This is a genomic window from Proteus sp. PR00208, assembly GCF_016238545.1.
GTDB lineage: Bacteria > Pseudomonadota > Gammaproteobacteria > Enterobacterales > Enterobacteriaceae > Proteus.
On record NZ_JAEHQE010000023.1, the window covers coordinates 1 to 81,886 of the forward strand.

The window sequence follows — 81,886 nt, forward strand, 5'->3', positions numbered from 1 at the left end:
TCTTATTTACCATCGGTCGCTTTATTGGTGGCTTTATTAACCTTGCATTAGGTGATCGCAAAACGCTTATTCTGTTCTCTCTGATAGCCATTATTGTCAGCCGTATTTTTGTGCAAGATGTTGTTTATCTATTTATGGTGTTTGGTTTTGCATTATCTGTTCTATTTCCAACAGCCGCAGCGGTTGCTACAAAATTAACCAGCAAAAGTGGCTCTGTGATGGGATTGATTTATGTTGCTTCAGGATTGGGCGGAGCCTTAGCTGGTTCATTAATCGGTCAGGTTTCAGAAAGCTATAATGTTTCTGTTGGCTTTAACCTAATTATCGTATTCGTCGCCCTCTTCTTTATTATTTCTCTGTTTATTAGAGAACAAAAACAATAACAACGACGTATTATGCCTCTAAAATTTACCCCTCTGCATGAGGGGTTTTTTATTTCTCTTGCAATATCCTAAGACGCATTTCCCCTTTCTCTCTGTTGATTTTTTCACCAAAGCCCCAATAATAATGTTTATATTCACTGTTAAAGTAGGAGAATATGATGGCAAGTGGATGGGCTAATGATAGTGCTGTTCAAGAGCAAATCGATGCCACCATTGATGATGCAATTGCAAGAGCTCGCAATCAAATGACACACGGCGAAAGCGCTGCGTTTTGTGATGAGTGCGGTGAGCCAATCTCTGTGGCTCGGCAAAAAGCCGTTCCTGGCGTACGTTATTGTTTAAATTGCCAAGAGGTAATTGATAAAAAGAATAATGCCTTTAGTGGATATAATCGCCGTGGTAGTAAAGATAGCCAACTCAGATAATCTGCAACTATTATCATATAAAACAAAAACTGTACCTTAATATGAGTTTCCTCTACTAAAGTACAGTTTGTTTTATTTAATCAGACAAGGATTTAATTAGATTTTTGCAGCCTTTTTCCAGCTCATATTTTGACTCATTTCAGTTAAAATCTTCATGAAATTATCAATATGTGCGCGTTCAGTATTTGGGTTCATAAATACCGCTTTTTCACCTGGAAGATAAATATAACGGTTATTTTTTGCATATTTAGAACAAGCAATAGAATCAACCCAGTTAGTAAATAAGCCTTCTCTACCGCGCTGTAAGAAAAGTTTTCTATGCCACTGAGTATTGTGAACCATAAAATCATACGCTTCTTTGTCTGTAGCGCACGTTAACTCTAGATCAAAAGCAACATTAGGATCTTTCACTAAGTTTGGATCATACAATTTAAAGCCAACACTTGGCCCTTGGTTTTGTGGCACGATCACTTTTGCATTGCCCATCTCTAATAACTGATGGCGCATATAGTTCGCGTTTTGCAAACAGTGGGCAATAATAGTTTGGTAACCTTCAATGCCCATATAGTGCATCGCAGAATAAGCACCAAAAATACCCACACCACTACGTGTACATTCAATAGTTGATTGTAAGTGGGTTTGACCTTCTAATTCGTGCTCAAAATAGGTGAAGTTTTCAGGATCGTTTTCCAGTGCAACGAAGTCATTACCATTTTTCACTAGTACTAAGCTTGAGGTGTAAGGTACATATCCCCATTTGTGGAAGTCGATAGTGATAGAGTCGGCATATTTCAGATGTTTGAATTTCTCAACGTTCTGGCGTAAGCCTTCTAAAGTGACATCATTAATTGCTAGAGGGTTACCGCTAAAGTCATATTCTAAGAAGAAAATAATCGGCCAACCAACGGCAGCATCAACGTGGACATGTGGCTTAACAGGGATCTCAAATTCTTCACATAAGCGGTCACGTAATTCACAAACACCTTTCACATCATCGACACCAAAGGTATCTGTTGTGCCTGTGGTTAACATGATAGTTGGCACTTTACACTTAACAGTAAAGCAGGCTCTTAATTCACGCTCTAAGTGTTCTAGATTAATCGTATTATCTTCAGATACTTTAATACGGATCGTTTTGTTATCGACATCAACACCTAATAGTGCAAGGTTGGTCATGTTTGAATAGTGACCACCTTGAGAGTTAATAATGCGATAGTCTTGATCTGCTGCCATACCTAAATGTTTAGAATTTGGCATAGATTTGCGTAAGCCAAAAAGATAACCATATAAGTTACACATGGTGCCACCTTGAGTGAATACACCAGAGGCAACTTCAGGATCGTATCCCACTAATTTTGCGACTTTTTTGATCGTCACTTTTTCTAACGCATCAGCAACACCTGAATATTCGCAATACACCATATTAGGATTGCCCATTAATCCTAAGATTGATCCATAAACACCTGGATCACTTGGCATCGCAATAACGTTTTCAACAGCTAGTGGGTTTTCCCAGTTTTTACACAGTGTCGAAACTAACATCAGTAATTCATTAGGATCGTTTTCTGGGTAATTAATGTTTTGTTGGATTTGTGTATCTGCCATTAAACGTTCAAGTAATTGTGGCCCATTAGAATAACGCTGTAATTGGTCATTATCATTAGTCGTTGTTTTTCTAAACTGTGTAATCGATTGGATGGTTTTATCCTGAAATATCGGCCAATACTTCGGATCTCGGCTGAAAAAGTGAGCAATAACGTCGTGGTATTTCTTCTCAAATTCCGCATTTAGAATGTTAGCAGAAGATAGACCTAATAAATCTTGATTTTTCACTATATTCTCCAAATAGAAACCGACAAAATTTTAAATTGATTGCATAGCAATACTATACATTTTCTAATTAAATTAGTTAGTGCTTCATGCGATCGCATAGGTTCTGCTGGCAACCACATAAAACAAAATATTTTATTTAATATCAATACAATAGAAATTTTCGGAAAGTTAAATTTACAGATGTGATTATTTCATTTATATGCTTATGTGACTGACATCACAATGAAAATAAAGATAAAAACAAAAATAATCACCTGCAATACTATTAACTATTTGAAATATAATCAAAATATAACAATAGAATGCTAACCAACTGATATTACTGAATTCTTAATTTAATTAATTGAATTAATCTGTTATTTCTACAATTGGCACAGTGAAAATTACATTTAATTTAATTAAAAAGAACAAAATCAAAAGAAATCACTATGATATTTTTCATAATTAGCAAATTAATTCTAATTTTAACTATTATTAGATATAAAATATTGGATAAGGCTGGTTTGGCAGATAACATTCAATGAAAAAATAAACAAAGAAATTATCACAGTTGATTATTCTGGAAATAAAACAAATATTGGTTAAAATGAAAATTAGTAACTTGGCTAAATAATCAGAATATTCACTCTACATATTTTGTTTTCTTTGCCGATACTTAAAGTAATAGAGTAGGTAATTAACGGAGAACACAATATGAAAGCACATATGGCTATTGTTGCTGTATTCGTATTATTATCCGCAAGTGTCCATGCTGAAGAATTTACCTGCCAACTTGAAAATGGTAAGTATGTCAGTGTATCCGCTGAACAGGGAAAACCCCCTGTGTATCGTTATGGCACACTTGCTAAAACAGAGATAACACTACCAGTACCTCAACAACCCAATAATAATGTCTTTTACGGGCATCAGATGTTTGTTGCAGGGGCATCGACTTATGTTCGATTTAAGAATGGGAACTACAGCTACGTTGTTTACGACGGTGAAGGTAGAGGATGGCAATTTAATGGTGTTATTGTTTATAAAGACAATAATATTATCAGTAAAAAAGAGTGCAAAGGGCCATTAACACCAAGCCTGGATAATTTAAAAAATTACTCAATTAAAATGGATCCTTATTTAGAAACCTATATTTATGCACCTTAATTTGCCATATTATTGATTAGACATAAAAAAACCCAATTCAAAGAATTGGGTTTTTACTATTATTAAGCAACGAGATGTATTGATTAGTCTTCTAATAACAGAACAGATTCTAATGCAATTTCAATCATTTCGTTAAAAGTCGTTTGACGCTCTTCTGCTGTAGTTTGTGTCCCTTTTTTGATGTGATCAGAGACAGTACAGATAGTCAGTGCTCTTGCACCATATTCAGCAGCAACACCATAGATACCAGCAGCTTCCATTTCAACACCAAGGATGCCGTATTTTTCCATAACATCAAACATTTCTGGATCTGGAGAGTAGAACAGATCAGCAGAGAAGATATTACCAACACGAACTTTAATATCTTTTGCTTTAGCTGCAGATACTGCATTTTGAACTAATTCAAAATCTGCAATAGCAGCAAAGTCTTGGTCTTTGAAACGTAGACGGTTAACTTTAGAGTCTGTACATGCACCCATACCGATAACAACGTCACGTAGTTCAACGTCTGGTAATACCGCACCACATGAGCCCACACGGATGATCACTTTTACGCCGAAATCAGTAATTAATTCTTTTGCGTAAATTGAGCAAGAAGGAATACCCATACCGTGACCCATAACAGAAATCTTACGGCCTTTATACGTACCTGTAAAACCTAACATACCACGAACGTTATTTACTTGACGGACATCTTGTAAAAAAGTTTCAGCGATGTATTTAGCACGAAGCGGGTCGCCCGGCATTAAAACGACATCAGCAAAATCGCCCATTTCTGCGTTAATATGAGGGGTAGCCATAACTCTTCCTTTTAATTGATCTTTTTACTATTTAAATATTATTCGGTAGGTATATTGCTATACCTACCGAAATAAAATTAGAACATCGCTTTACCGTAATCGACTGGTGATAAACCGAAGTATTTCACAACAGTTTGACCGATATCCGCGAAGGTTTCACGATGACCTAATGAACCTGGTTTAACTTTAGGACCATAAACCAGAACAGGAATGTGCTCACGAGTATGATCAGAACCTGGCCAAGTTGGGTCGCAACCGTGGTCTGCTGTTAAAATAAGAATGTCATCTTCTTTTACCAGTTCCATCAGTTCTGGTAAGCGACGATCGAATAACTCAAGTGCTTCACCATAACCTACAGCATCACGACGGTGACCGTAAGAGGAGTCAAAATCAACAAAGTTGGTAAAGACGATAGTGTTATCACCCGCAAGTTTCATTTCTTCAAGTGTCGCATCAAACAGAGCATCAATACCCGTTGCTTTCACTTTCTTAGTGATACCTACGTTTGCGTAGATGTCAGCAATTTTACCGATAGAAACAACGTGGCCTTGTTTTTCATCAACCAGTTTTTTCAACATAGTTGGTGCTGGTGGCTCAACCGCTAAATCATGACGGTTACCTGTACGAGCGAAGTTACCTGGTTTGTCACCGATAAATGGACGCGCAATAACACGACCAATGTTGTAATCGCCTTTGTTTAGTTCATCACGAGCAATTTCACACAGCTCATATAATTCATCTAAACCGTAAGTTTCTTCATGACATGCAATTTGGAATACAGAGTCAGCAGAGGTATAGAAAATCGGCTTACCAGTTTTCATATGCTCTTCACCCAGTTCATCCAGAATCACTGTACCAGATGCGTGGCAGTTACCTAAGTATCCAGGTAATTTGGCACGTTTAACGATGTTTTCTAACAGCTCTTGTGGGAATGAATTTTTCAGTTCTTTGAAGTATCCCCAATCAAATAGAACAGGAACACCTGCGATTTCCCAGTGGCCTGACGGAGTATCTTTACCAGAAGAGATTTCACTCGCGTAGCCATAAGCACCGATAATATCTGCGTTTTTGTCTAAACCGATAGGGAATTTACCTGTTGATTCTTCCGCAGCTTTACCTAAACCTAAACGGCAAAGATTAGGTAAATGAAGAGGACCTTTACGGCCGTCTCTATCTGCTTTACCGTCAGCAAACGCTTGTGCGATATGCCCTAAAGTGTCTGAACCTTGGTCACCGAATTTCTCCGCATCACCGGCAGCACCGATACCGAAGGAATCTAATACCATGATATGTACACGTTTCATAATTCTCTCTCCTGTGTCATTCTCCGTAGGCTACGGATATGTCACTTATAAATCGTAATTGAGTTCTTATTCGCTGATTTGGCGGTACACCATTGGTGAAGCTTCGCGTTTGCTGTCACCAATTACCATCGCTTTACGGACTTCAGCCGCAGCTTCTTGCCATGATTTTTCACTGTTAGCATGGATCATTGCTAAAGGTGTATCTGTATTGATCTCAGCACCAAGTGCTGCGATGTCGCTTAAGCCAACACTGTAATCAATAGCATCAGTCGCTTTACGGCGACCGCCACCTAATGTCACAACAGACATACCTAATGCACGTGTATCCATTTCTGTGATGAATCCTGTTTTCTCAGCGAATACAGGTTTACTTAATACCGCAGTTGGCAGGTATTTATTGTAGTTTTCAACAAAATCAGTTGGGCCTTTCTGTGCTGTAACCATACGACCAAAGACTTCTGCTGCTTTACCGTTATCCAACACATCTTGCAGTTTTTGGCGAGCTTGTTGACGATCATCCGCTAAACGACCTGATACTAACATTTCAACACACAGCGCCATAGTGACTTCAAATAGACGTGGATTACGATATTCGCCTGTTAAGAATTGAACCGCTTCACGAACTTCAACCGCATTACCTGCGCTAGAAGCTAATACTTCGTTCATATCAGTTAACAGTGCAGTGGTTTGACAGCCAGCGCCATTTGCTACTTGGACAATTGACTCAGCCAGCTCTTCCGATTTTTGATAAGTCGGCATAAAAGCACCCGAGCCAACTTTAACGTCCATCACTAATGCATCTAAGCCTTCAGCTAATTTTTTACCTAAAATAGATGCAGTGATAAGCGGGATTGAATCAACTGTAGCAGTAATATCACGGGTAGCATAAAAGCGTTTGTCAGCAGGTGCTAATGAATTAGTTTGTCCAATGATGGCAACGCCGACATTGCGAATAATGTCGCGGAATTTCTCATCATCAGGGAAAATATCAAAGCCCGGTATTGCTTCAAGCTTATCTAATGTTCCGCCTGTGTGGCCTAATCCACGACCAGAAATCATAGGAACATAACCACCACAAGCAGCAACCATTGGCCCTAACATCAGTGAAGTAACATCACCCACACCACCGGTTGAATGTTTATCAACAATTGGGCCATTTAAGTTTAAGCTTTTCCAGTTCAGTACTGAACCGGAATCACGCATAGCTAATGTCAAAGCAACACGCTCTGGCATTGTCATGTCGTGGAAATAAATAGTCATTGCTAAGGCAGCAATTTGACCTTCAGAAACAGTATTATCTCTGACGCCATTAATGAAAAAACGAATTTCTTCCTCAGTTAAAGGATGACCATCACGCTTTTTACGAATAATCTCTTGGGCAAGAAACACTGCAACCTCCTGGTTTTATAGCATTGGTAACGCCCACAATAACGAAAAGTGGGCGTATTTCACGAATGGATTAGTAACCACTAGACGATTTTTGTTCGCCATGACCTAAAGTGGCTAATAAATTACCTAACAGGCTTGACGCACCAAAGCGGAAGTGACGGGCATCAACCCAGTTGTCACCCATAATGCGGTTAGCTAATGCAAGGTATTGAGCAGCTTCTTCAGCGGTACGTACACCACCCGCTGGTTTGAAACCAACTTCTTTGCCAACACCCATATCGTGGATCACTTGGATCATTAACTCAGCGCTTTCCAGTGTTGCATTTACAGGTACTTTACCTGTGGAAGTTTTAATAAAGTCAGCACCTGCTTTGATTGAAATTTCAGATGCTTTACGGATAAGCGCTGGATCTTTCAGCTCACCCGTTTCAATAATTACTTTCAGTAAAGCACCCGCGTCTGCACAAGCTTCTTTACATGCTTTAACGATATCAAAACCGATTTGCTCGTTACCTGCCATAAATGCACGGTAAGGGAAAACTACGTCAACCTCATCTGCGCCATAAGCTAATGCCGCGTTGGTTTCTGCTAATGCGATATCTAAATCATCATTACCATGAGGGAAGTTAGTTACGGTTGCGATACGGACTTCTGGAGTACCCTGTTCGCGTAACACTTTACGTGCTAACGGAATAAAACGTGGATAGATACAAATAGCGGCAGTATTCCCTTCAGGGCTTTTAGCCTGATGACACAATGCAGTCACTTTTGCATCAGTGTCGTCATCATTTAATGTAGTTAAATCCATCAAAGACAGCGCAAGGCGCGCTGCAGCGGTTAAATCTGTCATAAAACTCTCCAACGATGTTTCTCAAGCCCTTTTGGGCGTACGCTTAAGGTTAGCGATTAAATTTGTTGGCGAGCGGACTTGGTTCCTTGAAGATGTTGTTGTAACTTGTGCTACAACGACAGCTGAGCTCCCTCTCACCGCGCTATGCTCACTTCGGCGACCCGTCATTGAGCCTTCGCCATTCCATGAAGTTTCAGCACATCTTATTTGAACACGCTAAGGAACAATTAGATGTGCTTTACGTCACACTAATCAAATGCAACTTGCAAACAATGACATATAAGTGTGACCAACATCACAATTAGGTCATTTTCTGGTTTAATGTTACTCGAATAACGCCTCTAAGTCGTCTTTATAACGCAAAAAAAGCGAGATCAATATGAAATGATATCGCTATTGACCCTATTCAATACAAATTGCGAAATATCTCTCACAATAAAAGTAGTTAACATTACAGCAGAAAACAAACATAAAAGAGCAGACAGGCAAAACCCATCTGCTCTTTATAATCAAAATCAATTAAGCAGCAACAACAGCCATTGCGGTTAATGCAAAGAAGAAACCTGCAATCGTCGCACTCATTAAGTTAGAGAGTGTACCAGCAAGTACGGCTTTCATCCCTAAACGAGCCACGTCTTTACGGCGATTTGGAGCCATTCCGCCTAAACCACCTAGCAGTACAGCAACGGAAGAGAGGTTAGCAAAACCGCACAGTGCAAAGGAGATAATTATCTTTGTTTGCTCTGATAAGATGATTAAGCCTGATGCAGCAACTTGAGCTTCATCTTGTAGATATTTGCTAAATTCAGAGTAAGCATAGAATTCATTAATAACTAGTTTTTGACCAATAAATGAGCCAGCAACGGTCGCTTCACTCCAAGGTACACCGATTAAGAAAGCAATAGGTGCAAAAACCCAACCTAATACTAATTCTAATGAGAAATTCTCATAACCAAACCAGCCACCAATGCCACCTAAGATACCATTGACTAATGCAATTAACGCAACGAAAGCAAGTAACATAGCACCGACGTTAAGTGCCAGTTGTAGGCCTGAAGATGCGCCAGCTGCGGCCGCATCAATAATATTTGCTGGTTTTTCTTCATCGGTCATTTTATCCAGCGCATCTTTTTGATCGTCTGGCGTTTCTGTTTCAGGGATCAACAGCTTAGCAAAGAGTAAACCACCTGGTGCTGCCATAAATGATGCCGTAATCAAATACTCTAATGGCACACCCATGCTTGCATATCCAGCAAGAACAGAACCCGCAACAGAAGCAAGACCACCACACATAACAGCGAATAACTCAGAGGTTGTCATTCTTGCAATATAAGGACGAACAACAAGCGGAGCTTCGGTCTGACCCACAAAGATATTGGCTGTTGCAGACATCGATTCTGTACGTGATGTACCAAGGACTTTTTGTAAACCACCACCAAGAATCTTAATCACAATTTGCATAATGCCGAGGTAATACAGCACAGCAATTAAAGAGGAGAAAAACACGATAACAGGCAGTACGCGTAGGGCGAATACGAAACCGCCACCACCAAACAACTCGAACATTTTATCTGATACTAGGCCTGCAAATAGGAAGCTCATCCCATTATTGCCGTAATCAATAACATTCTTAACACCATCAGAAACCGCAAGAAGCACTTCGCGACCACCGTCGGAATAAAGAACAAATGCACCTAAGCCAATCTGAATAAGGAATGCGCCACCAACTGTACGTAGTCTAATTGCACGTCGATTGCTGGAAAATAGAATGGCTATCAATATTAATGTTGCCATTCCGACCAAGCTCATAATGAGTTGCATTGAAGGATCCCTGTTCACATAAAAATTTAATGGATTATCAATAATGCTCTAGCCTGAGATTATTGACTCTTTTTGCCAGATAATTATACCTAGTCCAGAAAAAGAACCCTCTATATCCATCACAAATAGCGCTTGAAAAAAGCAACACAAAACCCACAAATGAGAAGTAGATCACATAAATAAACCTAAAAAACGCACTTATTGAATAGGCTAATTTAAAAAAAATATCATTCGATTAACAAATGATGGCTTTAATCTTAAATAGCAGAAATAAATGAACGTTTTATTTGTATAAGTACAATTAAAATAAGGCGTATTTTTAATCTTTTTGATTAAATAAGTTTAGGATAAAGACGAGGTGTTATCTTTTAATCGGAATAATTGTAGGCTATTGAGATAGAGTTGCTCTGCGATCACCTCTGGTGATCCTTGACGCAGCTCACAGAGTTGGGAAAAAACGTTCTGAATACGCTCAGGGCGATTAGGTTCACCTTGAAAACCACTCACAGGCATATCAGGAGCATCTGTCTCTAATAACAGATATTCTAGTGGTAACGAGGCAATTGCGCGGCGAGTTTTTTGTGCTCGCTCATAAGTAATAGTTCCACCAACGCCAATAAAATAGCCTTGCTGAATAAACTTTTCTGCCTGTTGCAGACTTCCTGCAAAACCATGAATAACCCCTTTGCGAGGCACATCATAACGGCGTAAAAGTGCGCTTAACTTATCGTGGGTTTTACGTGAATGTAGGATCACAGGCAAATCAAATTCAATCGCTAGTTTAAGCTGTGCAATTAAAAACGCCTCTTGCTTCTCAGGCTGAGGATTATCCATATAGTCATCAAGTCCTATCTCTCCGATGGCAACACAACGAGAAGCTGTTTTTAATTTCTGTTTTAATTCTAAGAGATGCTGTTCAGTGTGCTCTTCAATATATAAAGGGTGTAACCCCAATGCACAATATAATTGATGATGATTATTCGCTAACTCTGCAACAACATCAAAATTCCAACGTGCAACGGCGGGAATAATTATTTTTTCAATATGAGCTTGATGTGCTAGTGACAAGCTGTTGGCAATATCATCATAAAAAACCGGAAAATCAAAATGGCAGTGAGTATCAATAAATTTATTCATTCTGAATTTGCCTCACGTCAGGATGTACGCTCCGAGTTCCTTGTTGAATAATAGAAGCATTCTCCGCTTTATCAGCCTTCGCTTCTTGTTCAAACAAACTAAAGACTTTTCTATCGTACTGTTTGAATTTTTTCTTAGAAAAATGCTGGCCAATTGTCGCCAGAAAATAACGCCCGCAACGTCTACCCACATGATAATCATGATTTAATGCATTTAAACGACTTCCTAATGCACTAGATTGCAATGTAGTTGGTGGATATATTTCAATAACAACAATATCTTCTGGGGGAGATTGGATAAATTTAATTGTGTCGGTATAGGTTTCGATATGGACTTGAGCCATCGCCATAAAGCGCTGTAAACGGCTATTTTCAAACCATTTTCCCATACGCTCAACCCATTCTGTTGTATATTGATATTCAGAAGGAACGGTACGAACAACGACAATAGTACGACAACCACGTCGATAAGCTTCTCTCACAGGAATAGCATCGCTGATACCGCCGTCATGATAAACAACATCATGAAATAAGACACCATTACGATAAAAAGCAGGAATGGCACTGGATGCTTTGATTATCTCAAGCCAAGTCGGTTCATCGGGCTGAAAATAATTTGCCTGAAAATTATCAGAACGACTTGCCACCATATAAAATTCGCGACCCGCATCAAAACGGCGTAATGCTGTTGGCATATCAAGAGGCATTTCTTTAGCCGTTGTTTCTATATACCAATCAAGATCGAGTAAATTACCGCCACGAACAAAGCGAATAGGATTGAAGAATTGATTATTGGTTGTATAGCGATTAATAATTTTACGTGCATACCCACGCTGACCACAGGCAAAAGCAGATAAATTTTGCGCTCCCGCAGATACCCCAAGTAAAATATCAAAGGGATCAAATTGTGAACGCATAAATTCATCAAGAACACCCGCAGTAAAGATCCCGCGTTGCCCCCCGCCTTCACAAACTAAAGCAACTTTACCTTGTGGCAGTGATGATTGAAATTCGAGTGCCGTAATATTATTTAATGTGACAGGTATATACTTCCCCATAATGTCTCCTTTATACAACTTAACAAAGGATACCCTCACATTTTTTTGGCGTCATTCTTTTTACGTATTCATATAAATAATTTAGACAATATCTTCTTAGAAGATGACGAATATAAAAGAAAATCATGTTTATGATTTGATATTTACATCTGAGTCTACGCTTTTAACACCTGCAATTTTTTCAATAACTTGCAATATTTTTTCTTCTTGCGCTTTACTATCAACAAAACCTGAAAGAAAGACATGCCCAAATTCAGTACGAATAGAAATATTGTCACTATCGATATCTTGCATTGCCAATAGCGTATCTTTAATTTTATTAGAAATAGAAGTATCGCTTAGATTCTGCCCTGTGTTATTCGTTACAGTATTAATTTCGCTATACCACGATGTTTCGGCTGACGCGCCCATACTGAAAAAAGTTAAGCCCATTGACATTACTAACGCTAATTTTAGCGTTTTATATTGTTTCATTGCTCTCCCCCTAATCACAATAACTGCGATAGGAAATATGTGTATTTTTAATATGTGTATTTTTATTAAGTACTAAAAAATTTTAACAAACTAAGCTATTACACTAATAATCTATTGGCATTTAATAAAGCAAAAAATAACAAATAAAGACTAATCCTAATGATTTTATTCTATTAACAACCCATAAAATTATAAAAAATTTTACATTTATTTATAAATAAGTATAAAAACGAGTATAATTTTAGCAGAAAAAAAAAAGAGTAATTCCGAATGAAGAAGGGCTTTGGGCAGGATATTCAGGGTATACAAAACGAATTTGATAGAGAAATCGAGTATCTCACAGAGTGTTATTGTTAAATAATGTGCAATGAGGTAAAAAAACAAAAAAGGCTATATTAAAAATATAGCCTTTTCATTGAGTTAAATATTCAAATAACAGCCCCCTTACTCTAAATAATTCAAGGTGCAACTAGGCGACAAGCGAATGAGTCGCTAGGAGCATACATCAGTATGTGACTAGTGCGAGTGAACGCCACAGTCAACAACGTTGCAGCTTGAAGTATGACAAGTAAGAACGAGTATTTAGTGTTCACGGGTCTGATGGAACTCAACCTCAGGATAACGCTCACGCGTTAAATTCAAGTTGACCATCGTTGGTGCGATATAAGTTAAATTATCGCCGCCATCAAGTGCCAAGTTTTGTTCATTTTTACGTTTAAACTCTTCGAGTTTTTTCTCGTTATTACATTCAACCCAGCGTGCTGTTGAAACGTTAACGGATTCATAAATTGCTTCAACGTTATATTCACTCTTCAGTCTTGCAACAACCACATCAAACTGAAGCACACCCACGGCACCTACGATTAAATCGTTATTTGCCAATGGTCTAAAGACCTGTACAGCACCCTCTTCTGATAACTGTACCAATCCTTTAAGTAACTGTTTCTGTTTTAACGGATCACGTAAACGAATACGGCGGAACAATTCTGGGGCAAAGTTTGGAATACCTGTAAACTTCAGGATCTCACCTTGAGTAAAGGTGTCACCAATTTGAATGGTTCCGTGGTTGTGAAGACCAATAATATCCCCAGGATAAGCATGCTCAACATGAGAACGGTCACCCGCCATAAAGGTTAATGCATCTGAAATTACCACATCTTTTTTGAGACGAACTTGATGCAGTTTCATGCCTTTATCATACATACCAGATACAACACGTAAGAATGCAACACGGTCGCGGTGTTTAGGATCCATATTTGCTTGGATCTTAAAGACGAAACCTGTGAACGTTTCTTCAGAAGCGGTAACTTTACGCACATCGGTTTCGCGTGGCATTGGTGCTGGCGCCCATTTTACAAGGCCATCAAGCATATGGTTAACACCAAAGTTACCTAATGCTGTACCAAAGAACACTGGAGTTAATTCGCCAGCTAAAAATGCCTCATGATCAAATTCATGAGAAGCACCTAATACTAATTCTAATTCATCACGTAATTGACTTGCTAAATCATCACCAATAGCTTCATCAAGCTCAGGGTTATCTAACCCTTTGATGACACGAGAATCCTGAATAGTGTGACCTTGACCTGTTTGATAAAGATAAGTTTCATCTTTCAGAATGTGGTAAACCCCTTTGAAGAGCTTTCCGCAACCAATAGGCCAAGTAACTGGGCTACACGCAATTTTTAATTCTGTTTCAACTTCGTCCATGACTTCCATTGGATCACGAATATCACGGTCGAGTTTATTCATAAAGGTCAGAATTGGGGTATCACGTAAACGTGTTACTTCCATTAACTTACGAGTACGATCTTCGACACCTTTAGAGGAGTCAATGACCATTAAACAGCAGTCAACTGCGGTTAAAGTACGATAAGTATCTTCAGAGAAGTCTTCATGCCCCGGGGTATCTAATAAGTTAACTAAGCAATCTGCATAAGGGAACTGCATGACTGAGGTTGTAATAGAAATACCACGTTGTTTTTCCATTTCCATCCAGTCAGACTTTGCATGCTGATTTGAACCGCGGCCTTTTACGGTTCCTGCACGTTGAATTGCTTGTCCGAATAACAACACTTTTTCAGTGATGGTTGTCTTACCCGCATCGGGGTGGGAAATAATGGCAAAAGTTCTACGACGAGCAACTTCTTGCTGAAAAATAGGATTAGACATCAATGGTGATCTTCTAGTTGATAGACGAGAGAATGTAAAACACTGATATATTGCTATAAGTAACAATTAAAGTGACTATAAAGACATTCAACCCGTAAGTTAATCTTAATTGGCGCTTATTTTCGCCTATCTTGTCAGTATAAACAATCAATGGTTGCGTAATTGGTTACCATTTCTACAATTTAAACTGCAATACTCGATCTTGTAACAGTTAATATTGTAACAGGAGCACGGCATGGAAGTGTTCAACACGACATAAATGTCTATTTTTTAGAAATCATATACCGAGAACATCTTTCAGCTTTTCTAGGGCTTGTGCATGTTTTTCATTCGGCATTCTTGCCAAATTGATTTGTTTCCATTTGATGGCAGGAAGCTCACTGGCTCCATCCAAGCTGAGTAAAGACCAATTGGGCTTTCGATTTTTAAAGGATAGCAAAAAAGCCTTTTCAATATTGGTCAGTCCTTGGTGAATGAGGTCTACTAGGCGCACCCTTACGGCTTCTAGTTCCACTAAACTGATCCTTTACTTGCCAATGCCATATGCTGAGGTACTGTTATTAGATACTCTGTATCCAACTTTCCACCTTTAGCAACAACACGTTTACCTGAGCCTAAATCGTAATTTTCTACATTTAACTTATCAAACCAAGGATAAGCTTGGCGTTTTGCAAGCCAAAAGAACAAGCGTTTGGCCTTTACGCTTTTACATGCTTTTAAGAGCGTATCAAGCTTTCTTGGAGATAAGTTCACCAACCCCTGCATTAACTCATCGGCATGTTCAAATGACTCACTTTCAGGCAAACCCACCAACACCTCCAATATGGCTTTTTCCGGGCATGAAAAATACACAGGTGGCAATTGCTCTTCCCATTTATACTCTTTAACAAATGCTCTATCTTTGAATAAGCTATCAGGCCAAAGTTTACTTGTACTATGCCCTTCGAACTTAATTGGTAATGACAGTCTCGCAAGCCAGGAGGGAAGCTTTCTCGCTGCATATAAATGAATATGAGGTGTACTCCCTAATGACAAATATTGTGACAAACCAGATATGGAAAGCGCTGACAATCCACCTACCACAACAGGCGGAAGTTGTTCATCTACACTTTTACCCATCATACGCTGCATAGAAGCTACTACGCCTTCCCAAGTGACAGATCGGGAATACTGGCTGTAAACACCTGTAGCTAGTAGCAATAACGTATCGGTTTTGACAGCGTTATCTAATGAATGCGCACTCAAGCCCTGCTCTGCAAGCCATTTCTTTGTAGCTAACATGCCATAAGGTAAAAGAGTTTTAAGAGACTGTTTATAAGACTCTTTCACCGTTTCTCGCAGGGAATGACTAATCATTTCTAAACACCAAATCCTTTCTCTAGTTTATCTTTTTATCATTTTACGGCGAAAATCGCCGTATAATAGCCAATTTTTAAACCCACACTACTAAAACCTAGAAGGCTTACTTAGTTCAGTCTGCGAGTAACATCTGCAATGCTTTGGTTTGTTTGCTTTGTAAGAACCAATCTAACTATCGCCTCATAGAGTAACCTTGTTTTCATTGAAACTCTCAGCATACCGATGTTTACTAAAAATTTTACAAGTTACCTTTTTGAGCTACTAATAAAGCAAAGAATTAGCCTATTTATTTTCGGTTAAAATTGGGATTGAATATAAAAACCAAAATAAATACACCTTTATTTAGATTTAATTTTTCTATATTTAGAGATCAATCACTTTATTTAAAACAAAAATAAATACTCAATTTACTTATTTTAAATACTATTCACCTTTTTAACACCGTGATAATCACCTAGTGTTTTAAAATTAAACGATGACAAAAGTGAAATTAACTTTATAAATTTACATTAAGTAAAAATAAAGATAAATTTTAAATACAATTAATAAAAAATAAAATTCTAATACTTTAAATAAAATAAAAAACGCCTAATAGAAGGCGTTTAAAATTTAACTTAAATAAAAATTTAATTAGAAAGAAATAGGATAAGCCATGATAATCGCATCTTCATTCCCCGTCTTTGTTGGGTAATAGTTTTTGCGTTTCGAAACGAAATTAAATCCTATAGATTCATAGAGATTGAACGCTTTTTCATTAGATTCTCGCACCTCTAACCACAAGGTGGTGATATTTTTTTTCTCAAGTTTTTCAATTAGTTCTAGTAAAAGCGCTTTGCCATAACCTTTTCCCTGATAATCAGGATGGATTGCAATATTAAAAAGTGTTGCCTCATCTAATATTAATTGCGTAATTGCGAAACCTACAATAATATTATCAATGCAAATTTTCAGATTAAAATAATGACTTCCTTGGTTACTATAAAATGTTTCTTCACTCCAAGGGAATGAGTGACTTAATTTTTCAATTTGCCATGCTAAAGGTAAATCAGCAGGGTTTAAGAGTGAAATGGTCTTCATATTGATAGATTTGTTTCCAAAGATCGCGTTTTGCATCAGCATCAAAATATAACTGATGTAATGAAGGGCTTCTCAGAGAAGTATATTCAGAGGGAAGTATGAGATCAGTGCCTAATAACCAGCAGGGAAGATCAAATGATTCTGTGAGCATGCTCACATCATCTGTTGTAATACAATAGATTTCGTCTTTATCTATCCCCATGGCGCTAAAAATATCAGAGAAAAGCCCGTTATTTAGATCAACGGTATCATCAGTAATGATAAGTAAACGTGTTGTATCCGGAAATTGAACAGAATGCTCGCCTTTTAACACAGCAGGCTTACGAAGTACCCACTGACGAATTCCAAGTTGGGATAACATTCTGTCTTTACGGCTCATTATGCTTACCTATCAAGTGTAGAACAACGGTACATAGTATCAGAGGGCATAAACTACGCCAATAAATAGCGTCGGTTTCTTTATATCTGATATCATGCGTCTCATGTTTTTTAAGGAGTAATAATCATAATGTCCTCACTGTCCCCTGCTAGCGAAGTTATTCTTCGTCACCTAGATCATTTCGCAGACAGGCATGTACTTATTGCAGGTGATCTTCAAGATACTTTCGCGGCGCAAATTCAGGCGAAAAGTGTCAGAGCATATACCAACCAATATCACCAATGGCTACCATTACTAAAATCAATGGGTGATAACGTACTCTTTGGTTTAGTTGCTGATCAATCCTTTGTGAAATATTGCAATACCTTGATCTATTTTTGGCCTAAAAATAAAAACGAAGCCACTTTCCAACTGCGTAGCCTTTGCTCTAACTTACAAGTGGGTACTGAAATCTTTATCGTCGGTGAAAACCGTAGCGGTGTTAAAAGTGCCACAGAATTAATGAACGGTATCGCTAAACTTAAAAAAATAGATTCAGCACGCCGTTGTAGCTTATTTTTTGGTACTCAAACATATCAAACACTGTTTGACCGTAATAACTGGTGGCAAACTTATCGCCATGACGATCTTACTGTAATGGCATTACCGGGTGTATTTAGCCAAAATGCATTAGATGAGGGTAGCCGTTTATTACTATCAACTTTTGATGATGCAATGGTTGGAGATTTACTGGATATGGCATGTGGTTGTGGTGTTCTTGCTACTGTACTTGGCAAGAAAAACCCAATGTTGAAACTAACACTGTGTGATGTGAATGCTGCGGCAATTTCTTCTAGTATCGCTACCTTAAACGTGAATGAATTAGAAGGTCGAGTGATTGCAAGTAATGTCTATTCAGCAGTTGAAGAGACTTATGATTGGATAATCTCAAACCCACCTTTCCATGATGGTTTAGGTACAAGCTATGAAGCAGCTGAAGATATTATTCGCCTTGCACCAAATTATCTAAAAAGAGGCGGTAAATTACGCATTGTGGCGAATTCATTTATCCCTTATCCAGATATACTGGATCATGTATTTGGCTCTCATGAAGTGCTTGCATCAACAGGTAAATTCAAAGTTTACCAAGCAACTAAAAAAGAGTAATCACAAGCCCTGTTATAAATAACAGGGCTTTATTTTTGGACTGATTTTAAGTAATGCTCCAAGGTGTTTTATTTTTCATCACCAAGATAATTTATTGATAAAAAATAATTGACGCCAAAAATAAAAAGCATAAAATTCGCCACCTATCTGCACAGATGATGTTGATATTGCGAGAGTGGCGGAATTGGTAGACGCGCTAGCTTCAGGTGTTAGTGTCCTTACGGACGTGGGGGTTCAAGTCCCCCCTTTCGCACCAAACAATTTGTAGAGCAAAAATGATTGAGTAAAACTGCGAGGATGGCGGAATTGGTAGACGCGCTAGCTTCAGGTGTTAGTGTTCTTACGGACGTGGGGGTTCAAGTCCCCCTCTTCGCACCACTCAATGAGCCTTTATTTTTTCCTTGTAATAACACCCATTCGATTACACACCGAGTATTCTTTTCTCTATCCATGATACGCGACTAAAAGTGTCATCAAACTGTAGGTTAATACAACGCCTGCGGGGATCATTACCCACATTTGTAATTTTTTATGGAACAGCATCAAGGTTGATAACAGCATTGAAACCACTAAAACCAGCGTAAAAGCGGATGTTCCTGCAATAGAATGCGTGATCACTGTTAGTAAAGAAGAAACCGCCAACATTTCCCATAAACTAATGCGAGATGTCCAAGACGTAACTGGAGATAAGCGCGTTGATTTAGCCATAATAACTCACCATTAATGATAATGATTTTCATTATTATATATAACACCTATGCTAAATCAACTTATATAAAGAAAAAAACCTACCTTATATCCTTATTTTTTAAATGGTTATGTGTATTCTTTAGTCTCAGGCATAAAAAATGCCTTATCATTTTCACGATAAAGCATTTCATTTTATTATGTTGTTATCATAGTCAATAAACAAAATTAAGCGTTATTTGGCTCGATAAAATGAAAGACTAAATGAATATCTTCAGGCTCTCTTTCATAAAGCTCAGGATCAGGAATATCAATTAAACGACACCCTAAATGCTGATAAAAATTCACGCTATTTTCAGAAGGTGTTGATGAGATATATAATCCACCAGCCCCTTTTTTCTTCGCATATTCCACACAATAATCAAATAATATTCGTGCCAAACCTTGCCCACGTTGCTGGTGGCTAACATGTAAAAAAGAGAGTTGAAGTAAAGTGCCATTTTGACCCCGTTTTTGTGGATCAACACTTGCCGCCGCGACCAACTGATCTTGTTTAAAAACACCCCAAAAAGGCGCTCCTCGATCAAAACTTTCAAGTAAAACAGGTGTGTAATGTTCTGATTCACCTTCTGGCCAACCTTTCATATCAAAGCGTTGCTCTGATAAAAGCAATATTCCTTCTTTTAAGACATATAGCTTTTCAATAAGCTCGGTTCTATCAATTGCCCATACTTGTGGAATTTCATTTCGTGTTAATTGACGAATAATGTATTTCATTATTAAACCTGTTCTGATGATGATTCACTTCGTTCTAGTACGTGATAAGCCACAGCACAGAACAAGGAATTCAACCGTTTCATATCACCGAGCAAACTGGTATGCAGTGAACTGGTTTCAATGCTTTGCATATTATGCAAATGAAGACGTTCTACATGGGCAAACGAGTAACGCTGGTTGAGTAAACGGAAACGATGTTTTGCTCGACGTAATTTACGAGCATGTTCCATGTTGCCGGAAACAAATACCGACATCGCCAGATTCAGATTACTTTGCAGACGCTCAAGGAGTGTCTGTAATTCACGACGTCCTTCCTCCGATAAAAACAAGTGGTGATTTAAACCTTTGCTAACCACTTCAGCCGACATACGCGCAATAATAGCGGATGATTGTTGTAAATTCATCGCGGTATCAATAATTTCAGCCCAACGCCGAGAATCTTCAGTTCCTAGATCATGCTGTTGAATTTGTGCCATATACAATTTAATGCTGCTGTGGAGTAATTCTACCTCTTCTTCTAACTGGCTAATTTCCCTTTTTTGCTGACGATCGCCTTCCATTAACGCAGTAAAACGTTGCAGCATTTGTTCTATAACATCACCTAATCGTAGTGATTCTCTAACCGCATTAGCAATTGCCAATGAAGGCGTATCAATAGCGGATTGATCTAAATAACGCGGTGCCATTTCAGAGCCCGTGGTCGGTAATTCAGGAATGAGTCGCTGACATAATTTCGCCATTATGCCGACAAAAGGGATCATCAAAATACAGCGAGCAAGATTATAAATAACATGAAAATAGATAACGACTTCAGCCGGTGAAAAGCCATATTTTTGTATTTCAGAAGCAAGATACGTTATCTATGGTAAAACAATCAATGCGCCAATCAGTTTAAAAAATAAGCTTCCCAACACAACTTGTCGAGAGGCAACGCTTTGTCCCCGACTACTTATTAATGCAAGCAACCCACTACCAATATTTGAGCCAATTACAATGGAAAGGCTGATATATAATGGCATTAACCCTGTTGCACTTAATGTTGCCGTTAACAACACTGCCGCAAGGCTCGAGTAACTCACCATTGCAAAGAGTGCCCCCACCAATAGCGCTAAAATAGTATCGCCACTGAGAGAGGTAAAAATAGCTTGGACTGCACTTGCGTGCATAATAGGTTCTGCCGATGCCACAATGAGTTGTAAAGCCAACAAAATCAAACCAAGACCAATGCCCACACGTCCTAGTTGTCCTACTCGCTCTTTTTTACGACTTAAAAAAGTAATAACACCGATAAGGATAAGGAGTGGCGATAACCAAGAGAGATCAAATGTCAGCACACGCGCCATTAACGCAGTACCCACATCCGCGCCTAGCATAATAACAAGTGCTGGTGTAATCGAAATCAGTCCTTGCGTCACAAAAGAGATAACCAAAAGTGCCGTCGCATTACTGCTTTGCACTAATGCCGTTACGCCCACACCCGCAAGAAAGGCGTTGGATTTTTTATTAATACTTTTACCTAAAATTCGGCGTAAATCAGAGCCAAAAACACGCATAATGCCTGTACGAACAATATGTGTTCCCCAAACAAGAAGCGCGACAGATGAGAGTAAATGAAGCAGTGTCAGCATAGAAAAAATAACCTTATTCTTATCGTTGTTTGTTTGACTGTGTTCTCCTTCAATCTCATAAAAAAGAGAAAGACCATGAGCAGATAACGCTCTGAGAAAAGATATTTGCTGGTAATGCCTTAATAACACATTGGGTTATTAGACAAAAAGATATTGCAACTTAAGTGCAATAATCAATGGAGAAGTTGAGAATATTATATGGATTAATGTGTGAATTCTGCTAATTATAGCAGAGAAAGTGTCACTTTCAAAATCAGACTATAAATAACCTATTGATTTATTATCATTTTATTTTTAGCAGACTCAATTCTTAATAAAAAAACGCGACTAGAGGGTATCTCTCTAAGTCGCGCGAAAATACAACAATTTAGTAAGGCAATTCGACTACAAGTTCAGACAGACTATAAATTCAACTTGAACTTACTTCAGACCCATCGCATCACGCATTGTGAAAAACAAATCTGTTTGGTCAGTTAACCCAACCACATTAGCCGCATGTGGACCATAAGCGGCAACCCGTAATTGTGCTCCTGTATGCTCTTGAGACTCTTCTTCTGAGTTACCGTAATTCACCACCATAACCGCACCATCTTTAGTGATAAGTGCCTGTGTTAACCCGCTGGATTTCACATCAGCTTCAATAATTTGGCTTGAATGCGCATGATCAGCAGTCACGATAATCAGAGTGTCGCCGTTTTGTTTAGCAAAATCTAAACCGATTTGTACGGCTTCATCTAGCGCAACAGTTTCACCAATTTGTCCACAAGGATTCGCATTATGATCTTGCTTATCGATAGAGGCACTTTCGACTTGTAAGAAGAAGCCATTTTCATTGGTTTTCAGCAAATCGATCGCTTTTTTGGTCATTTGTGCCAGTGTTGGCGCATTCGGATCAAGTTTAGCGTTAGGTTTGCACTCTAAAGGTGGGTTGTTTAAATTACCGTGGTAAGTCGCTTTAGGGCCTTCCCATGCCACTGCCATATTGCCTTCATGGAATAAACCTAGTACAGGCTTATCTTGGTTCGCAAGCGTAATCGCATCGAGTGATTTGGCATCTTTCACGATTTGATAACCACGCTCAATGGCTTGTTGCTCTAACGTTTTGCCTTTGTATTCACCCGCTACAGCCGTTTGAGCAAAACTTTTTGCTCCACCACCTAATGTGACATCAGCGCGAGTCACTAATAATTGCTCAGAGATAGAACCTCTACCGCCATTTTCCAATGCGTTTGTTGAACATTTCTCTAAGGTTTCAACAGGGCCATAGCATTTACGTCCTGTTACATGCGAGAACAGAGCCGCAGGTGTTGCATCTTGAATTTCAGAGGTTGTCACGTTCCCTGTCGCCTTTCCATTGGCTTTTGCTAATTCCAAAATAGTTTGATGATCCTTACCAAACACATCAATCCCTAATGCACCATTATAGGTTTTCACACCCGAAGCCCATGCTGTCGCAGAAGCGGCAGAGTCTGTTACATAATTAGGTTTTTGGGTTTTTCTGTCTAAAGCGTAGTGTGTGTATTGACCCGTAATAGGTAAGGCATCGATACCTTTAAAGAAACCACCCGCACCTTCGGCATAGTTACGTGCAACGGTGATTTCAGAATCCCCCATACCATCACCAATAAAGAGGATTACATTTTTCGCTTGGTTATTATTTAAAGCGGCTTTTAATGCCTCAGTTTGATCTTGAGTCATACGGCGAGCACCGCCAAATTCCGTGATATTACCTTTTGCTGCACGATCTTGAGCTAAAATGGCATCAGCAGCAACGGGAGCAGCAAAAGAAGAGAAACTCGCGCCAGCTAATAGCGTTGTTACAATAACGGATAAAATAGAACGTTGGTAACGATGAGACATAGCTTTTTCCTTGCACTCTAAAGTAAAAAACAGGGTTAATGTTTTAAGTCAGGAAAAGCTTACGGCAGTTAAATGACAGAGAAATGAAGAGTAAATGCGATTTTGATGACAGCTTTATGACAGGTTGGTGACAAATCAGAAGCTTATGCCGTTTATCATCACTCATAAGCTTCTGTCATTATCAATATTAATGTTCTTTAGTTAATGCTTTCGCACCGAGATATAGCGTTTCACACCAAGAGATATAATCATGCCCACTTGCCATTTCTAGCGATTGAACTGGGTAACCTTTTTGTTCTAAAACCCGTTTAAGATGGCGATTATTATTTAAAATCCCCCCTTTATCACCACGGTTTTCAAATAACCCCGCCTCTAAGAAAAACTGTAATGGCTTTTTATCTGCTTGCTCAAATTGTCGAATAAACCATTCAGGCTCTTCATTTTCAGGCGCCCACCAATAAGAGCCTGACATACTCAGCACTTTACCAAAGCGATCAGGGCGATTAAATGCCACCCATGAAGACGCTAATCCTCCATAACTCGAACCTGCCACAATGGTTTCTTCTCCTGATACGTGAATACCTTTCTCTTTTTCCAACCAAACAAATAATTCGTCGGCTAAAAAGCGATAAAAATCAGGATTAGGCGGTAATTCAATACTACGACGATCACTATCAATGCTATCAACAAAGAGGATCATCATCGGCGCCAATTTCTCTTCTTCGATCTGCTTATCAAAAAATTGATCAATACCATATTGACGACGATAAGTTTGACCATCAAATAACACTAAAAGTCGAGGTACTTCCATTTTTTGAGCGGGCTGGTAAAGCGCTATTTCACGATCGTTATTTAAGATCTGACTGTGAAAACGCACAATTTCTGTGTTGCCTTTCATTTTTCTATCAAGAATATCAGGCAATTGGCATTCACGTTGACTATCTAACGATAATAAAGAAAAGTGATTATAAATATCCTCAGATTTGCTTGGTGAATCTTGAGAATTCAGCGGATCTGCCTGTGCTGTGGTTAAAATAGCGCGACGTTGTTCGAATGGCTCTGCATTTTCAATGATAGGCACATCAGGCGCTAATTTATATTGCATTAATGTATCGTTAGGTACGATATAGCTACGATACCAAATATCACTATTGGCTAAATGGGTTAATGGATCATGATTACCCTCTGGTGATCCCAATAAATAGACATTCTTCTTTGCACCTTGCCATAAGAAAGTGACTAACTTTTTATCCTTATCATAAGGCTCAATAAGGGGTGTACCTTCATGGCGTACTTGTTGCCAAAATGCCTGAATACTTTGTTGATTGAGTTGTTGAGCAAGTGTTTGTAAACGAGGACTCATAGGTGCAATTTTCGCATCTTTATCTAAAGGTTGATAAGGCTGTGTTGTCAGTATGAGTTGCCATGATTTTCCCTTTTCACCCTGTGCAACTAATTGATAACTTGCGGTTTCAGGCAATAAAAAACGCACTTTTTGTTGCCCATCCGCAGGAATATCTTTTAATAAGCTACGGATATGTGTGCCATTTGGGGTTTCTAATCGCAGGTTTTGTATCCCTTTCACATTCAGTTCGGCATAACGTTGACTCTCTAGTTGCGTGGTAAAACACAACGTGTTGTTGTTATCAAACTGACCTGTTATTTCTTTGCCTTCGGTTACGGTTAAGCAATTGGAAAAACTAGGGAAAGATGCCATTAATGCACATATCATCAGAGGAATTCTCACTTTATTATTCTCGTTATAAACTATTGTGAGAAACAATAGTAATGATAATTGTTATCAATTCAATAAAAATTAAGCATGTACAAATTTATAATAAATTTGACACCCCAGCGAAAAATAATAAAATAATCATTATCACTCCCTATGTGATAGCAAGATAAAGTCAATAATTATAGGAGTTCGCTATTTATGTCTATCTTGCATATGAATAGCAATTAAATGAAGGTAATTATTATGTCTATAACGATGTCGCAAAAACTAGCTCGAGAAGGACTTGGTAATCCAGAATTATTTCAAGGTGGTGTTTATATTACAAAAAATGGTCAAGCGGAGCTTTTTGTACAAACAGCCGAAGAAAGACAACTGGAGTTACAAGAAAGAGAAAAAGAGCGTCAATCAAATGCTCTATTGAAATTGGTAATGATAGCGAAAGAAGATATAGCAAATGAGCAAGTTATGTCTCCTGAAGATGTCAAAAGAAAACTACGTGGATCTCGAACTTAATATTAGAGGTGCTTTTGAAAAAAACTGTAAACATTAGAGTATCAGAGACGGCTCTATGGTCATTAAAAGATGCGGAATCATTTAAACTCAGTTGCACCAATAACAGTGAAAACGCTGCTGTATTTATAGATCAACTTTTTGACTCAGCTATTGATGCTATTTCTCAAGATCCTACCCGTTATCGTTATAATGCAATGTTGGCAGATAAAGGGATCGCTATTCGTGAACGTATTGATGTAAACAGTCAGTTTCGTTGTTTATATGAATTCAATGAAGAAAATAATACGGTCGATATATTACTTTTTATAAGTACAAAACAAGATATTGAAGGAATGCTTTATCGTTGTTTAATATTGAAAAAATGATGAAAACCTCCTCAATCATTTTTGTTATTGAGGAGACTTTCTTTCTAAGTTAATTAACGTTAAAACGCTCCCATCAACGCTCTTCTAATGGATAGCTGCGGAAACTCCATAAGCCCAACGCTTTTAAGCCGTCGTTTAAAATTATCTTGTTGCAATCCCATACAATGCATTTGCATTACACAATGCATTTGCATTACAATACTCTGACTTGCAAATCCCCGATAGTTTAAAAAACTCATCTGATCATGGGATAAAGTTAAGGAGAAACAAGATGATCCTAAATATTGAGGATGTGTCTCTACGTGCTGAATCTCGACTCACTGAGCGTAGTCAAACCACAATTCCTGTGGCCATTCGGGATGCTTTACACCTAAAACCTGGAGAATTAATCGAATATTCTCTATTACCTGGGGGTAGAGTCATTATATCTCGACAAGAAAAAGAACAAGATGATCCAGTTATATCTGAATTTCTCTCTTTCCTTGAAAAAGATATGAAGAAAAATCCACAGCATATCAAATCAGTACCTGCAACATTATGGACTGAGGTGAAAGAGCTTACTGATGGCGTTGAAATTGACTTAGACGCACCACTTACTGACTAGCAGAGGTGGAATGGATACTTTAGAAATTAACGGCTGGAAAATCTTTTTTCACCAATGCTTTTTAGACCAGATTATTGAATTGGTCGAAAATGTCAAAAAATTGAAAGCATCAGATCCAAGTGGGTATAAGAAAAAAAACGCAACTAAACTACTTACAGCAATCAAAAAAGTAATAGAAGAGCGTATAGCCAGAAATCCGCTCGATCCTATATTTCACCAAGGAAATACATTAGGGCCTAATAATAAACATTGGTTTAGAGCTAAGTTCTTGCAACAGTTTCGTTTATTTTTTCGATGCAGTGAAGAACATAAGATCATCGTTATTGGTTGGGTCAATGATTTTAATACACTGCGTGCTTACGATTCTAAAAGTGATGCATATAAAGTATTTTCATCAAAACTAAAAGCAGGAAAACCACCAAATGATTGGCAAACCTTGCTAAAAGAAGCTTCTGCCACAGCAGGATCAGAAACGCTCTCAACTCAAGATTTTTTCAATCACTAGCGAGTGTTATTAAAGTTACTTTTATTCGCCAAAAAAGAGCCCAACGTTATAGAGTTACTTCATCTTTGGGCTCTTTCACTATTCAATATTTATCTAAATCAACGCTCTTCTAATGGATAGCTGCGGAAACTCCATAATCCTAGCGCTTTTAAGCCATCACGATAAATGCCCTGTATATCTGATTTACTGGCTTTTTGTAATTCAGCTAATGGTTTATCAGGAGCGACAACCGTTAAGTAAGTAATATCACTTGGACCACTTTGCCAACTTGCGATAGTGAAAATTGCGTCAGCACGACGAACATGGCTACCAGAGCTAATAATCACTGCTGTTTTAATACGATGTTTGGTTAAAGCATAGCGGCTAAATAACGCATTTTCGACAGTTGTACGCGCATAGTTCTCTTGGAAAATACGTTCTGGTGCAATCCCATTTTTCACCAGCCAATCTGCCATTAACTTACCTTCAGTTTGGTGCGCTTTAGGTACGCCCCCAGTCACAACAATCATTGCTTCAGGCAATTGTTTAGCGACTTCTAAAGTTTTATTTAAGCGCTCAATTAAAATCTTATTCATAGTGCCATCAGGATTTAACGCATAACCTAATGTCACAATCGCATTATTATCTTTGGTTTTCTTCAATTTCGCTAAATCAGCAGGCGTTAATTTATCGCTTAACGGCATTTTGCTAACGCGATCAATTTGTGCAAAGAAACGACTAATTTCTTCTGCTTTTGCTGGATTTAATGATTTCAATTTATTGAAATACGCTTCGCTCTCTTTATCTTTACCTTCAAAACGAGTCCATGAAGTGACATAAATTAGCGCATCAATATCATCAGGAGCCGCTTCTAAAATCTGTTTATAAATCGTAATTGCGCGAGAAACATCATTGTTATAGATATAAGCACTCGCGGTACTAAATAATAAATCGAGGCGATAAGGTTCTAACTTATAAGCTTGCTGTAGTTTTTGCGCCACAATTTCCATATTGGATGGCAGTTTTCCCGTAAAGCCAGCATCAGAGACACGCGCTGGTGACTTAAAAGCATCTAATGCATCTTGGATCAAACTATCAACCGTTTGGCGCTGAGAGACATACTGTTGATAGCTATTATCTGGTTGATGAACTTTTTGGTAAGCCAATGCATTTGATGAGACGGTAAAACCTAAAGCAGCGATCGCTAACGAAATGACTGTTTTCTTGATATGAAGTGAAACACGGGAAGGTTGCGCCATTATCTTGTCCTTTTACGAAAAATAGTCTGCTTCTTCACCTGAGCGAATGAAGATAGAGAGTGTGACTCCCCACACCTAATGGCAAAAGAAATACACACCGATAAATCTATACCTGCTATCTATAATAGAGATCCCTGCATTAATTTTCAGTAATCTTTTTCACCTTATTGAAAAAAATAGCATTATTACGTAGATAGCTTATTTGACAGATTTTTTTATATATTTTTATCTTTTGGTAAGTGATTTTGTTCTGATAGATCATCAGTGATAAAGAATACAAACGATCTATTCTTTAGAGGGAAGAGAGACGTTTAAAATTGAGTAATTATTTTTATTATTCAATGTAAAAAACGCCACTAATGGCGTTTTTAATCTTTATATTATTCAATATGCTTTGATTGCATCATCAATAATTCTCTCACTAATTCAACGCAACTTAAGAAACGTTCGTCATAATCAGGGGAATTAACTTTAATATATTCAATATTATTTTTATCGAGCATTTCCATCAGTAAGGTTTGGAAATAACGTCTCTCTTTATCACTGCCTAAACTACGCAAGCCATCTGCTACCCACGGCGTATTGTTTTCTAGTAAGATAACTAAATCAAAACGGTATTCATCAATCAGCGCTTGAACAAAGGGATGCTCTTTACCTTCATAACGTAAACAAAATGCTTGTGTAGTGACAAAATCCGTATCAACAAATGCCACTTTATTTGCATATTTAACAGCAAAATCAATATATTGAGCATGTCCCAATGCAATTTTATCGTAGTCGGAATATTGTAAGGCCATTTCATCCCCACCAAGGTGAGAAAACACATAATCACGACCATATTCCCATGCGCTGGTGGTATTGAAAATATTGGCGAGCTTATTGACTAACGTGGATTTACCACTGGATTCACCGCCTAAAATCGCCACTGTGCGCACAAAGAAGGGTTTTACTTCCGTTGGAATATATTCCCAATATTTAAATGGTGCTTGGCGAATTTGACTGCCACTGATATTCATAAATGAACGCTCAGGATCAATCAAAACCGTTTCAATCCCCAAGAAAGCATTATATTGATCCGCATCTTCTCGTTCGCTGGTATAGATAAAATCAGGGGTTATCTGCTTTTCTCGCAAAAACATTTTGATCCCTTCACTCCACATTTCCCAGCCATGGGGTTGTGGCTCTATACCGTGCTCGTCAAACTCATGAATACGAATATTTTTTTGATATTTAAAGGTTTGTAATAACCAACGCAATCTATCACTCACCGTTGGCTGTTGTGACATTGCACTGTTGATAAATAGATTTTTATCACGAGGCTCGTCATGACATAAAATGACATGTAATTCATCTACTTGGCTGCAAGCACGTTGAATTAAATAAATATGCCCCGTATGAAGCGGATAAAACTTACCAAAAATAACACCAATCGTTTTCTTTTTTACGGGATATTCTAACCCTAAAAATTGGTGTAAAGCCGACATCTTTTGAGCGCTGGGACTTTTGATTTTATTATTAATTAATTGGCTAAGATAGCCTTTTGTCATATCACTTTCATCAGCAACCTGTTGTAAAGTATAACCATTTTTTCTGATAGCCTGTTTGATATAATCAAAAGGTCCCATATTTCACTCCTTTAGAAATCTTCTAAATCATCGAGGACAGATAACGCATCTGACAGCTTTTTCACACCATACACTTTCATATCAGGGGGATTTTTTTTCGGCATATTTGCACTAGGTACAATCGCTCGTTTAAATCCATGTTTTGCTGCTTCTGCAATACGCTCTTGTCCGCTAGGGACTGGTCGAATTTCACCTGCAAGTCCGACTTCGCCAAATATCACTAAATCACGAGGTAAAGGACGATTACGAAAACTGGATACTAATGACAATAACAAGGCTAAATCTGCACTGGTTTCTGTGACTTTTACCCCACCAACCACATTCACAAAAACGTCTTGATCAGACATTTGTAACCCGCCATGACGATGTAATACAGCAAGCAGAATAGCTAATCTATTTTGCTCTAATCCCACTGCAACACGGCGAGGATTGGACAACATTGAGTGGTCAACTAAGGCTTGTATCTCCACCAGCAAAGGTCTTGTACCTTCCCACACAACCATAACAGAGCTACCTGATGTGATTTCATCACCTCGACTTAAAAAGATAGCAGATGGATTGCTCACTTCTCGTAATCCTTGCTCTGTCATCGCAAAAACGCCTAACTCATTAACGGCGCCGAAACGGTTTTTATGACTGCGTAAGGTACGAAAACGAGAATCCGTTTCACCATCTAGCATGACAGAACAGTCAATACAGTGTTCCAATACTTTAGGCCCTGCCAATGTGCCATCTTTTGTCACATGACCAACCATGATAATGGCAACATCATTGGTTTTAGCAAAACGAGTTAGATAAGCAGCGGTTTCTCGCACTTGAGCAACACTACCCGGTGAAGATTGAATATCTGCCATATGCATCACTTGAATAGAGTCAATCACCATTAATTTAGGTTGTTCTTGTGAGGCAATTAAACAAATTTGCTCAATGCTAGTTTCTGACAACATATTTAGCTCTGCTGTCGGTAAACCTAATCGATGTGCACGCATAGCTACCTGTTGGAGTGACTCTTCACCTGTAACATATAGCGTTTTCATTTCCGTTGCTAAACGACACATGGTTTGTAGCAATAAGGTACTCTTACCCGCGCCCGGGCTTCCCCCGATTAAAATGGCACTTCCAGGGACTACACCACCACCTAATACGCGATCAAACTCTTTAAAGCCCGTTGAGAAACGCGGTAAGGCTTCAAGGCTAATTTCAGAGAGCTTTTGAACTCGGCTAACGCCTTTTGCATCACCCGCAAATCCACTAAAGCGCTCATTACGGGAAGAAGGGGCAGCAGCAAGGCGCACTTCTGTAATTGTATTCCACGCATGACAAGCAGAGCATTGCCCTTGCCAACGAGGATAATCTGCACCACATTCATTACATACAAAGGCTCTTTTTGCTGCTTTTGCCACACTTCTCTCCCAACAATAACAATTTTAGAAAAACGCGCTTAACGCTCTTCGTGTTTTAGACCACCACTTAAAACGCACAATACACCCATTAGGTCGGCGTGACGAATAGCGACTTTTGCTTGAGCATACACTTTAGGTTTTGCATGATAAGCAATACCAAGCCCTGCTTTTCTCAACATTTTAAGATCGTTTGCCCCATCACCAATGGCAATGGTTTGCTCCATTGGGATCTCTAAATCTTTCGCTAAACGCGCTAACACTTGTGCTTTGTACTTCGCATCAACAATCGTACCTTTGACTTTACCTGTCAACTTGCCATCTTTAATTTCAAGATGATTAGCAACAGCAGACACTAAGCGTAATTTTTGTTTTAAATTATCCGCAAAATAAGTAAAGCCACCTGACGCAATAGCAATATGCCAATCCATCGCCTGAAGTTTACGCACTAAGCTGGTTAATCCCGGCATAAGAGGCAAATCATCCATCACCTTTTGCAAGATAGATGCATCAGCGCCTTTCAGTTCAGCAACACGCAACTTTAAGCTTTCACTAAAATCCATTTCCCCTTGCATGGCACGTTCTGTTATCTCTGCAACTTTATCGCCCACGCCAGCAAGTTTGGCTATTTCATCAATACATTCAATTTGAATCGCCGTTGAATCCATATCCATCACTAAAAGTCCTGGAGAACGTAAGCGAGGAATTTCACCTAGAGGAACGACATCTAGGCCACATTCATCAGATAAACGGCGAATTCGACGGGTTAGACTACCTGCGATACGTACCACTTGGTAATCGTCAATGCGCCATGAAGAAACCACCACGATTGCCACGCCTAATTTATGTTGGAACTCACTTATTCTTTTCTTATCAAGTTCACGTCCATAAAGTAACCATCCGCTATCACCCGCACGATAATCCAGTGGCATCACCTCTTCACCACTGAGTGATAACGGCAGACCTGGCCATTTACGGATCTCATCCGGTAAATAGCAATAGGTCAGACTATTTGACATACTTATTCTCCTGTTTTCCCCTGTCGGAACAAAATAATCGTTATTCAGCCTATTCTATCTCTGGCTCATCTGGCAACATGCATATACTTGCTTACGCAAAAGGATGAACATGCTTAAAGACAAACTAAAATTCAAACTCCAAAAAACGGCGATTATACTGATTTGTATCGCACTATTGGCATTTCTTATGCAAGGCGCGTCTTATTTTAGCCGTGCTAATCAGCATGCCCGAATTACTCAGTTTGAAGAGCTTGCAAAAACGCTGGCAGAACAAGTTGCGTTCTCTTTATCCACTTATATAGATGACAGTAGCAAAGATAACGTAAATCCCCTCATTATGGCTAATTTAAATCATCTAACTCATGATAGTCGGGTACTTGATGCCAGCCTTTATTTAGAAGATGGCACACAAATAGCGCATAGCGGTGAAAATGTCACGGTTAAAGAGCGATTAGCACTAGAAGGGCAAAAAAGTGGGGGCTCGTTTAATCACCAGCTTGTTGTGCCTGTGCCAGGTAAAGATAAACCCAAAGGCTTTTTAAGGCTCACACTGGATACTCATCAGCTTGTCACTGAATCTAGCCAAGTGGATAACACCACGAATTTATTACGTGTGATGTTATTGGTCGCACTTGCCATTGGCTTTTTGCTTTCTCATAACCTTCTTCAATTAACACCTGTTCATTGGCAACAATCGCCGTATTTATTAACGGCCAATTTACCACCTCGCACTGAAAAAGATGATATTGAAGAAAAAGAAAATGATGAAGAAGAAGGAGAAGAAAATAATGTCAAAGAGAGAGATAACGACACCGAAAATAGCTCAAATAAAGCATAAACTCTTATCCGATTAAAAAATAAAAAGTGAGTTGAGTGATGAGCTGAACTCACTTTTTAGCCAACACAAACTGAATTTAGATATATCTAATTTATGCGTATTTTCGTGCTATTCCCTTAATCTTTAAAAGGGATTTGTTTAAAATCACAGTAAACCTTAGCCAATTCATTAATCTAAAAAGATAAGTTTTAAATCTTTTTCTGGCTCTTTGAGTGCTGAGGTGGTTATGACTGAACAATCTGTTATCCAACGTTGTCAACAAATCGTAGAAAACCCAACCCTTTCCCCTGAACAAAAACGTCATTTTCTCGCTTTAGAAGCTGAAAATATGCTGCCTTATCCTGCACTTCCTAAAGATGCAGCTAGCGCATTAGATGAACGGGTCATTTGCGATATGTATGAAGGTCATGCACCTTATAAACCTCGTTATGTATTACCTGATTACGCGAAATTTTTAGCACAAGGCTCTCGCTATTTAGAGCTAGAACCTGCACAAGATTTTGATGATGCACTAAACATGCTGACCATTCTTTATCATCATGTTCCATCAGTTACCTCAATGCCCGTTTACTTAGGACGTATTGATAAAATTTTACTGCCTTATGTCGGTTCTCTTACCGAAGAGCAGCTTTATCCTAAATTAAAACGTTTTTGGCGCTATCTTGATAGAACACTGCCTGATGCGTTTATGCATGCCAATATTGGCCCTGAAGACTCCATCATCACGCGATTAATTCTAAAAGTAGATGTCGAGCTTCAACAAGTCGCGCCTAATCTCACCTTTATTTATGATGCGAATTCGACGCCTTCTGACCTATTGCATCAAGCTATAACCAATATTTGCCATAGCAGTAAACCCCATATTGCCAACGGTACTTTACAAGATGCCGTATTTGGTAAAGATGAATACGGTATTGTGAGTTGTTATAACTCTTTACCTCAAAGTGGTGGTGGTAGCACTTTAGTACGGATTAACCTTAAAGAAGTGGCAAAGCGCAGCCAAAATAGCCACGATTTTCTTGAAAATGTCTTGCCATTTTATATGCAAAAACAAATCGAGATCATCGATGCCCGCTGTGAGTTTCTCTATGAAAAATCCCATTTCTTTAAACAAAGCTTCTTAGTGGAAGAAGGTTTGATCTCACCTGATCGCTTTGCCCCTATGTTTGGAATTTACGGTATGGCAGAAGCCGTTGCTTTATTACTTGAAAAAGAAGGCAAACAAGTCGCTTATGGCGATAACGAATCAGCAAATAAACTCAGCTATATTATTAGTGAAAAATTAGCGCAATTTGTCGCGGATACCCCTGTGAAATATGGCTGGAAACAGCGTGCCATGCTACATGCACAATCGGGCATTAGTTCGGATATTGGCACAACACCTGCAACGCGTATTCCTTATGGTAAAGAGCCAGATCCCGTTACCCACTTAATGACTGTTGCACCACATCATGCGTTTTATACTTCAGGTATTAGCGATATTTTAACGGTAGATGAAACCATTAAACAAAACCCTGATGCATTAATGCAACTGTGTTTAGGCGCTTTCGCTTCAGGGCTAAGGGAGTTCTCAGCAAATGTGGGTGGAAATGATTTAGTGAGAGTCACCGGTTATATGGTGCGCTTATCTGATTTGAAAAAATACAAAGAAGAAGGCTCTCGTTTAAACACCACTTGGTTAGGCGATGAAGCCACCGCGAACTGCCATATTACTGAGCGTAAACCACGAGTTATCAGTTATGAACAGCAGATGCGTTTCGATAAATAAGATACTGCCCTTCTCTTGTGTCGATGGCCCGGGCAATCGCCTAGCCATCTTTTTACAAGGGTGTAATCTACGCTGTAAAAATTGCCACAATCCCTACACAATGGGGATCTGTGACAATTGTGGTGACTGCATTCTGACTTGCCCACAACAAGCACTTTCATTACAAAATGGTGTTATAAGTTGGAACAGTGCCAGTTGTGAACAATGCGACACCTGTATTCAGCAATGCCCTCGTCAATCAAGCCCGATGACATTAAGTTATACCGTTGATGAGTTAATCGCTATTACACGTAAATACGCTGCATTTATTAATGGTGTCACTGTCAGTGGCGGAGAATCGACGTTACAACTTCCTTTTTTAATCGAATACTTTAAAACAATTAAGCAAGCCCCCGATCTCAAGCATCTCACCTGTTTAATCGACAGCAATGGCACACTTTCTCTTAATGGTTGGCAAAAAATAGCCCCTTATATGGATGGTGCCATGATCGATTTAAAAAGTTGGAGTGAAAAGACACATGTTTATTTAACCGGTCGTAGCAATCAGCGTATTAAAGAATCAATCAAATGGTTAGCTAATAATAATTTGCTTACAGAATTACGCCTTTTATATATTCCAGAAAAAACTGATTATTTAGAGAATATTGAATTACTTTCTCAGTTTATTAATTCGCTTGGTAAATCAGTATTAGTTAGAATTAATGCTTTTCATCAGCATGGTGTATATGGCGAAGCAAGTAAATGGACATCAGCACAAAAACAACATATTGATTTATTTAGTAAAGAATTAAATAAAAGAAATATATTCAACGTTAAAACCCCTGAAATATATTCATAACAAAAATCAATAAAAACAAAAAATAATAATTTAAAATTATAATAAATATAATTAGCAATGCATTTTAAAATAAAATCCATTTATATTGACAGAAAAAGAAGATCAAATTAGTCTTCAAAAAAACCTGCCAATATAAATGGAATACAATTTATGCTTATGAATAAAAAAAAACTAAAACTATCAATTATTGCTTCAATAATAATTAATTCTACATATAGCTACGCTTTAAATAGTCCATCACCATTAATAGAAACAAATGACATTGAATTTAAATTTCAGGAGATTAATCGTAATAATTTAAACTTAGGTAATAATAGACATTTACATGGTACGTTTTCCGATAGAGATTTACCTCATTTTTTAAATCAGAAAAACACTCTAATTATTACAGATATAATCCTTGATGGTAAAGATAAAATTTTAAGTAAAAGAAAAAGAAATCTTATTAGCTACAATTCTGGAGCGAGCTTTGAAGAAATAAAAATAGACAACTTGCACAGAATAAATTTTTTGTCTTTATCAGATAATGGACAATTTGCGACAGGTTATGGAAAAACAGATGACAAAGAAAATGTTTTTTTCATCTATGATACACAATCAAAAGAAATTGTAACTATTGATGATATAGACAATCATTATTTCACTACTCATGACGGTTTATTCAGTCTTTATTCAAGAGATAATGATAGAGAGAAAACTTATGTTCCTTTTAAAAAAAGAACATTTTTTATTTATGATCTTAATAATAAAACAAAGATATTACTTTCTGAACTTGAAAATAGCGCACTAAAAGATCATCAAGAAAAAGAGAAATTTAAAGCTTATCAAACTCTCGATTTTTTAAAAGATAATCAACAAGATGAATATGATCGTGATAACATAATCGAAGATCAAAGTCCTGATATTATGGGAGTATCAGCAGATGGTCATTTTCTATATGGTTCACTAGACAGAAAAGGTAATCCACGCTTTCCGGCTCAATGGAAAAAATTAGAGAAAATAATACCCAGTTTAAAGGATGGAAAAGATTTAAAACTAACTGAAAAAGATATTGAAGAAATAGAGAAAACTGGTGCATTAGCTTACGAGGTAATAAAAAGAATAAGATTAGGTTATGTTTATGATAGAAAAAAAAATAAGTTAAATATTATTCGAAAAACTACTTATGGTTATGGTTCATCAAAAATAAATGCTTTTTCTGATAACAATATAGCCATTGGTTGGTTAGAGACAATGTTAACCGAAAAAGTAGCTATTGATTATGGTATTGATAATGTTATTGGCAAAGATATCAAACTGTTACGTAAAGCATTCGTCTATGATGCAAAATTAAATAAAATAATAACACCTCAAGCATTCACTAAAAACGAAAATTACAACTCCGAAGCAACCGATATTTCTCGTGATGGTAACATTATTGTTGGTTGGTCAGAAAATAATAAAAAAAGAAAGAATTTTGTAAAAGAATACAACGATGAAAATAGTGATATTGAATCAGAAAATCTGAGAAATGGCTTTGCTTATTTTTATAATAAGAACGAAATGATTTCATTACAAGGTCTAGGAAATGCTGATAATGAATCCGAAGCCCACTCATTGTCTAGAGATGGTCATTCTATTTTTGGTGTTGCACAAGATGGAGATAATAAATGGAAACTTGTCGCATGGAAAATAAATAATACAAAAGAAGATAAACAAATTATCGATGAAGAAACACTGCGACAAGAAGAGGCTAAACGCCAAGAACTCGCAGAGAAACAACGCCAAGAAGAAGCTAAGCGTCAAGAACTCGCAGAGAAACAACGCCAAGAAGAAGCTAAGCGCCTTGAACTAGCAGAGAAACAACGCCAAGAAGAAGCTAAGCGTCAAGAACTCGCAGAGAAACAGCGACAAGAAGAAGCTAAGCGTCAAGAACTCGCAGAGAAACAGCGACAAGAAGAAGCTAAACGCCAAGAACTCGCAGAGAAACAGCGACAAGAAGAGGCTAAGCGCCAAGAAGAAGCTAAGCGTCAAGAACTCGCAGAGAAACAACGCCAAGAAGAAGCTAAGCGCCTTGAACTCGCAGAGAAACAACGCCAAGAAGAAGCTAAGCGTCAAGAACTCGCAGAGAAACAGCGACAAGAAGAAGCTAAGCGTCAAGAACTCGCAGAGAAACAGCGACAAGAAGAGGCTAAACGCCAAGAACTTGCAGAGAAACAGCGACAAGAAGAGGCTAAACGCCAAGAACTCGCAGAAAAACAGCGACAAGAAGAGGCTAAACGCCAAGAACTCGCAGAAAAACAGCGACAAGAAGAGGCTAAACGCCAAGAACTCGCAGAGAAACAGCGACAAGAAGAAGCTAAACGCCAAGAACTCGCAGAGAAACAGCGACAAGAAGAGGCTAAACGCCAAGAACAAGCAGAAGCTAAGCGCCTTGAACAAGAAGAGAAACAACGCCAAGAAAATACTAATGTTGAGATAGATAAAAATATTGAAAACACTATCTCTGTAGAAGATGAACTTGCACAACGCACTAAAGAAAAGGCCAAAGAGAAAGAAAACACAAAACCATCGATCGTTATCAGCAAACCTATCGACATTGAAAATACTTCTAAATCAATGCAATTAATGGCTGAAAACGGTTATAAACTGATGGATATGCAACAAGGACAGCTGCGCCATTTAGCTTCAGCAACTTGTTCTGTGGGTACTGAAAAAGCCTGTATTAGTGGCTTTGCACACTACCAAAACATAAATAAAGCCAATGCAACACAAACGGGATTAAGTGGTGCTTATCGTTTTGATATCAACACTATTCCATTCGTTGTCGGACTTGCCATTGATACTGATGTCTATTCCTCATTACCTAAAGGGTATCAATATCAAGGTTATGCATTACCTTTAATTGGTTTTAGCCTAGATTTAATACCATCACTCAATGCAGAATTAAATAGCAATGCATTACATCTGTCATTAAAAGGGGCTTATTTAAATCGAAAAGTTTCTATCGAAAGACTGGTATTAGAAGATACTGAAGCGGGTAAAGGTAATGCTAAGATTTCTGGTTATCACATTGAGTTACAAGGTTACTACCCTTATTCAATAAACGATGATTTATTACTGACACCCTTTGCTGGGCTTACTTTTAATCAAATCTCACGTTCAGCTTATAGTGAAACTCAAAATGCACAATTTGCCGTACACTATGATGCGCTTAACGCACACTCATTGTTAGCCAAAATGGGATTAGGCATGGATCATTTATTGGGTTCATCTTTCATACTAAACACTAAAGCGGGTTTATTATGGAACCTATCACATCATCAAGGTGATTTTCGTAGCCATATTGATTATTTAGGTCAACAGGATATTGATTATTCAGAAAATAAAAAGCAGTTAAAACAACGCCCATTTGCTCATATTGGATTAACGTATCAAGTGGATAAACACTCATCTATTGGTACTAAAGCAAATTGGGAAATGACCACGTATCGCAATCACGATATGCAATTTGGTATTAACTACACCTATCGTTTCTAATTCCATATTGTTACGTTTAGCAGTAATATTTGGCTTCCTATAAAAATATAGGAAGCCATTTTTTTCACTAACGGATTAAGATAGTCCGTTATTTTTAATAGTAGAAATACTTTTTTCCGTATCAACCCACCACACTTTAGTCGAGACTTTTTCAAGTAACGCCTTATTGTGACTAAAGATAATCAAGCTTAAAGGTCTTTTTTGGCTTTCATCAATTAAAACTTTCCAAATTTCAGCTTGAATTTGGGCATCCAATTGTGCCGTTACTTCATCCGCAATCAATATTTGAGTGCGAGGATCTAACGCTCTTAATAAAGCAATACGCGCCAGCTCTCCACCCGATAATTCATTAGGCCTACGCGTTAACCACTCTTGCTTTATCCGTAATTTCTCAAACCAACTTTCATCAGGCGTCCAAGCATCTCGGAGGCTATCCCCTGTTGTTCGAAAAGGATTAAAACACTTATCAGGATGTTGAGGAACTAATTGAATGGGGCAATAACCCTTTTTAGGCAATGGGTTGCCATTAACAAGAATTGAACCTTGAGTGGGTGCTTGCCACTGTGCTAAAACACGACCTAAGGTTGTTTTTCCTGTGCCACTTGGCGCTGAAATACCAAGTCGGTCTCCCGCATTTAACGAAAAGGAGAGATCTTGCCATAACACCTTACCTGCTTGTTCCACAGATAATTGTTTTAACTCTAAAAGTGGCATAAAGATAACTCCAGAAATAACAGATGAAATGTATAAAAATAAGACTTAAGAACACAATATTATAATGGGTTAAGTGATGTTTCTTTTGTATTTATAAATTGTTGTTCAGGTAATGCACTCCAGAGTGTCTTCAACCACTCACTACCTTCATGACGATTAAGCACATTAGCGGGAATAATTTCGTTAACCTCTCCCTGATTAAGCACCGCTATCGTATCCGCAAACCGTGCAGCTAAAGCTAAATCATGTGTAACCCAAAGCACTGATTTACCTTGATTGCATAACGCTCTTAAATGCCCTAATAACAAACACGCATGTTCATCATCAAGCCACGAGGTGATTTCATCAGCCAAAATATATTGTGCATTAGAGAGTGTTGCATTACAGGCTAATACTCGTTTTGCCATTCCACCAGACAGTTTTGCTGGATAGGTTTTTACTAATGAGCTAGAAAGATGATAAAGACCGAGTTGCTCGACAATATCTTCGGTTGTGATATCAGCACCACTTAAACGCGCAGAACGGCTAAGCTGCTCACCGATACAGATCAATGGATTGAGAGCACTGACGCCTTGTGGAATATAACAAAAAGTATTGCCACGATAAGCAATAAGCTCTCGTTCACTTAATGTATGCCCATTCAGTTTAATCGCACCACGAACTCGCATATTGGCAGGCAAAAGTCCTAGCGCACTTTGTAATAACAGACTTTTACCTTCACCACTGCCGCCCACTAATGCCAGCATCTTTCCGGGTTTAATATCCAATGAGATTGATTTTAGCAACGGCTGCCAATTTCGTTTTCCTAACCAACGAAACTGTGCGATATCAATGGAAAGCTGTTCAAAACTTAACATCCTGCCCCTCTTAGCCATAATTGCTGCATTGCTTTAGCAAATTGATCGAAAATCAATACTAAGCACATCAAAATTAACCCCGGAAACACCACCATCCACCAAGAGCCAGTACTTAAATAGCGTAGTGCATCTGCCAGTAATAAGCCGAGTGAAGGTTCATGCGCAGCCTGACCAAAACCGAGGAAACTTAACGCTGCGCTATGCAATACTGCATGAGGGAACATTAACAAGGTTCCCACGATCCACTGAGGTAATAGCATTGGAATATAGTGTTTTTTTACGCACTCAAAAGGTGAATTGCCAATACGACGCGATAACATCACATAATCCGCTTCACGGATACGCTGTATTTCACCTCGTAAAATCAATGCAAGTTTAGGCCAGTGAGTTAATGCCACTGCCCAAATCACCCCTTGTTGCCCACCACCTAACGTAAAACAGATCAAAATCAGCAGTAATAAATGAGGTAGAGCTAAGAGCGCATCAACAACACCTCTTACAAAAAAATCGCAATAGCGATTAATGGAAGAAATTCCCGCAAAAATCAACGCAATCGTGCCACTCACAACCGCACTTGTTACACCAATATTTAAGCTACTTAACATGCCTTGAAAACAACGTAGCCATAATGAACGACCTAAGTTATCCGTCCCAAACCAATATTGACCTGATGGGGCTTGATTCCTAGCCAGAAAATCCATTGCGATATCAGTATGAGAAACAGAAAAGCCATACGCCACTAACCCAATTAACGCGAGGGTAACTAACAAAAGTCGCAACAATGGCTTGTTCGGATCGTAAATCATGAGTCTCGCAAAATTCCTTTATTAATACGCCGTAATAGACCGTTAGAAATGCTATTACCGAAGAAAATCAAAATAGTGCTGAAAACCACAATACCCATTAACAGAGGAATATCACCTCGTAACCCCGCATCAACGGTTGCCTGTCCTAATCCCGGATAAGCAAATACTTTCTCTGCTAAGAGAGAGCCACCGAGCAGTTCACCAATGGATGCAAACTGTAAGCAAAGTGCAGGCGTAATGGCATGACGTAGAACATGAAATATCATCATAGCCCAACCTTTATCACCTTGCGCTTTAGCAAAATGGATAAACTCACTTCCCATTACTTCCGCAACTTTAGCCCGAGTATGCAGTGCGATATTCCCTGTTCCTAATAAACCAAGCGCAATCATAGGTAAGATAAGATGAGAAAAACGCTGGCTTAACGTTGCGGTCTCGGCACTACTTCCCATTGGCCACGCACAACAAATTGGCGCCCAATGTAAAGTGACAGAAAACAGAGATAACAACAGTAATCCTACCCAGAATGTCGGTAACGCGGCTAATAAATAAGATAAAGTAGAGATAATTCTATCTGGCCAGCGATTAAGGTATCGACCCGCGACTAATCCCATCGCAACACCAATAACACCGGAAAATACCCACGCTGAAAAAAGCAAAATAAACGAAGGCCCTGCACGTTCACGAATAACATCAATAACAGGCATGTTATACAACATAGAATAGCCAAAATCCCCTTGAATGATTTGGCTAAACCAAAGCCAAAATCGCATCCATAAAGGTTGGTCAATTCCCCAACGCGCTGCAATTAAAGGATATTGTTCAGGAGGAACATTCAGTAGATCACTACCGATATAAGCCTTAATGGGATCGATTGGTGAAAAACTTAATAAAATAAAAACACCTGCTGTTGTCACCAACAGCAGGCAGAGTAATCGCAGGAAAAAACCTGCACTTTGACGTATTACTGACAAGTCCACTTCCAAGTATCTACGCTATTTAATAATGACCATGAACCATGGATTTCAGGTGTTCCTGTACCCAGATCAACACAAGGATTAGTTAAGTAAGTGTGTTGCACATTCATCAGCCAAGCCCAAGCAGCATCACCTTTTACACCCACACCGTTTTTACCATCCCACTCTACCGCTTTCCAATGAGGAACGGCTTCTTGCCATGTATGAGCATCAAGCGCGGCTTGTAGATGTTTTTCGACTTCAGGGTTTTTGTAATAACCTGGGTTATAATAACCAACACCCGCGGCATTAGCACTGTAGTGATGATATAACTCCATCGGATCAAGGCTACCCCAACCAAATAAAGTTGGATTTGAGTGCATATAGCGCTCTACGGTATCCCAACTTCCTGATTTAAGATCCATTTGAATACCAAGAGGTTGCACTAACGCACGAATTGACTCAGCTAAATCACGACGTGTTGCATCACCGCTGGTATACCATAAAGTGAGTTTTGCTTCTAAACCGTCTTTTTCACGAATACCGTTTTTATTCAGCTTCCAGCCTGCATCTTCAAGAATTTGTTTTGCTTTTACAATATCGCCATCTTTGAAGGCAGCTTCGGTTTGATCCCAAGGTAAGCCTTTTACGCCGGTATATGCAGGAACGGCATAACCATCAAGGACTTGTTCTGAAAGCAACTTACGATCTAGCGCGTAGTTAATGGCTTTACGAATAGCGATATCAGCGGTGATATCATTACCAATATCATAGCCTTGGGCGTTTTTCTCACCTGATTTTACCATTGGGAAAACAATACCGCGATTTTCAACACTTGGTCTTTCCCACAATTTAGTATTTGGTAAATTCTTAGCAATTGCAGCCGTTGCGGGTGGAATACGCACAATACCTAATTGCCCACTTTGCGCAGCAGCAAAAGCGGCATCTTCATCAAGAAAAACGAAAATCAATTTTTCAAAATCATTTTTCTGTCCCGCATAGTAAGGGTTTGCTTCAACAATTAATTGCTGACCTGGTTGGAAACTGACCATGCGATAAGGACCTGCACCAATTGGCTTTTGTGCGTAGGTTTTTTCATCATACTTATCGGCAGAAACAATACCTAAAGAGCCGAGCACGTTTACGAAAGTACTTTGTGGTGCTTTTAGCGTGATAGTGACATGCAAATCATCATCTGCTTTTGCAGAGAGGAAGTTACCCATATCAACTTTACCGCCACTGGCAGCCGCATTGTTATAAGTAAATACGATATCTTTTGCTGTAAGCGGTAAGCCATCAGAGAATTTTAAATCTCGCTTTAACGTTAATTTCCATGTTTTACCATCTTCACTTGGTTGATAGTCACTTAACATATTGCTATACCAAGAGAGATCCGCATTTTGCTTTAACAATGGACTATGGAGAAGTAAATAACTGCCATGACTCCAGCCCAGCATTGGGTCGAAGCCTTCTGTTGGCTCTTCACCAATAGCTAATTTTAACGTTTGAGCAGATGCAGCAAAAGGGACGCTTAACGCGGCTAAGCAAGTTAAGGTTGCTAATGATTGACGCCAACCAAACCGAATAGACATAAAACATTCTCCGATTTTTTAGATACGACTTATCATCAATCTCTATCTAAATAAGATGAAGAGGCTGAAGCAAGATAAATAACAATGGTAATTGTGATGCTCTGCAACTTGATGCAGATAAAGGCTAAACCTGTGGCATCATAATAAGTTTTTTTATTCAACTACTCGAATAATATTCGCCAGTTTATTGATTTTACATAAACTTTTATTAAGGAGTAATACTCATTATGGCAAAATTCTAGCAAGTGCACAGTATTTTTCTAATAAATAAGTTATATATTTATCATTGAATTTATTAGTGAGCGCAAAACGAAATAAAATGAATTTTTAACGAAATTAGATTATTTCCTTTTATTTAATATACATTGAAAATAAAAAAGGCACATTATTGTGCCCTCTTGTGATCATGAATTTAATATTCTTTTTAATTTAAAATAGCGTCGACCTAAACGCCAACGTAATCTTAGATCTTTCGCATTTTTCCAGATCAGCGTCCATATCCCTCTATCAAAAAATTCTTTAATGATTTGTTTTTTAATTTCAATAGATTGAATAGCAACAATTGAGTGAATAATTCCCAAACCCTCTTTTGCGATTTGCCAATAACACGCATTAATATTTTGAGCCACTTTCTTATGTTTTTGATTAATAGCATCAAGCATTTCTAATATTTTCATGTAATTATGAATTGTTCTAACATGAATACTGTCATTAGGTGTTGCATGAGAAACCGATCCGGAATGAATCAAGTAATCGTAATAGCGTTCATCGATATATTTAACCCGTCGCGCTGTTAATAACACTTCAGTTGTCCACGGAATATCTTGATGATGTAAACCTGGTTCAAAATAATAACCATGATCAAGTAAAAATTCACGACGATAAATATTTAACCAAGTCACATGTAAGAATTTTTTAGAGTTTAATGCAATTTCTAGCCATTGCGGCCCCGTTAAAACGCCCGTTGTCTGCAAGCGATTAGATGGAAATATAGGTCGTGAAGGACGCCCATCTGTATAAACATAATTACCATTACAGGTTAAAATATCCAAATTATCATCTTTAGCTACATTAAGCATTCTGTCATACATATTAGGATGAATTACATCATCAATATCAGGAAAAACAATATATTGACCTTTTGAAATATTAAATCCAACATTACGAGCAACAGATACACCTTGGTTTTCCTGATCAATAATAGTGACTCGAGGAAATCTTTCTTTCCATTTTTGCAATATTTTAAGTGAATTATCTCTAGAGCCATCATTAACTAAAATGAGTTCCCAATCATTTAATTTAATAGATTGTAATCCATTGAAAAATTGAGATAAAAATCTCTCACCATTATAAATGGCGACGACGATACTCAGTTGAGGTATAGAAGAAGACATAACCCACCTTTTATATTCTTAGCTAAGAAAAGAATTTCTCCTTAAATAGTTAGTATTGAAAACAAGCAAACAGAGTAATTCACAGAGTTAATTACCCTTAATTCATTCTTAATGAAAACTTAATTTTTAACTAACTAAAGGTGAAAATGATATTTAATGAAGATAAGTATAATTAACTTCTTTTTATCTCTTATGAAGAAAGGGTTAAGGTGGTTTGTTTTTTAAAAGAGATAACTAAAGGGAAAATTAAGGTTAGCGTGGAGAATAAATGTTATTAGCAGGCATTCAATTTAACAATGCGTAATATAAGTTACAAAAAACTCATTTTTATGTTTTAATGAGTGAAATATCACTCATTGTATTTATAAGGCAATCAATATGGAAAAAGTAACATTACAAGCATTCCTTGATCAAGAATGGAGAGATATTGCTATTATTAACTTTCCTGATCATGATCGCACATTATATGCAAGCAAGTATGATATTACCTATCCAATCACTGAATTAGAGTATGAAACAAATTATTCAGTGGATTACCTGTATCAAGACGACAACCACTCTGTTTCTATTAATCATCCTGTTGCCCTTTATTTTGATGATAATGGCTCTCCAAGTTGGCTTAAATTTTTAGATGATATTGTACCTAGTGGAGCGAGTCGGAGATATTGGGTTCAATATCTTGATATTTCGAATTTGACTGTAGAACAACAAAACTATGAATTACTTTATCATGGTACTATTTCACCTATTGGTAACTTACGTGTAAAAGAATCACTGCCAGCCCCTTCTAACTTAAATGAACACCTTGTTTTTACTATTGATGATGTCAAAAATAGAGCCAGCGATTTTCTAGATTACGCACAACGTAAAGGCGCAGCCGCTGGTGGTGCAACAGGTGCCGGAGGCGAAGCTCCGAAATTGTTATTAAGATGCAGTGATAATGAAGAAGTTTGGATTGATACTTATCAAGATGATATATCTAACCATGATAAATATTACTTAGTTAAATTTCCGAGAGGAAAACGTTCAAGTATAGATTGTGATATTTTAAGAGCAGAATATCATTTTTATCATGAACTTACTGCAATGGGTTTCAATACTATTTCTATTGAAGGTATGCGTCTAGAAGAAGGAAATAATTACCCTTCTTTATGGCTTCCTCGTTTTGATATCAAAAGAGAAAATCATAAAGTTATTCGTTTAGCTATAGAATCTGTCTATTCCATATTGAATAAAGCACCAGGCACAACTCTATATCATGAAACAGTGATCAGAGAATTAATTGATAAAATTAATCAAAGTAATATGGTCACCCAATTTGATTTTCAATTTGATACAAACGATTTTATTATTGAATGGGTAAGGCGAGATTTATTGAATATCATTTTTGGTAATAGTGATAACCATGGTCGAAATACTTCTTTTATAAGAAACAATAACTCAATTTATCTTGCCCCTATCTATGACTTTGCACCGATGAAGGCTGATCCTGAAGGTATTGCTAGAACAACAAAATGGCATTCACAAAGTGAAATGGGAGGAGAGTATAATTTTATTAATATCGCAAATTCTTTATCTGATTTAATACCACAAGAACAGTTAATTAACGCGCTAAAAGAAACCGCCTTACAACTCATTACGTTAAAAGAAAGATTAGAGGTAAGAGGTGTGCCAATACAAATCCTCACAATGCCTTCATTTGGTTTTGATTTTATACCTAATAAACTAGAACGCTGGGGATTACTATCATGAGTAATGTCAAAAATAAAATCCAAATAAGCAAATCTCCGGCTAGAGTATCTAAAACACGTCAATCTGTTGCAACCGTGGACAGAAAAGAAGTGATTAATCAGATCATGTCTCAGTTGTTATTTGGAGAAATAAGCCAAGGAGAGGCATTAAAAATATTAAGAATAAAAATATTAAGTTTAAACCAAGAACGCTATGCAAAACTTATTAATATTTCACGCAAGACACTATCAGAAATAGAAAATGACAAAGGTAATTATTCTGCTGACATTATTAATAAAGCATTTAAACCATTTGGATTAAAGATTGGACTGATCCCTTTTTCTCCTCATGTCTTATTTTCATTACTAAAAGAGCACAGCAATAACAATGCGTAATATAAGTTACAAAAAACACTTTTTTTATAAATAATGACACTTATATCACTCATTAATGAAAAACATCCGCAAAGCGGATGTTTTTCTTTTTTATTTATATCAAAAATCGGTGGATACTTGTTGTACTTTTATTCTTCAATATCTTCTTCATCGCAGACTTCAAGCGCTGGAAAGTAATCAACTCTCCAAGACTTGATCCCTTGATACACTTCATCAACGGCATTTTTTACCGCTTCGGTCATTGGATAATAAAAACCAACGAGATCGGGTTGTATCCCTAAGAAAGTAATATCTGGAATATCATCTTTTAATTGATCGATAAGAAAATTCAGCGGCATATTATGAGTGCTCATAATAAACATTTCCGCTATGTAGTCAGGATCTATCACCCTAATCTCACCAGGGTTTAAACCAATATCTGCGGCATCAACAATGACAACACATTGAGGTTGTAACTCTCTTACTTGATAAGAGACATTTTCAGGCGCACTTCCTCCGTTGATAACAATCCATCCATCAATAGGGTTTGCTTCCATTAACTCAGCAAGCAGAGGGCCTGCACCATCATCGCCCATCATACTGTTGCCGACTGTTAATACCACTTTAGGTGCTGTCATTGCTTTACTCATGGCTTTCTCTTCACAATCAAATAAATAGCAGGCTCTGCGTGGATCTCACCCAGTAATTTAATCAGCGTTTGACTCCACTCACTAAAAATGGGATCTTCATTTTTGATAATAGGATCAAATGCTAACGCTAATAAGTGAGTATGCTCAGAGTTAATATTGATTTCGCCAAATGTTAGCAATCCTTGCATTTTGCGTTTGGCTTCACCTTCAGGTAATAAGTCAATCCATGCTTTATATTTTTCTAAAGGGCAGACTAGCTCTGTTTTTAAGCAATCAATCATACCCACATGGTGACCAATCGCGAGTGAGTAATACATGACCTGTTGCGCTTCCGCAGGAATATCATCATCGCTATCAACAAACTTTTGTCTTAATGACCAAAAGTAAACGTTAGCATCATCAGGCATAAATCCCCCCTTGGCTTAATGAATAAACAAGGCGTTTTACAATCTCAGATAAACGAGGATCATTCGCTTGTCGTAGCCATTCATCTACACGTCCGCTGACTTCCTGAATAGTAGCGCCTTCTAATAAGGTGAGGAAATGATCACTGATTTGTCTTCCCTGATAATAGCCAGCAAGACGGCGCGCTTCACGCTCAATCATCACGCGAGCATCTAAAGGAATCGAAGGCAGAATTAGAGAGGCTTTTTCATTCTCTACTTCAATGTGCGATTCGCCTTTTAATTTTTGGTCTAACAAGCCCAGTGCAACAGCAAATCCATAAATCGTCGCCGCAGGTGTTGGAGGACAACCTGGGATCCACACATCAATAGGCACGATAGATTCACTACCACCCCATACACAATAAAGATCGTGGAAAATCCCACCACCACAGCCACAAGCGCCATAAGAGATACAGATTTTTGGATCAGGCGCTGATTCATAAGCACGTAATGCAGGAACACGCATCTGGCGCGTTACTGCGCCAGTGAATAATAAAATATCAGCGTGACGAGGCGAGGCTACCACTTTGATACCAAAACGTTCAGCATCAAAAACCGGTGTAATTGCGGAGAAAATTTCAATCTCACAACCATTACAACCACCACAGTCAACACGATAAACATAAGCTGAACGCTGAATATCTTTCAACAATGTCTGCTTTAGCTTTTTAACCTGATCATCAAGGGTGATAGGCTGGCTAACATGATGATTAATGGGAATTTCTGGTAGACTCATTTTATTGTACTCCCAATTTCGCCCACACTAATATTTTCACGACCATCAGATAACAAGTTATGTTTACGCTTACATTCAGGGCAAGTTTCAAATTGTGGGCGCATCGCTTCTACGGTTTGCTCATCCCAGCCTGATTGCACTAATAGTTCCATCGCATATTCAACTGATTTTCTAGGCGTAAATGGTTGATGGCATTCACGGCAATTCAATAATTTAAAAGTGCCTTTAATATAAAGATCTGACTTTTTAGTCACTGCCGTTTCAAACATATCGGATAAAACAATCGCTCTTGTTGGGCAAACTTCTTCACAACGACCGCAATAAATACAGCGGCCAATGAATAATTGCCAATGACGCTCGCCTGTTTCCAAATTCGTTTCCATCGTTAACGCATTAGCAGGACATGCTGAGGTGCAGGCACCACAGACAATGCATTGCTGTGCATCATATTCAGGCTTTCCTCTGAAACCATCAGGTAAATCCAGAGGCTTAAACGGATATTTGGTCGTTGCTTCGCCTGTTTTGATTATGGTTTTAAACAATTTTAACATCGTTCATTCCCTCACTTGAGCGGCGAATTTTTACGTTCGATGCTGTAACGTTCAATTTCTTTATAAGAAACTGTTTTAGATTTACGTTTTTTCACATCGACGAGCGTTACCCTGTCAGTACAGGAATAACAAGGGTCAAGACTACCGATAATTAACGGCGCATCAGAGACGGTATTTCCTTGCAACATATAACGTAATACTGGCCAGTTAGCATAAGTTGCAGCACGGCAACGCCAGCGGAATAATTTTTGGTTATCACCCAACATACTCCAGTGAACATCTTCACCGCGTGGTGCTTCAGTAAAGCCCAGAGCAAATTTATATGGCTGATAAGTAAAGCCTTCGGTTAATAATGGACCTTCTGGCAAGTTATCTAAGGCATATTCAATCATTGCCATTGAATCCAAGACTTCTTTAATACGTACCATCACACGGGAAAATACGTCGCCACCTTCATAACTAAAGAGCGTCAGTGGAAGATTGCCATAATCTGCAAATGGGTGGTCAAAACGCACGTCACGTTTAAAACCACTCGCTCTTATCATTGGACCTACTGGGCTAAAATCACGAGCCACTTTCTTATCTAAGATACCAACACCAACAGTACGTTGTTCCATATTCGGCGCTGATAGCAATATATCCACTAATTCAGTGACTTCTTTGCGCATTTCTCTAACAAGTTGGATAGTCTTCAGACGCTGATCTTTTAAGATATCGCGACGAATACCCCCAATTAAGTTCAGGCCATAAGTTTTACGCGCACCGGTGAGCATCTCTGCAATCTGCATTGATTTTTCACGAATACGGAAAAATTGCATAAAGCCAGTATCAAAGCCTGTAAAGTGACTAGCTAAACCAATGTTTAATAAATGGCTATGAAGACGTTCAACTTCTAATAAGATAGAACGAATAGTATGCGCACGACGTGGTACTTCAATGCCTAACGCATTTTCAACAGAAGTCACATACGCCACACTGTGAGTAAAACCACAGATACCACACACGCGGTCTGATAAGAATGTCACTTCGTTATAACCCATACGGGTTTCTGCCAGTTTTTCCATACCACGATGAACATAGAACATGCGGTAATCGGCATCGACAATGTTTTCACCGTCTACAAATAAGCGGAAGTGTCCTGGTTCATCCGAAGTAATGTGCATTGGACCAATTGGCACAACGCGTGCATCTTGCTTACCTTCGTTCAAGAAGGGATAAGTTTCAACTTCAGTTGAGGGTGCTGGACGTTGGCGATAATCCATCGCATCTTTACGCAGTGGATACATCTCTTCAGGCCAGTCATCTGGAAGCACTAAACGACGTTCATCAGGTAAACCAACAGGGATAAGACCATACATATCACGGATTTCACGTTCACCCCACACTGCGGCTGGTACACGCGGTGTCACTGACGGAAACTCTAAAGTGATTGGGCTAACATGGGCTTTTACAACAACCCAGCATTTTTCACCCTCTTCCATTGATAATGCGTAATAAACAGCATAGTCCCCGTTTAAACTACGTTCGTCATTACCGAATAAAACAGGTAACCAACCGCCTAAGCCGTAATACAGATATTCCACCACTTCAGGGAGTGATTCCGTTTTTACTGTTATCGTCAATTGATCAGCGGTTTGTCGCTCTTCATCAAGAACGGCTGATGGGAATTTCTCACGAACCTTGGCAACGTAATCTCCGCCTAGTTCTTTTCCCTCTTTTCTACTGACATAATTTTGGTAGCTCACGTTACATCTCCTGAACCGATGTGGATGGATTGCTGATTAAAGCCGTTGGCCATGCATAAGTAGGTGACTCACTTTTATCAATATTCATCACGATATTAGCGGCATTTTCTAACAGCTCGCTGACAGGCTTAGGAATGTGAGTTCCCATTAACAGCATAAGTGCAATCAGAATGACCATTGGTAATGTGGTTAAAATTCCCAGTTCACCTTTAGCAACAACATCAGGTTTTGGACCAAAGACAGTTTTAGCCACCATACGAACTAGACCACCTAATACTACGGTCAATAACAATAATAATAGGATAGTTAAGCCAATGTGCTGAGAAGCTAAACCTGCCACAACAATCATAAATTCACTAATAAAGACATTGAAAGGCGGCATACCACCTAGCGCTAAAGCACCACCAGCAAAAAGGGCTGCACTTAATGGCATCACTTTAAACATGCCTTTCACGACATTTAAATCACGAGTACCATATTTCAATAACACGTTACCTGAACCACAGAACAACAGTGCTTTCGCTAAGCTGTGGTTTAAGGTGTGGAATAAAGCAGCCAAAATACCAATTGGTCCGCCAATCCCTAATGCGACGGCAATTAATCCCATGTTTTCCACACTGGAATACGCTAAAAGACGTTTCATATCACGCTGAATAAGAATAAAGAACGCCGCGATAGCAACAGAGAGGAAACCAAAGATTAACAATAAGTTACGTGTGAATTCAGTACCAATTGCCGCATCAATAATGATGTAGTAACGAATGATAATTAACAGCGCACAATTCAGTAAAACTGCTGATAACAGCGCACTGACAGGGCTTGGTGCTTCACTGTGTGCATCTGGTAACCATGCGTGCATTGGGAATAAACCCGTTTTGGTACCGAAACCGATTAAAATAAAGACAAAAGCTAAATGCATCAATGTTGGATCTAATTGGTCTGTATATTTCAACACTTCAGTCCAGAAGATAGCCTGATCTGGATCAGGCATAAAGCTTGCGGCATTGGCATAAACCAAAATAGTCCCGAAAAGACCAAACGCCACACCCACACTACAAATGATGATGTACTTCCACGCAGCTTCCAAAGAAGAACGTTGACCATAAATTCCGACTAAGAATGCAGAGCTTAAGGTTGTTGCTTCAATTGCCGCCCACATTAAGATCAAGTTATTACTGGTGATTGCCAATAACATGGTGAACAAAAAGAGGTGGAAGAAACCATAGTAATTACACAAAGTGCGTACTGAGATTTCGCCCTCATCCACTTCATGATTCATATAGCCAATAGAATAAAGCCCCGTTAAAAAGCCGATAATACCTAAGATGGCGAGGAATAATGCGCCGAGGCTATCCACATGAACCCAATTAGCAGCAGCCAATATTTCGCCATGAGACATGACATCTGCCACAGTCCCTAATGCAGCGATTAACAATACGGAGATACCAATAGCATGAATACCCGTCACAACAGGGCGCGCACCGGCTTTTAATAACGGACTTAGAAACGCCAGTATTGAAAATACCAACGGTGAAAACATTAAAATCGTTAACATGGTTGTTTGGTTCATCTCCTCACCCCTTCAGCGCGGTCAGTTGATCCACGTTCAGTGTGTTGAGCGTGCGGTAAATCTTACGAGCCAACACTGCCATCACAATCACAGCGAAGATGGCGTCAGTGGCGATCCCGATTTCGACCAGTTCTGGTGCTCTCCACGCCAATAATGCCAGTGTTAAGTGAGAGCCGTTTTCCATTAAACAATAACCAAAAGCTTGTTTTAGGATATTTCGCTGAGTCACGATACACAGCAGACCCAACATAAAATGTCCCAGAGAAACTGCGAGTGCAGGTTTCAAATCAACAACCATTGGTATTTGAATTGGCTCAACGACGAACCAGCTTAAGACCACAATCACTGCGGCTAGCAGCATTAATATTGCTGGGCTGATAACGCCAGCATTCGCACTAGGATCGGATAACTTACGGAATGCAAATCCTAGAATAAGTGGTACAAGCAGAACTTTAGTGAAGAAAGCGGTAATGGCCCAAAGTGTGAGTTGGTGTGCATCTAATGTATTGGCTAAAGTGACGAAAATCATCACTAAAACGAAAGATTGCAATGCATAGAACCAACAGGATGCAATTGGCTTTTTCGCGCCAATTACCAGTAGCGAGGTGATCATCATTAACCCCGCCAGATTGTTTACGATAAGTGCTCCAGTCATGATTTATCTCCCTTATCCTAGCCAAGTGACTGCGATAACACTGGATGCAAAGGACATAATAATCAGTATTCCAATTACAATTTGCATTGCCATAGGAACAGGCTGTCCTTCCTCAACTTCTGTACTTGGTTTGCCAGGAACGACACGACCAAACCAGTAGATAAACCAAGTGAAGCTAGCAACAGATTCAATCAGTACTAGCACCATAATTGGTGTCATCACCCAGAAAACACTCGACAGTTCAAAACCTGCGGCAAAAATTGGGAATTTACTAAAGAAGCCATTCATTGGTGGAACACCTGCGATTGCCAGCGCGGCAACACAGAAACCCACACCCAATAATGGATATTTATTAATTAACCCTTTTAAGCGCGGCAACATACGAGTACCACAGCTATAACTCAATGCACCAGCAACTAAGAAAAACAAACTTTTAGCGAAGGCATGGTTAAAGATATAAGCAATACCACCTTCAAACGCTTCGCGCGGTCCAAAGATTGAAATAGATAATGCAAGGAAGATATAAGAGAGCTGAGTGATAGTTGACCATGCTAACAAGCGTTTCATATCTTTTTGTGGCAGATACATCATAAAGCCATAAATCAACGTGATAACCGCCATGGTAATACCCACCCAACCAATAAGGTGAGGAACATCACCATCTGCTGACATAATCGCACGAGCAAAGATGTAAACACCGACTTTTACCATTGACGCGGCGTGTAAGTAAGCACTCACAGGAGTTGGTGCTTCCATCGCATCAGGTAACCAAGCTTGCAGTGGTAATTGCGCTGATTTACCCCAAGCAGCAAAGAGAATTCCACCAAATACAATCAGTTTGGTTGGCTCATCTAAGGTTGCAATTGCGGTTAATTCAAATGTCCCCGTACTCACAAACAGAGTTGCAGCTGCGAGATAAAGACCGATTGAAGCAACGTGAGTGATCAACAACGCTTTCATTGCTGAACGGAGCGATTTTTCAGATTGGTAGTAACCGATTAATCCCCAAGAACATCCCCCGGTGATTTCGAAAAACAGGAGTTGCCCCAGAATAGTCGATGAAAGGACTAACCCCGCCATTGCACCAATAAAAATCAACAAAAAGGCATAATAGCGACGAGTACCATCATGTGGATGCTCGCGGTTGCCATTGGTTAGATAGCCAGTGGAGTAAAAACTCACCAACAATCCTAAGAACACAACAGCGAAAGCAATCAATGTACTGACACGATCAATGGTAAAACCAAAGAGCGCAACATCGCCATATTGTACTAGCGTAATTGTGGTATCGACTTTACCTTCAGCGAGGAACTGCCAACCTAAAACAACCGTTCCTAATGTGGCTAATAAAGCGAACAGTGTACATAACCACTTCGCCATCCGATTTGGCATTAAGGACGTAATCAACGCCCCCGCAAATGGGATGAGTAAGGTCGCAAGAGCTATATTTTCCATTGTAATCATCGCTCCTTATAGACCGGTTAAATAGAAAACAAGAGCCAGTGCCGCAACACCGAATCCTAACCATGTCACATGGTGAGTCAGTAAGAAGCGACCACGCGCTAAACTGTTTTCAACCAATGACGCTAATACAAACACCACTAACAATTTTACTGCCATTAAAACTAACGCAATGATCAGTGCAATAAAGGTGAATTCTGTTGCTTTACCAAAAGGAATAAATATGGCTAAGAACAGTTCAGCCACTACCACTTGTTTTAACCCAAGACCCAGTTTCACCATGGCAAAACCAGAGCCTGAATATTCAGTTAATGGTCCTTCTTGTAACTCTTGCTCAGCTTCTGCAACGTCGAATGGCATTTTTCCCATTTCGATAAATGCAGCAAAAGCACAAGCTAATAAGGCTAACAGTGTGGCAGTTGGTGATACCCACCCTTGAGCAAGTGTTGCACTAATAGTGCCGACGTTGGTTGAACCCACAATTAAAGCCACCACAATCAGTGATAACACTAAGATAGGCTCTACTAACACACCCAGAGTTAATTCACGGCTAGCACCAATACCAGCAAATGGGCTTCCTGAATCCAGACCCGATAAAGAGAAGAAGAAACGATAAAGTGCAAACAGATAAATCAGTGCGATAAGATCGGCTGCACCCGCAAACAGTGACGTTGCGGTAAAGACAGGCAGTGCCATTGCAACCACCAGCATGCTGCCAAGTAATACATAAGGCATCACTTGGAAGATCACGCCAGATTGCTCAGGTGCTACTGATTGACGTTTAAATAACTTAAAGATATCTCGATAATCTTGCAAAATCCCAGGGCCTTGACGCGAATGCATCTTGGCGCGAATTGTGCGCGAAATACCTGTACATAATGGGGTTATCGCCAACAAAAAGAGTGCTTGTATTAGTGCGAATATACCCATCATTAACGTAGGTGCTTCTTGGAAAGTCATAAGTCCCTCTCCTTACGCTGCGATGACTAAAAGCAAGATGACCAGCGCTGCAACAACGTATAGACAATAGAGTCTGAAATCCCCGCCTTGTAGGCATTGGATACGTTTTGCAAAACGTTGGATACCACGAACCAGAGGATAAATAATGCGTTCATCCCAGAATGGTTCGACCTTTTCAGCACCGAGCTGTGTTTTATTAAAACCACGAGACAGCAATGGAGATGGATCAAGTTGTTTACGCATACGATAAAGTGGTGCAAACATGCTGCGTAATGCTTGAGTAAAGCCACCTGCTGACACTGCCATATCTTTTTCCCACACATAACCACACGCCCAAGGATTACCTTTACGACGAAACGCAGGTTGATTGCCTTTTAGGCCGAGGTAAATCAGGAATGGGATAAGCGGTAGAGCAATTAATAAAACAAATGTTAATGCTGGAGAGAACATTGCTTGTGATGCAGTATCAGGAACAAGCATTGAGCCTTGAGCCACAGTTAATGCGCTGGTTTCGCTAAGAGACATTGCAATATTGGCAATGATTGGTGCAACAAAAGCAGCTCCCACACCTAACACAACACAGAAAAGTGCTAATAAACCCATCGCAATCGTCATTGGTAGTGGTACTTCTTTTGCTTTTGTTGCTTGCTCACTACGAGGACCGCCACAGAAGCTAACACCATAGACTTTAACGAAACACATTGCCGCTAATGCCCCTGTAATTGCCAGCATAATAATGGCAATAGGACCACTTAAGCGCATCACAAAGTTACCTTCGTAACTCATCGTAAATAGAGACTGATAGGTATACCATTCACTAACAAAACCGTTTAATGGTGGTAACGCTGAAATCGCCATACAACCAATTAAGAATGCCGTTGCAGTGTAAGGCATCAGTTTGGCTAACCCACCCATTTTGTCCATATCACGAGTGTGAATTTGATTAATAATGGCGCCAGCTCCGAGGAATAATAATCCTTTAAACACCGCATGGTTTAATAAGTGATATAAAGCACCTAACAGGCCAAGTGCGGCAATAACAGGATGATCTGTTGCCATTCCTACCATACCGACACCAACACCCATTAAAATGATGCCGATATTTTCAACGGTATGCCATGCAAGTAAACGTTTTAAATCGTGCTCTGCTAATGCGTACATAACACCCAATACAGAAGAAACCGCACCGAATGCGAGGACGACAATTCCCCACCACATTTCAGTAGCACCCAACAAATCGATACCGACTTTAATTATCCCGAAGATACCAATTTTAACCATTACACCTGACATTAATGCCGATGCATGTGAAGGTGCTGCGGGGTGAGCTTTTGGTAACCAACTGTGTAATGGCAACATACCGGCTTTGGCACCAAAACCAAAGAAGCCCAGTAAAAAAACCACAGAGGCCATCGCAGGAGAAAGAGAGAGTTGACGGAATGAATCAAAATCAAGGCTACCACTTTCACGCCACATCAAGAAGAAGGCAATCATGATTAACACGGAGCCTGCGTGAGCAATAAAGAAGTAGAGTAAACCTGCGTGAATAGATTCGTCATCTTGGTCAGCAATAACTAAGAACCAAGAGGCCAGTGACATCATTTCGAACAGGATAATAAAGTAGAACGCATTATCCATCACCACTAAGCCAACCATAGAAGCAATAAACAGATTCATAAAAAATCCCATGCTCCAAGCGCCGCGTCCTTTATATTCTTGCACATAAGCAAGAGAATAAAGCGCACACACGCTGACCAGTAATGAAATGACGAACACCATAAAGGCGCCTAACATATCCATGCGCACCACAAAGGCGGCAAAATCGAAAGGCCCTGCGGCGGTAAAAGTAGCGATTTCACCACCAAAAATAACCGGTAATGCACTTAAAATACCTAAGACACCACCAATGATTGCGCTGATCCCTGAAATAAGGATTGCCAACCCTTCCTGTTTTTTTAAAAACAGTGCAATAACGCCACCAACAACATACAGGATGACTGACCACAGCAGTAACTGAAGAGGTTCCATATTACTTCCGCTCCTGTGTCAAAGTAGATAAATCGTCAAGATTCGTAATGGGTTCCATCACAGAGCCTAAGCGACGCGTTTTCATCTGCTCTTCAAGTTTGTCTTCTTCAACTAAATGCAATGCATCGGTTGGACATACGTTGACACAAGCAGGGCCTTCATCAGAGAAAGCACATAAATCACATTTCACTGCGATTGCGCGGATACCTGCATTCCATGCAAGGAATGGGTTGGTTGTTGGAAGACTTGCTGGCACATCTGCCAACATTTCTTCAGGCACAAAGTGTTCAAAAACAGCCGGTAAGTTAACGGGTTTACTACCTGATGGTGTAATTGCACCAAAAGGACAAACTAGACCACACAACTTACAGCCAATACACAGGCTCTCATTAAGAAAGATCATATTATCTTCATGAGTGATGGCATTGACTGGGCACACGCGAGCACAAGGAGCATCCTCACAGTGCCGACAAAGCATCGGTGCTGTCTGATCCTCCACTTTTACCACTGTAAGACGCGGATGCGCCTGTAAACCCACAGCTTGGTGAACTTCTGAGCAAGCTGCCATACAGGTATTACACCCTATGCATCGTTGTGGCTCTGCAATTACAAAGCGATTCATTCGCCACATCCTCCGAGAAAAACGTTTAACAGCATTACTGTCGTCAATTTTTCTTTAGATAAAGCATATTTCATGCCAAGAGAGGATTTAATTTATTTATGATAAAAATCATTAAGATAGAAACACAAGAAGGAACTAAGAATGACATATCGACAATAATGACGTTGACACTTAACTAGAGTGTAAGAAATGAAATGAGACAGATAAAAATCGATTTTTTCTGCTTAATTGGCGTTATTACTCAAATACCATAATATTTGATAGAGTTTTATTTAGTGTTAGCAATTATTTTATTTCAGAGTTAAAAGCATTAACCGAAAATGATTATTTTAAACTAAATAATAATCTAGTTAATGATTCAATTATCGTTATTTAGGGATAGAAAATTAATAATAAAAGAGAGATGAAAAGATATGAGATTTTATTTAAAAAACCTAATTTAGTTAATATTAATCACAGAATAAAAGAAAAGAAGAAAAAAATAAAAGAGATATATCAAAGTAAATGTCTATATTGAAAGGGTTTCCCTAGTACAACTAAAATATAAAATAAAGATCAATAATATTACAGGATTAATGTTTTTATCTATACTCTTCAATATCTCTTAAAGGAAAGTCAAAATAACTTAAATAAATATTGCTGTGGATTGTCTTTACCAAAACAACCTACACGCTTATTTTAAAAAAATGGTTATTTTTTACCAATTCCAATATTGAATATCACATTCTATTTTGGCATCAGGAATAATGAAGGGGTAAATAAGTTAGAAACAAAATAATAACACATAAAATTAAATAATGCAGTAATACAAATCACTCAAATTTTTAGAAAGAAAATACTACCTATTAATCAATATTTATAAATTAAAATAAAAAAATACCGCAGATATTTAACATTATCTGCGGTAATTATTTATTGTGCTTATCGTTTCGCTCAGTAAAATAACCTATGCGATTATTTTACGCGCGATACGTATTCACCTGAACGAGTATCAACTTTGATAACTTCACCGATTTGTACAAACAGTGGAACTTTAACAACCGCACCAGTGCTTAATGTTGCTGGTTTACCACCTGTACCTGCGGTGTCACCTTTCAGGCCTGGATCAGTATCAACGATTTCTAATTCAACAAAGTTTGGTGGAACAACAGCGATAGGACGACCATCCCACAGTGTTACGATACACTCAGCTTGGTCAATCAGCCATTTAGCATTTTCGCCAACAGCTTTCTCGTCTGCTGCTAATTGTTCGAAGGTTTCGTTGTTCATGAAATGCCAGAACTCACCGTCGTTGTACAGGTAAGTTAAGTTGATATCCATGACATCAGCACCATCTGCTGAATCAGTAGATTTAAATGTTTTTTCCAGTAATTTGTTAGAAATCAGTTTACGCAGACGCACACGAGCAAATGCCTGACCTTTACCTGGTTTAACAAATTCACATTCAGTAATGACGGCTGGCTCGCCATCTAACATGATTTTAAGACCTGAACGAAAATCGTTGGTATTATAAGAAGCCATGAATATCCTCTAACTTTTTTAATTTAAAATGGCATAGCCAAAAAATGGCACACATTGTAACTCATAATCACCCCACCAGAGAAGTCTGGTTAACACAACTCGCGCAGGCAATCAGTGATCCTGTTGAATTACTCCAACTTTTAGCGTTGGAACATCACGCTGATCTCCAAAAAGGGGCTCAGGCGCGACGGCTTTTTCCGCTACGGGTTCCCCGTGAATTCGTTGCACGCATGAAAAAAGGCGATCCTAACGATCCATTACTTTTACAAGTATTAACTGCAAATGCTGAATTTACCATAACACCAGGATTTTCTACGGATCCGTTAGATGAGCAACAAAATGCGGTGCCAGGTTTATTACATAAATATCAGAATCGTGCATTGCTTCTGGTCAAAGGTGGTTGCGCTGTCAATTGCCGCTACTGTTTTCGTCGTCATTTTCCTTACGAAGATAACAAAGGAAACAAAGCGAATTGGCAAAAAGCAATTGAGTATATCAAAAATAACTCAAAACTCGATGAAATCATCTTCTCAGGGGGAGATCCCCTTATGGCGAAAGATGATGAGCTTGATTGGTTGATAACACAATTAGAGGCTATTCCTCATCTTAAGCGCTTACGTATCCACTCTCGCTTACCTGTGGTTATCCCTGCACGTATTACGGATACGCTATGCAAACGCCTGCAACAATCACGTTTGCAAAATATCATGGTATTGCACATCAATCACGCCAATGAGATTGATGACGCATTGAGAGAAGCTTGTTCAAAGCTAAAAAATGCCAACGTCACTTTATTGAATCAAGGTGTGTTATTACGAGGTGTCAATGACAGTGCTGAAGTCCTTGCGGATTTAAGTCGCACACTATTTGATGCCGGCATTATGCCGTATTACTTACATGTTCTAGATAAAGTGCAAGGTGCTGCTCACTTTATGGTGCCAGACAGTGAAGCAAGAGAGATCATGAAAGCACTAATGAGCTTAGTTTCAGGTTATATGGTACCTAAACTCACACGTGAAATTGGTGGTGAACCTAGTAAAACATTGTTAGATCTTGGATTACGCCAGCAATAATCCATATCACAAAAACAAAAAAGCTGTAGCTCAATTCAAATAGATGAAGTGACTACAGCTTTTTATCTATTAGCAGACTAATAAATAGTGAATAAATAAAATGCCCTTATTGGCATTTGTAAACTTGTCCACTCATTTTGCTATCTAATGGTGCAAAGCTATCAACAAAGCTACCTGCGCCAGTACCAACGTTAAAAATAACGTTACCACCCATTGCGGCTGCTTTATTACGTAGATCGTTAGCAGCACCTCGCAGTGATTGGCTTTCAGTACGGGAACCTGATAACCAGTTATTTTGAACACCTGTCACTGTTCCTAATAATTGGCATTCACTGCCTGGTTGCGTATCAGTGATTTGTACCTGTGAGCCCGCAGTGCTTAATGTGTTTGTTGCAGAACAGCCTGCTAGTAACAACGCAGCAGCAGCTCCCAATAACAATTTAATTCGCATGATCCCCTCATTTATTTGAGTGTCCGTTTAGTAATGACAACAATATACCTTGTCATCTCTCTTATGCGCAAAAATAAATCATCATCACTATCTCACATTAGCCAATAGCCTTAAGATATTATTTTCGCTTCAAACTTATTTTAACGTACAAATTCAGCTTTGAGATAGACAAAGCAATAATGCCCCTATTCTACACCGCTTTTATGCTTTTAAAACGATCTGACCTATTTTCAGCCTACACAGTGCGAGAATGAACACACAATTAGTTCATTTTTTTAAAAATCTTCAGACAGCAAACCGCTATCTGAAGATAATATTAACTAAAAATACTAGGTAAGTTTTACATCAATAAATGAAATTAACTCTAACAAATAATAAAATTATTCTATAATGATTGCTAATTAACTACTATTCCACATTATCTGCTGGAAATATCTCTATCATAATTGAATTATCAGGGGCATTTGAAACTCCAAATTTTCTACCAACTGCACCATATGTCTGTAAGTTACACTCTTTTATCTTGTTGAATCCCATCTCTTTCAATATAGGATGAAGCTGATTTGCCAAGTTAGTTGTTTCTTTGCACCCTGGATAACCTAGTGTAATGTGAGAATGGTTGATTTTATCCGCATATTTTTTTGAGAATTTAGCGATATCTTGAGCTAGATACTGCACATCCTCAGATGTAACTTCACGCTGCTTGAGTCCAGTATATTTATCACCAATCACTCCATAGTTTTGCCCTGTATTGATATTCTTACCAGTCAAACTAGATTTAATAGCTGTTTGTTTTTCTTTATCTGATGGAAACCACCCTCTATTAACCTCAAACCATAAAAACTTAGCATATCGTCCTTTAACTCTATCAATATTGTATTGAATAAATAAGGTCACAAACATAACAACGACTACTAAAATAATACCAACTATCATCCATTGAAATATTTGGTTTGTGATAATTAATTCAATAATTTTATCCATATTTTTCTCCATTGAGTATGGCATATCATACTAGTACAAATATCGCGACCAGATTAAAATAACACATCCCCATTTACCTTTGTTTTTTATTACATGTTGCTTTAGGCTAAACTAACTTTTGTGCTTTTAAAATGATCAGACTGATTTTCAGCCTACACAGTGCGAGAATGAACACACAATTAGTTCATTTTTTTAAAAGTCTTCAGACAGCAAACCGCTATCTGAAGATAATATTGAACAAATTAACTCAAATGATGATTCAACGCTTCTTCTTTTAAATCTAATTCATGGCGTAAACGATGAAAAATATGTTCGCTAATATGACGTGATTTACGTAACTGCTGTAATGTATCGCGCTCTATTTTTAATGCACTACGAGACAACTGACGCTCCATGCTAAACAAGCGTTTCAGATCAAGCGCCCCTTCTTGCACACTGTCTTCACTATCAAGACGACGGCTATAAATTTCTAATAAATGTGAACCTGCCTCATTGCGTAGTGACATCTCATCAAGATCTTCACAAGGTTGGTTCATTAGCTCATTAATATGCGCAATCGCCGCTTCGTTTAACGCCAAACGCGTACGAATTTCATCATTTTCATAAGGTAAATCTTCTGATAGCCCTTTAGTTAAAATCGGCAATGCAATTGTGGCTATCAATAATGAACAGAGAATAACGCCCATGGAAATAAAGATGGCGAGATCTCGTGTTGGGAAAGGTGAACCATCTGTCATTAATAAAGGAAGGGTTAAGATACCTGCTAGTGTAATCGCACCTCTAACACCCGCTGTTGCCATAATCGCCATTAAGCGCAGATCATGACGAGATAAACGTTTATTAGGAGAACGGAATACCGTCAGCGACATCGATACCCATACCCACGAAAAACGCAGTACAGCAAGTCCGATTGTAATAACGATAATATAACCTACAACTGCCCAAGGATTAGTTGCACCCGCCGATTGCGTCACTTCAGGTAAAATTTTCCACATTGCAGGAAGTTGTTCGCCTAATAGAATAAAAATCATGCCATTAAGTGCAACCTGAACCGTATCCCAAACCGCTTTACTTTGCATACGTGTCGCTGCTTGCATACGACCCACGATTTTTTCGTAGTGCATTGCAATACCAGCAACAACCGCCGCTAAGATCCCCGAGACATGGAAATGCTCCGCCAATAAATAAGCAATAAACGGCATCAATAAGCTGATCAAGATTTGGATAGCTGGATCTTCACCAGTACGTTTAACCAAAAACTGATTTAATCGCCCAATCACGCCAGCCACAATCAAACCAATCGCAGCACCACCTAAAGCAACTAATAAAAATTGCCCCGTTGCTGAAGCAATAGAAAAAGAACCTGTTAATGCTGCTGCGACCGCAAAGCTAAAACAGACTAAGCCTGTAGCGTCATTAAGCAACGACTCGCCTTCTAAAATATGTGTCATACGTGAAGGAAGTGGCGAATTGACTGTCATTGCAGACACAGAAACAGGATCGGTTGGCGATAAAATCGCGGCTAATGCAAAAGCAATCGCAAGCGAAATAGAAGGAATAAGCCAATGAATAAAAAAGCCCATCCCAATTACGGTAACAACAACTAAACCGATCGCTAACGACATAATCGGTTTAATCTCTTGGAACAACGCCTCTTTGGGAATACGCCAACCATCTAAAAACAGCAATGGAGGAATAAAGAGGAACAAGAAAAGATGTGGATCAAACGCCACTTCAAAGCCAAAGATCGACAAACATGCGCCAACCACAATTTGGATTAATGGCAAAGGAATTTTTTCTGACAGTAATCGTGAGATAAACACACTCACAATCACGGCAAAAAGAAAGATAAGTACAATTGCGACGACAGACATGGTGAGCACCCCAATTTATTTAATATTTTTTAAGCGGTGCAGTAAAAACGATCTGTTGCCTAATTGTAAAGAAATAAGTTGTTTCTAATTATATATAAAATGAATTATCTGATAATTCTGAAATAAAACGGCATAAAAAGACCCGAGTCTACGAAGTGACCTTAGTCATTAGGGTCACTGCATTATCTAGATCTGGGCTTAAATTGTTATCTACATTTCAAATTTTTTCTCTGATTTCGGATCTTTGCTACCATAGATATCTGTTTGGATAGTAATCAGCAATTCGTGAAGGGTTGATTGTAGAAATATCAGAAAATCCGGCTGATTGATGGTTCTCTCTACTACGGATACGGGTAAAAAGCGTTTCATTTCACCTTCAAATCTGGCACTTTTCACCAGTATGGGTAAAGAGCCAATCCTTTCCTGTAACACCCCTTCAAATTCATCATTCAGTTTATAATCAGCAATCTTTTTCATGACCAATTCAGCGTCAGGTTTTGCACCTTGCTGATGTAACCATACCAAATCCCACATATCTCGATATCGAATATGACTTGTCGTTGCTGGGAAAGATACCAATTTATCAGCCATAATTTCTGTGAGATCTTCCACGCGAATAATGAGATCAGAGTATCCACTTGGGAGCTGCTCATAGTTTGAAACAAGTGTTTTTATACTTTGTGTGTACGCTGGGATATTGGCTATTTCTATTTTGATTTTCTGTTTCGGCAAATCATTTTTACCCTGATTGGTCGTCACTGAAATTTGCCATTTATCAACTTTAACATCAGCGTATTCCGGCTCCTTTCTCAATTCTTTAGGTTCTTTAACAACGACCTCTAATCCATAACGTTCACCAACATACTTTTCAATGCAGCCTTTAATTTCAAGCATCTGCTCTGAACAAAAGTCACTACCACCAGCAAAATCTAGATCTTCACTAAACCTGTTTGAGTTATAGCAAAGCCTGAGTGATGTACCACCTTGAAATGTAAGACTCTTTAAAAGACCTGCCGAAGATAAAGCAAAAATAATGTCATAGTAAAACAATTCCTTTTCTACGACAGGTCTATTGGAGACATAGCCTTTTTGCATGACAATATCATCAACCAATTTGTTAAAATCAACGAGGTCAGTCATTATAAAGTTCCTCTGGTTGAATGAGGTGTGTGTTTCTACCAACCCGTATCAAGTCTTTAACAGCCGTTTCCTTCGTCGCGATCCTCATCGGCCCTCTTCCTTTTATGGTTGTATTGATGATTTCAAACGGTTTCTTTTTCGTATGAGTAATTTCAATAACTCCCCAAGGGGTTTTAAACTCACCTGAACGCCCCGTTGACATAATGGTTAATCTATCGATGGGAATCTGTGAAATAACACCATACTGAGACAAAGCTGATTCAAGGCTGACATAGTTGTAATGGCCTCGTCTAATATTTTCGGCTAAGCGCTCCAAAGGATAAGGTCCTAACGAGCCATGCGAATAGATGTATACACCTTTTGACGCTCGCTTCAACACATTAGCAGAGACCAATCGATCGACTGATTTTTGCAGTGTTTTTTGGGACTCATCAGGAAAGAGTATTTCTAAATCTCTGGTGAGAAAAATATTTCTGCCTTGATTAGCGAATTTTTCAAAAGTATTAACAGCGATTATTAAATCCATAGTGTTACCTCAAACGAAACCACCCTTTATAAGGGGTGATTTTGTGTACTAAAGGTATGATATGCGAATTATGTTAACAAATAAACCCCAAAAAAGGGGATATTATGTATACTAATAATAAGATATACAGGATCTGATCCAAACTCCAGAAGTGACAATTCGTGCCCAATATCGGATTTGACGAGAAAATATCAAATATTTTTTTGAAAGTTTTCGAAATTCTTTACCCACTAAGTATTAATTTACAATAGTGATTTTCAAATCTCGATCGTATTTAGACATAAAAAAACCCGAGCCTAAGCTCGGGTTTTCTCTGTAAAACGGTAAGCTGATGAATTACATCATGCCGCCCATTCCACCCATGCCGCCCATACCGCCAGCGCCACCTAAATCCATTTTGTCATCTTTAGGTGAATCTGTGATCATTGCTTCTGTTGTGATCATCAGACCTGCGATAGATGCTGCAAATTGCAGTGCAGAACGAGTAACTTTAGTTGGATCTAAGATACCCATATCAATCATATCGCCGTAAACATCAGTTGCCGCGTTATAACCGTAGTTACCTTCACCCGCTTTCACGTTGTTTACAACAACAGATGGCTCTTCACCTGCGTTAGCAACGATTTGACGCATTGGAGATTCCATTGCACGTAATGCAACGCGGATACCCACTGTTTGTTCTTCGTTATCACCAACCATATCACGCAGAGCGTTAGCAACACGAACCAGCGCAGTACCACCACCCGCAACAACGCCTTCTTCAACCGCTGCACGAGTTGCATGCAGAGCATCGTCAACACGAGCACGTTTTTCTTTCATTTCAACTTCAGTTGCTGCACCTACTTTAATTACTGCAACACCGCCAGCTAATTTAGCAACGCGTTCTTGTAATTTTTCACGGTCATAATCTGAAGTTGCATCTTCGATTTGTTGACGGATTTGAGATACACGACCGCTGATAGCGTCTTGATCACCTAAACCATCAATAATAGTGGTTGTATCTTTGTTGATAACAACACGTTTTGCTTGACCTAAGTCTTCTAATGTTGCTTTTTCTAACTCCATGCCGATTTCTTCAGAAATCACAGCACCGTTAGTTAATGTTGCGATATCTTGCAACATTGCTTTACGACGATCACCAAAGCCAGGTGCTTTAACAGCAGCAACTTTAACGATACCACGCATGTTGTTCACAACTAATGTTGCCAGTGCTTCACCTTCAACGTCTTCTGCAATGATAAGCAGAGGTTTGTTAGCTTTAGCAACACCTTCTAAGACAGGCAGTAATTCACGGATGTTAGAAACTTTTTTATCAACTAACAGAATGAATGGGTTTTCTAATTCTGCTGTACCCGTTTCAGGTTTGTTGATGAAGTAAGGAGACAGATAACCACGGTCAAACTGCATACCTTCAACAACGTCTAGCTCGTCTTCTAAGCCAGTACCTTCTTCAACGGTGATAACACCTTCTTTACCCACTTTATCCATCGCTTGCGCGATCAGAGTACCAACGGTTTCATCAGAGTTAGCAGAAATTGTACCAACTTGAGCAATCGCCTTAGTATCTGAACATGGAACAGACAGTTTTTTCAGTTCTTCGACTGCTGCAAGAACAGCTTTGTCGATACCGCGTTTCAGATCCATAGGGTTCATGCCAGCGGCAACTGCTTTTAAGCCTTCGGCAATGATTGATTGTGCTAATACTGTTGCAGTTGTAGTACCATCACCTGCCGCATCATTGGCTTTAGAAGCAACTTCTTTCACCATCTGTGCGCCCATGTTCTCGAATTTATCTTCGAGTTCAATTTCGCGAGCAACAGATACACCATCTTTAGTAATAACAGGTGCGCCGAAAGATTTATCTAAAACAACGTTACGACCTTTAGGACCTAAAGTTACTTTAACTGCATCTGCAAGAACATTAACACCACGTAACATTTTATTACGAGCATCTACACCGAATTTGACGTCTTTAGCTGCCATCGTATATTTCCTTTGAATTCGTTCAGTTTAAGAAGATCTTAAAAGAGAAAAATTATTCTTCTACAATTGCTAAAATGTCGCTTTCAGACATGATAAGCACGTCTTCGTTATCAATTTTTTCTGTTTTAACGCCATAACCGTCGTTAAAAATTACGATATCGCCAACTTTAACATCCAGCGGTTTAACGTCGCCGTTTTCCATAATACGGCCTTGACCTACGGCTAAAATTTCGCCACGAGTTGATTTACCCGCCGCAGTGCCAGTCAGTACGATACCGCCTGCTGATTTAGCTTCGACTTCTTTACGTTTAACAATAACACGGTCATGTAATGGACGAATCTTCATTAATAGTGCTCCTATAAAAAAGTCCATATCAGGATTAAGGTTGATACCAGTGCCCAAGATGAACCAGTACCATGACGATACAGGTGGGGGCATCCAGTAAAACTTCAAGGGGAGAAGTGTGATTTTTTTTCAAATTTTCCCCATTTCAGTTGATTATGCTTTGGGCTAATTATTTTTTGTCAGAAAAATGGTCGTTATCCTGATCTTCCGTCTTATTATTCAGTTGGTTACTCGGAGAATCCTCTTTACGCTGAAACTCGCCTTCAAAGGTTGATCCATTCTGATTAGAAGAAAATCCACTTTGACCATGACCTGCTGAATAAATTTGAATTCGAGAGATCAGTTTCGTCACTAATAGTGCTTGCAATGGTGGTAATAACAACAGCAAGCCCAAGAAATCTGTAAAAAAGCCTGGGATCAACAGTAAAATACCTGCCAGTATTAATGAAACGCTTTTCACCATTTCTGCTGCTGGCACTTCACCCACTGCAAGTTTTTGTTGCATTGAAGCAATATTTTTTACGCCCTGATTTTTTACCAGTGAGACACCAACACAAGAAGTCAGCACCACAAGGAATAGTGTTGTAAGAACGCCAATAGAAGATGCCACATTGACGAAAATAACGGCTTCTATATAGATAAGAAGGCAGATAACAATTAATGGGAGCCAACGCACTTGGTTCTCCTTTTTATAAAAAAAGATTCATATTATTAATAGAAAGGAGTGTGAACTACATCTAAGGTGATGGTTTACGAACTCGCTTTTTCTTAGTTTATCTACATAATAATGGGGAGCCTAACACTCCTTTTCAAGGGGCGTTAAAAAGAGAAGTAGAACTGCAAAATCCATGAGATAGATCACAAAAAGAAAATATTTAGAGGTTATTTACGTATAAAGTGATCCAGCTTAAAGGTATTTGTTCACAACCCGAATATGATCGTGTCAGTACCAAGCAAAACGGTAAGTTATATTACATTATTAACCGTTAACGATATATTTTATTAACAAGCGCATAACTAGACAGTTAAAATTTTAATAAGAAGGTTCTCATGTCAAATAAAACTCGTATCGAAGAAGACCTGTTAGGTAAAAGAGAAGTTCCTGCTGATGCTTACTACGGCGTCCACACTTTACGTGCAATTGAAAACTTCTACATCAGTGATCGTACCATCAATGATGTTCCAGAATTCATCCGCGGTATGGTAATGGTGAAAAAAGCTGCTGCATTAGCAAACAAAGAGCTTCACACTATTCCTCGTGAAATCGCTGATACGATTATCAAAGCCTGTGACGTAGTATTAGAAACAGGTAAACACATGGATCAATTCCCAGTTGATGTATTCCAAGGCGGTGCAGGTACTTCATTAAATATGAATACCAATGAAGTTATCGCAAACATCGGTCTGGAATTAATGGGCCATCAAAAAGGTGAATACCAATACCTGAACCCAAATGACCACGTCAATAAGAGCCAATCAACAAACGACGCTTATCCTTGTGGTTTCCGTGTAGCGGTTTATAACTCTATTATCAAATTAACAGAATCTATCGAACTGCTGAAAGCAGGTTTTGATAGAAAAGCAGTTGAGTTCAAAGACATCCTGAAAATGGGTCGTACTCAATTACAAGATGCTGTACCAATGACTTTAGGTCAAGAATTCCACGCTTTCTCTGTACTGATGAAAGAAGAAATCAAAAACCTGAAACGCACTGCTGAGTTACTGTTAGAAATGAACTTAGGTGCAACAGCTATCGGTACTGGTCTGAATACAGCGCCTGGTTACCAAGAACTGTCTGTTAAAAAATTAGCAGAAGTAACTGGTTTAGCTTGTGTTCCAGCAGAAGACTTAATTGAAGCAACTTCTGACTGTGGTGCTTATGTCATGGTTCACGGTGCATTAAAACGCTTAGCTGTGAAAATGTCTAAAATCTGTAATGACTTACGTTTACTGTCCTCTGGTCCTCGTGCAGGTCTGAAAGAAATCAATCTTCCAGAACTACAAGCAGGTTCTTCAATCATGCCAGCTAAAGTAAACCCAGTTATTCCAGAAGTTGTTAACCAAGCTTGCTTTAAAGTTATCGGTAATGACACTTGTGTCACTATGGCAGCTGAAGCTGGTCAATTACAATTAAACGTAATGGAACCTGCAATTGGTCAAGCAATGTTCGAATCAATTTCTCTGTTAAGCAACGCTTGCCGTAACTTAGTAGAAAAATGTGTTGATGGTATCACTGCGAACAAAGAAATCTGTGAACACTTCGTATTTAACTCAATCGGTATCGTTACTTATCTGAACCCATTCATTGGTCACCATAACGGCGACATCGTTGGTAAGATTTGTGCAGAAACAGGTAAGAGTGTACGTGAAGTTGTTCTAGAACGTGGTTTATTAACCGAAGAACAACTGGATGATATCTTCTCTGTTGAGAACTTAAAAAACCCGGCTTACAAAGCAAAACGCTTTGATGATTAATAATTATGTTTCATAACATAACCATGTTAAACATAAGAATGAGCTCTTAAAAATACAAGGCACGGACTCTTTAAGGGACGTGCCTTTTTACTTGATTGTAAAAACAAAAATTTAACTTATCTTTCTCATTTTTTTAATTATCTCAAGGAGTAAACGCTATGTTAGCCGTAGAATTGATTATCGTTCTGCTGGCCATTTTCCTCGGTGCGAGACTTGGGGGAATTGGTATCGGGTTTGCCGGTGGTTTAGGGGTTTTAGTTTTAGCTGCTATCGGTGTTAAACCTGGTTCAATCCCTTTTGATGTTATCTCCATCATTATGGCTGTTATTGCCGCAATCTCTGCGATGCAGGTTGCTGGTGGTTTGGATTATCTTGTTGGCCAAACTGAAAAACTGTTAAGACGCAATCCAAAATACATCACAATTCTTGCGCCTATTGTGACTTATTTCTTAACTCTATTTGCAGGTACAGGGAACATCTCTTTAGCAACACTACCAGTTATCGCTGAAGTTGCAAAAGAACAAGGCATCAAACCTTGCCGTCCTTTATCAACCGGTGTTGTTGCAGCTCAAATCGGTATTACTGCATCTCCTATCTCTGCGGCTGTTGTTTACATGGCTTCTGTCATGGAAAACCCTGCAATGGTGGGTGAAGGTAACACTGTAAGTTATATCACTCTGCTGTCTATCTTATTACCAGCAACTTTCCTTGCTATCATTCTGATGTCATTTATCGTGTCTTGGGTATTTAACTCAAAACTGTCTGATGATGCTGTCTATCGTGAGCGTTTAGAACAAGGTCTGGTTGAATTACGTGGTAGCCAAGAACGTAGAGAAACATTATCAGGTGCTAAATCATCTGTAATGCTGTTCTTACTGGGTGTTGTCTGTGTTGTAACTTATGCAATTATCAACAGCCCAAGCTTAGGTATCGTGAAAGAACCGTTAATGAACACCACTAACGCCATTCTTATCATCATGCTGAGTGTTGCAACCTTAATCACTGTTTTCTGTAAAGTGAAAACTGACAACATCCTAAACTCAAGCACCTTTAAAGCAGGTATGAGTGCATGTATCTGTATTCTGGGTGTTGCATGGTTAGGTGATACTTTCGTTTCAAGTAACATCGATTGGATCAAACTGACTGCGGGTGACTTAATCACTGGCCATCCTTGGTTATTAGCAGTTATCTTCTTCTTCTGTTCTGCTCTGTTATATTCTCAAGCAGCAACAGCGAAAGCGTTAATGCCAATGGCTTTAGCATTAGGTGTAACTCCATTAACTGCAATTGCTTCTTTCTCTGCGGTTTCTGGTCTGTTCATTCTGCCAACTTACCCAACATTGGTTGCAGCAGTTCAAATGGATGACACAGGTACAACTCGTATCGGTAAATTAGTCTTCAACCACCCATTCTTTATCCCAGGTACTATTGGTGTGGTATTAGCTGTCGGATTTGGTTTCCTCTTCGGCGGTATGATTTTGTAGTTTGAAGTAAAAAATTAAAACATTGCAAAAAAGTGCTTAGCACTTAAAAGAAATAAAAAATAAGAAAATACCCTGTCGCAAGATGGGGTATTTTCATTTTAGCTTATCGCTCCTCGCTTTCATTTTTAGCTAAAGTCTGCTAATTATGATGTTCTCGCGACAACGTGATTTAAGGAGATTTCCGTGCAACGTGAAGCGTTATTAGACCACGTACTTATCCAATTAGAGCAATACGGCTTAGCTGCAACCTTACCTGAGCTTCTTCAAGATTCGGGTATCAACGAATCTGATCTTCACCCTTTCTGGCCTGATAGAGATGCATTGATTTTTGATTGTCTTCGCCACCACGGACAGCAAATTGATATTTGGCAACGCCAAGTAATGTTAGATGAAGAACTCTCTATCGAACAAAAACTACTGGCACGTTACGATCAACTCGCTATGCGTTTAGAAAAAAACCGATTCCCAGGTTGTTTATTTGTTGCTGCTTGTAGCGCATATCCTGATGAGCACTCTCAAATCCACCAATTAAGCCAACGTCAAAAACAAAGCTCATTTGATTACTCTAGAACGCTACTACGCGAGCTTGATATCGAAGATAGCGAGTTAGTTGCCAAACAGATGGAGCTCATCTTAGAAGGCTGTTTAAGCCGTTTAATGGTGAATCATCATGCTGATGATATTATTACAGCAAAATTATTGGCAGAAGATATTCTTAAGATTGCTCAATGCCGAAAAAATGGTGCATTAAGTTAGTTGTAAGCGTTAGAAAACGAGACAAATGATCTGTTTTTTTGTTTGTACTCAATTTCTATCTGTAGAGTAGCAAAAAACAAATTTAATCATCAAAAAAAGAGCAGGTTTTCTCTTTGATATGCAAAAAAGTGAATATCTTTACTGATTGTTATTTAAGCATTTTTTACTAAAAAATAGCTTATGATGAAAATTTAAACTCGAATAGAGTAAAAAGAAAGCAAACAAACTTATTTTTGCATTTTTTATTAAAAAGACGTTGACGCATCACGCTGAATACGGTTTAATGCGCCTCGTTAGCCCGAATAGCTCAGTCGGTAGAGCAGGGGATTGAAAATCCCCGTGTCCTTGGTTCGATTCCGAGTTCGGGCACCATCTTTAGAAAAACCAGCCTTAGGGCTGGTTTTTTGCTTTCTACTCTTCATAATTTTCAATATCTCTTTTCAAACGAAACAATCCCTTTATTGCATTATGACTTTTCTTGTTCTCTCTTAAAATATTATTTCTAATGCAGCCTTATTATATGAACAAGACTGCATAATATTAAAAATAGAATTATCTTTCTTGTAATGCTTGTTTCATCCTAGTTATTGGCTTAATCAAATATTGAAATACTGTTTTTTCACCCGTCTTAATATCCACACCAGCAATCATCCCTGGAATGACAGGTAATTCCTTTCCGTTTTTGTCAGTAAGATGACTACTCTGTGTAGTGACTAACACACGATAAAAAGCTTCATCTTGATTGAGTTTTAAATCACTAGGTCTCTTTTGATCATGCAATGTATCTGGGCTAACTAAAGTAACAATACCTTCCAATCCACCATAAATAGCGTAATCATAAGCAGTTAGTTTGACTAATGCAGGCATTCCTGTACGGACATAAGCAACATCTCTCGGGCTGATATAAGCCTCAACTAATAGTTGGTCTTCCAATGGGACAATTTCCATAATATCCTGCCCTGCTGAAATTACTCCGCCAACAGTATTAATACGTATATTTTTGACTATACCTCTTAATGGAGCCCGTATTAATGCTCGTTCGACCGGATCAGCACGCCCTGCCATATTTTCCCTTGCCTGAGCTAATTCTGCTTCCGTTTTAACTAATTCAGCACTTGCTTCCGTTAGATATTTATTTTTCTTTTCATTTATCTGAGATTGAATATCGGCTGACTGTCGCTCCATTCGCAACAATTCCACAGCAGACATCGCACCTTGTGCAACAATAGGTCTTGTTATTGCGATCTCTCTGTCTAATAAAGCTTTGCTTTTTTGTAAATTATTTACCCCTGATCCCAGCGCCTCTTTACGTATATTGTATACCGTTGTTTCACGCGCCACTAAATCAGCGGCTAATCCCTCAGGGAATTTTAGTTCAGTAGAATATGCCTCCGCTTTAAGTCTTGCTCGAATGGCTTCAAGATTATCAACTTTCGCTTCACTCTCTCTCAAAATAGCCGAGGAACGGGTATCATCAAGAGTCAGCAATACCTGTCCTTTTTCAACAATATCCCCTTCCTTGACTTCCATGCTTTTTAATATTCCGGCATCCAGTGTCTGAATGATCTGTTCCCGGCTGCTGGGAATAATACTACCCTGCCCACGAGTAACTTCTTCAAGACTACTGTTCCATGCCCAAATAACAAAAATAATCAAAAAAATCAGCAACATTGTGATCATCATAAAGCTCTTATGATGTTTTTCGTGCTGAAGTGCTGCATGTAAGTCATTTAGAAGTGCTAAATCCTTATTAGAAAAAGCTTCTTTAGAATGACTTGGAGGCGTCACTTGTTTTTTATTTAATTCATTCATTTCAACGTTCTCAATCTTACTTATCTATTTTGGCTTTTGAGTGAACAGTCATTTGTTTTTCTTTTTCATTTTTAGCTAACTGCTGTAAAACCGCATCTCTATGGCCATCCATCACAACTTTACCGTTATCAACAACAATTATTCGGTTGACGATACTCAGAACCTGAGGTCGATGAGTAACAACTAATAATGTTCTTGTGCGACACCATGCTGAAATGGCATTTAATGCCTGAATTTCTGAATATTGATCAAGTCCCGTTGTTGGTTCATCAAGTAAGACAACTTTTGGATTTCTCATCGTCATTCTAGCCAAAGCAACAATTTGTTTTTGCCCACCAGAAAGACCTAACCCATTCTCCCCCAAGGACATATCTAAGCCTCTTGGATGCTTTTTAATGACTTTATCTAAACCAAATCGCTTTAGTGCTACAATCAAATCTTGATCACTAGAAAAACCATCCATACGAGCTAAATCAAGATTCTCTCTTAAGCTACCTAAAAATAGCCTTGGTTCCTGCTCTAATAACAACACCTGATTACGCAAATAATGAGGATCTATTTGGCGAATATCGACATCATCTAGTGTGATGTTCCCTTGTTCCGTCGGATATAACCCAGCAGCTAATTTTAAAGTCGTTGATTTACCACTGCCAATACGCCCAAGTATTCCAACTTTTTCACCCGGCTTTATTTCAAATGATAAATTTTTCACTACACTGCTACTATCTTGATTATAAGCAAATGAAACATTTTGGAATTTTATATTTCCATTCATTTGTTTTAACGTAATATATTTCCTATCAGGTTCACGTTCTGAAGGTCTTTCAACGATGCCGTTTACACCTTTTAATGCGACCCAAGCCTGTTGAAAACGTATAGCTAAACCCGCAATTTGCCCTAATGGTGATAATGCTCTACCGGATAAAATAACTGTTGCAATTAAAGCCCCCATCGTAATTTTATTTGCGGGATCATCACTATGAATTAAATAAGTACCGATAATAACTAAAAATATCGTATTTAACTGTTGCATCATAACAGCAAAATAAATAACAAAATTACTGATATTTTTAACTTTCATTGATGAAGAAGCTGTTTTTGCCGTGTAATAATCCCAACGCTTTTGTGCCCAACTCATTGCATTATTCGTTTTTAACGTTTCTATACCTTCAATAGCTTCTACTGCTAATCCTTGTCTTTGAGATGATTCCTTCATCGATTCATTAATATATTTTGATAAAGGTATTTGAGCTAAAAGCCCAACAATAATAACCAGTGGAATTATCGTAAGTGGTACAAAAGCTAAATTGCCCCCAACAAGCGCAATTACAGATACAAATAAAATTAAAAAAGGCATATCTACTAATGTTAATAAACTCGCACTCGTCATAAAATCACGGACAGATTCGAAATCTCGTAAATTATTAACATAGGAACCAGATGATATAGGTCTTTCCTGTAATTTAAGATTGGTAACCTTTCTAAATAAAGCCGAGCTGATAATTAGGTCAGCTTTTTTACCAGCAATATCAGTTAACCGTCCTCGGATCATCTTTGCTGTAAATTCAAATAATATTGCAAGAATTACACCAATACTTAAAACCCAGAGAGTTTGATATGACTTATTTGGTATCACTCTGTCATAAACATTCATGACATATAATGAACTAACAAGTGCTAGAAAATTAATCACAAAAGTGGCGAGAATAATTTGATAATAATATTTTTTAAAGCGCCAAATAACTTTAAAAAACCATGCCTTAGGCATCGTATATTCAGGCAATTCTGAACGTACATCTGTTGCGATACGAGGCTTAATAAACCAACAATAACCTAAATACTTTTCATTTAATTCTGATTGAGTTAACCAAACAGATAAACCATCGACTTGCTGAATTTTATATTTACGTTGCCCAGTTTCATCAAATGAAATTTCTGTTAAAACGGCACTCTCTTCATTTTTTAATAATAATAATACTGGCATAGCCAGAGAGGGAATATCATCTAATAAACGTTGTGATAATGTATTTTCAAATCCTTCACTCTTCAGATATTCAATCAGTGATGAAAAATCAATTCCCATCTTTGCGGTACGGATTGTATGCGCAGTTAGTGTAGCCACGGATAAATGTGTGCCTAATAACTGAGTTGTAAGAGAAAGACCTTCTATGATCAATTTCATAACTACAATATTTACCTTAATTTATTAGTGTGTGAGTGAATTAAGTGCCCAGCGAGAAAGTGTTCCTTGTGCATACAAATAATCAAGCATCCCGTGTCTGAGATCGCCCAATGTTGTGGCGTAAGATAATTCAACATCAGATAACTCTTTTTCTGCATTCAAAACATCTAACAAAGAACGGCGTGCAACATTAAATTGTAATTGATAAAAATCGACTACTTTTGTCGATGATAAAATTTGTGCATCTAATATCTTTAATTTTTGAGTACTTTTTTGGATATTAATTACCGATAAACGTCTTGCTTCTTCAATGTCTCGAATAACCCTATCCATTCTCTGTTGAGCCGCATTTAACTGACTTACTTTTTCATCAACAGAATATAATGATGAAAAATTAATAATATCCCATGTCACATCAATACCTATCTGACGATCATCTTTAGTCATATTTCCAGTTAAATTAATTCTTGGTAATTGTTTTTTATTTTCAACTTTAACGCCCATTTTTTTAGCGTCTATATCGGCTTGGCTCACAAGATAGGCCGGATTTTGATTATTATTTTCCGCAGTGAATTCTCTATACATATCACTGACTGTCATTCCATCAAAAGGATTGACAAGATCACTCTCTCCAACCGGAAACCCTGTATATTTTGATAACGTACTCAGCGTTGTCATTAATTCTTTTTCATAATAGTTAATATCTTGCTCTACTAATATTTTTCTTGCTTCTGCCTGAACATATTCAGAAATACGCCCTTCATCATTACGGGCTATCACATTTAATTCAGAGATAATTCTATTATGCCTATCTAAGCTTTTTTTCTTTACCGCAATAGATTCTTTGGCTAACAATGCTTTTAAATAGAGATCTGATATGGTGTAAGCGACATTTTCTTTCGTTTCGCTATATTTAAATTGATAATAGAGCTGTTCTTTTTCATTACGTTCAACATCATTTTCTATTCCACCAAAAGAATAGAGATTTAATTCTCCTCTTAGTCCTGGAGTAAAACTATTATTATCATAATCACTTTCATCACGATGATATTGTCCTAATAATTTATTTCCAGTGACGCTTATTACGGGAAAATGTTGAGCCCTAGCCTGATTAACTCTTGCAACCGCTATATCTATATCGGCTTTAGCTTCTAATAACTCGGGCGCATTATTTAATGAGTTATTTAATATATATTTTAAAGAATTCGCATGTGAATTAAATAATACGCCTCCAAAAATAACAAACGTTATTATTTTGAGTTTATTTATAGAAAACACAGATATTACCTCTAATAAAAAATACAATCTAAATATAGAAATTTATGATTGGATAATAAGGCTGCTCGAACGAGCAGCCTTAGATTTAATTAAAACAGATAATTAGAAAACACCTCCATTATCAATAATATTATTATCGATATAGACATTAGCACCACTTGCACTACTGTAAAGCGTATAAGTATGCTCAGTGCCATCTAATGCAGTTGCTTTAGTTGTTGTGGCTGTAGCGGTAAATGTCCCTAAGGTGTTAACTCCGTCAGCCCCTAAATCAACTTTATCATTAGCATCACCGGAAATATAAATCGTTGAATTTGCATTCATTCCCAATACATCCGATGCTGTTAATTTGACGGTTTGAGATGCATTATCTACTTTCAGATCACTGCCAACAGTCATATCAACTTTCTCGAAGCCAGCAATACCTTCATCTTTCCCTGTCGCCAGATTGACAGAAATAGTCCCTGTCAGAACCAGAGTATCACTACCTTCTCCACCATTAATATAACCCTGATTACCAATAGGTTTAGGATCATAGTCTTTTGTCAGAACAACGATATCATCACCAGCACCCGCATCAATGGTTATTTTACCATTTGAAATAGTGCCTATTTTGATTGTGTCATTCCCGTCACCACCATCAATGGTCGTCGCAGCTGAACCTAAAGTTGCACCAGTGGAATCAAATACATCATCTCCTGCCCCTAGTGAAATAGTTGTGTTATATGCCCCCTCAGTGACGGTAACAGTATCATTGCCGTCCCCCATAGAAACAGTAGCACCACCATAAATCCACCCAGCAGTTAAGGTATCAGTATTATCACCAACAGAAACATTACCAGTTAGGTTTTTAGTGATAGTGATATTATCACTACCGTATCCACCTAGAATTTCACCAGATACAGAACCATAAATAGTGACAGTATTAACATCCGTAACCGCGTCAATATTATTGTCATTACCCAGACTGAAATTGCCACCATCCTGATAAACAGAAAGATACTCTTTTGGCAGATTTGACTTAGCTTGAGTACCACTCCCCAGATCTAATAAACCAGATAATTCGGTATTATTTTGAGAATTAGCATCACCTTGGGTAAAAGTATCACTGCCTGAGCCAAGATAGATTTGGCCAGCATTTGTTACCCCTGTACGTTTAATCGTAACGGTGTCATCACCAGATTCCATAAAGAGATAACTGCCAGCATACATAACACGCAACGCCATATTCATACCATCCATAGTAAAAGTATCATTACCTTCACCAGCATAGACTCGGGTATTGGCTAACATATTACCGCGAACCACCATCAGATCATCACCAGCCCCTAAATCAACAGTTGTAATACTTTGATTACCATCTGTTTTTGTACCATCAGGTCCATTATCTGAAGAGTTAGCCACATTGCTGTATGATGAAGTTTCGCTACCATCCTGATAATAACCAACATAAATTGTATCGTTATAATCAGTTGTTAACATAGGATCAGCATCACCGCTGTTAGCACCGATGGTATATCCAAAATCGTTTGTTCCCGCTTTAGATGAGGATAACGAATATTTCAGCGTAAAATCACCATCCAGATTACGTAATGAAATCGGGTTACCATCATAAATAACACCCGTTGCTGAAGCACCCGCATTATTTACTATATCTGTTGCGGCTGTAGCGTTGTCAGATGTTCCCGTAATGGTTGCAACCACTTTTTCCATACCCTCGGCATTAAATGCATTTTGGTTAGCTTCCATTGTTGGATCAACCATAAATGAAACACTCTTAGAGCCAGCAGGAATAACAACCGTTACTGTTGATGCACCATCATACGTTACTTTGCCTGTGTCACCATGCAGGACAATTTTTCCGTCGTGCTGAGAGCCTGCAAGCGTTGAATAATCTGGCGCACTGGCATGACCCACACCATTTGTTAAGGTTATTGTCACAGTCACATCTTGTGCTGCAACAGAATCCAAAGCAACGGTATACACTAATCCGGTAGTACCATCTGTGTCTTCAACGGTTGCAGGAACTTCAGTTACTTCACCGGAAACAGAGGCATCTGCACTAATCTTATCCCCTTTGCTATCCGTTGATGTTGTATCAACACTGATACTCACTGTCGGTAACACATCTGTTTTAGATGTTGCTGTTGCCGGATCACTTTCATTACCACTTGGATCTTTAGCAACTGCGGTCACTTCACTGTTATCTTTTACATTATCAGATGGAATAGTAGTGTTATTACCCTGACTGTCTGGGATCAAATTAGGATCACTAGATGTCCAGCCATTATCCCCTTTCTCCATTGTTACAGTCTGTTTATCACCATTTTCATCCTCAAAGGTAATTTCTACGGTATCACCTTTATTTGCATCCCCCGGCAGTTCAACGGAAACAGAACCATTATCTTCCGCATTTAATACTGGTGCTGATGGTGCAACTGTATCGACCATAAAGTCTGTTGCCTTACCCTCACCACTCGTGTTG

General features: G+C 38.5%; 70 protein-coding genes, 3 tRNA genes and 1 pseudogene. 21 read left to right on the forward strand and 53 right to left on the reverse strand.

All coding sequences use genetic code 11. The annotated features are described in order from the left end of the window. A partial coding sequence (locus tag JEP36_RS14645) for an MFS transporter (RefSeq protein WP_198630391.1) occupies window positions 1–383 on the forward strand: 383 nt, incomplete at its 5' end. Window positions 384–541: 158 nt separating this feature from the next. After that, on the forward strand, window positions 542–808 hold the full coding sequence (locus JEP36_RS14650) for a DksA/TraR family C4-type zinc finger protein (RefSeq protein ID WP_198620711.1): 267 nt from the start codon (window positions 542–544) through the stop codon (window positions 806–808). 96 nt (window positions 809–904) lie between these two features. Here the strand turns inward: JEP36_RS14650 and JEP36_RS14655 are convergent, their stop codons facing one another. Continuing rightward, on the reverse strand, window positions 905–2,641 hold the full coding sequence (locus JEP36_RS14655) for a pyridoxal phosphate-dependent decarboxylase family protein (RefSeq protein ID WP_198620710.1): 1,737 nt from the start codon (window positions 2,639–2,641) through the stop codon (window positions 905–907). Between the two features lie 693 nt (window positions 2,642–3,334). On the opposite strand from JEP36_RS14655, the gene JEP36_RS14660 reads away from it, so the two are divergent. Then, the gene (locus JEP36_RS14660) at window positions 3,335–3,784 is read left to right on the forward strand and encodes a hypothetical protein (RefSeq protein WP_198620709.1); all 450 of its coding nucleotides are present in this window, start codon (window positions 3,335–3,337) and stop codon (window positions 3,782–3,784) included. Window positions 3,785–3,867: 83 nt separating this feature from the next. On the opposite strand, the gene deoD is transcribed toward JEP36_RS14660, so the two are convergent. The 13 genes from deoD to JEP36_RS14725 form a co-directional block, all read right to left on the reverse strand. Beyond that, window positions 3,868–4,584, reverse strand: coding sequence for a purine-nucleoside phosphorylase (deoD, locus tag JEP36_RS14665; RefSeq protein WP_100158856.1), 717 nt, complete (start codon window positions 4,582–4,584; stop codon window positions 3,868–3,870). Between the two features lie 77 nt (window positions 4,585–4,661). Then, entirely contained in the window at window positions 4,662–5,888 is a 1,227-nt protein-coding gene (deoB, locus tag JEP36_RS14670; protein WP_099074519.1) for a phosphopentomutase, read from the reverse strand. A 66-nt stretch (window positions 5,889–5,954) separates the two neighbouring features. Next, window positions 5,955–7,277: a thymidine phosphorylase gene (gene deoA / locus JEP36_RS14675; protein ID WP_198626229.1), complete on the reverse strand. Its 1,323-nt coding sequence runs from the start codon at window positions 7,275–7,277 to the stop codon at window positions 5,955–5,957. 70 nt (window positions 7,278–7,347) lie between these two features. Beyond that, window positions 7,348–8,127 carry a deoxyribose-phosphate aldolase gene (deoC, locus tag JEP36_RS14680; protein ID WP_109372968.1) on the reverse strand — a complete coding sequence of 260 codons (780 nt, stop codon included), beginning with the start codon at window positions 8,125–8,127 and terminating at the stop codon, window positions 7,348–7,350. Between the two features lie 519 nt (window positions 8,128–8,646). Further along, a complete protein-coding gene (locus JEP36_RS14685) occupies window positions 8,647–9,948 on the reverse strand; it encodes a NupC/NupG family nucleoside CNT transporter (protein ID WP_109372967.1) in 1,302 nt (433 codons plus the stop codon). 342 nt (window positions 9,949–10,290) lie between these two features. Then, window positions 10,291–11,085: a TatD family hydrolase gene (locus JEP36_RS14690; RefSeq protein ID WP_198620707.1), complete on the reverse strand. Its 795-nt coding sequence runs from the start codon at window positions 11,083–11,085 to the stop codon at window positions 10,291–10,293. Then, window positions 11,078–12,142 carry a patatin-like phospholipase family protein gene (locus JEP36_RS14695; RefSeq protein WP_198630392.1) on the reverse strand — a complete coding sequence of 355 codons (1,065 nt, stop codon included), beginning with the start codon at window positions 12,140–12,142 and terminating at the stop codon, window positions 11,078–11,080. The genes JEP36_RS14690 and JEP36_RS14695 overlap by 8 nt, the downstream gene beginning before the upstream one ends. A gap of 129 nt (window positions 12,143–12,271) precedes the next feature. Next, window positions 12,272–12,616, reverse strand: coding sequence for a BON domain-containing protein (locus JEP36_RS14700; RefSeq protein WP_198620706.1), 345 nt, complete (start codon window positions 12,614–12,616; stop codon window positions 12,272–12,274). A 582-nt stretch (window positions 12,617–13,198) separates the two neighbouring features. Then, complete coding sequence (gene prfC, locus JEP36_RS14705; RefSeq protein WP_109374372.1) at window positions 13,199–14,788, reverse strand: peptide chain release factor 3; 1,590 nt, start codon at window positions 14,786–14,788, stop codon at window positions 13,199–13,201. Window positions 14,789–15,065: 277 nt separating this feature from the next. Next, window positions 15,066–15,302 (reverse strand): hypothetical protein, encoded by a 237-nt coding sequence (locus tag JEP36_RS14710; protein ID WP_196564177.1) that lies wholly within the window; start codon window positions 15,300–15,302, stop codon window positions 15,066–15,068. Continuing rightward, window positions 15,302–16,144 (reverse strand): type IV toxin-antitoxin system AbiEi family antitoxin domain-containing protein, encoded by an 843-nt coding sequence (locus JEP36_RS14715; protein WP_198620705.1) that lies wholly within the window; start codon window positions 16,142–16,144, stop codon window positions 15,302–15,304. The genes JEP36_RS14710 and JEP36_RS14715 overlap by 1 nt, the downstream gene beginning before the upstream one ends. Before the next feature lie 633 nt (window positions 16,145–16,777). Further along, window positions 16,778–17,224 (reverse strand): ribosomal protein S18-alanine N-acetyltransferase, encoded by a 447-nt coding sequence (rimI, locus tag JEP36_RS14720; RefSeq protein ID WP_109374374.1) that lies wholly within the window; start codon window positions 17,222–17,224, stop codon window positions 16,778–16,780. After that, a complete protein-coding gene (locus JEP36_RS14725; protein ID WP_023582915.1) occupies window positions 17,193–17,603 on the reverse strand; it encodes a DNA polymerase III subunit psi in 411 nt (136 codons plus the stop codon). Before JEP36_RS14725 ends, rimI begins: the two co-directional genes overlap by 32 nt. A 129-nt stretch (window positions 17,604–17,732) precedes the next feature. On the opposite strand from JEP36_RS14725, the gene rsmC reads away from it, so the two are divergent. The 3 genes from rsmC (at window position 17,733) to JEP36_RS14740 (ending at window position 19,127) form a co-directional block, all read left to right on the forward strand. Beyond that, entirely contained in the window at window positions 17,733–18,749 is a 1,017-nt protein-coding gene (gene rsmC, locus JEP36_RS14730; protein WP_198620704.1) for a 16S rRNA (guanine(1207)-N(2))-methyltransferase RsmC, read from the forward strand. Window positions 18,750–18,918: 169 nt separating this feature from the next. Beyond that, a tRNA-Leu gene (locus JEP36_RS14735) sits at window positions 18,919–19,005 on the forward strand. Between the two features lie 35 nt (window positions 19,006–19,040). Continuing rightward, window positions 19,041–19,127 (forward strand) — tRNA-Leu (locus JEP36_RS14740). A 66-nt stretch (window positions 19,128–19,193) separates the two neighbouring features. Here the strand turns inward: JEP36_RS14740 and JEP36_RS14745 are convergent. The 5 genes and pseudogenes from JEP36_RS14745 to JEP36_RS14765 all read right to left on the reverse strand — a co-directional run bounded on the left by JEP36_RS14745 (window position 19,194) and on the right by JEP36_RS14765 (window position 25,448). Beyond that, complete coding sequence (locus JEP36_RS14745) at window positions 19,194–19,457, reverse strand: DUF1435 family protein (protein ID WP_198620703.1); 264 nt, start codon at window positions 19,455–19,457, stop codon at window positions 19,194–19,196. Between the two features lie 207 nt (window positions 19,458–19,664). Then, a complete protein-coding gene (locus JEP36_RS14750; RefSeq protein WP_198620702.1) occupies window positions 19,665–20,213 on the reverse strand; it encodes a GNAT family N-acetyltransferase in 549 nt (182 codons plus the stop codon). A 2-nt stretch (window positions 20,214–20,215) separates the two neighbouring features. Further along, window positions 20,216–21,841, reverse strand: a pseudogene (locus JEP36_RS14755) (Na/Pi cotransporter family protein). A gap of 420 nt (window positions 21,842–22,261) precedes the next feature. Further along, window positions 22,262–23,701, reverse strand: a complete 1,440-nt coding sequence (gene phoA, locus JEP36_RS14760) for an alkaline phosphatase (protein ID WP_196532858.1) — start codon at window positions 23,699–23,701, stop codon at window positions 22,262–22,264. 187 nt (window positions 23,702–23,888) lie between these two features. Then, entirely contained in the window at window positions 23,889–25,448 is a 1,560-nt protein-coding gene (locus tag JEP36_RS14765; RefSeq protein ID WP_311747761.1) for an alpha/beta hydrolase-fold protein, read from the reverse strand. 231 nt (window positions 25,449–25,679) lie between these two features. Here JEP36_RS14765 and JEP36_RS14770 point away from each other — a divergent pair, with 231 nt between their 5' ends. The 4 genes from JEP36_RS14770 (at window position 25,680) to JEP36_RS14785 (ending at window position 27,423) form a co-directional block, all read left to right on the forward strand. Next, window positions 25,680–25,949 carry a hypothetical protein gene (locus tag JEP36_RS14770; RefSeq protein WP_072069015.1) on the forward strand — a complete coding sequence of 90 codons (270 nt, stop codon included), beginning with the start codon at window positions 25,680–25,682 and terminating at the stop codon, window positions 25,947–25,949. A gap of 14 nt (window positions 25,950–25,963) precedes the next feature. After that, a complete protein-coding gene (locus JEP36_RS14775) occupies window positions 25,964–26,314 on the forward strand; it encodes a type II toxin-antitoxin system RelE/ParE family toxin (RefSeq protein ID WP_198630393.1) in 351 nt (116 codons plus the stop codon). Window positions 26,315–26,585: 271 nt separating this feature from the next. Continuing rightward, complete coding sequence (locus JEP36_RS14780; protein ID WP_198620700.1) at window positions 26,586–26,918, forward strand: type II toxin-antitoxin system PrlF family antitoxin; 333 nt, start codon at window positions 26,586–26,588, stop codon at window positions 26,916–26,918. Between the two features lie 10 nt (window positions 26,919–26,928). Further along, a complete protein-coding gene (locus JEP36_RS14785; protein ID WP_198620699.1) occupies window positions 26,929–27,423 on the forward strand; it encodes a type II toxin-antitoxin system YhaV family toxin in 495 nt (164 codons plus the stop codon). 98 nt (window positions 27,424–27,521) lie between these two features. Here JEP36_RS14785 and JEP36_RS14790 read toward each other — a convergent pair whose 3' ends face one another. The 4 genes from JEP36_RS14790 to serB all read right to left on the reverse strand — a co-directional run bounded on the left by JEP36_RS14790 (window position 27,522) and on the right by serB (window position 32,705). Then, window positions 27,522–28,661, reverse strand: a complete 1,140-nt coding sequence (locus tag JEP36_RS14790; RefSeq protein WP_198620698.1) for an ElyC/SanA/YdcF family protein — start codon at window positions 28,659–28,661, stop codon at window positions 27,522–27,524. A 380-nt stretch (window positions 28,662–29,041) separates the two neighbouring features. After that, complete coding sequence (nadR, locus tag JEP36_RS14795; protein ID WP_109374384.1) at window positions 29,042–30,286, reverse strand: multifunctional transcriptional regulator/nicotinamide-nucleotide adenylyltransferase/ribosylnicotinamide kinase NadR; 1,245 nt, start codon at window positions 30,284–30,286, stop codon at window positions 29,042–29,044. 11 nt (window positions 30,287–30,297) lie between these two features. Next, a complete protein-coding gene (gene radA, locus JEP36_RS14800) occupies window positions 30,298–31,689 on the reverse strand; it encodes a DNA repair protein RadA (RefSeq protein WP_075672711.1) in 1,392 nt (463 codons plus the stop codon). Between the two features lie 38 nt (window positions 31,690–31,727). Beyond that, on the reverse strand, window positions 31,728–32,705 hold the full coding sequence (gene serB / locus JEP36_RS14805) for a phosphoserine phosphatase (protein WP_109374385.1): 978 nt from the start codon (window positions 32,703–32,705) through the stop codon (window positions 31,728–31,730). A gap of 109 nt (window positions 32,706–32,814) precedes the next feature. On the opposite strand from serB, the gene JEP36_RS14810 reads away from it, so the two are divergent. The 4 genes from JEP36_RS14810 (at window position 32,815) to JEP36_RS17795 (ending at window position 39,668) form a co-directional block, all read left to right on the forward strand. Then, on the forward strand, window positions 32,815–33,543 hold the full coding sequence (locus JEP36_RS14810) for a YtjB family periplasmic protein (RefSeq protein ID WP_198620697.1): 729 nt from the start codon (window positions 32,815–32,817) through the stop codon (window positions 33,541–33,543). Between the two features lie 226 nt (window positions 33,544–33,769). Beyond that, window positions 33,770–35,311, forward strand: a complete 1,542-nt coding sequence (locus tag JEP36_RS14815; RefSeq protein WP_198630394.1) for a YjjI family glycine radical enzyme — start codon at window positions 33,770–33,772, stop codon at window positions 35,309–35,311. Next, entirely contained in the window at window positions 35,283–36,149 is an 867-nt protein-coding gene (locus tag JEP36_RS14820; protein WP_198630395.1) for a YjjW family glycine radical enzyme activase, read from the forward strand. Before JEP36_RS14815 ends, JEP36_RS14820 begins: the two co-directional genes overlap by 29 nt. A 510-nt stretch (window positions 36,150–36,659) precedes the next feature. Further along, entirely contained in the window at window positions 36,660–39,668 is a 3,009-nt protein-coding gene (locus JEP36_RS17795; protein ID WP_232805469.1) for an autotransporter domain-containing protein, read from the forward strand. Between the two features lie 75 nt (window positions 39,669–39,743). On the opposite strand, the gene JEP36_RS14830 is transcribed toward JEP36_RS17795, so the two are convergent. The 6 genes from JEP36_RS14830 to JEP36_RS14855 form a co-directional block, all read right to left on the reverse strand. Further along, on the reverse strand, window positions 39,744–40,382 hold the full coding sequence (locus JEP36_RS14830) for an ATP-binding cassette domain-containing protein (protein ID WP_198626233.1): 639 nt from the start codon (window positions 40,380–40,382) through the stop codon (window positions 39,744–39,746). A 59-nt stretch (window positions 40,383–40,441) separates the two neighbouring features. Further along, entirely contained in the window at window positions 40,442–41,239 is a 798-nt protein-coding gene (locus tag JEP36_RS14835) for an ATP-binding cassette domain-containing protein (protein ID WP_198621045.1), read from the reverse strand. Next, window positions 41,233–42,045 (reverse strand): ABC transporter permease, encoded by an 813-nt coding sequence (locus JEP36_RS14840; RefSeq protein WP_198626234.1) that lies wholly within the window; start codon window positions 42,043–42,045, stop codon window positions 41,233–41,235. Before JEP36_RS14840 ends, JEP36_RS14835 begins: the two co-directional genes overlap by 7 nt. After that, window positions 42,042–43,025, reverse strand: a complete 984-nt coding sequence (locus JEP36_RS14845) for an ABC transporter permease (RefSeq protein WP_409281887.1) — start codon at window positions 43,023–43,025, stop codon at window positions 42,042–42,044. Before JEP36_RS14845 ends, JEP36_RS14840 begins: the two co-directional genes overlap by 4 nt. Continuing rightward, the gene (locus tag JEP36_RS14850; protein ID WP_198626235.1) at window positions 43,010–44,593 is read right to left on the reverse strand and encodes an ABC transporter substrate-binding protein; all 1,584 of its coding nucleotides are present in this window, start codon (window positions 44,591–44,593) and stop codon (window positions 43,010–43,012) included. Before JEP36_RS14850 ends, JEP36_RS14845 begins: the two co-directional genes overlap by 16 nt. Window positions 44,594–44,997: 404 nt before the next feature. Then, window positions 44,998–45,987, reverse strand: coding sequence for a glycosyltransferase (locus tag JEP36_RS14855; protein WP_198621042.1), 990 nt, complete (start codon window positions 45,985–45,987; stop codon window positions 44,998–45,000). Window positions 45,988–46,365: 378 nt separating this feature from the next. Between JEP36_RS14855 and JEP36_RS14860 the strand changes: the two genes are divergently transcribed. Together JEP36_RS14860 and JEP36_RS14865 are read left to right on the forward strand one after the other, a co-directional pair. Further along, window positions 46,366–47,739: a type II toxin-antitoxin system HipA family toxin gene (locus JEP36_RS14860; protein WP_198621041.1), complete on the forward strand. Its 1,374-nt coding sequence runs from the start codon at window positions 46,366–46,368 to the stop codon at window positions 47,737–47,739. Continuing rightward, complete coding sequence (locus JEP36_RS14865) at window positions 47,736–48,113, forward strand: helix-turn-helix transcriptional regulator (RefSeq protein WP_196532870.1); 378 nt, start codon at window positions 47,736–47,738, stop codon at window positions 48,111–48,113. Before JEP36_RS14860 ends, JEP36_RS14865 begins: the two co-directional genes overlap by 4 nt. Before the next feature lie 128 nt (window positions 48,114–48,241). Here the strand turns inward: JEP36_RS14865 and hycI are convergent, their stop codons facing one another. From hycI to efp, 12 genes are all read right to left on the reverse strand, one after another. Then, entirely contained in the window at window positions 48,242–48,742 is a 501-nt protein-coding gene (hycI, locus tag JEP36_RS14870) for a hydrogenase maturation peptidase HycI (RefSeq protein ID WP_198621040.1), read from the reverse strand. Beyond that, window positions 48,739–49,149: a formate hydrogenlyase maturation HycH family protein gene (locus tag JEP36_RS14875; RefSeq protein ID WP_198621039.1), complete on the reverse strand. Its 411-nt coding sequence runs from the start codon at window positions 49,147–49,149 to the stop codon at window positions 48,739–48,741. The genes hycI and JEP36_RS14875 overlap by 4 nt, the downstream gene beginning before the upstream one ends. Beyond that, the gene (locus JEP36_RS14880; protein WP_072064386.1) at window positions 49,142–49,924 is read right to left on the reverse strand and encodes an NADH-quinone oxidoreductase subunit B family protein; all 783 of its coding nucleotides are present in this window, start codon (window positions 49,922–49,924) and stop codon (window positions 49,142–49,144) included. Before JEP36_RS14880 ends, JEP36_RS14875 begins: the two co-directional genes overlap by 8 nt. Next, a complete protein-coding gene (hyfH, locus tag JEP36_RS14885) occupies window positions 49,921–50,475 on the reverse strand; it encodes a hydrogenase 4 subunit H (protein WP_151436131.1) in 555 nt (184 codons plus the stop codon). Before hyfH ends, JEP36_RS14880 begins: the two co-directional genes overlap by 4 nt. An 11-nt stretch (window positions 50,476–50,486) precedes the next feature. Then, a complete protein-coding gene (locus JEP36_RS14890) occupies window positions 50,487–52,220 on the reverse strand; it encodes a hydrogenase large subunit (RefSeq protein WP_109374271.1) in 1,734 nt (577 codons plus the stop codon). Between the two features lies 1 nt (window position 52,221). Beyond that, complete coding sequence (locus JEP36_RS14895; RefSeq protein WP_198630396.1) at window positions 52,222–53,790, reverse strand: hydrogenase 4 subunit F; 1,569 nt, start codon at window positions 53,788–53,790, stop codon at window positions 52,222–52,224. 4 nt (window positions 53,791–53,794) lie between these two features. Next, a complete protein-coding gene (gene hyfE / locus JEP36_RS14900; RefSeq protein ID WP_109374269.1) occupies window positions 53,795–54,445 on the reverse strand; it encodes a hydrogenase 4 membrane subunit in 651 nt (216 codons plus the stop codon). 12 nt (window positions 54,446–54,457) lie between these two features. Continuing rightward, entirely contained in the window at window positions 54,458–55,909 is a 1,452-nt protein-coding gene (locus JEP36_RS14905; RefSeq protein ID WP_109374268.1) for a hydrogenase 4 subunit D, read from the reverse strand. 6 nt (window positions 55,910–55,915) lie between these two features. Next, entirely contained in the window at window positions 55,916–56,866 is a 951-nt protein-coding gene (locus JEP36_RS14910; protein ID WP_006536164.1) for a respiratory chain complex I subunit 1 family protein, read from the reverse strand. 12 nt (window positions 56,867–56,878) lie between these two features. Then, complete coding sequence (gene hyfB, locus JEP36_RS14915; RefSeq protein WP_198621037.1) at window positions 56,879–58,894, reverse strand: hydrogenase 4 subunit B; 2,016 nt, start codon at window positions 58,892–58,894, stop codon at window positions 56,879–56,881. A 1-nt stretch (window position 58,895) separates the two neighbouring features. Beyond that, window positions 58,896–59,516, reverse strand: coding sequence for a 4Fe-4S dicluster domain-containing protein (locus JEP36_RS14920; protein ID WP_198621036.1), 621 nt, complete (start codon window positions 59,514–59,516; stop codon window positions 58,896–58,898). 954 nt (window positions 59,517–60,470) lie between these two features. Beyond that, window positions 60,471–61,037, reverse strand: a complete 567-nt coding sequence (gene efp, locus JEP36_RS14925; protein WP_088494539.1) for an elongation factor P — start codon at window positions 61,035–61,037, stop codon at window positions 60,471–60,473. Window positions 61,038–61,081: 44 nt separating this feature from the next. Here efp and epmB point away from each other — a divergent pair, with 44 nt between their 5' ends. Continuing rightward, window positions 61,082–62,110 (forward strand): EF-P beta-lysylation protein EpmB, encoded by a 1,029-nt coding sequence (gene epmB, locus JEP36_RS14930; RefSeq protein ID WP_198630397.1) that lies wholly within the window; start codon window positions 61,082–61,084, stop codon window positions 62,108–62,110. 106 nt (window positions 62,111–62,216) lie between these two features. On the opposite strand, the gene JEP36_RS14935 is transcribed toward epmB, so the two are convergent. The 8 genes from JEP36_RS14935 to JEP36_RS14970 all read right to left on the reverse strand — a co-directional run bounded on the left by JEP36_RS14935 (window position 62,217) and on the right by JEP36_RS14970 (window position 70,090). Beyond that, the gene (locus JEP36_RS14935; protein WP_023582946.1) at window positions 62,217–62,561 is read right to left on the reverse strand and encodes a DUF4156 domain-containing protein; all 345 of its coding nucleotides are present in this window, start codon (window positions 62,559–62,561) and stop codon (window positions 62,217–62,219) included. A gap of 408 nt (window positions 62,562–62,969) precedes the next feature. Further along, window positions 62,970–63,545: a hypothetical protein gene (locus tag JEP36_RS14940; RefSeq protein WP_198630398.1), complete on the reverse strand. Its 576-nt coding sequence runs from the start codon at window positions 63,543–63,545 to the stop codon at window positions 62,970–62,972. A gap of 242 nt (window positions 63,546–63,787) precedes the next feature. Continuing rightward, a complete protein-coding gene (locus JEP36_RS14945) occupies window positions 63,788–65,419 on the reverse strand; it encodes a Na+/H+ antiporter (protein WP_198630399.1) in 1,632 nt (543 codons plus the stop codon). A gap of 210 nt (window positions 65,420–65,629) precedes the next feature. Continuing rightward, complete coding sequence (locus tag JEP36_RS14950; protein ID WP_198630400.1) at window positions 65,630–66,559, reverse strand: nucleotidyl transferase AbiEii/AbiGii toxin family protein; 930 nt, start codon at window positions 66,557–66,559, stop codon at window positions 65,630–65,632. Beyond that, window positions 66,552–67,085 carry a type IV toxin-antitoxin system AbiEi family antitoxin gene (abiEi, locus tag JEP36_RS14955; protein ID WP_198630401.1) on the reverse strand — a complete coding sequence of 178 codons (534 nt, stop codon included), beginning with the start codon at window positions 67,083–67,085 and terminating at the stop codon, window positions 66,552–66,554. The genes JEP36_RS14950 and abiEi overlap by 8 nt, the downstream gene beginning before the upstream one ends. Before the next feature lie 336 nt (window positions 67,086–67,421). Then, window positions 67,422–69,068, reverse strand: coding sequence for a chaperonin GroEL (groL, locus tag JEP36_RS14960; protein ID WP_198621032.1), 1,647 nt, complete (start codon window positions 69,066–69,068; stop codon window positions 67,422–67,424). A gap of 52 nt (window positions 69,069–69,120) precedes the next feature. After that, on the reverse strand, window positions 69,121–69,414 hold the full coding sequence (locus JEP36_RS14965; protein ID WP_036914050.1) for a co-chaperone GroES: 294 nt from the start codon (window positions 69,412–69,414) through the stop codon (window positions 69,121–69,123). A 169-nt stretch (window positions 69,415–69,583) separates the two neighbouring features. Further along, window positions 69,584–70,090: an FxsA family protein gene (locus tag JEP36_RS14970; protein WP_198621031.1), complete on the reverse strand. Its 507-nt coding sequence runs from the start codon at window positions 70,088–70,090 to the stop codon at window positions 69,584–69,586. A 374-nt stretch (window positions 70,091–70,464) separates the two neighbouring features. Here JEP36_RS14970 and aspA point away from each other — a divergent pair, with 374 nt between their 5' ends. The 4 genes from aspA to JEP36_RS14990 all read left to right on the forward strand — a co-directional run bounded on the left by aspA (window position 70,465) and on the right by JEP36_RS14990 (window position 74,501). After that, complete coding sequence (gene aspA / locus JEP36_RS14975) at window positions 70,465–71,889, forward strand: aspartate ammonia-lyase (protein WP_109374261.1); 1,425 nt, start codon at window positions 70,465–70,467, stop codon at window positions 71,887–71,889. 158 nt (window positions 71,890–72,047) lie between these two features. Then, the gene (locus tag JEP36_RS14980; protein ID WP_198621030.1) at window positions 72,048–73,373 is read left to right on the forward strand and encodes an anaerobic C4-dicarboxylate transporter; all 1,326 of its coding nucleotides are present in this window, start codon (window positions 72,048–72,050) and stop codon (window positions 73,371–73,373) included. A 183-nt stretch (window positions 73,374–73,556) separates the two neighbouring features. Beyond that, window positions 73,557–74,129: a division control transcriptional repressor DicD gene (dicD, locus tag JEP36_RS14985; protein ID WP_109374260.1), complete on the forward strand. Its 573-nt coding sequence runs from the start codon at window positions 73,557–73,559 to the stop codon at window positions 74,127–74,129. 296 nt (window positions 74,130–74,425) lie between these two features. After that, a tRNA-Phe gene (locus JEP36_RS14990) sits at window positions 74,426–74,501 on the forward strand. A 180-nt stretch (window positions 74,502–74,681) separates the two neighbouring features. Here JEP36_RS14990 and JEP36_RS14995 read toward each other — a convergent pair. The 4 genes from JEP36_RS14995 to JEP36_RS15010 all read right to left on the reverse strand — a co-directional run. Continuing rightward, window positions 74,682–75,941, reverse strand: a complete 1,260-nt coding sequence (locus tag JEP36_RS14995) for an HlyD family type I secretion periplasmic adaptor subunit (RefSeq protein WP_198621029.1) — start codon at window positions 75,939–75,941, stop codon at window positions 74,682–74,684. Window positions 75,942–75,957: 16 nt separating this feature from the next. Beyond that, window positions 75,958–78,123: a type I secretion system permease/ATPase gene (locus tag JEP36_RS15000; protein WP_198621028.1), complete on the reverse strand. Its 2,166-nt coding sequence runs from the start codon at window positions 78,121–78,123 to the stop codon at window positions 75,958–75,960. A 24-nt stretch (window positions 78,124–78,147) separates the two neighbouring features. Then, on the reverse strand, window positions 78,148–79,401 hold the full coding sequence (locus tag JEP36_RS15005; RefSeq protein ID WP_198621027.1) for a TolC family protein: 1,254 nt from the start codon (window positions 79,399–79,401) through the stop codon (window positions 78,148–78,150). Between the two features lie 102 nt (window positions 79,402–79,503). Next, a partial coding sequence (locus JEP36_RS15010; RefSeq protein ID WP_409339570.1) for a beta strand repeat-containing protein occupies window positions 79,504–81,886 on the reverse strand: 2,383 nt, incomplete at its 5' end.

Excerpts from the sequence above, each read along its gene's own strand:
- JEP36_RS14785 (WP_198620699.1), top strand. The coding sequence starts at position 26,929 with ATGGATACTTTAGAAATTAACGGCTGGAAAATCTTTTTTCACCAATGC.
- JEP36_RS14695 (WP_198630392.1), bottom strand. The coding sequence starts at position 12,142 with ATGGGGAAGTATATACCTGTCACATTAAATAATATTACGGCACTCGAA.
- hyfE (WP_109374269.1), bottom strand. The coding sequence starts at position 54,445 with ATGACTGGAGCACTTATCGTAAACAATCTGGCGGGGTTAATGATGATC.
- JEP36_RS14815 (WP_198630394.1), top strand. The coding sequence starts at position 33,770 with ATGACTGAACAATCTGTTATCCAACGTTGTCAACAAATCGTAGAAAAC.
- abiEi (WP_198630401.1), bottom strand. The coding sequence starts at position 67,085 with ATGGATTTAATAATCGCTGTTAATACTTTTGAAAAATTCGCTAATCAA.
- aspA (WP_109374261.1), top strand. The coding sequence starts at position 70,465 with ATGTCAAATAAAACTCGTATCGAAGAAGACCTGTTAGGTAAAAGAGAA.
- JEP36_RS14940 (WP_198630398.1), bottom strand. The coding sequence starts at position 63,545 with ATGGATAAAATTATTGAATTAATTATCACAAACCAAATATTTCAATGG.
- JEP36_RS14935 (WP_023582946.1), bottom strand. The coding sequence starts at position 62,561 with ATGCGAATTAAATTGTTATTGGGAGCTGCTGCTGCGTTGTTACTAGCA.
- JEP36_RS14910 (WP_006536164.1), bottom strand. The coding sequence starts at position 56,866 with ATGACTTTCCAAGAAGCACCTACGTTAATGATGGGTATATTCGCACTA.
- deoB (WP_099074519.1), bottom strand. The coding sequence starts at position 5,888 with ATGAAACGTGTACATATCATGGTATTAGATTCCTTCGGTATCGGTGCT.
- JEP36_RS14650 (WP_198620711.1), top strand. The coding sequence starts at position 542 with ATGGCAAGTGGATGGGCTAATGATAGTGCTGTTCAAGAGCAAATCGAT.
- JEP36_RS14660 (WP_198620709.1), top strand. The coding sequence starts at position 3,335 with ATGAAAGCACATATGGCTATTGTTGCTGTATTCGTATTATTATCCGCA.
- JEP36_RS14880 (WP_072064386.1), bottom strand. The coding sequence starts at position 49,924 with ATGAGTCTACCAGAAATTCCCATTAATCATCATGTTAGCCAGCCTATC.
- hycI (WP_198621040.1), bottom strand. The coding sequence starts at position 48,742 with ATGAGTAAAGCAATGACAGCACCTAAAGTGGTATTAACAGTCGGCAAC.
- JEP36_RS14950 (WP_198630400.1), bottom strand. The coding sequence starts at position 66,559 with ATGACTGACCTCGTTGATTTTAACAAATTGGTTGATGATATTGTCATG.
- JEP36_RS14850 (WP_198626235.1), bottom strand. The coding sequence starts at position 44,593 with ATGTCTATTCGGTTTGGTTGGCGTCAATCATTAGCAACCTTAACTTGC.
- JEP36_RS14770 (WP_072069015.1), top strand. The coding sequence starts at position 25,680 with ATGTCTATAACGATGTCGCAAAAACTAGCTCGAGAAGGACTTGGTAAT.
- phoA (WP_196532858.1), bottom strand. The coding sequence starts at position 23,701 with ATGTCTCATCGTTACCAACGTTCTATTTTATCCGTTATTGTAACAACG.
- JEP36_RS14920 (WP_198621036.1), bottom strand. The coding sequence starts at position 59,516 with ATGAATCGCTTTGTAATTGCAGAGCCACAACGATGCATAGGGTGTAAT.
- JEP36_RS14840 (WP_198626234.1), bottom strand. The coding sequence starts at position 42,045 with ATGATTTACGATCCGAACAAGCCATTGTTGCGACTTTTGTTAGTTACC.
- JEP36_RS14810 (WP_198620697.1), top strand. The coding sequence starts at position 32,815 with ATGCTTAAAGACAAACTAAAATTCAAACTCCAAAAAACGGCGATTATA.
- JEP36_RS14995 (WP_198621029.1), bottom strand. The coding sequence starts at position 75,941 with ATGAATGAATTAAATAAAAAACAAGTGACGCCTCCAAGTCATTCTAAA.
- JEP36_RS14750 (WP_198620702.1), bottom strand. The coding sequence starts at position 20,213 with ATGAAATACATTATTCGTCAATTAACACGAAATGAAATTCCACAAGTA.
- JEP36_RS14965 (WP_036914050.1), bottom strand. The coding sequence starts at position 69,414 with ATGAAGATTCGTCCATTACATGACCGTGTTATTGTTAAACGTAAAGAA.
- prfC (WP_109374372.1), bottom strand. The coding sequence starts at position 14,788 with ATGTCTAATCCTATTTTTCAGCAAGAAGTTGCTCGTCGTAGAACTTTT.
- JEP36_RS14700 (WP_198620706.1), bottom strand. The coding sequence starts at position 12,616 with ATGAAACAATATAAAACGCTAAAATTAGCGTTAGTAATGTCAATGGGC.
- JEP36_RS14745 (WP_198620703.1), bottom strand. The coding sequence starts at position 19,457 with ATGGCTAAATCAACGCGCTTATCTCCAGTTACGTCTTGGACATCTCGC.
- JEP36_RS14875 (WP_198621039.1), bottom strand. The coding sequence starts at position 49,149 with ATGCCTGATGATGCTAACGTTTACTTTTGGTCATTAAGACAAAAGTTT.
- JEP36_RS14690 (WP_198620707.1), bottom strand. The coding sequence starts at position 11,085 with ATGAATAAATTTATTGATACTCACTGCCATTTTGATTTTCCGGTTTTT.
- JEP36_RS14905 (WP_109374268.1), bottom strand. The coding sequence starts at position 55,909 with ATGATTACAATGGAAAATATAGCTCTTGCGACCTTACTCATCCCATTT.
- JEP36_RS14855 (WP_198621042.1), bottom strand. The coding sequence starts at position 45,987 with ATGTCTTCTTCTATACCTCAACTGAGTATCGTCGTCGCCATTTATAAT.
- JEP36_RS14685 (WP_109372967.1), bottom strand. The coding sequence starts at position 9,948 with ATGCAACTCATTATGAGCTTGGTCGGAATGGCAACATTAATATTGATA.
- nadR (WP_109374384.1), bottom strand. The coding sequence starts at position 30,286 with ATGGGACCTTTTGATTATATCAAACAGGCTATCAGAAAAAATGGTTAT.
- epmB (WP_198630397.1), top strand. The coding sequence starts at position 61,082 with ATGGCACACATTGTAACTCATAATCACCCCACCAGAGAAGTCTGGTTA.
- JEP36_RS14980 (WP_198621030.1), top strand. The coding sequence starts at position 72,048 with ATGTTAGCCGTAGAATTGATTATCGTTCTGCTGGCCATTTTCCTCGGT.
- JEP36_RS14820 (WP_198630395.1), top strand. The coding sequence starts at position 35,283 with ATGAACAGCAGATGCGTTTCGATAAATAAGATACTGCCCTTCTCTTGT.
- hyfH (WP_151436131.1), bottom strand. The coding sequence starts at position 50,475 with ATGTTAAAATTGTTTAAAACCATAATCAAAACAGGCGAAGCAACGACC.
- JEP36_RS14725 (WP_023582915.1), bottom strand. The coding sequence starts at position 17,603 with ATGAGCCGTAAAGACAGAATGTTATCCCAACTTGGAATTCGTCAGTGG.
- JEP36_RS15000 (WP_198621028.1), bottom strand. The coding sequence starts at position 78,123 with ATGAAATTGATCATAGAAGGTCTTTCTCTTACAACTCAGTTATTAGGC.
- JEP36_RS14945 (WP_198630399.1), bottom strand. The coding sequence starts at position 65,419 with ATGTCTGTCGTCGCAATTGTACTTATCTTTCTTTTTGCCGTGATTGTG.
- JEP36_RS14860 (WP_198621041.1), top strand. The coding sequence starts at position 46,366 with ATGGAAAAAGTAACATTACAAGCATTCCTTGATCAAGAATGGAGAGAT.
- hyfB (WP_198621037.1), bottom strand. The coding sequence starts at position 58,894 with ATGGAACCTCTTCAGTTACTGCTGTGGTCAGTCATCCTGTATGTTGTT.
- groL (WP_198621032.1), bottom strand. The coding sequence starts at position 69,068 with ATGGCAGCTAAAGACGTCAAATTCGGTGTAGATGCTCGTAATAAAATG.
- JEP36_RS14865 (WP_196532870.1), top strand. The coding sequence starts at position 47,736 with ATGAGTAATGTCAAAAATAAAATCCAAATAAGCAAATCTCCGGCTAGA.
- JEP36_RS14835 (WP_198621045.1), bottom strand. The coding sequence starts at position 41,239 with ATGTTAAGTTTTGAACAGCTTTCCATTGATATCGCACAGTTTCGTTGG.
- JEP36_RS14780 (WP_198620700.1), top strand. The coding sequence starts at position 26,586 with ATGATCCTAAATATTGAGGATGTGTCTCTACGTGCTGAATCTCGACTC.
- efp (WP_088494539.1), bottom strand. The coding sequence starts at position 61,037 with ATGGCTTCTTATAATACCAACGATTTTCGTTCAGGTCTTAAAATCATG.
- deoC (WP_109372968.1), bottom strand. The coding sequence starts at position 8,127 with ATGACAGATTTAACCGCTGCAGCGCGCCTTGCGCTGTCTTTGATGGAT.
- deoD (WP_100158856.1), bottom strand. The coding sequence starts at position 4,584 with ATGGCTACCCCTCATATTAACGCAGAAATGGGCGATTTTGCTGATGTC.
- JEP36_RS14895 (WP_198630396.1), bottom strand. The coding sequence starts at position 53,790 with ATGAACCAAACAACCATGTTAACGATTTTAATGTTTTCACCGTTGGTA.
- serB (WP_109374385.1), bottom strand. The coding sequence starts at position 32,705 with ATGTCAAATAGTCTGACCTATTGCTATTTACCGGATGAGATCCGTAAA.
- JEP36_RS14715 (WP_198620705.1), bottom strand. The coding sequence starts at position 16,144 with ATGATTAGTCATTCCCTGCGAGAAACGGTGAAAGAGTCTTATAAACAG.
- rimI (WP_109374374.1), bottom strand. The coding sequence starts at position 17,224 with ATGAAGACCATTTCACTCTTAAACCCTGCTGATTTACCTTTAGCATGG.
- JEP36_RS14830 (WP_198626233.1), bottom strand. The coding sequence starts at position 40,382 with ATGCCACTTTTAGAGTTAAAACAATTATCTGTGGAACAAGCAGGTAAG.
- rsmC (WP_198620704.1), top strand. The coding sequence starts at position 17,733 with ATGTCCTCACTGTCCCCTGCTAGCGAAGTTATTCTTCGTCACCTAGAT.
- JEP36_RS14790 (WP_198620698.1), bottom strand. The coding sequence starts at position 28,661 with ATGGCGCAACCTTCCCGTGTTTCACTTCATATCAAGAAAACAGTCATT.